We start from the raw sequence: 113,382 nt of genomic DNA, 5'->3' as shown, positions 1-113,382 counted from the left end.
TGCACGACGGCCCAATCGAATTCGTCCAGTTCGTCCGCTTCCTGGAAAGCCTCGGTGATGGCTGGCCAGCGATCGTCGTGCTCGGCGTGTTGGCAGGCATGATCGCGCGGCTGGCTACGACGCGGCAGCGGCAGGTCGGTTTCCTGTCGACCTGCCTGCTCGGCATCGCCGGCGCGGTACTGGGCGTGGAGGCTGCCAAGTTTTTTGCGATCCCTCTGCAGGGCGTGGGGGCGCGCTTCCTGGCTGCGCTTGCCGGCAGCCTGGCATTGGCCCTGCTCGGCACCCTGTTCCGTCGCAAGGCCCCACCACAATGACCTGGTCACCGGCGCAAGGCCGGTGGAGTAGCATGCGCGGGCGGTACCCACACACCACTGACCGAAGGGGAACAGAATGGGTGGCATTCTCTATACGATCTTGATCGGCGCCGTTATCGGCGTGCTGGCGCGCTTCTTCAAACCTGGCGCGGACCCGATGGGCTGGATCCTGACCATCCTGCTTGGCATCGCAGGCTCGTGGATCGGCACCTACGTCTCCGCAGCGCTGAGCATCGGCAACCGGTTTGTGGGGTTCGCCATTTCGATCCTCTGCGCGATCGCGCTGCTGTTCCTCTACGAGGCGGTGCGCAAGAAGACCCCCAAGCCAGTCTGACATTGCATCGCCGTGTACGAAGACGCCCCGCATCGCGGGGCGTTTTTTTGAACCATGCACACGTGCTCGCAAGTCACAACGAGCGCGAAAGCAATCACAAAAGCGCTACCGGCTATTTTCAGTAACGTCCATAGGCAACAGTGCAATGAGCTGAGAGGCTAACGATGGACGCTGAGCGTCCTCGCCCGGTCGAGGGGTCGGGCGACATTGACAAGGAGAATCGGTATGGCAACCGTATTGATTGCACGCACGGATGATGTGACCACCTTGGCTGACCTGCGCCATCAGCTCGAACAACACCCCGTGTTCGAAAGCCTGGCCAGCATCGATGACCTGCGCGAGTTCATGCGCGCGCACGTCTTCGCGGTCTGGGACTTCATGAGTTTGCTCAAACGCCTGCAACGCGATCTCACCTGCGTCGACGTGCCTTGGATGCCGCGTGGCGATCGCCTCGCTGCGCACCTGATCAACGAGATCGTGCTCGGCGAGGAAAGCGACATCGCGCCTGATGGCCAACCGGCCAGCCACCTCGACATCTACCTGGATGCGATGCGCGAGATCGGCGCGGACACGTCGTTGTTCGATCGCTTCATGAATCTCGTCGTCGGCGGCATGGAACCCATCGACGCCCTGCACACGATTGGCGCCCCGGAGCATGTGCGGAACTTCGTCGGCCACACCCTGCGCGTGGCCAGCGAGGAACCGACGCTCAGCGTCATGGCGAACTTCTTCCATGGCCGCGAGAACGTGATTCCGCAGATGTTCAACGCGTTGCTGGCGAACTGGCAGATCGGCGAAGAGCAGGCGCCGATGTTCGTGTTCTACCTCAAGCGCCACATCGAGGTGGACGGCGAATCGCACGGGCCGATGGCACAGCAGATCATCGAAGGCGCGATCGGCCGCAGTAGCGATCGTCGCGCCACGGTGACGCAGGCTGCGATCGAGAGCATCCGCGCGCGGCTGGCGCTATGGGATGGCGTGCATGCGTCGCTGCTGGAGTTGCAGGCAGCCTGACCCGTCAGCAGATGTGGGAGTGCAACGGGGTGCGCGCGCATCCCGTTGCCTTCCACTAGTCGCCCAGCAATCGAGCCACCACCTGTTCGGCCAGCGCTTGAGCCGGCTCATTGGTGGTATCGAGCCGCAATTCAGGCGTCTCGGGCGTTTCATACGGCGAATCGATGCCCGTGAAGTGCGGTAGTTCGCCACGGCGGGCCTTGGCGTAGAGGCCTTTGATGTCGCGTTGTTCAGCGACCGCGAGCGGGGTATCGACGAAGACCTCAATGAATTCGTCTTCCGCGAACAGCGCCCGCGCAGCGCGGCGTTCGGCGCGGAACGGGGAGATGAAGCTGACCAGCACGATCAGGCCGGCATCGGTCATCAATTTGGCAACTTCGGCGACGCGGCGCAGGTTTTCGACGCGGTCTTCGTCGGTGAAGCCAAGGTCCTTGTTGAGGCCGTGGCGGACGTTGTCGCCGTCGAGCAAATAGGTGTGGTGGCCGAGCGCGAGCAGGCGTTTCTCGACGAGGTTGGCGATGGTCGACTTGCCGGAACCGGACAGACCGGTGAACCACACGCAACGCGGCCGCTGCGCCTTGATCCGGGCGCGTGCCGACTTGTCCACGTCGACGTGTTGCCAGTGGATGTTGCCGGCGCGGCGCAGGGCGAAATCGAGCGTACCGGCGGCGACGGTGGCGTTGCTCTGGCGGTCGATCAGGATGAAGCCGCCGAGCTCGCGGTTGTCGGCATAGGCCTCGAACGCGATCGGCTGGTCGAGGCTGAGGTTGCAGTAAGCAACCTCGTTGAGCTCGAGGTGCTTGGCGGCAAGATGCTCCTGCGTGTTCACGTCGATCTTGTGCTTGATCTCGGTGATGCTGGCGCTGACCGTGCGCGTGCCGAGCTTGAGCCAGTACGAGCGCCCGGGCAGCAATGCGTGCTCGCCCATCCACAGCAGGTGCGCTGCGAACTGGTCGGCGACCTGCGGTGGTTTGTCCGCGCTGGCGATCACGTCGCCGCGGCTGATGTCGAGTTCATCGGCGAGCGTGAGCGTGATCGCCTGGTCAGTCGCGGCGATGTCGAGATCACCGTCGGCGGTGACGATGCGCGCCACTTTCGAACGCCGGCCCGAAGGCAGCGCGACGATGTCATCACCGGGCCGTATTTCGCCAGCCGCAATCGTGCCGGCAAAGCCCCGGAAATTCTGGTTCGGGCGATTGACCCACTGCACCGGCAAGCGGAAGCCAATGTCGGCGTCACCACGTTCGACCTCGACGCTCTCCAGGTAGTCGAGCACGGTCGGGCCCGAGTACCACGGCGTCGCCGCCGAGCGCTGCAGCAGGTTGTCGCCCTTGAGTGCCGACAGCGGGACCGCCTGCACATGGGGAATGCCGAGTTTTGCTGCCAGTTCGCGGTAGCCGGCTTCGATCTCGTCGAACACCGATTGGTCGTAGTCGACCAGGTCCAGCTTGTTGACCGCCAGCAGCACATGGCGGATGCCGAGCAGCGAGACGATGTAGCTGTGGCGACGCGTCTGCGGCAGCAGGCCCTTGCGCGCGTCGACCAGCACTACCGCGACATCGGCGGTCGACGCACCCGTCGCCATGTTGCGCGTGTACTGCTCGTGGCCCGGGCAGTCGGCGACGATGAACTTGCGCTTGTCGGTGCTGAAGAAACGGTAAGCGACATCGATGGTGATGCCCTGCTCGCGTTCGGCCGACAGGCCGTCGAGCAGCAACGCGTAGTCGATCTCATCGCCCTGGGTACCATGGCGACGGCTGTCTTTTTCGAGCGCGGCAAGCTGGTCGACGAACAGGCCCTTGGTGTCGTGCAGCAGGCGGCCGATCAGCGTGCTCTTGCCATCGTCGACGCTGCCGCAGGTAATGAAGCGCAGCAGGCCCTTGGTTTCGTGCTGCTGCAGGTATGCAGCGACGGTGTCGGCCACGTTCATGCGACCACCCCCACCGTAGTTGTTGCTTTTGTTTTTGTGGGAGCGACGTAAGTCGCGATAAGCACTTGGGAGAGATTGAAGACGTCGCGATCGCGACTTACGTCGCCCCCACAAGAGTCACTCGCACAAGAGAAGAGGTTGGCGATGTGGTTCATCAGAAATAGCCCTCCTGCTTCTTCTTCTCCATCGACGCCGATGGGTCATGGTCGATCACGCGACCCTGGCGTTCGGACGTGGTCGCCACCAGCATCTCGGCGATGATCTTCTCCAGCGTGTCGGCGTCGGATTCGATCGCGCCGGTCAGTGGGTAGCAGCCGAGCGTGCGGAAGCGCACCTGCTTCACCTGCGGCGTTTCGCCATTGCGCAACGGCAAACGCGCATCGTCGACCAGGATCAGCCCCCCGTCGCGTTCGACCACGGGACGCTCTGCCGCGAAGTACAGCGACGGCACGGGAATCCGTTCGCGATAGATGTAGAGCCAGACGTCGAGCTCGGTCCAGTTCGAGATCGGAAACACGCGCACGCTTTCGCCCTTGTGGGTCCGCGTGTTGTAGAGGTTCCACAGCTCGGGGCGCTGGTTCTTCGGGTCCCAGCGATGCTGCTCGCTGCGGAACGAGAAGATGCGCTCCTTGGCGCGCGACTTCTCTTCGTCGCGGCGCGCACCGCCGATCGCGGCATCGAAGCCGCCGGCATCCAGCGCCTGCTTCAGCGCCTGGGTCTTCATGACGTCGGTATGGACATTGGCGCCATGGCTGATCGGGCCGATGCCCTGCGCGAGGCCGTCGGGATTGATGTGCACCCGCAGGTCGATGCCGGTTTCGGTGGCACGACGGTCGCGGAACGCGATCATCTCGCCGAACTTCCAGCCGGTATCGACATGCAACAACGGGATGGGGGGTTTCGCCGGCGCGAACGCCTTCAGCAGCAAGTGCAGCAGCACCGAGCTGTCCTTGCCGATCGAATACAACATCACTGGATTGCGGAACTCGGCCGCGACCTCGCGCAGGATATGGATGCTTTCCGCTTCCAGGCGGTCGAGGTGGCTCAAATCTGGGCTTGCGGGCATAAGCAGGCTAAATCTCTCTGGCCGGCAGGCGGCCGCCGCGGCTAATTCGGCACATTATAGGGAGCGGGCCGATAGCCCCGCTGAAGGAATCGGCTCGATTTGCGAGGCGGCGCAAGGCCGCTGGGTGCGACGAGTATCAAAACCGCCGCGCTAATGGGGAAATAAGCGCGGGGAATGAACGCATAACGAGCGGTCCTTTCCCCCGCGCGAGGGCCATCACTAGTCTGGCTGCAATTCCCGCGCTCCCGGCCTATCCCATGCCTGCCCCCGCCCTGCTCACGCCGCCGTCGCTGCCGGAAGACACGGCTACCACGCTCGCGCGGCTGGCCGAAGGCCTGGACGCCGACGGTTTGTGGTGGTTGTCCGGTTACGCCGCCGGCATCGCCCGCGGCCGAGCGTTGCCGCTGCGTGTGGCGGCCGAACCGCTGGTCGCGGTCGCACCCGCGCACACTTTGACCATCGTCTACGGCAGCCAGACCGGCAACGCCAGGCGCGCCGCCGAGAAGCTGGCGCAGCAGTCGGAAACCGCCGGCCTCAGCGTCAAGCTGTTGCGCGCCGACGCCTATCCAACCCGCGAACTCAAGAACGAGCGCTACCTGGTCGTTGTGATCAGCACCCAGGGCGACGGCGATCCGCCGGACGACGCCCGTGGCTTCGTCGACTTCATCGCCGGCAAGCGCGCCCCGCAATTGAAGGACCTGCACTACGCAGTCCTCGGTCTCGGCGATTCCAGCTACCCGCAGTTCTGCGCGATCGGCAAGCGCCTCGACGAGCGCCTGGCCGAACTCGGTGCGACGCGCTGGCTCGCGCGCGGCGATGCCGACCTCGACATCGACAGCGTTGCCAATCCGTGGCTGGACAAAGTCCTCGTGACCGCGAAGGAAGCGCTGAAAGCGCCGCCACGCGCCACGGTCACGCCGCTGCGTCCATTGCCGCCGGCGCCGGCATTCCACCGCGACGCGCCGTTCGCCGCCGAGTTGCTCGTCAACCAGCGCATCACTGGCCGCGGCAGTCAGAAAGCGGCTTCAAGCAAGGATGTCCGTCACTTCGAGATTTCCCTCGAAGGCTCGGGCCTGCACTACGAACCCGGCGATGCGCTCGGCCTGTGGCCGCAGAATCCGCCGGCACTGGTCGACGCAGTGCTCGCCGCACTCGAACTCGACGGCGATGCCAGCGTGACCCATGCCGAGCAGAGCCTGCCGCTGCGGCAATGGCTGGGCGAGAAGCGCGAGCTGACCAGGCTCGCGCGCCCGTTCGTCGCCACCCATGCCACGCACGTGCGCAGCGACGAACTCAATCGCCTGCTGGCACCGGACAACGCCGCGCAACTGACGAAGCTGCTCACCAACACCCAGGTCATCGATCTGCTGCAGCAATATCGTGGCGAATGGTCGGCTGAAGAACTGGTCGCAGCGTTACGTCCGCTCACTCCACGGCTGTACTCGATCGCCTCCAGCCAGAAACTGGTCGGCGACGAAGCGCACCTCACCGTCGCCCATGTCGAATACGACAACGGTGGCGGCACGCGCTGGGGCGCGGCGTCGCATCTGCTCGCTGCGAGTGAGGAAGGCGCGAAACTGCCGATCTATATCGAGCACAACGAACGCTTCCGTCTGCCGAAGGATGCCGCGCGCGACGTGATCATGATCGGGCCCGGAACCGGCGTCGCGCCGTTCCGCGGTTTCGTGCAGGAGCGCGTCGCCGTCGGTGCCAGCGGCCGCAACTGGCTGCTGTTCGGCAATCCGCACAGCCGCAGCGATTTCCTTTACCAGCTGGAATGGCAGGACGCGCTGAAGAACGGCGGCCTGCATCGCCTCGACCTCGCCTTCTCGCGCGACCAGGCCCAGAAAATCTACGTGCAGGACCGCCTGCGCGAACACGGCCGCGAACTGTACGCGTGGCTGGAATCCGGCGCGCATCTCTATGTCTGCGGCGCGATCGCGATGGGCAAGGACGTGCATGCCGCGTTGCTCGAAGCGATCACCATGCACGGTGGCAAGTCCGACGACGACGCCAACGATTACTTGAACGACCTTCAGGCGCAGGGCCGTTACGCACGGGACGTGTATTGAGATGAGTGCGCATTCGGTCGAAGACATCAAGCAGGACAGCGGTCGCCTCCGTGGCACGCTGCTGGCATCGCTCGCCAACCCGATCACAGGTGCGCTGGCCGAAGACGACCAGACCCTGATCAAGTACCACGGCAGCTATCAGCAGGACGATCGCGACATCCGCGAGGAACGCCGCCAGCAGAAGCTCGAACCCGCGTTCTCGTTCATGATCCGCACCCGCACTCCGGGCGGCGTGGTCACGCCGGAGCAGTGGCTGAAACTCGATCGCATCGCCACCACGTTCGCCGAACGCGGCCTGCGGATCACCACGCGGCAGGCGTTCCAGTTCCACGGCGTGATCAAGGGCGAGTTGAAGCCGACCATGCAGGCGATCAACGCCGCGCTGATCGACACCCTCGCCGCCTGCGGCGACGTCAATCGCAACGTGGCGGTCGCGGCCAACCCGCTGCAATCGCAGGCGCATGCAGCGGTGTTCGCGCAAGCCGCGGCGTTGTCCGAGCACCTGCTGCCGAACACGCGCGCCTACTACGAGATCTGGCTCGACGAAGAAAAAGTCGCCGGCAGTGGCGAGGAAGTCGAACCGATCTACGGCCAGGCCTACCTGCCGCGCAAGTTCAAGATCGGCTTCGCGATCCCGCCGTACAACGATGTCGACGTGTACGCGCAGGATCTCGGATTCATCGCCATCATCGAAGACGGGAAGCTCGTCGGCTACAACGTGAGCGTTGGCGGCGGCATGGGTGCGAGCCACGGCGATCCGGAAACCTATCCACGCCTCGGCGACGTGATCGGTTTCGTCACGCCCGAGCAGGTGATTGCTGTTGGCGAAGCGGTCGTGACCGCGCAGCGCGACTTCGGCAACCGCGCCGTGCGCAAGCGCGCGCGGCTGAAATACACGATCGACGACCGTGGTCTCGACTGGTTCAAGGCGGAAGTCGAACGCCGCGCCGGCTTCGCGCTTGACGCGGCGCGCGACTTCGCCTTCGCGCACAACAACGATCGTTTCGGGTGGGTGGAAGGCGAGGATGGACGTTGGCACCTGACCCTGCGCATTCCCTCTGGGCGCATCTGGGATCGCGATGGGCTGTCGCATCTCACTGGCCTGCGTGAAATCGCCCGTGTGCTTGTTAAAAGCAGTCACACCGGCGAGTTCCGCATGACGCCGAACCAGAACCTGGTGATCGCCGGCGTACCAGCCTCAGAGCGTTGGCGCATCGATGCGCTGGTGTCTTCGCACGGCCTCGGCGCGCACACGACGGCAACGCCGACGCGCCTCAATGCGCTCGCCTGCGTCGCCCTGCCGACTTGCGGCCTGGCAATGGCCGAAGCCGAACGCTATCTGCCGGAGTTCGTCGGCAAGGTCGAGACTCTGCTCGACACGCACGGCCTGCGCGATATGCCGCTTAACCTGCGCATCAGCGGCTGCCCGAACGGTTGCTCGCGGCCGTACCTCGGCGAGATCGCCCTCGTCGGCAAGGCGCCTGGCCGTTACAACCTGATGCTTGGTGCCGACCATCGCGGCCAGCGCTTGAACACGCTGTATCGCGAAAACATCGACGAAGCGGCGATTCTCGCCGCGCTCGATCCGCTGCTGGCGCGCTACGCCGGCGAACGCGAATCCGAAGAAGGCTTCGGCGATTTCCTCGTCCGCAGCCAGGTCGTTCGCATCCCGAAACACATTCCCGTGCAGGTGCAAGCATGAGCCCGCCCGATCCCGTCAGCGCCGCCGAATCGCCGCGCGCGCTCGCCGACCTCAACCGCTGGCTCGGCCACAAGACCGCCGAGGAACGCGTGGCATGGGGCCTCGAAACCCTGGCCGGCAACCACGCGTTGTCATCGAGCTTCGGCGCGCAGGCAGCGGTGGCGCTGCACATGGTCACGCGGCAGCAAGCCGATCTCCCGGTGATCCTGATCGACACCGGCTACCTGTTCCCGGAGACGCATCGCTTCGCCGACGAGCTGGGTGCACGCCTCGCGCTCAACCTCAAGATCTATCGTCCGCGCACGGAAGCCGCATGGAACGATGCCAACGTGACCCGGCTGCGCGAACTCGGCGTCGATGGCCTCAACCGCTACAACCGCGTGCACAAGGTTGAACCGATGCAACGCGCGCTCGACGAACTCGGCGTGCGCACCTGGATCGCCGGCATCCGCCGCGCGCAATCGCAGAGCCGCGCCGACATCGATTTCATCGAACTACGCGACGGCCGCTGGAAACTGCATCCCCTCGCCGACTGGAACGACCGCGACATCTGGAACTACCTGCAACGCCACGACCTCCCCTACCACCCGCTGTGGCACGAAGGCTACGTCTCCATCGGCGACACGCACACCACACGACCGCTCACGGCCGGCATGAGCGAGGAAGACACCCGTTTCTTCGGCTTGAAGCGCGAATGCGGGTTGCATGAGGACTGGAGCGGAGCTGTGGAACAGGCGGCGTAAGCACTCAACTGATGCTGTTGCTTCGAAGAAAGCTGGAACACCGACTACCTACATAACCCGGAGGGCGGCGCACAGGACGTGCGCCGTTTTTCGACCGAGGCAGGATGCCGAGTCGAAAAATCTCCGCAGCCTCCCACGCCGCGCGGTGTGCTCTTGCCAAGGAGGCCATTTCTTTTGGTTACTTTTCTTTGGGCCAGCAAAGAAAAGTGACCCGCTGCGCAGTAGTGGAATGCTCTTGAAGCAAAAAGGCAAAGTCAAAATGGATCCCGGCTTCCGCCGGGATGACGAGCAAGGGCAGAAGCAGAGAAAGTCACTGGATCCCCGCCTTCGCGGGATGACGAGCAAGATGCGTCAGACCGTGATCGCCTGACTCAATTCCACCCACGTGGGCGGCGTCGGCCAATCCGCCTCGAGATTACCCGCGAGCACCCGGCGCAAATCGTGGCGATCCAATTGCGGCGCCAACGCATGCAGCAGCTCGACCGCATAGTCGCGCAACACCCGACCATGCGGCAGCAATGCCCACGTCATGCATTCAGGCAACTGCGGCGGCGCGGGCAACACCACCAACTCCTCCACATCCCGCGCGGTGACGGCCATCTCGGCCAATAGACCCGCACCGAGACCCGCGCGCACATAGGTCTTGATCAGATCGGCATCGTGCGCGGTCAACGCAATCTGCGGTTCCAGCCCGATCGCAGCGAAAGCGCGACGCAACGACGATTCCGGACGCACCGACGAGTCGTAACTGATCAACGGATGCCTGGCGAGCGTTTCCAGCGTCGGCGCCTGCCCAGCGTCGGCCAGCGGATGCCCGCGCGGCACCAGCAGCACGCGCTTCCACCGGAACAGCGGGATCGCCAGTCCGTCCGCAGGTGGATCGCCGGCAGTGCTGATCACGGCCAGGTCCGCCTGCCCCTTCGCCAGCGATGCCAACACTTCACCCTCGCCCGCTGGCTTGAGGTGGATGCCGACCTGCGGATAGCTGCGCTTGACCTCGGCGATCGCCGGCGGGAGCACGAAGCGCGCCTGGGTGTGGGTGGTGGCGAGGGTCAGCTCGCCATGGCTTTCGCGACGGTGATTGGCGGCATAGCTGCGGACGTTGTTGACCTCGGCAAGGATGCGGCGCGCGTTTTCCAACACCTGCACGCCAGCAGGGGTGATGGCGTCGAGACTGCGACCTTTGCGCACGAACAGCAGGAAGCCCAATTCGTCCTCGAGCTGCTTGAGCTGCTTGGACAACCCCGGCTGGGTGGCATGCACCTTCTCCGCGGCCAACGTGATGTTGAGCCCGGAGTCGGCGATGGCTACGAGGTAGCGGAGTTGGGTCAGTGTCATGAGGCTTCGGGGTGCAGCCGGCGCGCAAGACGCGTCCGGGCATACACAGTTTCAGTTGTAAATATCGCTTTATGCGAATGAAGGGATGAATCTACCGCCGTGCCGGTGAACTTGTCCAGCACTTATGCCTTGCCGGCATATCAAAAGCTTATGCCCATACGGAATAAGCACCAGTCGCGGGGTCATTTCCGCTGATGGGATGCGATTAGTACGGTTTCTGTCCCACATCCCGCCTGACGTCCATGACTGCGCCGCTGTTTCCTCTGTTCGCCGACCTGCGAGGCCGCACCGTGCTGGTGGTCGGCGGCGGTGCGGTGGCGCGGCGGAAGGTGGCGGCCTTGCTTGATGCCGGCGCCCAGGTCCGCGTGGGGGCGCCGGAACTGGAACCCACCCTGTCCGAATGGGCGTCGTCAGGGCGGATCGAATACGTCCCCGGCGTCTTCGAACCGGCATGGTTCGACGGTGCATGGCTGGCCATCGCCGCCACCGATGACGCGGCCAGCAATCGCGCCGTCGCCAGCATTGGCGAAGAACGCCGCGTCTTCGTCAACGTGGTCGACGACGCCGAGCTATCGAGCTTCCAGGTACCGGCGCGCGTCGAGCGCGGGCCATTGCAGATCGCGATCTCCAGCGGAGGCGGCGCCCCGATGCTCGCCCGGCACCTGCGCGAGCAGTTGGAAACGCAATTCGACGAATCGCTAGGCGCACTCGCCGGACTACTCACGCGCGAACGCGCCCGCATCCGAGCGCGTCTGCCCGGCCTGCAGGCGCGACGCCGTTTCTTCGAACGCGTGCTGGCGGGGCCGATCCCGTCGTTGCTGCGTGCCGGCGACCAAGCCGCTGCCGAGCGCGAGTTCGATGCCGTGTTGGGTGGTGGTCGCGGCGAGAACCCTGTGGGTCGCGTGGCTCTGGTCGGCGCCGGGCCCGGCGACCCCGGCCTGCTCACACTGCGTGCGCTGCGACTGCTGAGCGAAGCCGACGTCATCCTCCATGACCGCCTGGTCAGCCCGGAGGTGCTTGCGCTGGCGCGCCGCGACGCGGAACTGGTCGAAGTCGGCAAGCAGGTCGGTGGTGACCATAACGCGACGCAGGAACGCATCCACACGCTGCTGGTCGATTACGCGCGTGCAGGCAAACGCGTGGTGCGGCTCAAGGGCGGCGACTCGTTCGTCTTCGGCCGCGGCGGCGAGGAACTCGAAGCACTGCACGCACGCGGCATCGAGTTCGAAGTCGTGCCCGGCATCACCGCAGCACTCGCCTGCGGTGCGTATGCCGGCATCCCGCTCACCCACCGCGAACACGCGCAGTCGGTGCGCTTCATCACCGCGCACTGCAAGGATTCCGACGACACCCTGGACTGGGCCGCGCTGGCGCAGGAACGGCAGACCCTGGCCTTCTACATGGGCGTGGCCGGACTGGAAAAGATCCGCGACCGGCTCATCGCGCATGGCCGGGCGCCGGGCACGCCGTTTGCGATCGTCGAAAACGGCTCACGCCCCGAACAACGCGTCATCGTCGGCACGTTGGCCGAATTACCGGAGCTTGCACGTTTGCATTCGGTGCGGTCGCCGGCATTGCTGATCCTCGGCGAGGTCGCGGCACTGGCCGGAAAATTGCATTGGTTCGGTGCGGCGCCGCTGGGCGCAGCTTCAACGGCTATTGCCCACGAAGACCTCGCGCAAGCCGCGTAACGAAACGAAAACCTCACGCACCAACCTGGTGCTGGGTGTAGAAACGAAGTCGTCCCCTCCAAACTCCCCCGGATTTCATTACATGGCCCTCTACGAAAGCATCCTCGACACCATCGGCTCCACGCCCATCGTCAAACTGCACCGCATCGCGCCCAAGCACGTCACGCTGTACGCCAAGAACGAGGCGTTCAATCCGGGCGGCTCGGTCAAGGATCGCCTGGCGCTGGCGATCGTGCTCGACGCCGAGCAACGCGGCACGCTCAAGCCGGGCCAGACGATCATCGAAGCCACCTCCGGCAACACCGGCATCGCGCTGGCGATGGTGGCCGCGGCGCGCGGTTATCCGTTCGTCGCGGTGATGACCGAAACCTTCTCGATCGAGCGCCGCAAGCTGATGCGTGCATTCGGCGCCAAGGTCATCCTCACGCCCGCCGCCGAACGCGGCAGCGGCATGGTGCGCAAGGCCAAGGAACTCGCCGACAAGCACGGCTGGTTCCTCGCCCGCCAGTTCGAGAACGAAGCTAATCCCGCCTACCACCGCAGCACCACCGGCCCGGAGATCCTGCGCGACTTCGCCGGCAAACGGCTCGACTATTTCGTCAGCGGCTGGGGCACCGGCGGCACCATCACCGGCGCCGGCGAAGTGCTGAAACTCGCGCGTCCGGGCATTCGCATCATCGCCAGCGAGCCCGCGGGCGCCGCACTGCTTTCCGGCAAGGAATGGCAGCCGCACAAGATCCAGGGCTGGACGCCGGACTTCCTGCCCGCCGTGCTCAGCCGCACCATCGCCGACGAGATCCTGCCAATCGATGATGTGCTCGCGCGCGATACCGCACGACGACTGGCAGCCGAGGAAGGCGTCTTCGTCGGCATTTCCGCCGGCGCCACCGTCGCTGCTGCATTGCGCGTCGCCGAGCAGGCGCCGGAAGGCTCGGTGCTGCTGGCGATGCTGCCCGACACCGGCGAACGCTACCTGTCGACGTTCCTGTTCGAAGGCGTCAGCGAGGGTTCCGACGACGAATGGCTGGCAGCGTTAGAGGGGCAAGCCGTGGCAGCGTGACGGCACCGCTTGCGTTGAATAGGCAAAGGCGTGCGAGCTACTCGCACGCCTTTGTGCTTCCGGGCCATCCTCTCGCCGAATTGATCGCGGTGCGTTTACCCTGTGCCGCATGAGCCCGTCTCCCCATCCCGACGATCCGCGCGCCGAAGCACGCCTCGCCTGGGCGCGCAACGCCATCGGCCATGCCGGCATCGAACTGGTGCGTGCTTCGGTCGATGCCGGCTTCCGCAGTTACTGGCGCACGCTGGGGCACGAGCCCAGCCGCATCGTCATGGATTCGCCGCCGGATCTCGAAGACCCGCGGCCGTGGCTGCGCATTCGCCAGTTGCTCGAGGACGGCGGCGTGCGCGTACCGCAGGTGATCGCCGAGGACCCAATGGTCGGGTTCCTGCTGCTCGAAGATCTTGGCGCCGATACGTACCTGCACCTGATCCACGCCGACAACGCCGATGCGCTGTTCGATGGCGCGATCGACCAGTTGCTCAAACTGCAGGCGATTCCGGTACCGGAGGATGTGCCGCGCTACGACGCGGCCTTCCTGCTGCGCGAGCTGCGCATCTTCGACGAGTGGTTCCTCGGCCATCACCTCGCCATGGTGCTCGACGAGCACGACCAGCAGCGACTCGACCTGGTCTACCAGCGCCTGGTCGACGCCGCGCTGGCACAGCCGCAGCTGCTGGTGCACCGCGACTACATGCCGCGCAACCTCATGCCTGTTCAAGGCGGGCCGGCCAGCGATGGCCCGGCCGTGCTGGATTTCCAGGGCGCGCTGTACGGGCCGATCGCCTACGACCCGATCAGTCTGTTCAAGGATGCATTCCTGAGCTGGCCCGAACACCGCGTCGATGCCTGGCTCGCCCACTACCACGCACGTGCAACCACTGCCGGCCTGCCAGTGCCCGTGCTCGCGCAGTTCCGCCGCGATGCCGACTGGATCGGCGTGCAGCGGCACCTGAAGATCATCGGTATCTTCGCCCGCCTGCACCATCGCGATGGCAAGTCGAAATACCTGCACGACGTGCCGCGTTTCTTCGGCTATCTCGATGCGGTGCTGCCGAAGTATCCGGAGTTCGCCCCCCTCCTCGCACTGATCGAGGAACGCGTGAAGCCATCGATGCGGCTGCACGAGAATTGGGCGACGCACGAATGAGGGCCTCGGCTGTATGAAGGCGCTGATCCTCGCCGCCGGCCTCGGCGAGCGCATGCGGCCGCTGACCAACACCACGCCCAAGCCGCTGCTGCATGCTGGCGGCAAACCTTTGATCGCCTGGCACCTGGAAAAACTCGCCGCGCTCGGCGTGCGCGATGTCGTGGTCAACACCAGCTGGCTCGCCGAGCAATTTCCGCAAGCACTCGGCAATGGCGCACATTGGGGCCTGCACCTGCACTACATCTACGAGGGCGCGGCACCGCTGGAAACAGGCGGCGGCATGTGGAATGCACTGTCGTTGCTCGGCGACAAACCCTTCCTCATGGTCAACGGCGATATCTGGACCGATTACGACTTCGCCCACCTGCCACGTGCGATCGATGGCGAAGCGCACCTGGTGCTGGTCGCCAACCCTCCGCAGCACCCGCATGGCGACTTCGCGCTGCGCGACGATGGCCGCATCGACTCGGATGGCGATGGCAAACTCACCTTCGCCGGCATCGGCGTGTATCGGCCATCGCTATTCGATGGTTGGCGCGACATCATTGGTGCAGCACCCGGCGCCGACGAAACCCCGCCACGTTTCAAGCTCGCGCCGCTGCTGCGTGCGGCCATGAAGGACGGGCGAGTCACCGGCGAGCATCATCCCGGCCGCTGGACCGATGTCGGTACACCGCAACGCCTGCAGCAATTGGATGCGGAACTTTCCGCGCCCATGCCTCGACCAAGTATGTCCTGACCAATGCCGTCCTTCCCCAATCACTCCGGAGTTTTCGTGAAGTCATTGCTGCTCGCGCTTGCCTGCCTGCTGTCTTTCCCCGCTTTCGCCCAGACTGAAGCGAAAGCCGCGGAGACCCCGACCCAGCAAATCGAAGCCGTCGTCGAAGCATTCCGCACCGCGATCATCGACAAAGACAAGGAGCGCTTCGTCAAACTGTTCCTGCACGAGAACATCACCTGGCAGAACGTTGTCGGCGACTCCAATCTGCAGCAGCTCCGCAAGAAGAAACCGGAAGCCGTCAAGGTCCGTTTCAAGCCCGAGAACAACCCCGTATCGTTCATCGACGGCATCGTGTCCAGCAACAAAAAGCTCGAAGAAAAGTTCTGGAACACGAAAATCGATACGGACGGAGATGTGGCGTCGATCCTGTTCGACTACAGCTTCAATGCCGACGGGAAGGAAACCAACCATGGCAAGGAAGCCTGGCATCTGGTCAAAACCGATGATGGCTGGAAGATCGTTTCCGTCATCTGGTCGGTGAACTGGGATCCCGAGCCGAAGAAGTAACCGGCCACGCCGAAGCGCGTTGTCGCAAGCACACGGAAGACAAATGACTTTGCCCATCGAAATGCTCGTCCACTACAAGGCCTGGGCCAATCAGCGAGTCTTTGCCACCGTGGCGGCATTACCGGAAGACGAAGCGACCAAGCCGCGCCAGACGCACTTCGGCAGCATGGTGCACACGCTCAACCACGTGCATGTGATCGACCGGATCTTCCAGGCCCACTTGGAAGGCCGGTCGCATCCCTACAGTTCGCGCAACATGCCGACGCATCCGCCCCTGCAGGAATTGTGGGACTCGGTGACCGCGCTGGACCGGTGGTACATCGACTACGCCGCATCGCTGGACGAGCAGCAGATCGCGCAGGACGTGCATTTCCATTACGTCGACGGCGGCGAAGGCATGATGACGCGCGGCGAGATCATCCTGCACCTGGTCAACCACGCGACCTATCACCGTGGCTTCGTCGGCGACATGCTGAACCAGACCGGCGTAGTGCCACGTGCCACCGATTTAACCGTGTTTATCCGAGACGTCTGGAAGCAACGGTAACGGGCCTGCATTGACTCAACGAGTGGAGACAGCCATGAAAACCCTGTGCGTGGCCCTTCTTATGTCACTGGCTTCTGGTCTCGCCTATGCGGCGGACAACGACGTGCGCAAGCAGGCCTTTCATTTCGCACCCGTCATTGAAGCGGACCTTGGCTTCAGCCGGGCGATCAGGGTCGGCAATACGCTGTATATCTCGGGATCGGTAGGCGCTGGCGAGATGCCTGCCGCGATCAAGCAGGTTTACGGTCGCATCGACAAGACCCTGGCGGCCCACGGCCTGACGTTCCAGAACGTGGTCAAGGAGACGCTCTTCACCACCGACCTGGTCGAGTTCAACAAGCACAAGGAACTGCGCAAGCAGTACTACGCCGGCGACTACCCGACCTCGTCGTGGGTCGAGGTCAGTCGACTCAATTCACCGGAGCTTGTGCTCGAAGTGGAAGCCATCGCGATCTTCCCGGAAGAAGACCGCGCCGCGAAGTAGTGCAGCACGTGCGCACCGCGCACGTTACAGATCGAGCGTCTGCTTCAGGAACGGCACGGTGACCCGCCGCTGTGCCGCCAGCGAAGCGCGATCGAGCTGATCGAGCAACGCAGTCAGGCCCGCCAGATCGCGACCGACACGCTTCAACAACCAGTCGAGTGCCGCGTCGTCGAGGATCAATCCGCGTCGCTGCGCGCGTTCCTGCAACACCTGGCGACGGCCGTCGTCGTCCAGCGGGGACAAGGTGATACGCGCGCACTGGGACAGGCGCGAGCGCAAATCAGGCAGCGACAATGCCAGCGCATCCGGTGCGATCTGCGCGGTGTACAGCAGGGCGCTGCCGGCGCTCCGGGCGCGATTGTGAAAATCGAACAAGGCGATCTCGTCGTCGCGCCGGCCTGCGATCGCATCGAGGCCGTCGAGTGCGATCACGTCGCTGCCGTCGAAGGCGTCGAGGGCATCGCGCAAGCGGCCGGCCGCGGTCTTCAGCGGCAGGTAGGCGGCGCGCCGGCCTGCCGCTTCGCTGGCGGCGCACACGGCCAACGCGAGGTGGGTCTTGCCGACGCCCGCAGGCCCGGCCAGGTACAACCAGTCCGCGCCAGGCGATTGCGCCAGCGCGCGCAGCTGCGCGAGCGCGCCTTCCGGCCCGGCAACGAACGTCTCCAGTCGCTGGTCAGGCGGATAGCGCAACGCCAGCGGCAGCTGCGGCGTCATGTTGGTCGGGGGCGTGGAGCTCACGCTTCGTCGCTGCCCTCGGGCGGCATGCCCCGCAACGGCATGCCCTGCAAGGCGATGTCCTGCGGCGGCTCGCCGCTGACGCTGGGTTCGACGTAGTCGTCGAGCAGGATCGCCGGCCGGTCGCCCGCGTACAGGCGACTCTGGGTGTAACGCTCGTGCGCGAAGCGCAACATCACGTTGAGGACTGCCGCCACCGGCAGCGCCAGCAGCACGCCGAGGAAACCGAACAGCTGGCCACCGGCCATGATCGCGAAGATCACAGCGACCGGATGCAGTCCGATGCGATCGCCGACCAGTCGCGGCGTCAGCCAGTAACTCTCGATCACCTGGCCGATGCCGAACACGCCCAGCACCAACGCCACGTGCTGCCAGTCGCCGAACTGCACCATCGCGGCGATCACGCCGAGCACCACGCCCGTGGCCGGGCCGAGATAGGGCACGAAACTCACCAGGCCGGCAATGAAACCGATCAGCAAGCCGAGGTCCAGGCCAACGCCCCACAGGCCGAGCGCGTACAGCACGCCCAGTGTCAGCATCACCAGGAACTGTCCACGCAGGAAGGCGCCGAGGACGAGGTCGGAATCCTTCGCAAGCCGGGTCACCGTGCCGATATGGTCACGTGGTATCAGCGCGGCGACGCGCTCGACCAGCATGTCCCAGTCGCGCAGGAAATAGAACGTCAGCACCGGCAACAGCACGATGTTGGCGATCCAGGCGATCAGTACGAAGCCCGAGCGCGAGAGATAGCCAAGCATGGTCGCGGCGACGCCGCCGGCGCGTTCCCAATGCTCGCGGATCAGCTGGATCAGATGATCCGGGTCGAACCACGCAATCAGTTCGAAGCCGGTTTTGCGCTCCACCCATGGCAGCACCGTACCGATGAACCAGTCGCGGTAGGTCGGCAATGATTCGACCAGGGTGACGATCTGGCGCTCGATCAACGGCACCAGCAGCAGCAACGCCACGACCAATAGCAGCGCCATCGCACTGAACACCAGGATCACTGCAGTCTGGCGCGACCAGCGGCGGCGTTCGAGCCGATCGACCAGCGGATCGCCGAGCCAGCCCAGCATCGCCGCGAATACGAACGGCGTCAGGATCGGCGCAAGCAACCACAACAGCCAACCGGCGATGACCGCGATCAGCAGCCATTGCCAGCGCCGTGCGAGGACAGTGCTGGACGTGCCTGTCATCTGCATGTCGGCCATCAGCGCAGGAGGAACTGCGGCAGGATGTCGTCGCCGCCGGCGACCAGGACATCGCCGCCGGCGACTGCGCGCCTTAAGCCCGGGATGCCAGTGATCAACTCGAGTTCGAGTTCCAGCGCTGCAGGCGTGGCTCGCACCGGCGTCACCCGACGCACCACCGACAGACCTTGCAGGTACGCGGCCAAGCGCATGTAGTCGTCGCTGCTGTCGACACCGTTGATCAGCACGACATAGCGGCCGGCCTGGCCGACGGCAGTACTGGCCTTGGCGTATTTCCTCGACAACGCATCGGCAGCACCGTCGGCGCCCGCAGCCATCGCGCGGCGCGCGTCCGGGTTGTTCTGCGACCAGGTCGAGAGCACCTTGCCGTTGTCGACGAAGGTCCAGTCGGCGGTCCAGCCACCTTCCTTGGCGCGGTACAGCTTGCCGATCAGCTGCATCGGCGGGCTGTAGCGCGAGGACAGGCGGGCGATGGCGGCGGCATCGCCGCGCCAGATCGCGCCGACCGCAGCCTGCTCTGCAGCGCTGCCCGAAGGCAGGCCGAGCCGGTAGCCGCGCTCGATCGCGCGCGTGGTGATCGGTTTGGCGGCGTTGTTCTGCGGCAGCGCGACCAGCCGCGGGCCACGGCCGTCGTCGATCGCCAGCCACAGCACCGGCTTGGGTCGTGGTTCGGGCCAGATCGGCAGGCCGAGGGTGGCGGCGATGGCGTCGACCTCTTCCGGGTCGAACCGCACGATCAGGGTCGTGGTGAAGGTCGGCGCGCCGGTGGCGGAGCGGCCTTCGTCCTGGCGGTAGTCGTAACCCTTCACGAAATCCTTGGCGCGGCGCAGTTCCTGGCCGACGCCCGGGCGGGTCGCGGCGTTGCGGTCGCCGGTCAGCTTGCCCAGCACCTGGACCAGCGCCCGGGCGAAACCACCGTTGCGCTCGGCCTCGCCCTGGTTGTTGACGGGGACTTCGGCCTCATAGGTGCCCTGCGCACCGGCGCGGTCGCCTTCGACGCGCTGCGCCGCCGCGGCGAAGCTCGCCAGCAGCAGGATTGCGACCATGCACACGCGATTTGACCGAGTCATCGCCTTCCCTGAGTCCTGCGAATGGACCGAAATGGTGCCGCAGTGACGGTGACACGTCCATTCACAGCTGTGCAATCGATTCATTTGCGAAGGAGCAAGGCGCCCCGACTGCTAAAATCGCGCCCTCCCCGCGACCGCGCAGGCCCTCGTGACCACCCCAAAGCCCACGGCTCTTACCCCGATGACCTATCGCGATGCAGGCGTCGACATCGACGCCGGCAACGAAGTCGTCGAACGCATCAAGCCCCTGGTCCAGCGCACGCTGCGGCCCGAAGCGATCGGCGGCATCGGCGGTTTCGGCGGCCTGTTCAACATCAGCGGCAAGTATCGTGAACCGGTTCTGGTCTCGGGCACCGATGGCGTCGGCACCAAGCTGATCCTCGCCAAGCAGTTGAACCGCCACGACACCATCGGCATCGACCTGGTGGCGATGTGCGTCAACGACGTGCTCGTGCAGGGCGCGGAACCGCTGTTCTTCCTCGACTACTTCGCCACCGGCAAGCTCGATGTCGACACTACCGTCGATGTGGTCAGCGGCATCGCCAAGGGTTGCGAGATCGCCGGTTGCGCGCTGATCGGCGGCGAGACCGCCGAGATGCCCGACATGTATCCACCGGGCGAATACGACCTCGCCGGCTTCACCGTCGGCGCGGTGGAGAAATCGGCGCTGATCGACGGCAGCAAGGTCCGCGACGGCGACGTGCTGATCGGTATCGCCTCGAGCGGTCCGCATTCGAACGGTTACTCGTTGGTGCGCAAGATCCTCGCCCGCGCTGGTAATCCATTGGACCTGGACGTCGGCGGCGTGAAGCTGGCCGATGCGTTGATGGAACCCACGCGCATCTACGTCAAGCCCGTGCTCGAACTGCTCGGCAAACACGACATCCATGCGATGGCGCACGTCACCGGTGGCGCGCTGGTGGAAAAAATCATCCGCGTGGTGCCGAAACACCTCGGCCTCGAGATCGAGACCTCTTCCTGGCCGTTGCCACCGGTATTCGACTGGCTACAACGCGAAGGCGCCGTACCGCGCGAAGACATGTGGCGTACCTTCAATTGCGGCATCGGCTTCGTGCTGATGGTGGCGCCGAACGATGCGGTCGCGGTGGCAGCCGACCTTGATCGCCTCGGCCTCGTCCATTGGCAGATCGGTCGGGTCGTGCCTGGGCCGGCAAGCGGCGGTGAACGTCTGCGGATCGGCTGAACCCGTCCGCACCATGCCGCAATCCCCTCTTCCCCGCATCGCGGTCCTGGTCTCCGGCCGCGGCAGCAACCTGCAGGCGCTGGTCGATGCGATCACCGCGGGTACGCTCGCTGCGGAGATCGTCGGCGTGTTCTCCGATCGCCTCGACGCCGCCGCGCTACAGCGCGTTCCGCCGGGATTGGGCTGGAGTCGCGATGCCAAGTCTTATGCCTCGCGCGAGGCCTTCGATGCCGAACTTGCCGACGCGGTCGCGGCCTGCGCGCCGGATTGGGTGGTCTGCGCCGGGTACCTGCGCATCCTCGGCGCAGCTTTCGTCGCCCGGTTCCGCGGACGCCTGCTCAACATCCATCCTTCGCTGCTGCCGAAGTACCGCGGCCTGCGCACGCATGCGCGCGCGCTCGAAGCCGACGATCGCGAACACGGCGCGAGCGTGCATTTCGTCATTCCGGAACTGGACGCCGGCACGGTGATCGCGCAGGCGACAGTGCCGGTGCACGCTGGCGACAGCGCAGACATGCTCTCGGCACGCGTGCTGCAAGTCGAACATCCGTTGTTGGTCGCGGTCGCGCAGCTGGCCGTGGCCGGCCGCATCGCTGAACACGGCGCAACCGTACTGCTCGACGGTCATCCCCTGTTTACGCCGCTGCGCTTAGATTCCGCCGGAACCCTTGTGCCGGGCACCAAGTGAAACGATTCCTTCCGATCGCCTTCTGCATGCTGGCGGCCGCCGCCCAGGCGCAGTCCGTGCCCGCGCCGACAACGCCCGTGCCGGTTCTCGCGCCTGAGCCACGCGCGCTTGAACCGTTCGTTGCCACCTATGCGGTGTATCGCGAAGGCAAGCCTTTCGGCGATGCCACAATGCAGGTAGTAAAGCTCGGTGGCACGCGCTGGCGCGTGGATCTTGGCATCGACGCCAATCGCGGCTTGCTCGGGCTGGCAGGGCTCAACCTGCAGCAGAGCACACTGTTCGATGTCGAAGGCGATGCCTACCGTCCACTCAGCCAGAGCACCGTGCGCCAGGCGTTCCTCGGCAAGCGCAAGAGCACTGGCGTGTACGACTGGCAGAAGTTGCAGGCGCAGTGGCAGGGCGACGTCAAGAAAACCCGTCGCGGCGCGGTGGCGCTGCAGTCCGGCGACATGAGCGGCCTGTTGATCAATCTCGCTGTGTTGCGCGATGCGCGCCCTGGCGCCAGCCTGCACTATCGCTTCGTCGACGATGGCCGCGTGCGCGATCACCGGTACGCGGTCGCCGCCGAACGCGAGCCGCAGTCGGTCGACGAACTCAGCTATAACGCAATGCGCGTCGACCGTATCCATGCCGGTGGCGACGACGAAACCATTTTGTGGGTGGTCGAAGGCGTGCCGACGCCGATCCGCATCCTGCAGCGCGAACACGGCCAGGACGTGACCGACCTGCGCCTGATCGAATACAAGGGAGCCTGAGCACCATGACCAAGTCTTTCCGTACCTTGCTGCTCGGCGCGATGCTGCTGGCGTCCATGGCCGGCGCTTTGGCGGCCAAGCCGGCTCCTATCAAGCCGTTCAATGCCGAATACCTCGCGACCTACATGGGCACACAGGCCAACGCGGTGATGACGTTGGCGCCGGCCGGCGCCAACCGCTGGAAATACAGCCTCAACATCGACAACGGCCTGGCCAGGCTCAGCCAGAGCACCACGTTCGAGGATCGCAACGGGGAGTGGCGTCCACTGTCCGGCAACGACACTTCGCTGGTGCTGTTCAAGAAGGTCAAGAAAGACGCGACCTACGACTGGTCCAAGGGCGAGGCGCGCTGGAGCGGCGATGTCAAACCCGATCGTGCCGGTCCGGTGGCACTGCAACCCGGGGACCTCGACGCAATGCTGATCAATCTCACCATCGCGCGCGATGTCGCCGCCGGCAAACCGCTGAACTACCGCATGGTCGACGATGGCCGGGTCAAGCAGATGAGCTACCAGCCTTCAGGCAAGGAAGCGATCACCGTCGACGGCAAATCGCAGCAGGCCAGCAAGTTCACCCGCACCGACGGCGAGAAGCAGACCCTCGTCTGGGTCGTCGACGGCCTCCCGGTGCCGGCGCGCATCCTGCAGCGGAAGAATGGCAAGGACGAGATGGACCTGCGGATCAAGTCGCTGCGATAAGGGCGACAGCATTCGCGATCAGCAAAGCCCCGCCATGCGGGGCTTTTTTGTGCCTGCCGCATGCCGCCAGCCCCAGTAGCCAGCGGCCACCCGTCCGGCACATACTGGTACGTACGCCGGTGGGGGAGCATCGGTGGATTCGTGGGTCAGTCATGCGGAGGGGCCCGATGGCGAACAACGCCAACGGGGCGCAATGATCCCAGCTCTCGGCTTGGCACGTCCTACCCAACCATGATCGAGGAGAGTTCTGATATGCCCCGTATTTCGCATCTTGCCGGCGCCGTCGTGCTGGCGCTTGGCTGCGCCGCCACCGCGCAGGCCCAGACGTTCAGTGGCGTGATCACGTTTGGCGACAGCCTGAGCGACGCCGGCAACATCGCCGCGGTCAGTGGCTTGCCGCCCGGCAACAGTTTCACAACCAACCCCGATCCGGTTGTTACGCAGGTCGTCGCCAGCCATTTCGGCTTCAACCAGACCAATTCGCTTGCCGGCGGCAGCAACTTCGCCTGGGGCGGCGCCTGCATCCAGTCTGCTGGTCCCTGCGTCAATCCGAATCCGGCCACGCGCATCCCGAACCAGATCACCGATTACCTCACCGCCAACGGTGGCCGCGCCGATGCGAACGCGCTGTACACGTTGTGGGGTGGCGCTAACGACATCAATGCTGCGCTTGGCGGGGGCGTGTGGACCACGCAGGCGCAGATCGAAGCCGGTGCCCAGACCGTGGGCCTTGCCGTCGTGGGGCAGGCTGCCCGCCTGCAAGCCGCTGGCGTGAACTATCTGGTCGTGTTCAACCTCCCCGATATCGGCCGCACACCGGCACTGACCGCAGCTGGCCCCACGGCCGCCGGTGCCGCCACGCTGGCGGTGTTGAATTACAACGGCGCCCTTAACGCCGGTTTGGGCACGCTTCGCGACGGCATCATCCCGATCAACACCTTCGCGCTGGTGAATGAAGTCCTGGCCAATCCGGGCGCATTCGGCTTCACCAATGTCACCGGCACCGCCTGCACACCCGCGAATTCGGTGGCCTGCGGCCCGACTGGCTCCGGCCTGCCGGCGACGTACGCGCCCGGCACCAACCAGACCTGGTTCTTCGCCGACGGCATCCATCCCACCGGCGCGGCGCATGCGCTGCTTGCCGAAGTCGTGCTGAGCACGGTGGCGGCGCCGCAGCAGATGGCGATGCTGGCCGAGACGCCGATCCTGGTCTACGACGCACACGCCAGTGCCGTGCGACGCGAGTTGCTGGCTGCGCGCAGCGGCGAGCGTGCTGACGGCAGCATGGTCAGCTTCGCCAACCTGAATTACGCCGACCAGAGCTTCGAAGCCGGGGCCAATAACCCCGCCCTCGACAGCAAGCTCGCCACGCTGAGCCTCGGCGTCGACTACCGCATCGACGACACCTGGACCCTGGGCGTCGCCGCAAGCTTCGCCACCCAGGATGCAGACCACTCGCGTGGCGGTTTCGATGCGCGCGAAGCGTTGTTCTCCGCCTTCGGCACGCTGAACTTCGGTGGCGGCGGTTACCTGCAGGCGATCCTGTCCGGCGGCAGCACCTCGTACGACACCGAACGCGCGATCGACCTGCGCGCCACGACCCGTATCGAGAAGGCCGACGCCGGCGGTTCGCATTCCGCGGCCGAACTCGGCTTTGGCTGGCTGTTCGGCACCAGCCTGCAGCATGGCCCGTTCGTGAGCGCCACGTGGCAGTCGGTGGACGTCGACGCCTTCCGCGAAACCGGCAACACTTCCACCAGCATGCGTTTCGACGACTTCGAACGCGAATCGCTCGTGACCCAGGCCGGCTACCAGTTGTTTGGCAACATCGGCAGCGGCGAGCGCCAGTGGCAGCCCTACCTGCGCGTGGCTTATGCGCAGGAAGACAAGGACGATCCGACCCGCGTGCGTGCCGGCTCCACCAGCATGAACGGCCAGTTCGTGATGTCCGGCTACACGGCCAGTGACGACTGGATCAGCGCCGATCTCGGCCTGGGCATGCAGTTCAACACCAAGCTGCAGGGCTACATCGGCTATCACGGCCAGTTCGGCGACGACCAGTTCGACAGCAACAGCCTGAATCTCGGCCTGCGTTACGCGTTCTGATTGCCATTTGTCGCAGTAACGAAAAGGCCCTGCACTCGCGGGGCCTTTTCATTTGCATCGCCCGAGCGGTCAGGTGCCGACGATGCCGCCATCCTCGCGCGTGATCACCACCGTCGCCGCACGCGGACGCGCGCTGCCGCCGTCTGGCCAATGGCTGGCGCCGCGCGATGGTTCATCGCCTGGGTGCTGGATGTTGATGAACAGCGTGCGGCCATCCGGCGTGGAGGTGACGCCGGTGATCTCGCAGCCCACCGGTCCGGTGAGGAAGCGCTTGACCTCGTTCGTCCCCGGGTTCGCCACCAGCATCGCGTTGTTGCCGAACGGACCGGCGTAGAGCTGGTTGCCACTCATGTCGGTCTGGATCCACAGCAGGCCGCGTTCGTCGAAGTGCAGGCCATCCGGACTGGCATGGATGCTGTCCGCATCGAGCGGGCCGCTGTTGTCGGGCTTGTTGCTGTCGGTGGTCGGACCCGCGAGCAGGAACAGATCCCAGTCGAAACGGATCGCATCGTTGCGACCACCGTACTCGGCGAAGCGCACGATATGCCCATAGGCATTCGGGCCGCGTGGATTGGCGGCATCGACCGCACCGGCAGCACGGCTGCTGTTGTTGGTCAGGGTGAAATAGATCCAGCCGCTGCGCGGATCGACGGCACCCCATTCCGGGCGATCCATCTTCGTCGCACCGACCACGTCTGCCGCGAGACGCGTGTTGACCAGGACGTCGGCCTGGCTCTCGAACGCCACGCCCTTGGCGAAGGCCGCGGCCTGGAAGCCGGCGTCATCGAAAACCAGCGGCAGCCATTCGCCACTACCGTCAGCCTTGAAGCGCGCGACGTACAACGTGCCATGGTCGAGCATGCTGCCGTCGCTGCGGCCCGGCGTGTACGCATCGCGGGTGACGAACTTGTAGATGTATTCGTTGGCGGTGTCGTCGCCCATGTAGAACGCCAGTGGCTGGCCGGCGCGCGGTTTGGAATGGGCGACGTTTTCGTGTGCGAAGCGGCCGAGCGCGGTGCGCTTGACCGGCGTGGAATTCGGATCGAACGGATCGATCTCCACGACCCAGCCGTAGGTATTCGGTTCGTTGCGATAGTCCTGCGCGCTGCCTGCGCCGACGGTGCTGGCGTTGAAGCGCGGCTCGGCGGTTTCCCAGGCGTAATTGCTGCTCGTCTTCACGCCATAGCGCTTGTGCTCGCGCGGCGGCACGGCATCGCGATTGACGAAGTAGTTCGCCCAGTTTTCCTCGCACGTCAGGTAGGTACCCCACGGCGTGTGGCCGTTGGCGCAGTTGTTGAGCGTGCCGCGGGTGCGGGTGCCGTTCGGACTGTAGGCGGTGCGTACCAGCGCATGGCCACGCACCGGTCCACCGATCTCCATCGGAGTGGCGCCAGTGATGCGGCGGTTGTAACGACCAGGCACGACTTGCCAGGTGCCGCCCTGCTTGCGGATCTCGACCACGCTGACGCCGTGCGCGTTGATTTCCTTGGCGACTTCCTCCGATGGACGCACACCCCCGACGGTCGTCGCGCCGTTGGGATGCAACGTATTGGCATCGATGTATTCCTGGTTGAACACCAGCACGCCGTGCGCACTACCAGCCTGACCGCGGCTCATCGGGAAGTAGTGCATGCCGTCGTGGTTCTGGCCGATCTGCTGGGCCTGCTCGGCGGCGGTATTGCTGCCGTCGCCGGCGTAGCCCGGATAGCTGCCGAGGATCGGCTGGCCCCAGGGCAGGATCACGTCGGCGCGATACCCAGCCGGAACGGTGATCGCATCGGCGCGACTCACCGGAATCGCGTTGAAGCCGAGCAAGGGGCCAGTCGGCGCGGCCGGATTGCCTTGCGCCCATTCCGGCAGCATCGCTTCAGCAAAGCCAGCCTTGCCGAATAGGCCCACGGCAACGGCCATGCCGACGCCGCCCTTCAACAGGTTGCGGCGAGCCTGGAAGACTTCGGAAAAATGCGGGTTGCCGGAAGTGTTCGAATGCTCATCAGCGAAGGCTTCGTCCACGTGCAACGCAGGGGTGCGGTCGTTCTCGGTCATGACGGGTCTCATGCTGGCCGGGGGAAGGCGGCAGCATGGGTCGGCAATCGAGTAGCTACGCTGACAGCCAGATGACGCTTCGACGACAATGTCGTGACCTGGAATAAAAAAGCCCCGCAGTGCGGGGCTTTTGCGTCAACGCGGCTCAACCGATGCGCTTGATCCGCGCGCCGAGTCCCGACAGTTTCTCCTCGATGTTTTCGTAGCCACGGTCGAGGTGGTAGATGCGGTCGATCGTGGTTTCGCCGTCGGCGACCAGGCCGGCGAGGATCAGCGAGGCGGAGGCGCGAAGGTCGGTTGCCATCACTGGTGCGCCGCTGAGTTGCGGCACGCCGCGCACGATCGCGGTGTGGCCTTCGACCCGGATGTCGGCGCCCAGGCGCTGCAGTTCCTGCACGTGCATGAAGCGGTTTTCGAAAATGGTCTCGTTGATCACGCCGACGCCGTCGGCGATGCAATTCATCGCCATGAACTGCGCCTGCATGTCGGTCGGGAACGCGGGGTGTGGTGCGGTAGTGATGTTGACCGCGCGCGGCTTGCGGCCCCGCATATCGAGAGTGATGCGATCGCCGTCGATGTCGAGTTCCGCGCCTGCCTGCCTGAGCTTGTCGAGCACCGCGTCAAGCGTGTCCGGACGCGCGCCGCGCACAGTGACGCGGCCGCCGGTCATGGCCGCGGCGACGAGGAATGTGCCGGTCTCGATGCGATCCGCCACCACCGAATGCTTGCCGCCGTGCAGGCGCGCGACGCCATGCACGGTAATGCGGTTGCTGCCGGCGCCTTCGATCTGCGCGCCCATCACTTTCAGGCATTCGGCCAGGTCGACGATCTCCGGTTCCATCGCCGCGTTCTCGAGCACGCTGGTGCCTTCGGCGAGTGCGGCAGCCATCAACACGTTCTCCGTGGCACCGACGCTGACCATGTCGAACACCACGCGCCCGCCTTTCAGCCGATCGGCACGTGCCTTGATGAAACCATGGTCGACGCTGATTTCGGCGCCCAGCGCCTGCATGCCCTTGATGTGCTGGTCGACCGGGCGCGAACCGATCGCGCAGCCGCCGGGCAGCGACACTTCGGCCGCACCATATTTCGCGAGCAGCGGGCCGAGCACCAGTACCGACGCGCGCATGGTCTTGACCAGCTCGTACGGCGCGACATGGCTGTGCACGCTGCGCGGATCGACCACGATCCCGCTTTCGCTACCCTTGCCGATCGTGCCCTGGTCGATGGTGATCTCGGCACCGAGCCCGGCCAGCAACTTCGCGGTGGTGACCACGTCGTGCAGGTGCGGAACGTTGCTGATCTCGACCGGTTCGTCGGCGAGCAGCGTCGCGCACAGGATCGGCAGCACGGCGTTCTTGGCGCCGGAAATCTGTACTTCGCCGTTGAGCGGCACGCCGCCCTCGATGAGGATCTTCTGCATGTCAGGCGTTCGCTTCTTCTGGCGTCAGCGTTTTCAGCGCCAAGGCGTGGATTTCGCCGCCCATGCGTTCGCCGAGGGTGGCGTAGACCAGGCGATGGCGGGCGAGCGGGAGTTTGCCGCGGAACGCCTCGCAGACCACGGTCGCCTCGAAATGCACGCCGTCGTCCCCCTGTACCTGGGCGCGGGCGCCGGGCAGGCCCTGTTCGATGAGCTGGCGGATCAGTTCTGCGTTCATTAGGGCTTGGTGCGGGCAACCGCGTAAACTTAATGGGTCAGTTTAGCGGAATGACCTCCCCCACGATGGCGTCACGACCCGCAATCTCCGAGCCATTCGACTTCGCCGCCAGCGGCCGCCGCGTCATCGAGATCGAGACGCAGGGGCTGCAGGCGATCGCCGCACGCATCGACGGCGGGCTCCATGACGGCATGTTCAGTGCCGCCTGCCGGCTGATGCTGGACTGCCGCGGCCGCGTGGTCTGCACCGGCATGGGCAAGTCCGGCCACATCGCGCGCAAGATCGCCGCGACCCTGGCCTCGACCGGCACCCCCAGCTTCTATGTGCATCCGGGCGAAGCCGGCCACGGCGACCTCGGCATGGTCACCGATGCTGACGTCGTGCTGGCGCTGTCCAACTCCGGCGAGAGCGACGAGTTGCTGATGCTGCTGCCGGTGCTCAAGCGCCAGGGCAACGCCCTGATCGCGATGACCGGCCGGCCTGGTTCCACCCTGGCGCGCGAAGCCGACGTCCACCTTGATGTCAGCGTGCCCGCCGAGGCTTGCCCGCTCGACCTTGCCCCGACCACCAGCACCACCGCGGCGCTGGCGATGGGCGACGCGCTCGCGGTCGCCCTGCTCGAAGCCCGCGGCTTCACTGCCGAGGATTTCGCCCGTTCGCATCCGGCCGGTTCGCTTGGCCGCCGCCTGCTGCTGCATATCAGCGACGTGATGCACAGCGGCGATGAAGTGCCGAAGGTGCGTGAGACCGCCACGCTCAGCGAAACCCTGGTCGAAATGAGCCGCAAGCGCCTGGGCATGAGCGCAGTGGTCGACGCCGACGGCCGCCTGCTCGGCCTGTACACGGACGGCGACCTGCGCCGCACGCTCGATGATGCGCAGATCGACATGCGCAACACGCCGATCTCCGCCGTGATGACCCGCACGCCGAAAACAATCGATTCCGACGCGCTCGCGGTCGAAGCCGCGCAGTTGATGGAAACGCACAAGATCAACGCCCTGCTGGTGATCGACGGCGAAGGGCGCGTGGTCGGCGCGCTCAACATTCATGACCTGTTGCGCGCACGCGTGGTTTAACGGCGCACCCATGACCTACTCGCATATCAACGATTACCCCGCCGACATCCGCGAACGCGCAGCGCGCGTCAAGCTCGCGTGCTTCGATGTCGACGGCACGCTGACCGACGGACGCTTGTTCTTCGACAGCGACGGGCGCGAGTTGAAAGCCTTCCATGTGCACGACGGCCAAGGCCTGGTGCTGCTGCGCAAGTCGGGTGTCGCCGTCGCGTTCGTCACCGCACGCGCCAGCGCGGTCGCCGAGCAGCGCGCCGCCGAACTGGGGCTCGAATCGCATACCGGCGTGAAGGACAAGCTCGACTGCGTAGTCGGCATTGCATCGCGCCTGGGCATCGGCCTCGACGAAGTCGCCTTCATGGGCGACGACCTGCCGGACCTGCGGGTGATGCTGCAGGTCGGCTTCGCGGTCGCACCGCCGGATGCGCATCCATGGGTGCGCGAACGCGTGCATTGGCGCACCAGCGCGCGCGCAGGCCGCGGCGCGGCACGCGAGTTCTGCGACCTGTTGCTGGCCGCGCAAGGCCATGCCGAGGCACTGCTTTCTGAAGTCACCCGCGTCGAAGGCGAACGCATCGAGGGCAAGGCGTGAGTTGGCGCGGCATCCTGACGCTGGTGCTGCTGGTCGCCGCGGCGATCTCCGGCTGGTCGGTATGGACGCACCGCCCCAGTCGCAATGCCGCCACGACCGCGGATGCACGCTCGGACTACCTGCTGCACGATTTCGAGCTGGTGGTGCTGGACAAGCAAGGACAGGAAGCCTTCACCCTGCACGCACCGCAACTCGAACGTCATCCGGGCGACAAGACCATGTCGCTGGCGACGCCGGTATTCACGATTCCACCGGCACCAGGCTCGAAGAGCGGTACGTGGGAAGTGCGCTCGAAGACGGGTTGGGTCAGCGCCGAAGGCAACGAATTGCGCCTGCGTGGCGACGTGGTGGCCACCAATGCCGCCGGCGGCGATTCCGTGAAACTGGCCACCCAGGAACTGAACGTATTCCCCGACACCAAGCGCGCTACATCGGCGGGGGACGTCACCATCACCCAGCCCGGCTCTATACTGCGCGGCCACGGCATGAATGCGCTGCTGGACAGCAAGCGCATCCAGCTCAAGTCCAACGTCAAAGGTCGCTATGTCCCGTCTGGCGGTTAACTCCTTGCTGATCGCTGCTGCGCTGCTCATCGCTGGCGCCGCGCTGGCACGCACGTCTGATCGCAACCAGCCGTTGGATGTCGAAGCCACGAGCACCGATTGCTCGGCCAACGCCAATGGCCCCTGCACGTTCTCCGGCAACGTCCACATCGTGCAGGGCACGCTTGATATCCGTGCGGGTCATGCCGACGTCAGGCGCGGCGATGGCGACATCCAGCGCGTGTTGTTGACCGGTTCGCCGGCGCAGATGAAGCAGCAGATGGACGACGGCGCGCTCATCAATGCCCGCGCGGCCAAGGTCGACTACGACCTGACCACCGACACCGTGGTGTTTACCGGCAATGCGTTCATCGAGCAGCCGGGGCAGAGCAGCATCAGCAGCGAACGCATCACCTACAACATGAAGACCGGCCAGGTGCAGGGCGGCGGCCAGGGTGCCGGACGCGTCAAGATGACGCTGCTGCCAAAGAGCGGGCAAAAGAAGGCCCCGGCGCCGGCCAAACCGCAAGGCAAGCGCTGATGCTGGTCGCCAACGGGCTGCGCAAGTCTTACCGTACGCGCGCCGTCGTTCGTGATTTCGGCCTCAACCTCGATGCCGGCGAAGTCGTCGGGCTGCTCGGTCCCAACGGTGCCGGCAAAACCACCTGTTTCTACATGATCGTCGGCCTGGTGCCGGCGGACGCCGGCGAGATCGTGCTCGACGGCCGCGACATCACCGCCGAGCCCATGTACACCCGCGCCAAGCTTGGCGTCGGCTACCTGCCGCAGGAACCCTCGGTGTTCCGCAAACTCAGCGTCGCCGACAACCTGCGCCTGGTGCTGGAACTGCGCACCGACCTGAATACGCCCGGTCGCGAACGCGAACTCGACAGTCTGATGGACGAGCTGCAGATCGGCCATGTCGCCGACCAGAGCGGCGCCAGCCTGTCCGGCGGCGAGCGTCGCCGTGTCGAGATCGCCCGCGCGCTGGCGGCGAAACCACGGCTGATGCTGCTCGACGAACCCTTCGCGGGCGTCGATCCGATTTCGGTCGGCGAGATCCAGCGAATCGTGCGCCACCTCAAGAATCGTGGAATTGGCGTACTGATTACCGATCACAACGTCCGTGAGACCTTGGGCATTTGCGATCGCGCGTATATCCTCAATGAAGGCAGCGTGCTCGCGCAGGGGGCTCCGGACGCGCTGCTGGCAAACCCGGATGTCCGGCGCGTCTACCTTGGCGAGGCATTCCGTCTGTAGGTAGGTGTGGCGGCCGCCGGCCCACTCCGGCCACGTTGAGATCGTGATGAAGCCCCGCCTGCAGACATCGCTCGGACAGCATCTGGTGATGACGCCGCAGTTGCGCCAGGCGATCCGCCTGCTGCAGCTGTCGACGGCTGAACTCGAGCTGGAGATTGCGACCGCGGTCGAGAGCAATCCGCTGCTGGACTGGGCCGAACCGGCTCCGCTGGAAGCGCCTGCCGAGCAGGAAACCGCCGCGCACGAACGCGCTCACGGCGAAACCGAACACGACGAACCCCCGGTCTGGGATGCATCCGAGCCCTGGTACGAACGCATCGGACCCAGCGACACCGACGACGACGAACCGCTCGCCGAACAGGTCGCCGAAGTCGACACCCTGCAGGACCACCTGCTGTGGCAACTGCACCTGAGCCCGCTGACGCCACGCGACCGGCTGATCGGCGTGGCCCTGATCGAAGCCATCGACGACGACGGCTACCTGCGCGAACCGCTCGAGGCGATCGCCGAGGTGCTGCCGCCCGAGTTGCACATCGGGCAGGACGAAATCCTCACCGTGCTGCACCAGGTGCAATGCTTCGACCCGGTCGGCGTCGGTGCACGCACGCTCAACGAATGCCTGCACCTGCAGTTGGTACTGTTGCCGGACGCTACCACTGGCAAGGCGTTGGCACTGCAATTGGCCGACGGCCCGCTGGAGCGATTGCCCAAGGTCGGCATTGCCGGCCTTGCGGCAGAAATGAAATTGCCCGTGCAGGACGTCGAATGCGCGGTGCATCTGCTGCGCTCGCTCGATCCACGTCCAGGCGCCCAACTCGGCGGCCTCACTGCCGACACCTACGTCACGCCAGACTGCGTAGTCTGGCGCCAGCATGGCCAGTGGCGGGTGGCGCTGGCGTTCGGCTCGCGGCCGCGGATTGCGATCCACCGCGGATACGAGCGCATGATCCGCTCCGCCAGCGAGGCCGACGCTTCCTACCTGCGTGGCCGTCTGCAGGAAGCACGCTGGTTGCTGAAAAGCCTGGAAGCGCGCGGCGACACGCTGCTCAAGGTGATGCGTTGCCTGCTGCGGCAGCAGTCGGCTTTCCTCGAGTTCGGCGACCAGGCGCTGCGCCCACTGACCCTGCGCGAGGTCGCCGGCGAAGTCGGCCTGCACGAATCGACGATTTCACGCGCGATCGCGCGCAAGTACGTGCGCACCCCACGGGGCACCATCCCACTGCGCGCGTTCTTCGCCTCCGGCATCGATACCGACGGCGGCGGGGAAGCTTCCAGCACCGCGATCCAGGCCATGATCCGGCACCTGATCGAGGCCGAGAATCCACGCAAACCGCTTTCCGACGCGCGCTTGGCGGAGACCCTCAAGGCCACAGGCGTGCCGGTCGCACGCCGCACCGTGGCAAAATACCGCGAAGCGATGAGCATTCCGTCGTCGCAGGAGCGGGTGCGCATTTAGTTCGCACAGGGGAGCGAGGTGACCGCCCCGGCCGCCGTACGCCGTTGTCGGCCGACTGGCGCTTGCGCCCCGCCCCGCACAGCGGGATGCTGTCTGTCCACGAAGTGAAGGAGGCCAGCGATGCGTATCGAAACCCACGGCCAGCAAATCGAAGTCACCGGCGCCCTGCGCGATTATGTGGAAAGCAAACTGGCGCGACTGCAACGACACTTCGAACAACCCTTCGACGTACGCACGCAACTTAGTATCGACAAACCCGATCACCGCGCCGAGGCCAATGTCCTGATCGCCGGGCGCACCCTGCACGCGGACGCCACCGGCGAGAACATGTACGCCGCGATCGACCTGCTCGCCGACAAACTCGACCGCCTGCTGATGAAGCACAAGGAAAAACTCGTCGACCACCACCGCGGCGCCGACCTCGCGCGCAGCGGCGACTTCGGCTGAGCCGGCTCCGACCAAGCCGGCGCTGACCAAGCCGGCTGTGACCAAACACTCAGTCGACCAGACACCCAGCCGACGATGCCCATCAGCCAATTGCTAGCTGCCGACCGCATCGTCCTGCTGGTCGAACCCGGAAACCGCGACGGCGTCCTCGATGCCGCCGCGCGCCTGCTGGCCGATTCCGCGCCGGACACCACCGCAGACATCGGCGAAAGCCTGCGCAGCCGGGAGCGCCTCGGCAGCACTGCGATCGGCCACGGCATCGCCATCCCGCATGGCCGTACCAACGCCTACGACGAGGCGCGTGGTGCCTTCCTGAGGCTGCAGCAGCCGGTCGAGTTCGGCGCCAGCGACGGCGAACCGGTCGACTTGGTGTTCGCGATGGCGGTGCCCCAGCATTTCACGCAGCAACATCTGCAACTGCTGTCGGAGTTGGCCGAGCGCTTTGCCGACCCCGACTTCCGCACCGCGTTGCGCAGCGCGCCGGATGTCGCCGGCTTGCGGCACCTATTGTTGAACGGCCTGACGCAGAACAGTACGCAATGACCGCCCGCATCACCGCCCGCGAGCTGTTCGAACAACAACGCGAACGGCTGGAGCTCAGCTGGGTCGCCGGCCGCGCCGGCGAGGAACGCGTACTCGAAGCCGTGGACACCGTGGCCCGACGCCCTTCGCTGGCCGGCTACCTCAACATCATCTATCCGAACAAGGTACAGATCCTCGGCAGTGAAGAACTGTCCTGGCTCGACGGCCTCGATTCCCGGCAACGCTGGGAAACCATCGAAAAGATCGTCCAGTTCCGCCCATTGGCGCTGGTGATCAGCAAGAACCAACGCTGCCCCGAAGACCTGCGCATCGCCGCTGGCGAATCGGAAACGCCACTATGGGTCTCGCCGAAACGTGGCCATGAGCTCTTCAACCACCTGCAGTACCACCTCGCGCGCACCCTCGCACCGAGAATCACCCTGCATGGCGTGTTCATGGAGATCTACTCGATCGGCGTGCTGATCACCGGCGAGTCCGGTTCGGGCAAGAGCGAACTGGCGCTGGAACTGGTGACGCGCGGCCACCGACTGGTCGCCGACGATGCGCCGGAGTTCACTCAGATCGCGCCCGACGTCCTCGACGGCACCTGCCCGGAACTGCTGCAGGACCTGCTCGAGGTCCGCGGCCTTGGCGTGCTCAACATCCGGCAGATGTTCGGCGACACCGCGGTGAAGAAGAACAAGTACCTGCGCCTGATCGTGCACCTGACCAAGCCCGCGCTGGAACCAAAACCCACCGGCATCGAACGCATTACCGGCGATACCGGCATGCGCCGCGTGCTCGACCTCGACGTGCCGATGATCACCCTGCCCGTCATGCCCGGCCGCAATCTCGCCGTGCTGACCGAGGCCGCCACGCGCACCCACATCCTGCGGGCCAAGGGCGTCGATCCGGCGATGGCGTTCATGGCGCGGCACAGCCATTTCCTCGAACGCTCCGGCAGCAGCACATGAACACCGTCACCGCACCCACCCTGGTGATCGTCAGCGGCATGTCCGGCTCCGGCAAGTCGGTAGCGCTGAATACCTTCGAGGACCTCGGTTTCTATTGCGCCGACAACCTACCGGCCGAACTGCTGCCGGCTTTCGTCAAGAGCGTCACCAGCGGCGACAGTGCGCCTGAAAAACTCGCGGTCGGCATCGATGTGCGCAGCCGCAGCGACCTGGGCAACCTGCCGGAATGGCTGTCCGCAGTCGGCGCCCTCGGACTCGATCCCAAGCTGGTGTTCTTCGACGCCAGCGATGCCGTGCTGCTGCGCCGTTATGCCGACACCCGCCGCCGCCATCCACTCAGCCATCTCGGCCTCGTGCTGGCCGATGCGATCGCACTGGAACGCCAGGCGTTGAAACCGCTGCAGCAGATCGCCGACGTGGTCCTCGACACCAGCGACCTCAACGTCCACCAGTTGCGTCGCCAGGTCATTACCGAATTCGCCCTCGGCCAGGACTCTTCGCCTTCGCTGTTGTTCGAGTCCTTCGCATATCGCCGCGGCGTTCCGGCCGACGCCGATTTCGTGTTCGACGCGCGCGTGCTGCCGAATCCGCACTGGAATCCGGAACTGCGCCCGCTCTCCGGCCGCGACGCCGGCGTGCGCGAATTCCTGGATGCGCAAGCCGACGTCGTCGAATACGCCACCCAGGTCGCGCAATTCCTCGACAGCTGGCTCCCGCGCTTGCAGTCCGATACCCGCAGCTACGTCACCGTTGCGTTCGGTTGCACCGGCGGCCGCCACCGCTCGGTCTACCTCGCCGAACGCCTCGCAGGGCACTGCCGCGAACGCGGCTGGGCCGAGGTGGCGGTACATCATCGCGAACTGGATTGAAGAACGATTGCTGGTGTCAGTCATAAGGTCGTCGGTAACGGCAACAAGCGGCATTCGCGCACCCTATCCCACAACCCACGATCCAGGACCGACAGCCGGTTCCTCCCCGCTTCCTAGCCGCAACCTCGCTCTGCTACCTTGCCTGCATGACCGTCGGCGTCCTCCTCATCACCCACGAAGGCATCGGCTCCGCGTTGCTCGCGGTGGCGACGCGATTGCTGCGGCAATTGCCGCTGCACACGGAGGCGTTCGAGGTGCCCTTCGACGCCGACCCGGATGAATTGCTGCCGCTGGCAAGCGCGGCGCTGCGACGGGTCGACGCTGGCCAGGGCGTGCTGGTCCTGACCGACCTGTACGGCGCCACGCCGAGCAACCTCGCATCGAAACTGGCGCGGATCGGCACGCCGGTGCGGCGCGTATCCGCGGTCAGCTTGCCGATGCTGCTGCGGGTCATGAATTATTCCGAACTCGAACTCGACGAGTTGCCCGCCGTTGCCGCCGCCGGGGCGCGCAATGGTGTCATCCATGACGATGCCTGAGACGACCTGATGCTTGAACGCGAACTGCTCGTCGCCAACAAACTCGGCCTGCACGCGCGCGCCACCGCCAAGCTGGTGCAACTGCTGTCCAGCTTTCGCTGCAACGCCACGCTCAGCGCCAAGGGACGCGAGGTGAATGCCAAGAGCATCATGGGTGTGATGCTGCTCGCCGCCGGCCAGGGCACGCCGGTGATGCTGCGCGTCGACGGCGACGACGAGGCAGTTGCTGCTGCGGCCGCGGCCGATCTGTTCGAGCGCCTGTTCGACGAGGGCAGCTGACGCATGCGCCTCGTACTGCCCGGTCACGGCGCTTCGCGCGGCAGCGCGCTCGGCCGCGCCCGGGTCCGGCTGCCGCATGTCCTCGAGGTCGCTGAAGAACGCATCCCGGCCGACGCGGTCCCTGCCGAGGTGCAGCGACTGCATGCTGCGATCGACATCGTCCGCAGCGAAATGCGCCAGTTGCGCCACCGCCTGCACGGCGCGCTCGCGCAGGAAGTCGGTGAATTCCTCGACCTGCATGCGCTGCTGCTCGACGACCCCGAGCTGCTGCACGGCCTCGACGAGCTGATCCACACCGGCCGCTATAGCGCCGACTACGCCCTGCGCCTGCAACGCGATCGCATCGCCAGCGTCTTCACCGGCATGGACGATGCGTACCTGCGCAGTCGCATCGATGACATCGACCAGGTGATCGGCCGCATCCACGCCGCCCTGCACCGTCGCGCCGCCGACCTGCAGGGTGTTGCCGGCGAAATCCTGGTCACCGACAACGTCGCGCCGGCGGAGCTGGCGCAATTGCAGGCGCAAGGGGTGATGGCGGTCGTCACTGCCGGCGGCAGCGCGCTCTCGCATACCGCGATCCTCGCACGCAGTCTGCACCTGCCGCTGGTGGTCGGCGCGGCGCAGGTGCTGCAGAAGGTCAACGACGGCGACGTGCTGGCCGTCGACGGCACCAGCGGCATGGTGGTGCTGGAACCGGGCGCCGAGGACCTGCGCACGCATCGCTCGCGCATGCGCGAGCAGGTGCGCGAACGCCGCCAGCTCAACCGCCTGCGCCGCGAACCGACGCGCACCATCGACGGCGTCGACATCAAGCTGTACGCGAATGCCGAATCGCGCGCGGACGTGGCGGAAGCGCACGCGCTCGGCGCGGCGGGCGTCGGCCTGTACCGCACCGAGTTCCTGTTCCTGCAGCGCAACGAGTTGCCGGACGAGGAGGAACAGTTCCGCGCGTATCGCGACGTCGTCCTCGGCATGACCGGACGCATGGTGACGATCCGCACGCTCGATCTCGGCGCCGACAAGGCCGATCGCACCGGCCTGGTCATGAGCGACGAGCCCAACCCGGCGCTCGGCGTGCGCGGCGTGCGCCTGTCGCTGGCGCGTGCTGCGCTGTTCGAAACCCAACTGCGCGCCATCGTGCGTGCCTCCGGCTATGGCCCGGTACGCATCCTGGTGCCGATGGTGAGCAGCCGCGAAGAAGTGCTCGCGGTGCGCAAGCTGCTGAAGAAGGTGATCCGCGACCTGCTCAAGCAGGGCCACGAGATCGCCGACACCATCCCGCTCGGCGCGATGATCGAGGTCCCGGCTGCGGCGATCGGCTTGCCGAGCTTCATCGGCGCGGTCGACTTCCTCTCGATCGGCACCAACGACCTGGTGCAATACCTGCTCGCCGCCGACCGCAACAACGACGCCCTGGGCGATCTGTACACACCGCTGCACCCGGCACTGCTGCGCCTGCTGCACAACGTGATCACCATCGCCAACAAACGCCGCAAGCCCGTTGCGGTCTGCGGCGAAATGGCCGGCGATGCCACGTTCGCCCCACTGCTGCTCGCACTGGGCCTCGGCGAATTCAGTCTGCATCCCGCCACCTTGCTGGAACTGCGCCGTGCGATCCGCGGCTGTGACCTCGGCGCCCTGCGCGCGCGCGCGCCCGCGCTGTTGCGTGCACGCGATCGTGCGTCGATCGAGAAGTGGATGCACGCATCCTGAGACCGTAATCCTGAGACCGTAGGAGCGGCTTATAGCCGCGAGCCTTCCGCGAATGACACGTGATACCGAAAGGAGCTCGCGGCTATAAGCCGCTCCTACGGAGGTTTGCAGGCTGGGCATCCTGCGCTGCGCAGGCGATAATGCCCGCATGAACGCCTGACCCCTGTCGCGCCCATCGTGGATGCGACCCGACCATGCTTCTTAGGAAGCTGGGAACTCCGCATGGCCGAAGCCGTCCGCCACGACAAGACCGCGCGCCAGCTGCGTCTGCTCTCAGACGCGCTCGATAGCGGCCGCCTCGGCCCGGTGCGTCGGCTGGTCAACACCCTCTCGCCCGCCGAGATCGGCAACCTGCTCGAATCGCTGCCACCGGGCAAGCGCACCGTGGTCTGGGGCCTGGTCGATGCCGAGGACGACGGCGAAGTACTGGTGCATGTCGGCGACGAAGTGCGCGAAAGCCTACTCGCGGAAATGGACCCGGACGAAATCGTCGCCGCGGTCGAAGACCTCGACATCGACGACCTCGCCGACCTGGTCGAAGACCTGCCCGACACCGTCATCGACGAAGTGCTCAAGTCGATGGATCGCGAGAACCGCGAGCGCCTCGAGCAGGTGCTGTCCTACGACGAGGACACCGCCGGCCGCCTGATGAACCCGGACGTGGTGACGGTGCGCGCCGACACGACCGTCGACGTCGTGCTGCGTTACCTGCGCCTGCGCGGCGAGCTGCCCGACCACACCGACCACCTCTACGTCGTCAGCCGTCGCCACCAGTACCTCGGCCGCATCGCGCTGCAGTCATTGCTGACGCATGAAGCGAATACACCGATCAACCAGCTGATCGACGACGAACAACCGGCGATTGGTGTCGACGAATCGGCGAACGACGTCGCGCGCCAGTTCTCCGACCATGACTGGATTTCGGCGCCGGTCGTCGACGACAACAACATCCTGCTCGGTCGCATCACCATCGATGACGTCGTCGACATCATCCGCGAGCAGGCCGAACACCAGGCGCTGTCCGCCGCGGGCCTCGACGAAGACGACGACATGTTCAGCCCGGTACCGCGCGCGTTCCGCCGCCGGCTGCTGTGGCTGTCGATCAACCTTGGTACCGCATTCCTCGCAGCAAGCGTGGTCGGCCGCTTCGAAGCCTCGATCGAGAAACTCGCGGCACTGGCCGTGCTGATGCCGATCGTCGCCGGCATGGGCGGCAACGCCGGCACCCAGGTGCTGGCGCTGATGGTGCGCGGCCTCGCGCTCGGCCAGGTCGGCGCGTCCAACGTGCGCACGCTGCTGTGGAAGGAAATGCGCGTGGCGCTGATGAACGGACTCAGCCTGGGCCTCGTGCTGGGTCTCGTGGTCTGGCTGTGGTTCGGCGATGGCGTACTGTCGCTGGTGATCGGCTCCGCACTGACCATCAACCTGCTGTTTGCCGCGAGCGCCGGCGTGCTGGTGCCGCTGACGCTCAAGCGGATGGGCTTCGATCCCGCCCTCGCCGGCGGCGTGATCCTGACGACGGTCACCGACACGATGGGGTTCCTCGTCTTCCTCGGGTTGGCGACGCTCATCTTGTTGCAGTGAGCACGGTGGACAGCATCCGGATACCTTCGATGCCGAACGCACGCTTCTGTCATCCATTCGCGAAATTCCTGCTGGCCGTCGCCTGCCTCATGATGCTGTCCTGCCAACACACGCCGATGCGCGGAACCATCGGCGAGTTCGTCGACCGTGAAATCTCGATGGACGGCGCCATCCATCGCTACCAGGTCTTCGTCCCCTCGCAGGCAGCCGCGGGACGACGACCACCCGTGATCCTGTTCCTGCACGGTTCGGGTGAACGCGGCGACGACAACAGGAAACAGACTGCCGTGGGACTGGGTCCCTATCTGAAGAAGCGGATGGCCACGTTCCCGGCGATCGTCGTGTTTCCGCAGTCTCCGGAGAATGCATCGTGGGACGCCGCCACGGCGCGCATGGCATTGGCAACGCTCGACGCCGCGAGCCGCGAATTCAATGGCGACCCGGGTCGCACCTACCTGACCGGGATGTCACGCGGCGGCTATGGCGCCTGGGAGCTGGCATTGATGCAGCCCACGCGATTCGCGGCGCTGGTCCCGGTGTGTGGCGGCATCACTGCACCACGCCCCGCCTCCGACTTGCACGTGATCGCGGTGGAAAGCGACACCGATCCTTTCGATACCGTTGCGCGACGCCTCGCGAAGGTCCCCGTGTGGTTATTCCACGGCGCTCGGGACGACGTGGTCGACCCTCTGCAATCCCGGCGCATGTACGCAGCACTGCAGGCCGCGGACGCGCCCGCCCGCTACACGGAGTTCCCGGACGCCAACCACAATGCCTGGGACCCGGCTTATGCGACGCCGGAATTGTGGGAGTGGCTGTTCGCCCAGCGGCGACGCTGACAGTGCCATCGGGGCCTGCGCGCCGGGCGCAGCATCAGCGGCGCAGCAATGCTTCCAGTACCGCCATGCGCACCGCGACGCCATTGCCGACCTGTTGCAGGATCAGCGACTGCGGGCCATCGGCGACGGCATCATCGATTTCGACGCCACGGTTCATCGGGCCCGGGTGCAGCACCACCGCATCGGGTGCGGCGCGGCGCAGGCGTTCGGTGCCGAGGCCGTAATCGCGGTGGTAGTCGGCCAGCGAAGTGATGAGGCCTTCTTCCATGCGCTCGCGCTGCAGGCGCAGCATCATCACGGCATCGACGCCGGCCAGTGCGGCATCGAAATCCTGCGTGACCGTGCAGCCTGCAAGGGTAGCGTCATCGGGCAACAGCGATTGCGGGCCGCAGACGCGGATTTCGCCGGTGCCGAGCGTACGCAACGCATGCAGGTCGGAACGGGCGACGCGCGAATGCCTGACGTCGCCGACGATCAGCACCTTCAACTTCGAGAAGTCGTCGCCCTTGGCCTGGCGCAGCGTGAGCATGTCGAGCAGGCCCTGAGTCGGGTGCGCGCTGCGACCATCGCCGGCGTTGATCAATGCGGTGTCGGGCTTGGCCGCGGCGGCGAGTGCGGCGACGGCACCATCTTCCTTGTGGCGGACGACAAAGCCCTGCACGCCCATCGCTTCGAGGTTCTTCAATGTGTCGGTCGCGGTCTCGCCCTTGGTGGTGGACGAGGTTGAAGCATCGAAGTTGAGGATGTCGGCACCGAGCCGCTGCGCCGCCAACTGGAAACTCGAACGCGTGCGCGTGGACGGTTCGAAGAACAGCGTGCACACGGTCTGGCCTGCGAGCGTGTCGCGCAGTACGGCGCCACCCAGCGCCGGCTTGCGCAATTGCTCCGCACGCTCCAGCAGCCGCACCAACATGTCGCGCGGCAGGCCTTCGAGGGTGAGGAAGTGACGCAGGCGACCTTCGCCGTCGAGTTGCGCGTCGCTCATGCGTTGGGTTGCTCCCTGCTGTTGATGGCATCGATGTCCATGGCGTCCTGTGGCGCGGCGAGCCAGCGCTCGACGATCACCGCCGCGGCGACCGCGTCCAGCGCGGCGGCGTCGCGGCGCTTCTTGCGGCCTTCGGCCCGATCGCTGGCGAAACGCTGTGCCGCTTCGATCGAGCTGGCGCGTTCGTCGACCAGCACGACGGGAAGTTTGTAACGCGAGTGCAGTTCGCGTGCGAAGGCATGCGCGGTCTTGCGGGCCGGTTGGTCGCCGCCGTCGAGGGTCATGGGATCTCCGACCACCAACCCGTCCGGGCGCCATTCGGCACGCAGGCGGTCGATCGCGGTCCAATCGGGACCCTGCGCGTGGACGTCGATCACTGCCAGTGCGCGCGCGCCATGACCGAAGGCACTGCCGACCGCGACGCCGATGCGACGCGCGCCGACATCGAAGCCGAGCACGGTGCCATCGCGCTTGATCAGGGCATGCTTGGTCGGAGCAGGATTCATGCGTGGCCGCTGTAGTCGGTCATGTTCACCAGGTCGACGCCGATCTTGCCGGCCGCTGCCTGCCAGCGCGCGTCCAAGGGCAGCGTGAACAGCAGGTCCGCATCGGCCGGCACGGTCAGCCAGCTGTCTTCGGTCAGTTCCTGTTCGAGCTGCCCTGCGCCCCAACCGGCACAACCGAGCGCGATGACCGCGTGCAACGGCCCCTCGCCGCGGGCCATCGCTTCGAGGATGTCGCGCGACGTGGTCAGGTACAGGTTGTCGGCGACCGCGAGCGTGGAATCCCAGCCGCGGTCGCCGTCATGCAGGACGAAGCCGCGCTCCGGATGCACCGGGCCACCGGCGAGCACGATTTGAGAACGCAGTTTCTCGTCGTCGCTGGCGATCCCCATCTGCTGCAGTACGTCGCCCAGGGTGTACTCGGAGGCGCGATTGACCACGACGCCCATGGCACCTTCGTCATCGTGCTGGCAGATCAACGCCACGCTGCGGGCGAAGTGCGGGTCGACCAATGCCGGCAGCGCGATCAGCAGCCGGCTGGCGAGCGGAGTGGCGGAGTCCTGCATGGCGCCATTCTAGGGCCTGTTAACGCTCTCCGAACAGGTCGCGCCGGCCTGAGGGCGTGCGAGGCAAGGAAGAACGAGGGCGCGTATGTCGATACGCAACCGAACGATGACGCGGCATCGCGCGTCCTCAGGCCCGGCCCTTCGGGTTGCTCCTCAGTGGCCACCATGCGGCGCCGCGCGCCATGACCTTGCAGGCAGCAAGACGCTGCGTCGCGCAACACCACCCTGCTTTCGCAGGGGCAGGCTCTGGCGGCCACGGAAGAGCAACGCGGCCTGTTCGGAGAGCGTTAACAGGCCCACCGCCCGGGACGTCGTGCAGAAATGACGAAGGGGCGTCGAACGCCCCTTCGCGAACAGCTAGAGCTGGAAAGTCAGCGCGCTTCCGCGACCTCGACCCCGTCCAGCCCCTGCGCCAGCGTGCGAGCGTCGCCGCCCTGCGCCAGCTTGATGCGCAGGCGCACTTCATTGGCGGAGTCGGCGTAGCGCAGCGCGTCCTCGTAGGAGATTTCACCCGCCTGGTACAGCTCGAACAGGCTCTGGTCGAAAGTCTTCATGCCGAGGTTGGTGGATTCCTTCATCACTTCCTTGATCTTGTGGATCTCGCCGTCGCGGATGTAGTCCTGGATCAGCGGGGTGCCGAGCAGGATTTCCATGGCGACGCGACGGCTCTTGCCGTCCGGGGTCGGGATCAGCTGCTGCGCGACCACGCCCTTGAGGTTCAGCGACAAGTCCATCAGCAGCTGGCCACGACGGTCTTCCGGGAAGAAGTTGATGACGCGGTCCATCGCCTGGTTGGCGTTGTTGGCGTGCAGGGTGCACAGCACCAGGTGGCCGGTTTCGGCGAAGGCGATGGCGTGGTCCATGCCTTCGCGGGTACGCACTTCGCCGATCATGATCACGTCCGGCGCCTGGCGCAGGGTGTTCTTCAGCGCGTTTTCCCAGTTGTCGGTATCGATGCCGACTTCACGCTGGGTGATGATGCAGCCTTCGTGCTTGTGCACGAATTCGATCGGGTCTTCGATGGTGATGATGTGGCCGGTCGAATTCTGGTTGCGGTAGCCGATCATCGCCGCCAGCGAGGTCGACTTACCGGTACCGGTCGCGCCGACGAAAATGATGATCCCGCGCTTGGTCATCGCCAGCGTCTTGATGATCGGCGGCAGGTTCAGCTCTTCGACCGTCGGGATCTTGGTCTCGATCCGGCGCAGCACCATGCCGACCTGGTTGCGCTGGTAGAAGCACGACACGCGGAAGCGGCCGACGCCGGACACGCCAATGGCGAAGTTGCACTCGTGGGTCTTTTCGAACTCTTCGCGCTGCTGCGGCGTCATCACGTTGAGGACGAGGTCGCGGCTCTGTTGCGGCGTGAGCGGGTTCTGCGTGATCGGCGAGATCTTGCCGTGGACCTTCATCGACGGCGGCATGCCGGCGGTGATGAACAAGTCCGACGCCTTCTGATGCGCCATCAGCTTGAGGAAGGAGGTGAAGTCGATGCTGCTCATGGCGTTGCTCCGGGAATGCGTGAACCGGAATTCATGACATTGTCATGCCGAACGCAGTGGTGTCGGGATGACTGGAAGTGGATCATTCGAACAAACGCTTGTCCTTGGCGTAGTCCCTGGCGTGCTGGCGCGTGACCATGCCGCGCTTCACCAGGTCCTGCAGGTGCTGGTCGAGGGTCATCATGCCGGCGTTCTGGCCGGTCTGGATGGCCGAATACATCTGCGCGACCTTGTCCTCGCGGATCAGGTTACGGATCGCCGGGATGCCGACCATGATTTCCCACGCTGCCGTACGACCGCCGCCGACCTTCTTCAACAAGGCCTGCGAGATCACCGCGCGCAACGATTCCGACAGCATCGAACGCACCATCGGCTTCTCGCCGGCGGGGAACACGTCGATGATGCGGTCGATGGTCTTGGCCGCCGAGCTGGTGTGCAGGGTGGCAAACACCAGGTGGCCCGTTTCCGCGGCGGTCAGCGCCAGGCGGATCGTCTCGAGGTCGCGCATTTCGCCGACCAGGATGTAGTCGGGGTCTTCACGCAGCGCCGAGCGCAGCGCCTCGTTGAAGCCATGGGTGTCACGGTGCACTTCGCGCTGGTTGATCAGGCACTTCTGCGAGGTGTGCACGAATTCGATCGGATCTTCGACCGAGAGGATGTGGCCGTATTCGGTCTTGTTGACGTGGTCGACCATCGCCGCGAGCGTGGTGGACTTGCCGGAACCGGTCGGGCCGGTGACCAGGATCAGGCCCTGCGGCTGCTCGATCAGTTCCTTGAAGATGCGCGGGCAGCCGAGGTCTTCCAGCGTCCACACTTCCGAGGGCACGGTACGGAACACCGCGCCGGCGCCACGGTTCTGGTTGAACGCGTTGACGCGGAAGCGGGCCAGGCCCGGAATCTCGAAGGAGAAGTCGACCTCGAGGAATTCCTCGTAGTCGCGCCGCTGCTTGTCCGACATGATGTCGTAGACCAGCGCATGCACCTGTTTGTGGTCGAGTGCCGGGATATTGATCCGCCGGACGTCGCCGTCGACCCGGATCATCGGCGGCAAGCCTGCCGACAGATGCAAGTCCGAGGCCTTGTTCTTGACCGAAAACGCCAGTAGTTCGGCGATATCCATCGCGTGCTCCCCTGCACTGCAAACTGAATTCAAACTGGAACGATAGGCACTCCGCGGGCAGTATGGACGCCCCGCTCCGGGTGTCAACCGCAATGTCAGACAGATGCGACGACGTGCTCACACACGCCATGCATGAGGTCCTTCAACGACTTGATAACGTGGCAAAGCGCGTCGGGCGGCCACGTCCGCGGCTGCTTGCGGTCAGCAAAACCCAGCCCGCTGCGGCCATCGCGGAATTGGCCGCACTCGGGCAGCGTGCGTTCGGCGAAAACTACGTCCAGGAAGCTGCAGGCAAGCAAGCGCTGCTGGCACAGCCGGGCCTGGAATGGCATCTGATCGGCCACCTGCAATCGAACAAGGCCCGCGAAGCCGCCACCCTGTTCGACTGGGTACAGACCGTCGACCGGGGCAAGCTGGTCACCGCCCTGGCCCGGTACCGTCCGGCCGGTTCGCCCCCGCTGAATGTGCTCATCCAGGTCAACATCGACGACGAAGCCAGCAAGCACGGCTGCCAGCCCGAGGATGTGCCGGCACTGGCCGCTGCGATCGCTGCCGAACCGCGACTGGTGCTGCGGGGGCTGATGGCGATTCCCGCGCCGCTGCCGGATCCCGAACGACGCCGTGACGCCTTCCACCGGATGAAGACACTCTTCGACACCCTCGCTGCGCAGCACCCGCAAGCCGACACTTTGTCGATGGGCATGAGCGACGACTACGAACTCGCCATTGCCGAAGGTGCGACGATGGTGCGGGTCGGCACGGCGCTGTTCGGCGCAAGGCCACGCAAACCGGAGACCACATGAGCAAGACGGACACCATTGCCTTCATCGGTGGCGGCAACATGGCGCGCAGCCTGATCGGCGGATTGATCGCGGCCGGTTGTCCCGCGGAGAACATCCGCGTCGCCGAACCGGTTGCAGAATTGCGCGCGGCATTGGAGCGCGACTTCAGCATCCACACTTTCGCTGAGAGCACCGAGGCCGTCGCCGGCGCCAGTGCGTGGGTCCTGGCGGTGAAGCCGCAGGTCCTGCACGCGGTATGCGAGACGCTGGCTGGATCCGCACAGTCGAACCTACCACTAGTCGTGTCGATCGCCGCCGGCATCACTTCGGCGCAACTCGATCGTTGGCTCGGCGGCAACGTCCCCGTGGTGCGGACGATGCCAAACACGCCCGCCCTGCTCGGCGCCGGCGTGACTGGGCTGTTCGCCAACACGCGTGTCGATTCCGCCGGTCGCGAACGTGCCGAAGCGCTGCTGTCGTCCGCCGGCAAGACCGTGTGGATTGCCGACGAAGCACAGATGGACGCGGTGACCGCGCTATCCGGTAGCGGCCCGGCTTACGTATTCCTGCTGGCCGAAGCGATGCAGGCCGCCGGCGAGGCCGAAGGGCTGCCCGCCGCCGCTGCGCGCACGCTGGCCTTGCAGACCGTCCTCGGCGCTGCACGCATGCTCACCGAAGGCGACGAACAGCCAGTCGAATTGCGCCGGCGCGTCACTTCACCCGGCGGCACTACCCAGGCCGCGATCGAAACCTTCGAAGCCGGCGGTTTCCGTGAACTGGTCGCGCGCGCGATCCACGCCGCAACCGAGCGCGGCAAGCAACTTTCCGCCGCCAACGACTGATGGAAATTCCCATGCGCCGTCTCCTGCTCGCACCCATGCTTGCCGTCGCCGCCTGCAGTGGCGCACAGACGCCACCAGCCGCTGCGCCCCCCGCAGCGACTGCAAACGAGACCGTCAGCCGCATCGGCGATGTCACCATCCGCGCCAGCGTGGTGCAGACATCAACGCTGAATGAAGCCGTCGCCCGCGGATACGGCATCGTTCGCGACGAAGGGACCGTGTTGCTGCTGGTCGCGGTACGCCAGGGTCCGGAAGCCAACGAATCCGCACTACCGGCGCAGATCATGGCAACCGCGACCGATCTGCGCGGCGGCAAACACGACATCCCGATGCGCGAGTTGCGCAGCGGCGACCTGCTCGACTACGTCGGCACCGTGGCCGTGTCGCTGCCAGACACGCTGCGTTTCGACCTCACCATCGTCCGCGAAGGCGGTGCGAGTTCGACGATGCAGTTCAGTCGCGAGTTTTTCCCGCGCTGATCCCTGCATGTGCGCGCGACCATCGCTGGATGATCGCTGCGATCTCGCGCACGCCCTCCGTCAGCGCTGCGGGACCAGGTTGCAGGATGATTGGCGACTTGATCTCGTGCAGCTCGCCGTCACGCACCGCCGGGATCGCATCCCACCCAGGACGCCCCGCGACTTTTCCCGACTGGAATTTCTTACCGCACCATGAGCCCAGGATGATGTCCGGTGCACGACGGATCACTTCGCCGGGATCTTCGAGGATGCGCTGCTTCGCCAGCGATTCGGCGGCACGTTCCGGGAAGATGTCATCGCCTCCGGCGATCCGGATGAGTTCGGCCACCCATTGGATGCCGCTGATCAACGGTTCGTCCCATTCTTCGAAATACACTTTCGGCCGCCGCGGCAGTTGCGCCACTTCGGCGGCGATCGCCTCGAGGCCACGCTGCAACTCGTCCGCATAGGCGTTGGCTTTGTCGCTGGCGCCCACCAGCGCGCCGAGGCGGCGGATGTAATCGAGGATGCCGGCGACGCTGCGATGGTTGCTGATCCAGACCTCAACACCGCGCTTGATCAACTCGCTGGCAATCTCCGCCTGGATGTCGGAGAAGCCGATGACGAAGTCCGGCTCGAGCTTCAGAATTTCGCCGATCTTGGCGCTGGTGAACGCGCTGACCTTGGGTTTCTCCTTGCGCGCGGTCGCCGGTCGTACGGTGAAGCCGCTGATGCCGACGATGCGGTCTTGCTCGCCGAGCGCGTAAAGCGTCTCGGTGGGTTCTTCGGTGAGGCAGACGATGCGGCGTGGGCCTGTCATGCCGACACCCCGCTTCCACAGGAAGAATGCCTGCTCATGGATACAGCATCCGCTTCGACCACGCATCGTCCGCATCGCGCTCGTACAACCAGCGCTCATGCAGCCGGTATTCCGCGCCGTACCAGAACTCGATCATGTCGGCGACGACGCGGAAGCCACTCCAGCGCGGCGGACGCGGTACGTCCCTGCCGTCGAATTCCTGCGTGAATTGCTCGAGGCGGCGTTCGAACGTCTCGCGCGACTCCAGTGTTTCCGACTGCAGCGACGCCCAGGCGCCGAGCTGGCTGACGCGCGGACGCGAAGCGAAGTAGGCATCGGCTTCAGCATCGCCGACGATCTCGACGGCACCTTCGATTCGCACTTGTACGCCTTGGCGCACACGCGGCCAGTGGAACAGCAGCGCGGCCTGCGGATTGGCCTGCAGCTCGCGGCCCTTGCGGCCGTCCAGGTGCGTGTAGAACACGAAGCCGCGCGCGTCGAAGGCTTTCAGCAGCACCGTGCGTGCCGACGGACGGGCGTCGGGCGTGGCCGTGGCGATGGTCATCGCGGTACGGTCCGGTTCGCCAGCGGCGAGCGCCTCGTCGAACAATTGCGCGAAGGTGGCGAGGGCTTCGCCCGGCAGGTCGGTGGTATGCATTCGGGTATTGTCGCCCGATGACCGCCACCCCGCATCCGCAGGCGAATCCGGGCTATCCCCCAAGCTTCGTCGCGGCCGTGCTCGATGATGCGCTCGCCCGCGATTGCCGCGTGCTCGGCATCGCCGGGCTGCAGGGCACGGGCAAGTCGACGCTGTCGGCGCAGGTCGCTGCGTTGGCGCTCACCCGCGGCCTGCGGGTGGCGGTGCTCTCGATCGACGATGTCTACCTCGACCGCCCCGAGCGGCTGCAGCTGGGCCGCGACGTGCACCCGCTGCTCGCCACGCGCGGCCCGCCGGGGACGCACGAGGTCGCGCTGGCCTGCGAGGTGCTCGATGCCCTGCGCGAAGGTCGCACGACACGCTTGCCGTGCTTCGACAAGGTCGCCGATCGCCGCCTGCCGCCGTCGCGCTGGCCGACGATGCACGATGTCGACCTGGCGATCTTCGAAGGCTGGTTCCTGAAAGTGCCGGCGCAGCAGCCATCCGAGCTGGTCGCACCGCTCAATGCGCTGGAGCGCGACGAAGATGCCGATGGCACCTGGCGTCGTTATTGCAATGCCGCACTCGGAAGGGACTATTCGCTGTTGTGGCAACGGCTCGACCGCGTCCTGTTCCTGCAGGGGCCGGGCTTCGAGATCGTGCCCGCATGGCGCTGGCAGCAGGAACAGACGCTGCAGGCGGCGAATCCCGATTGCACGGCGATGACGCAAGCGCAGGTCAAACGCTTCGTGCAGTTCTTCGAGCGCGTCAGCCGGCAGGCGCTGCGTACGTTGCCCGTGATTGCGGACCGCACGATCCTGCTGGATGCGGATCGCGTTCCGATCGGCTTCTGAAATGCGAACGGCAGGGGAACCCTGCCGTCTGGCGCCACCTGCGCCTTACTGCACCAGGAACGTGATCTTCAGGTTGACCCGCCATTCGGTGACCTTGCCCTTGGCATCGGTCACTACCTTGATCTCGTTGACCCACGCGCCCTGGATCTCCTTGACCGATTCCGCGCATTTCTTCAGGCCGGCCTTGACCGCATCCTCCATGCTGGTCTTGGACGCGGCATTGATTTCGATGATCTTCGCTACCGACATCGGAGTCTCTCCTTGGGCGCCGGCCGCGGATGCCGCCGGGAAACAGCAGACTAGGCCGGCATTCGTTAAGGCCGCGGCTACAATCACCGTATGAATCCCGCTCCCAACCTCGTCCTGGTCGGTCCGATGGGCGCCGGCAAGACCTCGATCGGCAAGCGCCTGGCCGAGCGCTTCGGTTTGGCTTTCGCCGACGCGGATCGTGAGATCGAAGCGCACACCGGCACGACCGTCGCGACGATCTTCGAGTGCGAAGGCGAAGCCGGCTTCCGTGCCCGCGAACGCGCGACGCTGGCCGAATTGCTGGCGGGCCACGGCCAACTGGTCGCCACCGGCGGTGGCGCGGTCCTCGACGCCGACAACCGCCGGCTGCTCCGCACGCGCGGCTACGTCGTGTACCTGCATGTCGATGTCGCCGGCCAGTTACGTCGACTTGAACGCGACCACACCCGCCCGCTGTTGCAACGCGACGATCGCGAGGACGTGTTGCGCCAGATGGCGGCAGCGCGCGAGCCGCTGTACGCCGAAGTCGCCGACCTGTGCTTCGACACCATCGACATGGACCCCGTCGATGCGGCAGCGCGACTGGCGAGCCTGCTCGACGAACGCTGGCAACGTGGAGCAGCTGCATGAACGCCGCAATCCGCACGGTTGAAGTCGGCGGCGCGCAGCCGTATCGCATCGCGATCGGTCCCGGCCTGCTCGACGACGGCGCAATGCTTGCAGCGCATGTGCGTGGCCGGCATGTATTGGTGGTCAGCGACACCCACGTCGCACCGCTGTACGCGCAACGCGTCGCTGTAGCCCTGCAGGAGCAATCGACGCAGGCGCAGGTGATGGTGACCTGCCTCGCCGCCGGCGAAGCGTCGAAGACGCTGGACAGCTTCGCCGAGCTGATGCGCGAACTCGCCGACTTCGGCGCCACCCGCGACGCCTGCGTGTTCGCCCTCGGCGGCGGCGTGATCGGCGACCTCGCCGGTTTCGCCGCGGCGTGCTGGATGCGCGGCATCGACGTCGTGCAGTTGCCGACCACGCTGCTGGCGATGGTCGATTCCTCGGTTGGCGGCAAGACTGCGGTCGACCTGGCGCAAGGGAAGAATCTCGTCGGCGCGTTCCACCCACCACGCGCCGTCTTCGCCGATACGTCGACGCTGCGCACATTGCCGGAACGTGAACTGCGTGCCGGCCTCGCCGAAGTGGTGAAGTACGGCGCGATCCGAGACGTGGATTTCCTTGACTGGCTCGACGTCCATGTCGATGCGTTGCTTGCGAAGGACGACGCGGCGCTGGCTGAAGCCATCGCACGCAGCTGCGCGCACAAGGCTGCGATCGTCGAGCGCGATCCGTTCGAGCACGGCGAACGCGCGCTGTTGAACTTCGGCCACACTTTCGGCCACGCAATCGAGACCGAACAGGGGTACGGCGGCCTCAACCACGGTGAAGCAGTCGCGATCGGCATGGTGCTGGCCGCGCGCCTGTCGACGGCGCTGGGCCTGGCGACCGCGGACGATGCCGATCGCCTGCGAGCCCTGCTCGCCCGCTTCGGCCTGCCGACCGCATTGCCGACCGGCCTCGACGCCGACGCCCTGCTCGCACGCATGCGCCTGGACAAGAAGGCCGCCGCCAGCGGCCTGCGCTTCGTGCTGTGGGACGGCGCGGGTGCAGCGCGGGTCGTGTCCGGCGTGCCTGACGCGGCGGTGCTGGACGTGCTGCGCGCAGGCTGAAGGGCCGTCCCCAGGGCCTGTTAACGCTATCCACGCAGGTCGCGTTGCTCCTCAGTGGCCGCCAGGTGGTGTTGCGCGGCGCAGCGCCTTGCTGATTGCAAGGTCAAGGCGCGCGGCGCCGCATGGTGGCCACTGAGGAGCAACCCGGAGGGCCGGGCCTGAGGACGCGCGATGCCGCGTCATCGCTCAGTTACGTATCGACATACGCGCCCTCGCTCTTCCTTGCTTCGCACGTCCTCAGGCCTGGCGCGACCTGCGTGGATAGCGTTAACAGGCCCTACAATTGCAGGCCATGCGCCTGCTCCTGCAACAACGTCCCGACGGCCGCGAGGCCCCGCGCTTCGTGCAATTGATGCTCGAACCCGACCTGCTGGGCGGGTGGACGCTGGTGCGAGAGACCGGGCAGATCGGCGGACGGAGCACGGTCCGCCGCGAGCAATACCTCGACCAGGCCAGCGCCACCGCGGCCTTCGAGCACGCGCGTGACCTGCAACTCAAGAAAGGCTTCCAGCTGATGTTCGTCCAGGGCGCCGAAGCGCCCCGGAACACGACTTCGCCGAAACCGTAATTCCTACTCACTCAAAGCGAGAACCGATTTGTCCGTTGCCCTGAAGAACGATCGCCTGCTGCGCGCGCTGCGCCGCGAACCCGTCGACTGCACGCCCGTCTGGCTGATGCGCCAGGCCGGTCGCTACCTGCCGGAATATCGTGCGACGAGAGCAAAAGCCGGCAGTTTCCTGGCGATGGCGAAGAACCCGGACCTCGCCTGCGAAGTCACGCTGCAACCGCTGGCGCGCTTCAATCTCGACGCCGCGATCCTGTTCTCCGACATCCTCACCGTGCCCGACGCGATGGGGCTGGGCCTGTATTTTGCCGACGGCGAGGGTCCGAAATTCGAGCGCCCCGTGCGCAGTGCGGCCGATATCGCGAAGCTCGCGGTGCCGGACATGGAAACCGAGTTGCGCTACGTGATGGACGCCGTGCGCGTCATCCGTCGCGAGCTCGACGGCAAGGTGCCGCTGATCGGTTTCTCTGGCAGCCCGTGGACGCTGGCCTGCTACATGGTCGAAGGCGGCGGCAGCGACAACTATTCGAAGATCAAGGCGCTGGCGCTGAACGAGCCCGCCGCGCTGCACAAGTTGCTGTCGATCAACACCGACGCGGTCATCGCCTATCTCGCCGCGCAACGTGCCGCCGGCGCGCAGGCGCTGCAGGTGTTCGACACCTGGGGTGGCGTCTTGTCGCCGGCGATGTATCGCGAATTCTCACTGCCGTACCTGACCCGCATCGCCCGCGAGCTGCAACGTGGCGAAGGTAGCGAGCGCACACCCCTGATCCTGTTCGGCAAAGGCAACGCGCCATATCTCGAAGAACTCGCCGCCAGCGGCACCGAAGGCCTCGGCGTCGACTGGACGGTGACACTGGAGGAGGCCGCACGCCGCACCGCAGGCAAGGTCGCGCTGCAGGGCAACCTCGACCCGGCGATGCTGTACGGTTCACCCGATGCGGTGCGTGCTCAGGTCCGCATCGCACTGGACAGCTACGCTGCCGGCAACGGCGGCTCGCGCGAAGGGCATGTGTTCAACCTCGGCCACGGCCTGTCGCCGGACATGCAACCCGAGCACGTCGCCGCACTGGTCGACGAAGTGCACGCCTACAGCCGGCGCTAAGCGTTGTTACGGCGACGTGGTTTCCACCACGTCGCCACTGTCCACCGGCCCGGTAAACGACGCGGTCCAGCCGTCGCCGGTACGCACGCGGACATGTTCAAAATAGGCGGGCAGTCCTTCCTCGAAGCCCGCACCTGACTGCAGCTGGTAATGCAGGTGCACCAGGAAGGCATCGCCGGACATGCCCATCGCACCGATCGCATCGCCGCGCGCCACGCGCTGTCCCGGCTTCACTTTCACGCTGCCCTGCCGCATGTGCGCGAACAGGCTGTACTCGCCGTTGCCGTGGTCGAGCAGGACGTAGTTGCCGAGGAACAGCTTGAGGTTCTGCATGATCGCGGCTTGGTCGAACGGCGGCGGTGCGCCCTTGCGGTTGTCGGCCATGCCGTCGTGGATTTCGCGCACGGTGCCATCACCGGTGGCGAGGATCGGCGCGCCGTACCCGTACCAGTCCTCCGGCTGCGCGCCATCGCCGCGGAACAATTTCCCTTGCTGATCCGTGACCACGAAATCGTGCGCATAGCGCATGAAGTTGCCGGTGATGCCGAAGTGGGTGGTCATGCCACCGGTGATGTCGAGCCGGCGGTGATGCGCGGTGAGGTCGTGGCCGTCATGGACGAACGCTTCGCCACGCAGCGGCAACGCGAGTTTTGTTTTCGGTTCGAATGCGCGCGGAACGACTTTCACGCTCACGCGTTGCTCTGGCTGGTTCTCGCCCGCGCTGAAGACCGCCTCGAAGCGCAAATCACCCAACCAGGCATCGGCCGGAAACTGCGTGAATGGATTGAACACCACCAATCGTCCTTTCGCCGGCAACGTACGGTTCGGCACGGTGAGGATGCTCATCGTGCTGCTGTCGCCGTTGCGATCAAGGCGACGCTGGGCGAAGAAGTGGCCGTTGCGGTCGAACAGCGTCAGCTCCAGGCGGACCAGTTCCAGTGCCTGTTCGCCATCATTCTGGAACATCAGGTCGAAATTGAGCCGTTGCTCGTCGCGCGCACGTTCGATGAGTAGTTGCTGCGGAATCAAGCTGGTTTGCAACGGAGCGGCTTGCGCCAGTGGCAGGACGACGGCGGACAGGATCAAGGCAAGCAAGCGCATGGGATTCCCCGGGTAATTTGCCCCCAGGGATACGCTGGATGGCGCATCGGTTGCACCTGGGTGCTGCCCCACCAGGGCGATTGCATGAGCGACGAACCGCTACTAGGCTCGCTCGCAAGCCACGCCCGGAGCCGCACCGATGAAACGATTCGCCTTGTTTGCCCTGCTGCTGCTCACCGGGATCGTCGCGGCGGGCGAACCGATAACGTCCATGCCAGACGCCTACTTCGACAACAGCGGCCGCGAGGATGTCCTCAGCGGCGGCGCCCGCATGATTCCGGTCCACACCCCGGTCGGCGACTTCAAGGTCTGGACCAAGCGTGTCGGCAACAACCCGAAGATCAAGGTGTTGCTATTGCACGGTGGCCCCGGTGCGACGCACGAGTATTTCGAGGCCTTCGACAGCTATTTTCCCGGCGCCGGCATCGAGTACTACTACTACGACCAGCTTGGTTCGGCCTACAGCGACCAGCCAGACGATGCGCGGTTGCTGGACACCGCGCGCTTCGTCGAGGAAGTCGAGCAAGTACGGCAGGCGCTGAAACTGGACCGCGACAACTTCTACCTGCTCGGACATTCCTGGGGCGGCATCCTGGCGATGGAATACGCGCTCAAGTACCAGCAACACCTGAAGGGTTTGATCATTTCCAACATGATGTCGAGCATCCCGGCGTACAACCGCTATGCCGAAAAGGTGCTGATGCCGCAGATGGACCCGGCTGCCCTGGCCGAGGCCAAGCGCCTGGAGGCCGCGAAAGCCTTCGACGATCCGCGCTACATGGCGCTGCTCCAGCCGCATTACGAACAACACATCCTGCGCATGCCGATGGCGCAGTGGCCCGACCCGGTCAATCGCGCCTTCGCCAAGATCAACAAGAAGGTTTATGTGCCGATGCAGGGACCGAGCGAACTCGGCGCCAGCGGCATCCTCCTCGACTGGGACCGCACCGCCGACCTGGCGAAGATCAAGGTTCCGACCCTCGTCATCGGCGCGCGCTACGACACCATGGACCCGGCCTTCATGGAGATGATGAGCAAACGCCTGCCCCGTGGGCAGTACCTGTATTGCCCGCAAGGCAGCCACATGGCGATGTACGACGATCAATCCACGTACGTGCCGGGCGTAATCAGCTTCCTGCGCGCGACCGACGCAGCGACCGCCGACGCCCAGTAGGGCGACCCGCCAACTTACGCGGGTAACGCTGCTTCGATGGCTGCGGTCAGCAATGCTCCAGTCACCGGCTTGCGCAGGAATCCCGTCATGCCCGCCACGCGCGCTTTCGGTTCGGCGTCGGTGTCCGCGCGTGCGGTGAGGGCGATCAGGGGCAAGGCATGTCCCTGGCCGCAGATCATGCGTGCGAGATCGAAACCGTCGATGCCGGGCAAGTCGAGGTCAAGGAAGGCAAGATCATGCGCGGCCGACTGCAAGGCCGCGAGTGCCGCCAGCCCGTGTGGCGCATGCGTCACGACGTGGCCTTGCGCCTGGAGCAACTCGCCCAGCACTTGCGCCACTGTGGGGTCGTCTTCAACCAGCAGGATGCGGTGCGCCGCGACCCGATCGCGGGTTTCAGCATCTTGCGCGGCAGGAATCTCAGCCGCAGGCAGCGGCAGGTCGAGGCGGAAGGTCGCGCCCTGCCCCAGCGTGCTTTCGACTTCGACGCGCCCGCCCATGGCTGCAGCTAATTCCTGGCAGATCGCGAGACCCAGGCCGCTGCCGCCGTAGCGCGCGGTGGTTCGCGCACCTTCGGCTTGCTCGAAGCGACGGAATAACCGCGCCTGTTGCTCGGCGCTGAGGCCGGGCCCGGTGTCGATGACTTCAAACCGCACGCCGCGCGCCGTTGCGGTCGCACGCAACACGACATCTCCGCGCTCGGTGAACTTGATCGCGTTGTTGCCGAGGTTGAGCAGCATCTGCCTGAGGCGATGCGCATCGCCGCGAACGCCGCGCGGGAGGTTGGCGGATTCACAGCGGAAACCGAGTCCCTTGGCTTGCGCCAGCGGTTCGAACAGAGCGCAGACCTCCTGCAGCAGGATGTGCAGGTCGAACGGTGCGTCCTCCAGTTCGAGCTTGCCAGATTCGACCCGCGCCAGATCCAGCGCATCGTTGACCAACCGCAGCAGATGCTGGCCGGAGCTGCGAATCGACTCGGCGTAGCCGCGCTGCTTCTGCTGGAGCGGTGTGCCAAGCAGCAATTCGGTCATCCCAAGCACGCCGGTCATCGGGGTGCGGACTTCGTGGCCGAGGGTGGCGAGGAACTGGGTCTTGGCCTGCGAGGCCTGTTCGGCGAGCGATCGCTTCTGCTCGCTCAGCTGCAGCGCATGTTGGCGATCAAGCCTGGCGTCGTACGTACGCGAGATCCACCAGAGCACGAACGCGCAGAGGACGAGGGGCGCAGCAGTCGCCCAGCCGGCTTTCCACCAGGGTGGCAGAACCCGGAAACTCAATGTCTGCTCCCTTGCTGCGTTCCCAGCCGCATCAATGGCCCGCGCACGAAGTGTGTAATCTCCCGAAGGCAGATCCGTGAACACGCGCTCACCGGTAGCGTCCTGCGCCACCCAGTCGCGCTCGAAGCCTTCAAGCCGCGTCCAGTAGCGATTGGCGAGCGGATCGTCGTAAGCCAGCAGGCGCGTGCTGACCCGGAACTCATGCTTCTGCGGCGACAGCTCGATCGCACGACCGTCCGGCCAATCCTGCCAATGTCCTTCGCGGCGCACTGCGAAGGAGTCGATGCGCAGGTCCGGCACCCTCGCATGCGGCTCCGGGGCAGTGGTGTCCACCAGCACGACAGAGCCGTCGGCGGTGGTCGCAGTGAGCATGCCATCGCCCGATATCGCAAGCGCGCGATCGACGAACTCCTGGCTGCTCAACCCGTGCTGGACACCGAACCGCCGCAGCACCTGGGTGTGCGGATCCCAGCGATACAGGCCGCGCGACGTCGACAGCCACACGCGCTTCGCGCGATCGATGCGTAGCGCGCCGGATTCCACTGCGGGCAATCCTGTGTCGGTGGAAGCCGCCGCGGCACGGCGCCAGGCGCCATTCGTCCTTTGGTAACGCTCAAGACCGGTAACGCGATGCAGCCACAATGCATCGGCACCTTCGAAAGCGAAGGCATGCACACGTGCCCCCTGCATCGGTTCCACGGCAACGAAGCGTTTGCGACCTGCGTCCCAACGTGCCAAGCCGTTCTCGCCGGCAATCCATGGGCGACCTTCGTCATCGAACTCCAAGGCTTCGGTATCGCCAGTACCGAGCCCGCTGTCTTGGCCGGGCGTCACCTCGGCCAGCACAGTACCGGTGGATGGATCGCGCTGCTGCACGCCACCACCGTTCGCCGACAACCACAGGGTGCCGTCGGGTGCGACGCGCAAATGATCGATGCGGCCGGCCAGCGCGGCGTCGTTTTGATCGTCTTTGCGCCATTCGTCCACGGTACCGTCGCGGCCGATCCGGATCAGGCCTAACGAATTCCCCAACCACAAACGTCCTGCGTGATCTTCCGCGATGGAGAAAAAGCGCTGGTCCTTGAGGCGTTCGCGCTCTGCGTCACCGAGGCGTTCGATGGCACCGGTGGCGTCCAGGCGCTCGACGGCGCCGTTCAAACCACCGAGCCAGACGCCGCTATCGCGTGCCGGTGCGATCGCACGATAAAGCTCGTCCGACAACCCCTCCGGACTGCGTGTGAACTGTGCAACGCGACGCCAATCCGAGCGCAGATACCCCAGACCAGCACCCGGCACCGGGACCCATAACGCACCGTCGTCTTGCAGCAACAACGCCTGCACGCCCTTGGCAATGCCAGGTCCACCCAAGGGCACGGGTACCGGGACGCCGTTCGCCTGCGCCCGCCACAAGCCACGCTGGCTGCCAAGCCACAACTTGCCGTCGTGATCGCGTGCAATGCTCGTCAATGCATTCGGCCGCTCGAACATCGGTGACCACACCGGCTGCGTCCAGCGTCCATCGGCTTCGCGTCGGAAGACGCCGTCCGCGCTGCCGATCCAAAGCGCATCGTCTTCACGTCTCAACGAATAGACCACCGATGTGTTCGCGCCGGGCAACGGCATTGCCACGATATGTTTGCCATCGAAACGAGCCAGACCCATGTCGGTGCCGATCCACAACGTGCCCGCGGCATCGAACGCCAATGCCAGGACCGTGTTCGAAGGCAGGTTGTCCTCCTCGGCGGTAAAGCGCGTGATCCGACCATCGCGCGCGAGGCGATGCAAACCGCCGTCTGCGGTGCCGAACCAGAGCTCATCGCCCCGACTGGCGAAGGCCCATGTGTCGTCGCTGCCGATCTGCGGATGCGTGCTCCGCCGGTAATGGCGAAAGTCGCCGCGCGCCGCGTCGAGCATGCTGATGCCGCCGAATTCGGTGGCCACCCAAACCCGGTCCTGCGCATCGATATGCAGCGCTTGCACGATGTTCCCCGGCAACGCCGCTGCATCATCCGGCACGTGGCGCCACAGGCGGAAGTCGACACCGTCGTAACGTGCCAAACCATCGACCGTGGCGATCCAGACGTAGCCAGCACGGTCGCGCGCGAGCGCGTTGATGCTGCTCGACGGCATGCCTTCGGCGACACCAAGCACGCGGAAGCGCGGGGTTTCAGGCACCCCCGCCGTGACCCACCCACACGCACACAACAGCCACAGCAGCACGATCCCTATGCGCATACTTACCTCTCCGTTGACGCATGCTCGCAACGGACCGTCGCGCACGCAAGCGTCCACGTTCATGCAGTCCGCCCTAGAATCCGTCCATCGCCGGAATGGGAGCGACCAATGACGCGTCCACCACCCCTCGCCATGTTGGCCCTGCTCGTCTGCCTGCCGGCCATGGCAGCCGAGCCCGCGCGCTACGAGCTCGATCCTGTCCATACCCGCGTCATGTTCTCAGTCAGCCATGCAGGATTCTCGAATCCGATCGGCACCGTTTCCGGCAGCACCGGTGTACTCGAATTCGACCAGGACGACTGGACGACGGCGCGGCTCGAGGCCACGGTACCGCTGACGCGCCTCGAACTCGGCGACGCCAAGTGGAACGCCGCCGCGCTGGCCGACAATCTGCTCGATGCCGACAACCATCCCGAGGCGCGCTTCGTCTCCACGACGGTCGAGCCCCGCGATGCTACGCACGCGAAGGTCTGCGGCGAGCTGACCCTGCACGGCGTCACCAAGCCGCTGTGCATGGACGTTACCCTGAATCAGCTCAAGCGCCATCCCTTGCCGCCATTCCGCCGCACTGCCGGGTTTTCTGCCTGCGCCACGCTCAGCCGCAAGGAGTTCGGCATCGATGCGTGGAAGTCGGTGATCGGCGACGAAGTGAAATTGCGGATCGAAGCCGAAGCGGTGCGTCGCAGCGGCGAGGGCCTCGACGAGGCACCTCCACAGGAAACGCCGGCTGCATCCGAACCCACCCCGACTCCGTAATGATTCCCATGACTTTGAAAAACATGCCTTTGAAGAACACACCCGAACGCTGGGGCCCGATCAGCCAGTTGCTGCACTGGACGATCCTCGTGCTCATCCTGGTGATGGCCTATCTCGGCCTGACCATGACCGAGCTGCCGAACGGGCTGGACAAAATCCGCACCTATGCCCTGCACAAGTCGATCGGCCTGACCATCCTCGGCCTGGTGACGCTGCGCGTGTTGTGGCGGCTGTATGCAGGCACGCCCGAACCGGTGCCCGGCACGCCGACCTGGCAGGAACGCATCGCTTCGCTCACCCACTTCGCGCTGTATGTGTTGCTGTTCGCGATCCCGCTTTCCGGCTGGGTGGTCAATTCGTCCGCAGGCTTCCCGCTGCAATGGTTCGGCCTGTTCAACCTGCCGGCCATCGCCGGCAAGGACCATGACCTGCACGAGCTGTCCGAGGTCGTGCACGAAGTGTTGTTCTGGATCCTCGTAGCGCTCGTGTTCATGCATGCGGCTGCAGCCTTCTACCACCACCTGTTCCAACGCGACGCTACCCTCGCGCGCATGCTGCCACGCGGCTGGTTGAGTTCGGGTCCCAAGGAGAACCATGATGTTGCGTAAGACCTTTGCCCTCGCTTTTGCACTGACACTCACCGCGCCCGCAATTGCCGCCGATTACACGCAGGTGACGGGTTCGAGCCTGGTTTTTGCGAGCAGCTACCAGGGTGAGACGTTCACCGGCCGTTTTCCCGGCTTCGTCACCAAGCTGTCGTTCGATCCGAAGCAGCTGGCGACGTCGAAACTCGACGTGACCATCCCACTGGTCAGTGCCACCACCGGCGTCGAGGACTACGACAGCGAACTGCGCGGCAGCACGTTCTTCAACGCCTCGAAGTTCCCGCAGGCGCGCTACACCGCGACTAAGTTCCGTGCGCTCGGCGGCAACAAGTTCGCTGCCGACGGCACCTTGTCGCTGCGCGGCATCAGCAAACCGGTCACGCTGGCGTTCACCTGGACCCCGGGCGCGAAGCCGGTGCTGGCCGGCAAGGCCACGGTCAAGCGCCTCGACTTCGGCGTCGGCAGCGGCGAATGGGCCGATACCGAATTGCTGCCGAACGAAATCGCGATCAACACCAAGGTCGTTTTGCAAGCGGCAAAATAACCTCCAACGCGTAGGAGCGGCTTATAGCCGCGAGCTTTTTTGTGACGGGAGCAAAGCTCGCGGCTATAAGCCGCTCCTACAAGAGCTGCCAGCGTCGCACGCCATCGGCATCGAAGGGCCAATCCAGCTCGATGCCGCGGTCAAGGTCCCGCAGCACCGGAATCCGCTCCCCATAACACGCCTCCAGCGCTTCATCGCCATCGATGAACACGCTGTCGAATTCCGGCACGCGCGCCGCCGCCAGCACCTCCAGCGCGAGGTCGCAGAGGTGGCAATCGTCGCGCTGGTAGAGGACGAGGAGCATACGGATGCGGATTGAGCAGGAGGCATAGAATAAGCGGTCTCCCGGGATTTCCATCATGGCTGTCAGCACCTTCGACTTGTTCAAGATCGGCGTCGGGCCGAGTTCCTCGCACACGGTCGGGCCGATGCGCGCCGCTGCGCGTTTCGTTTCGAAATGGCTCGATGAAAACGGCAATCTCGCCCGCACCGCGCGCGTGCGCGCCGAAGTGTTCGGTTCGCTCGCGCTGACCGGTCGCGGCCATGGCACCGACAAGGCGGTGCTGATGGGGCTGGAAGGCCACTTGCCCAACCTGATCGATCCCGACGTCATTCCTGCCGCGCTGGAACGCATCCGCGGGGAGAAGAAGATCCGCCTGCTCGGCAAGCACGAGATCGCCTTCGACGAGAAGCAAGACCTGATCATGAACAAGCGGCAGAAGCTGCCGTTCCACACCAACGGCATGCGCTTCACCGCTTACGACGCCGCGGGCAATGAGCTCGCCACGCGCGACTACTACTCGGTCGGCGGCGGCTTCGTCGTCAACCAGGACGAAGCCGCGGAAGATCGCATCGTCGCCGATACCACTGAACTGCCCTACCCGTTCCACAGCGGTGCGGAACTGCTCGCGCAGGCCGAACGCAGCGGTCTCACCATCGCCCAACTGATGTTCGCCAACGAGCAGGCCTGGCGCACGCCCGACGAAATCCGCGAGGGCCTGCGCGAACTCTGGACCGCCTTCCAGGCCTGTGTGCAGCGCGGCATCCGCCAATCCGGCACGCTGCCGGGCGGCCTCCATGTGCAGCGTCGTGCACCGGCCCTGTTCGCCGAATTGTCGACCAAGCCCGAAGCAGCGATGCGCGATCCCCTCACCGTGCTCGACTGGGTGAATCTCTACGCGCTCGCAGTGAACGAAGAGAACGCCGCCGGTGGCCGTGTCGTCACTGCGCCCACCAACGGCGCAGCCGGCATCATTCCCTCGGTGCTGCATTACTACGACCGCTTCTGTCCGGGCGCGAACGAACAAGGTGTGTTCGACTTCCTGCTCACCGCGGCCGCGGTCGGCATCCTGTACAAGGAAAACGCATCGATCTCCGGGGCCGAAGTCGGCTGCCAGGGCGAAGTCGGCGTCGCCTGCTCGATGGCCGCCGCCGGCCTCACCGCCGCACTCGGTGGTACGTCCGGCCAGATCGAGAACGCCGCCGAAATCGGCATGGAACACAACCTCGGCCTCACCTGCGACCCGATCGGCGGCCTGGTCCAGATCCCCTGTATCGAACGCAACGCGATGGGCGCGGTGAAGGCGATCAACGCCAGCCGCATGGCCCTGCGCGGCGACGGCAAACACAAGGTCAGCCTCGACAAGGTCATCAAGACCATGCGCGACACCGGGCGCGACATGCAGGACAAGTACAAGGAAACTTCGCGCGGCGGCCTCGCGGTCAACGTGATCGAGTGCTGACTAGGGCCTGTTAACGCTCTCCGAGCAGGTCGCGCCGGGCCTGAGGGCGCGCGAGGCAAGGAAGAGCGAAGGCGCGTATGTCGATACGCAACCGAGCGATGAGGCAACATCGCGCGTCCTCAGGCCCAGCCCTTGGGGTTGTCAGTGGCCACCACGCGAAGCAGCGGCTGCGCTTCGCGCTTACACTTCCTCAATGCGTGCCAGCTGGGCGACCGTCCGCCGCTTCCTGCTGCTGACCGGCCTGTACTTCGCCGGGGCGGTGCTGGCGAGTCTGTATCTGCGCACACCCGAGGACGTGACCCTGTTCTGGCCCAGTGCCGGCATCGGCTATGCCGTGGTGGTGCGCTACGGCCTGCCCTGGGTAGTGGTGATTCCCGCGGCCATGGCGTTGCTGCACGCCTTCGTGCTTCCGGTGCCGATGGAATTCCTGCCCTATTCGATAGGCAGCAATACCGTAGCAACGCTGGCGGCTGGGTGGTACGTCCAGCGGCACCGCCGCGGCCGTGACCTGCATCTGCAGACGAGCGACGGCCTGCTGTTGCTGCGAGGCGGCATCCTGCTGGGCGCAATCAGTTCGATCGTGGGCACCGCCGGCCTGATCCAGGCCGACATGATCGTTCCTGGCGATGCCGGGCGGGCACTGTTGCTGTGGCTGCTCGGCGACCTGCTCGGCATGACCACGCTGACACCCAGCCTGTCGCTGCTGTTCGCACGCGATGACGACCGCGTAGGGGCACTTTGGAAAGGCGACGATGCGACCCCGCGCGAGCGCATCGCCTGGGTGATCGTTTTGGCGACGTGCCTGGTAGTGATCTATTTCGCCGGCCGCAGTGGCAACCAGTACGCGCTCGGCTTGGTCAGCCTTCCGCTGGCATTGCTGCTCTGGGCCGCAGTGCGCTTCTCGCCGATCTGGACGATGTCGGCGACGGTCGGGGTCGTCGTCTTCCTCAGCCTGCTCACCGGACTCGGGCTCGGCGGCTTCTCCCGTCCGCTCACGCTGCTCGATTCCTCGGTGTTGATGCTGCTGTTGTGCCTGGTCTCGGTGATCCCGGTCATGCTCTCGGTCTCCAATTACGAGAAAAACACCACCGCAGCGGCCCTGTATCGGCGTGCGACCCGGGATCCGCTGACCGGATTGCTCAACCGCAGCACGTTCGAAGAACGCGCGCGTGAGTGCCTCGGCAAGGACGACACGGAGCTGACCCTGCTCTATCTCGACCTCGACCACTTCAAGCTGGTCAACGATTCGACCAGCCATGTGGCGGGCGACGACCTGATTCGCAGCGTGGCCAGCCTGGTCGAGGCCGAGCTGGGCGAATCGGCCTTGGTCGCCCGTACCGGTGGCGACGAGTTTTCCGCCCTGCTTCCCGGCAGTGAAGCAGCAGCGATCGCCAGCGGACGACGGCTGCTGTCCGCCATCGATGCCTTGCGGGTGCCCTGGCAGGAACAGACGCTGACCGCGGCCGCGAGTATCGGCCTGGTACACAGCAGTTCCCCGCACGAGGATTTCGACGTCCTCTTCTCCCACGCCGACGCGGCCTGCTTCGCCGCCAAGGAACTGGGTGGAAACCGCGTGTTGCCGGCATCATCCGACCGCGATGAAATGCAGTTGCGCACCGCGTCGATGCGTCGTGCGCTGCAGGTGCGCGAAGCGTTGGACCAACGCCGTTTCGCGCTCTACTGCCAGCCGATCGTCGATCTCAACCGACCATCGCCGCAACAGCGGCATTTCGAAATCCTGCTGCGCTGGATCGACGCCAACGGCGAGATGCGCCCACCGGCCGAACTGATCGCCGCCGCAGAACGCTATCGCCTCGGGCCGCGCTTGGATCGGTATGTGATCGACACGGTGCTGCAGTGGCTGGAGCAGCACCCCGAGGAAGCACAGGCGATCGAGCTTTGTAGCGTGAACCTCGGCGGCGACACATTGATCGACGACGAATTCAGCGACTATTTCGCGGCGCGCCTGCGGCGCAGCAGTTTTCCGGCGGAACGCCTGTGCCTGGAGATCACCGAGACCAGCGTCGTCCGCGACCGGTCACGGGCGCAGCAGTTCATCAGCCGCATGCGCAATCGCGGCTGCCGCTTCGCGCTCGACGACTTCGGCACCGGCTTCTGCTCTTTCAGCTACCTGCAGCATCTCGATGTCGACTATCTCAAGATCGACGGCAGCTTCGTCCGCGACCTCGAGCAGTCGCCGCTGGCCGAAGCCGTGGTGCGTTCGATCACCGACATCGCCCATGTCCTCGACAAGCGGACCATCGCCGAGCAGGCGGAGACTGCGATGCAGGTGGATCGCCTGCGGATGATGGGCGTGGACTACGCGCAGGGTTACGTGTTCTGCCGACCTCAGCCGATCGATGCTTTCTTTGCGGCAGCGGCCGCAGCCTGAATCGCCAGCACGTCATCCAGCAGCGCCGCCGCGGTCACCTCCGCCCCCGCGCCCGGCCCCTGGATCACGAGCGGTTGCTCGCGATAACGATCACTCCAGATCGCGACGCGATTGTCGGTACCGGCACCCCCGGCGAGCGGGTGGTCGGCAGCGAGTGATTCGAGGCCGACTTCCGCACGGCCATTGCCTTCATGTGCATGCTCGAGGCGTGCGATGAAGCGCAGCTTCTCGCCGTTCTTGTACGCGGCGGCGTAGCGCTCGCGCAGCGGTACGTCGAGTGTAGGCAGCGCGGCGTCGACGTCGCCTTTCGCCAAGGTGGCGAGTTGCGATGGCACCAGCGAACGCACATCGACGTCTCCGGCTTCGAGTTCGACGCCGGCCGCACGCGCCAGGATCAACAGCTTGCGACGCACGTCTTCGCCGGAGAGATCTTCACGCGGATCTGGTTCGGTGTAGCCGGCGGCGCGCGCCTCGCGGACGAAGCCGGAGAACGGACGCAAGCCGTCGTAGTGGTTGCACAGCCACGCCAGCGAGCCCGACAGCACGCCGGCGATGGCGTGGATGCGGTCGCCGCCGGCTTGCAGTTCGCGGATCGAACGGATCAACGGCAATCCGGCGCCGACGGTGGCGCTATCGCCATACTGGCTACCACCGTGCGCGCACGCGGCACGGATCGCGCGCCAGCGTGCAAGCGAGGCGCCCTGCCCCAGTTTGCAGGCAGTGACGACATGGATGCCTTGCGCAAGCCAACCCGCGTGGCGCTCGGCCACCGCCTCGCTCGCGGTGGCGTCGATGACGATGCGCACGCCTTCGCCGTGCAGTTTGTCGCCATGCAGTGATGATGCGATCGCGTCGAGCGTGCTCGCCTGCGGTTCTTGCGCCAGCAGTCGCGCTACGCCTTCGGGCGCGATGCCGAAGCGACTGCCAGTCGACTGGCGCGAATTCGCCGCGTACACCAACGAGAGGCGACCACCGATCGGCGTATCGACCCAGCGGGCCAGCCGCGCCAGCACTGCCGTGCCGACGGTGCCGGTGCCGAGCAGCGCCACCCGTGCAGGCGCCGACGCAGCGACACGCGCTGGTGCATGCGCATCGACGGCGAGCGCAACCGCACTCATTACGCTTCGGCCCGTTCTTGTTTGGGACAGCCGATGTCGAGCGCGGCGATGCGGGCGAAGCCGGCCGCGAGATCAGCTTGCAGGTCATCGAGCGATTCGATGCCCACCGACAGCCGCAGCAATCCGTCGGATATGCCGGCAGCAACGCGCGCTTCCGGCGACATCGCAGCGTGGGTCATGGTCGCCGGATGTGCGATCAGACTTTCGACACCGCCCAGCGATTCGGCCAGGGTGAAGCATTGCAATCCCTCGACGAACGCGCGGACCGATTCCTCACCGCCATCGAGTTCGACCGACAGCATCGCGCCGAAACCGTGTTGCTGGCGCGCGGCGAGCGCATGACCAGGATGTGATACCAGTCCTGGATAATGCACCGCCGTCACGGCCGGTTGCGTTTCCAGCCACTCGGCCAGTGCGGTCGCGTTTTCCTGGTGCACGCGCAAACGCGCATCCAGCGTGCGCAGGCCGCGCAACGTGAGGAAGCTGTCGAATGGCGAACCGGTGACGCCGAGCGCATTCGCCCACCAGGTCAGCAACTCGTGGTGTTCCTGGCGCTTCGATACCACCGCGCCGCCGACGACGTCGCTGTGGCCGTTGATGTACTTGGTCGTCGAATGCAGGACGAAATCGGCGCCGAACGCGATCGGCGTCTGCAATGCCGGCGAAAGGAACGTGTTGTCGACGACGGTCAACGCACCGGCCTTGTGCGCGGCTTCGATCACGAAGCGCAGGTCGGTGACGCGTAGCAACGGGTTCGATGGGGTTTCGATCCACACGAGCTTCGGTGCGCGGCTTTCATCCGTTGCGCAGAGGGCCGCGGCAAGCGCGCGCGGATCGGTGAGATCGACGGTGACCAGTTCGAACGCACCCTTCTTCGCCAGCGCATTGAACAGGCGCCAGCTGCCGCCGTAACCGTCGTGCGGCACCACCAGGCGATCACCTGGTTCCAGCAGCGCGTTCAGCACCAAGGTGATCGCGGACATACCGGTCGAAGTGACGATGCCACCGGCGCCGCCTTCGAGTTCGGCCAACGCGTCGCCGAGCAGGTCGCGGGTCGGGTTGCCGCTGCGGGTGTAGTCGTACTGACGCTTCTGGTTGAAGCCGGCAAAGCTGAAATTGCTCGACAGCACCAGCGGCGGCGTGACCGCGCCGAAGGCGGTATCGCGATCGATGCCGGCGCGGACGGCGGCGGTGGTGGCACTGCGTTCGAAAGTCTTGGCGCTCACTGCTTGTCTCCAGAGATTGATGCGCGCAGCAGCGCGTCGAAGGTGTCGGTTTCTTTCAGGAAGGCGTCGTGGCCGTACAGCGAATTCAGCAGCTGCAACTGGCACGGCGCGGCGATCTGTTCGGACAGTGCGCGCAATTCGGCGAGCGGCACGAGGCGGTCTTCGGCCACCGCGATCACGGTGGTCGGCGTGTTGATCTGCGCCGGATCGACGTTGTGCAGGTCGATCGATTCGGACAGGCGCAGGAAGGCGGTGGCGCTCCAGCGCTGGGTGTAGCGCAGGCCGCAGGCTTCGAGGTAATCGTCGGAAGCGGAACGCACACGCTGGCCTTCCAGCGCTACCGGCGCGTCGAAGCGTTCGGCGAATTCCTCCGGGGTGCGGTAGCTGAGCATCGCCAGTTGCCGCGCCAGCGACAGGCCATGGTCTTCCGCGCACTGCAATTGCCCGAGCGCGACGATCTTGCGCTGCAGGCCACGCCAGGCGCTGGCGAAGGGATGCGGCTTGTGCGCGCCGCTGATCGCGACCAGGCGTTCGAGGCGAAGACCGTGACGCGCGGCGAATGCGAGGCCGACCATCGCACCGTAGGAGCAACCGACGAACGCATGCAGGCGCGCGATGCCGAGGGCGTCGAGCACGGCGGCAACGGCTTCGGCCTGGTCGGCGGTGTCGATCGGTGCATCGAGATCGCCGTCGGCGCCGACCCAGTCGATGCCGATGATGTGCAGCTTGGCGGGATCGAGCGCGAGTCCGGCACCGACCTGGCATTCCCACCAGCCGGCTTCGCTGTCGAGGTGATTGCTGGCGACATGGCGCGTCGCGGAAATGCCGCCGAGCACGACGACCGCCGGCAATCCGGCATCGCCCTGGGTCTCCCAATGCAGGCGCAACCGTTTGCTGCCGGCATGGCGCAGCGCGATGACTGTTTCGATTTCGCCACGTCGCGCAGGCACGGTGGGCGTTGCAAACGGCGCACGACGCAGCGTGCCCGTACACGGCAGCAGTTCGTCGGCGAGGGCAGCGGCAAGGCTCATCGGAAGCTCCTGGGTTCGACACCCCCAGCGAGTTCCGCGGTTTTACCGATGATGCGCGTCGATTCCGCAGAGTGCGGAATACGACCCATCTTCCGGTGGACGACTAGCGCCCCCGCAGGATTTGGCACCTTCGAGAAGCAACGCTTGCGCGCTGCCTCTGTGGTTGCCCCGGCTTCTTCGGGCCTGTCCCTCAGCCGGTCTCGATGGGATTTCGAGGCCTAGGTTGCCGGGGTTATTTCGATATGTCAATCCTTTCATGCGGATGAAGCGATGGTTACACCGGAAACGACCGTTCCGTATCGTCGGCCCGCTTACATCGCCGAAGGCTTCACGCATACTTGCGCCATGCTGAAACGACCCCTTCGTGGCGGCGCGATCCTCGCCCTGACCACCGCACTGCTGGCTGCCTGTAGCACCACCGCCCTGCGCCCGGATGCGCCCAGCGCTGCGTCTGCGCCGCCGGTTGCCACCGTGGCCGAAGCCTATGTCTCCACGGCTTCACCGGAGGAGGAACTGGACTCGCTGGCAACCTGGCCCGGCGACCAGGGCAGCACCTGGTTGATCGCCACCGGCAAATCCAGCCACCGCCTCGTGGTGTTCGACGCGGACAGCGGCGAGCGCCTGCTGGAATCCGGATCCGAGGGTAGTGCGCCGGGCCAGTTCGACCGGCCGAACGGCATCACGGTGTACGGCGATCATCTGTTCGTCGCCGAACGCGACAACCATCGCGTACAGGTGCTCTCGCTGCCCGAGCTCACGCCGCTCGGCTCGTTCGGCGAGGCCCAGTTGCGCAGCCCTTACGGCATCTGGCTGCACGAGACCGAGCCGGGCGAACTCGAGGTCTATATCACCGACAGCTTCCAGTACGGCAAGAAGTTCGATGTCGTGCCGCCATTCAACGAACTCGACCAGCGCGTGCGGCGTTATCGCGTGCAGTTCGACCAGGACGGGCGCCTGCGCACCAGTTACGCCGGCTCCTTCGGCGACACCCGCGAGGAGTCCGCGCTGCGAATGGTGGAATCGCTTGCCGGCGATCCCAGCAACGATCGCCTGTTGATCGCCGACGAAGACCGTCGCCACGAATCGACCTTGCGCGAATACACCTTCTCCGGCCGTTACACCGGACGCAGCCTGCCGCAGGACAGTTTCAAGGCCGAAGCCGAAGGCGTGGCGCTGTGGACCTGCCCGGATGGCGGTGGTTACTGGATCGCAGTCGACCAGCTTTCGCCGCTGACCGTGTTCCACTTGTTCGACCGGATTACGCTGCAGCCGCGTGGCAGCTTCCACGGCAACACCACTGCGTACACCGATGGCGTTGCACTGCACGCGGCGGCGACCGAGCGTTTCCCCGGCGGCGCACTGTTCGCGGTACACGACGACAAATCGGTGACCGCGTTCGACCTTCGTGACGTCGCCCACACCCTTGGCCTGACCCAGGGCTGCGTGGAATGAGGCCACGGCGTGCCATCGCGATCGCGTTGTGCGCGCTGGCCGCATGCGTCGCGATCAAGGCGCATGCGGGCAAGATCTACAAGTGGGTCGACAAGAATGGCGTGACGCACTACGGCGATCGTGCGCCCGATGCGAAAGCCGCGGCGCAGGCGCGCGCGGTGAAGGTGATCCCGTTCCGCGCCGAGCCCGGCGCGATGGCGCGCCTGCAGCTCGAAAGCGAGGGCTCGCGTTATCTCGCCTGGGCCGAGAACACCCTGGCCGGGCCGATCGAGGTGTTGTTGTCGTTGCGCAGCAACAACAACATGGCCGGCGATCCTGCCCTGCCGGCACGTGCCACGATCCCCGCGCGCGGCCGCGTCCTCGTCGCAACGCTGTTCCTTGCCGATCCACGGCTGGGCGGCGGCGAATTCGGCACCCACCTCGACATCATTCCCGGCGATCCCAACGCCAAGCCGCGCGACGTCGAATACCAGCTGCCGTTGCGCAGCCACAAGCTGCGCGTCGACCAGGGCTACGGCGGCAGCTTCAGCCACAGCGATCCGCCGAACCGCTACGCAATCGATTTCGCTGCCGATCCCGGCACGCCGGTGGTCGCCGCACGCGAGGGCGTGGTGATGCAGGTCGAATCGGACTTCGACAAAGCCGGCCTCAACCGCGAGAAATACGGCGGCCGCGCCAACTTCGTCCGCGTCGTCCACGACGACGGCACCATGGCGGTGTACGCGCATCTGCAGCCCGAAGGCGTGCTGGTCCGCGTTGGCCAGCGCATACGCGCCGGCCAGCAGATCGGCCTCTCCGGCAATACCGGCTTCAGTACCGGCCCGCATCTGCACTTCGTGGTGCAGGTGAACCGCGGAATGCGGCTGGATTCGATCCCGATCCGCATGCCGGGCGTGACGATGCTGCCGGCACGGCGCTGATCGCAGCCCGCAGCTATAATTCGCGCCCTTCCCCGTTCTTACCGCGCACTCCATTGCGCGCTGCGCCCATGTCCGACGTTTCCCTCGAAGCCGCGCGCCGGCGCACCTTCGCGATCATTTCGCACCCCGACGCCGGCAAGACCACGCTGACCGAGAAGCTGCTGCTGTTCGGCGGCGCGATCCAGATGGCCGGCTCGGTCAAGGGCCGCAAGGCGGCGCGCCACGCCACGTCCGACTGGATGGCGCTGGAAAAGGAACGTGGCATCTCGGTGACCTCGTCGGTGATGCAATTCCCGTACGAAGGCCGCATCGTCAACCTGCTCGACACGCCCGGTCACGCCGACTTCGGCGAGGACACCTATCGCGTGCTGACCGCGGTCGACTCCGCGTTGATGGTGATCGACGTGGCGAAAGGCGTCGAGGAACGCACGATCAAGCTGATGGAGGTCTGCCGCCTGCGCGACACACCGATCATGAGCTTCATCAACAAGCTCGATCGCGAAGGCAAGCCACCGATCGACCTGCTGGACGAAGTCGAATCGGTGCTCGGCATCCAGTGCGCACCGGTGACCTGGCCGATCGGCATGGGCCAGCGCCTGAAGGGCGTGGTGCACCTGATCAGCGGCGAAGTGCACTTGTACGAACAAGGCCGCAACTTCACCCGCCAGGATTCGACGATCTTCGAATCGCTGGACGACCCTGCGCTGGAAGCGAAGATCGGCAGCGACATGCTGTGCGAACTGCGCGACGAACTGGAACTCGTGCAAGGTGCCTCGCACCCCTTCGATCCGGCCGCCTATCTCGCCGGCAAGCAGACGCCGGTGTTCTTCGGATCCGCGGTCAACAATTTCGGCGTGCAGTTGCTGCTCGATTTCTTCGTCGAACACGCGCCACCGCCGAAGCCGCGTGCGACGACATCGCGCGAGGTAGCACCGTACGAGCCGCACCTGTCCGGCTTCGTGTTCAAGATCCAGGCCAACATGGATCCGCAGCATCGCGATCGCGTCGCGTTCATGCGCATCTGCTCGGGCAAGTTCACCGCCGGCATGAAAGCGATGCAGGCACGTACTGGCAAGGAAGTGAAGCTCGCCAACGCGCTGACCTTCATGGCCAGCGATCGCGAGATCGTCGAAACGGCTTACCCGGGCGACGTGATCGGCATCCACAACCACGGCACGATCTCGATCGGCGACAGCTTCAGCGAAGGCGAGACGTTGTCGTTCACCGGCATCCCCAACTTCGCCCCGGAACTGTTCCGTCGCGCGCGCCTGCGCGATCCGCTCAAGCTCAAGCAACTGCAGAAGGGACTCGCGCAACTTTCAGAGGAAGGCGCGACCCAGTTCTTCCGTCCACTGATGTCGAACGACCTGATCCTCGGTGCAGTCGGCACTCTGCAGTTCGACGTCGTCGCTTATCGGTTGAAGGACGAATACGGCGTCGATGCCAGTTTCGAACCCGTGCAGGTCACGACCGCACGCTGGATCCAATGCGATAACCCGAAGAAGCTCGAGGAATTCCGCGACAAGTATGCGATGAACCTCGGCGTCGACGCCGCTGGTGAGCTGGTCTACCTCGCCCCGACCCGCGTCAACCTGCAACTGGCGCAGGAGCGCGCGCCCGACGTGCAATTCAAGGCCACTCGCGAGCACGCGCACGCCGTAGGCATCGACTGATCACAGGACGTGCGTTGAGACCGCGTGGCATGCCGCGCAAATGGTCTCAACTCACCAGCCCGGGTCCGGTTGTAGCGCTGCGCATGACCGCGAGACTCCTCGATCACGGGATCGTCGTCCCGATCCGAGCATTTGCTCCATCCCCTGCCCGGATGCTGCAATCATGGCCATGCAGACCCCGAACCACGATGTTCACGCCCACGAAGCCCATGCTCGTGACGCCCATGCTCGTGACGCCCATGCTCGTGACGCCCATGCTCGTGACGCCCATGCTCATGAGGCCCATGCTCGAGAGGAGCTGGCCAGCGCCCTGACCCACGGCCTCGGCGCGACCGCGGCCTTGGCCGGCGGCGCGGTGCTGATCACGCTGGCCGCGCTGCATGGCGATAGCTGGCAGCTGACGGCAGCGATCGTGTTCGGGGTCAGCCTGTTGCTGCTCTACATCGCCTCCACCCTCTATCACGCCATCCAGCACCCGCAAGCCAAGGCACGGCTCAAGGTCTTCGACCACTGCGCAATCTACCTGCTGATCGCCGGCACCTACACACCATTCACCTTGATCGGATTGCGCGGCGAAGTGGGCTGGTGGTTGTTCACGGCGATCTGGACGCTGGCGTTCGCGGGCATTGTGTTTAAGCTGTTCTTCACTGGTAGGTTCAAGCTGCTGTCGACGCTGATTTATATCGCGATGGGTTGGTTGGTGCTGGTCGCGATCGTGCCGGTGTTCCGCGCGCTCGATGCCTGGACCTTCGGCTGGCTGCTCGCTGGCGGGATCTTCTATACGCTCGGCACGGTGTTCTACCACCGGCCTTCGCTGCGTTATTCGCATGCGATCTGGCACCTGTTCGTCATCGCCGGCAGCGTGTCCCATTACGTCGCTGTCATGGCACAGGTGATGCCGACAGCCTGAATGAACCGCAACGCATTCACCGTGACTTGACCCTGCAATGACGATGGTGGCGCTACCCACTCCGGGAGTATCGCCATGCCCAGCCGGTTCCCGATCCGCAGCTGTCCACCGATCCTCATCCTCGTCGCGACCTGCGCGCTGATCGGCTGCAAGCGGCCTGACGATGGGGCGGCGAATACGCCGCCGCCAACGGCCACCGATCCCAACCCCGCGACCGCCGACACAACGCCGCCTCCACCCACTGACGACGGCGTGAGCATGCGCTACCTCTGCGATGGCGGCCATGCGGTCGCGCTCGTGCGCGGAGAGCTGGCGCGCGTGACTTTGGCTGATGGCCGCGTCGTCGAAATCCCACGCATCGCCGACAGCGCACCACCTGCCTATCGGGGCGAGGCGTTGTCGTTCGAAGTCGGCAGCGATGGCGGCACGCTGGGCCAGGATGAAGTCGGTGGATTCGATTGTCGCGCCGACGAGTGACCGATTACCGCTACGATGAACGGCCAGCCGGAAACAATGCGAGTAAACACCGCGTTGGCGTCGTTACGGCGTCACCCCTGGTGGAGCGCGCTTGCTGTATTTGCGCTGGCGATCGTGGCACTGATCGCGCTCTGGGACTGGAACTGGTTCAAGGGCCCGATTGAGCGTCAAGTGCAAGCGCGCACCGGACGCACATTCACCATCGGTGGCGATCTCGATGTGGATCTCGACTGGAAGACGCCGACGATCCGCGCCGATGCCGTGCACTTCGGCAATGCCACGTGGTCGAAGGAACCGACGATGGCCTCGGCCGATCGCGTCGAATTCGAAATCGAATGGCGGTCGCTGGTGTTCCGACGCGAGGTGCACGTTCCAGGGCTGCGTCTAAGCCGACCTCAGTTGCATCTGGAAATGGGGCCTGGGCGCGTCGGCAACTGGAAGTTCGGCGAGCCTGGCGAGGCGCAGGCGGAGTTTCGCAGCCTGTGGATCGACGACGGCCAATTGCGCTTCCTCGATGGCGCGCAGAGGACCGACATCACGGTCGATGTCCACAGCGAGCGCACGCACGACGATGCTGCGGCACCACCGGTACTCGTCGTCGGCAGTGGCCGCTGGCAGGGCAACGCGTTCAAGCTCGACGGACGCGCCGAGTCGCCGCTCGAGTTGCGCAATACGGCGCGCCCGTATCGCATCGACGCACGCGCCAGCGCCGGTGCGACCCATGGACACGCACGCGGCACCCTGCTCGACCCGCTTAGATTGCGCGACTTCGATCTGCGCCTTGCACTCAGCGGCAAGGATCTCGCCGATCTCTATCCACTGTTCGGTATCGCCACGCCCACGACGCCGCCGTACCGGCTCGACGGTCGTTTCACCCGTGAAGTCACCGCCCTCGGCAACGTCTGGCATTACGACGGTTTTAGCGGCAAGGTCGGCGACAGCGATCTCGGCGGCAACGCAAGCATCGAGACTGGCCGTAAGCGGCCTTACCTGCGCGCCAGGCTGACATCGAGGCGGCTCGATTTCGACGACCTCGCCGGCTTCGTCGGCAAGGCACCGCAGGCCGGCGGCGGCGAAGCCACGAATCCCGAACTAGCCGCGCAAGCCGCACGCGAAAGCGCACGCACCCGTGTACTGCCGGACCAGCCCTACGAACTCGAAAAACTGCGTTCGATGGACGCCGATGTGCGCTGGACGGCACATCGCATCAATGCACCGAAGTTGCCGCTGGACGACATGGATGCGCACCTGCTGCTCGAGAACGGCCTGTTGCGACTGCAGCCACTCAACTTCGGCGTCGCCGATGGCGACATCCGCTCGACGATCCGCATGGATGCGCGCGAGGCGGTCATCCGAACCAACGCCGATATCGCCGTGCGCGGGCTGAACCTGCCGAAGTTGCTGCCGACACTGCAACTCGCGCGCGATTCGATCGGCAAGGTCGGCGGCGATGTCCAGATCGCCGGTAGCGGAAACTCGATCGCGCAGATGCTGGGCAGTTCCGATGGCGACGTCGCGCTCGGCATGGGCCAAGGCCAGATCAGCAACCTGCTGATGGAATGGGCCGGCATCGACATCGCCGAAGCGCTCAAATTCATGGTGCGCGGCGACCGCAAGATCCCGATCCGCTGCGCCTTCGGCGACTTCAGCGTCGACAACGGTGTGATGACCGCACGTGCGCTCGCCTTTGATACCAGCGACACGATCATCGTCGGCGAAGGCGACATCAACCTGCGCGATGAAACCCTGAACCTGAAACTGCGTCCACGTCCCAAGGATCGCAGCCTGTTGTCGCTCCGTTCGCCGCTGCTGGTCGGCGGCACGTTCAAGGATCCATCGTTCCGACCGGATTACGGACGCCTCGGACTGCGCAGCGCGCTGGCGTTGGCGCTGGGCAATATCGCACCACCGGCGGCACTGCTGGCGACGTTGGAACTCGGCCCGGGAGAGGACAGCAACTGCGGCGGTCGTTATGCGAAATGACGGCGCAGTGCCGTCACCCGTGTGAACGGCCCACGATGTATTCCTGCAACTGGTCGATCTCCACCTGCTGGTCCTCGATCACGGCCTTGACCAGGTCGCCGATGGACACCACGCCCAGCACCGCATCCCCTTCCAGCACCGGCAAATGACGGATTCGACGGTCGGTGACCAGCTGCATGCAATGGTCGGCGGTGTCGTTGAGGCCGACGCTGATGACGTCGCGGGTCATGATGTCGCGCACCGGGGTGGTCGCGGACGAGCGCCCTTGCAGGACGATCTTTCGAGCGTAATCGCGCTCCGACAGGATGCCGACCAGCTTGCCGGTCTGCATCACCAGCACCGCGCCGATGCGCTTGTCGGCCATCAGTTTGATCGCGTCGAGCACCGGTTGGTCCGGGCCGATCGCGAAGACTTCAGGCGCTTTCGATTCGAGCAGGTGGCGTACCGTGCGCATGGCCAACTCCCGAGGCAACTTGCGGAACCTGCGACGAGGATACTCCTGTCGCCGGGCGCCACGCATCGACCAGGTAAAGAGGCCGCTGCTTGGCTTCTTCGTAGAGGCGTCCAAGGTATTCGCCGATCAGGCCGAGCGCGATCAACTGCACGCCGCCGAGGAACAGGATCACTGCCATCATCGTCGGCCAGCCTGCGACGGGATCGCCCCATAGCACCGCCTTGAGCACGATCCACACGCCATAGGTGAATGCCAGTAGCGCGGTGGCAACACCGAGATAGGTCGCCACCCGCAGCGGCGCGGTCGAAAAACTGGTGATGCCTTCGAGGGCGAAATTCCACAGCTTCCAGAAGTTGAACTTGCTGTTGCCGGCGGCGCGCGGGTCGCGATGGTACGGGATCGCGACCTGGTTGAAGCCGACCCAGCCGAACAGGCCTTTCATGAAGCGGTTGCGTTCGCGCAATTGCTTGAGCGCGGCCAGCGCACGCGGCGACAGGAGGCGGAAATCGCCGGTGTCGCGCGGGATCGGGGTTTTCGAAAGTCGTCCGATCACCCGGTAGAACGCGTGCGCGGTCGCCCGTTTCAGCCAACTTTCGCCTTCACGTTCGAGACGGGTGCCGTGGACGTCGTCGAAGCCTTCGCGCCACTTCGTGACGAATTGCGGGATCAGTTCCGGCGGATCCTGGCCATCGGCGTCGAGGATCAGCACGGCGCCCTGATCGACATGGTCGAGGCCGGCGGTCAGCGCGGCTTCCTTGCCAAAATTGCGCGACAGCCGCAGTACGCCAACCCGCGGATCGGCCGTGGCGAAGCCTTGCAGCACCAGCCAAGTCGCGTCGCGGCTGCCGTCGTCGACGTACAGGACGCGGCCGTCGACCTGAGCTTCCTTTGCCAGCCCGTCGAGCACGGCCAGCAAGCGCGGGTGCAGCAGCGGGAGGGCCTCGGCTTCGTTGAAGGCGGCGATGACGACAGTGAGTTGGTCTCTATGCATGCCGCGATGGTAGCCAGTCGTCCCGGGTTGTTGACATATTTCCATAATTTCGGAAATATAGAATCATGGACCACATGAACGCTGTCGACGCCCTGTCCGCCCTCGCCCAGCCCACCCGGTTGGCCGCCTTCCGCGCCTTGGTCGAAGCCGGCCCCGAGGGTCTGGCTGTGGGCGAATTGCGCGAACGCCTCGACGTGCCACCCGCCACGCTCAGCGCCCACCTCAACGTGCTGCGTGCGGCCGATCTGGTCAGCGATGCGCGGGAAGGCCGCGTCATCCGCGTCCGCGCCGATTTCTCACGGATGAACGCTCTGCTCGCCTATCTCACCGAGAACTGTTGTGCCGGCGCCGCCTGTGCGCCGGAACTTGCCACCGACTGCAGGAGTTGCTGATGAACCGCTTCCACGTCCACATCCACGTTGCCGATCTCGACCAGAACATCCGCTTCTACTCGCAGCTGTTCGGCGCGCAACCGATTGTTACCAAAGACGATTACGCGAAGTGGATGCTCGACGATCCGCGCATCAATTTCGCGATCTCCACCGGCAAGTCCGATGAAACCGGCATCGCCCATCTCGGATTGCAGGCGGAAACCCCCGAGGCACTCGCGGCGATTGGGGCACGCCTGCAAGCAGCCGATGCGGTGACGCTGGCCGAAGCCGGCACCACCTGCTGCTACGCGCGCTCGGACAAATTGTGGGCGGAGGATCCACAGGGCGTGCGCTGGGAGAGCTTCCATACCCATGGCGGCGCGACCACCTATTATGCCGATCCCACCGGTGTGGCAGTCGCGCGCGACACGTGCTGCGGACCCGCGTCCGTGACGCCGTCCGACGGAAACAGTTGTGCGCCAAGCTGCAGCGTCGCCCCCGCCGACCAGATTCCTGCAGCGGGCAAAAGCGCCTGCTGCGCCTGACGAACCCACAGTCGATAACCGATACCACCTTATGACCGATCGCATCTACAACGTGCTTTTTCTCTGCACCGGCAACTCTGCCCGGAGCGTGATGGCCGAAGCCTTGCTCAACGTACTCGGCAAGGGCCGCTTCCGCGCCTTCAGCGCCGGCAGCCACCCCAGCGGCAAGGTACAGCCGATGGCCGCGGAACTGGCGGCGAAACTCGGCTACGACACCACGCAACTGCGCAGCAAGAGCTGGGACGAATTCGCCGAACCCGACGCGCCGGTGATGGACATGGTCATCACCGTCTGCGACAACGCCGCCGGCGAAGCATGCCCGGCATGGCTGGGAGGGCCGACGACGGCGCACTGGGGCGTAGAAGACCCCGTAGGTGTCGAGGGTGACGAGGATGCGCGCCGGCATGCTTTCGTCGCCGCGTTCGCCGTGCTGCGCAAGCGCGTTGAACTGCTCTTGGCGTTGCCGCTCGACAAGCTCGACCGACTCGCGCAGCAGCAGGAAATCCGCACTATCGGCCGGACTGCATGAACGCACGCAAGGTGTTGCTTGCCGAGTTTCTCGGCACCTTGCTGCTGCTCGCGATCGTGGTCGGCAGTGGGATCATGGGCGAGCGCCTGGCGAACGGAAACGCCGCGATCGCCCTGCTGGCGAACGCTGCGGCGACCGCCGGTGGCCTGTACGTGCTGATCGTCCTGTTCGGGCCAATCTCCGGAGCGCATTTCAATCCGGCGGTGACGCTGGCGATGAAGCTGCGCGGCGAAGCACTGCCGGCGTCGCTGGCAGCGATGGTATGCGTGCAGGTGGCCGGCGCGGTGCTCGGCGTGCTGCTCGCGCATGCGATGTTCGATATCGCGCTGTGGCAACCTGGCGATCATGTGCGTACCGGAGTCGCGCAGTGGTTGAGCGAAGGCGTCGCCACGTTCGGCCTGCTGCTGACGATCGTGCTCGGCATACGATTCCGCGAACGCGCGGTGCCGGCGCTGGTGGCGAGTTACATCTTCGCCGCTTACTGGTTCACCGCCAGCACCTCGTTCGCAAATCCGGCAGTGACGCTGGCACGTTCGCTCACCCAGACTTTTGCAGGCATTCGTCCCATCGACGCGCCTGCGTTCATCGCCGCGCAACTCGTGGGCGCTGCGCTCGCCGTGCTGGCTGCGCGTGCGTTATTGCCGGCTCATTCGAGCGTGCGCAGGTAACCCGCGCCTCCGATGTGACGCATCTGTCGCTGGATGGCATTGCTGCGGCGCTGCACGTAAGGCCCGGGACGCGCGGCGTTGTAGCGCTTCGGGTTCGGCAGCACCGCCGCCAACCGCGCGCATTCGGCCGCTGACAAGCGCGCGGCATCCTTGTGGAAGAAACTGCGGGCGGCCGCCTGTGCACCGTAGATGCCATCGCCGAATTCAACGACGTTGGCATAGACCTCGATGATGCGACGCTTCGGCCACAGCGTCTCGATCAACAGCGTGTACCAGGCTTCGAGCCCTTTTCGCGCCCAGCGTGTCACGCCCTGGCCCTTCCACAGAAACAGGTTCTTCGCCAGCTGCTGGCTGATCGTGCTGGCACCGCGCAGCCGACGAACCGGTGTATTGCGCTTTTCCGCACGCGCGACCATGCGTTCGTTGTGCGCGCGGGCCTTCTCGATCGCCTTGAAGTCGAAGCCGTGGTGGCTGGCGAAATTCTGGTCCTCGGCAGCGACCAGCGCCACCGGCAGGCTCGGCGCGATCTCATCCAGGTCGCGCCAATCGTAGGCAGCCCGGAACATCCAGTCGCCCTCGCCCACCGCATCCAGCTGGCGCGAAAGCATGAAGGCCGAGAACGGCGGATCGACGAAACGCAGCACCAGCACCTGCAGCGTCGTCGCCAACATGCACAACAACGGCAGCGCCAACCCCCAGCGCAGCCAGCGACGCCGTGGCCGCGACCCACGCCTCGCTCGTGCGCCACCTGCTTGAGCTTCGTTCACCTCATCCCCATCTCTCACGCCATCTTTCCGTCACTGCAGTGCGGCGCGCATTATCCAAGATGCCACGCCGCCGCAGGCAGCTATTCGTCCCGAATCCATGACCGAACCCCATACCGACGACCGCGACACCCTCACCCGCTTCCTGCTGCCCCACGCCGGCGTGCGTGGCGTCCACGTGCATCTGGAGGAAACCTGGCGGCAGATCCGCGCCCGCGCCGACTATCCGGAACGCCTGGCACAGCTGCTAGGTGAAACCTGTGTCGCGGCGGCGCTGTTCACCGGTCACGCCAAGGTCGACGGCCGGCTCTCGATCCAACTGCGCGGCCACGGGGCGCTGCGCACCCTGTTCGCCGAATGCACCGCGGCCGGCACGCTGCGCGGCATCGCCCAGTTCGACGAAGCCGCGCCACCGCCGCAGGACCTGCGTGACCTCGGTGCCGACCCGATCCTCGCCATCACCATCGAGAATCCCTCGCTGAGCGGGCGCGACCCGCAGCGTTACCAGGGGCTGGTATCGCTGGACGCAGACCATCTGGCGGGCGCGTTCGAGGGCTATTTCCGGCAATCGGAGCAACTACCGACCCGACTGCTGCTGGCTGCCGACGGCGAACGCGTCGCCGGCCTGATGCTGCAAAAACTCCCCGGCGACGAAGGCGATGCCGATGGCTGGACCCGCGCTGGCGCCTTGTTCGACACCCTGGCTCCGGCCGAACTGCTGGCCTGGCCAGCGGCCACCCTGCTGCACCGGCTGTTCCATGAGGATGCCCCGGAAGTCCTGGCCCAACGACGCCTGCGCTTCGCCTGCTCCTGCTCGCGTGAGCGGGTCGAGGCCATGCTGCAGTCGCTTGGCGAGGTCGAGGCGAACGCCGCCGTGGCCGACGGCCACGCCGAAATTCGTTGCGAGTTTTGTGGGCAGGGGTACCACTTCAACGCCGACGAAGTCGTCGCCCTGTTCGCTCCCCCAATGCCCCACGCTCCAGCCCCGGAACGGCTGCAATGAGCACTGGTTCGCGCAATTCCTGATTGTTAAGGAAACATAAATCGGATAGGATCAACCCATACGAACCCGAGGAACTTCCCTTAGTCCTCCCGGTCTCAGACACGCCATGCGACTGCTACCACGCCAATTGCTGATCAGCGCTAGCCTCGCCCTGTCGGCGCTGTCGGGCGTGCATGCGCAATCGCGCAACACAGTCGAACTACCGGTCTGGAATCAGGCCAGCGGCAAGGTCGAAGCTGTCCTGCTGCTGGAACCGGCCAGTGAAGCGAAGATCGGCACGAGCCTGCGCTTCAACGCCGGCACCCTCGACGCGACTTTCGGCCTGGGCGCCGGCGATTCGCTGGGCCTGTTGTGCGACCGCAAGACTGGTATCGCCAGCGCCGCGATCGGTAACCTGGCCAATCACTGCATGCTGGCTTCGCTTGGCGACAACAACGACGTCGGCAGTCGCCGCCTCAGCGCTGGCACTGCCTTCAGCCGCTCCGGTAACAAACTCGGTCTGAACCTTGGCACCGGCCAGGACACCCTGCCCGCGTGGCTCAGTCCGACTGGCAAAGGCGGAAAGGTCGAGCAGAACGACCTCACGGTGTACGGCCAGAAGAATTTTGGGCGCGAAGGCTTCGTCACCATCGGTGGCACCGTCGCCAAGGCGCGCCTGGTCTCGACCGACGACCCGGCCCTCTCCGATCGCTGGAACATCAAGAGCCTGAGCGTCGGCGGCGGCTTTGGCCCCTTCAGCGGCAACATCGTCGGCCGCGTGATCGACGTACCGGGGCAATCGAACCAATGGCAAGGCCTCGGCCTCGGCCTCACCTGGCGCACCCCGTGGAGCGGGCAGCTCACAGTCGGCGCAGACAACGTCGTCACTCGTGGCAAGAACCCGTTCGCCCCGGCGGATGCGAATGGTGATGAACAGGGCACCGTGCCTTACGTGCGTTACGAGCAGGACCTGTAAGCCACACAACGCACGCTATGCTTGCGTGCCCCATGCACGGATATTTGCTCAGGCCTGCAGCGCCTGAATCAACGGCTGCAGATACTCCGCGTAGGGCGCCCACTTCGGCTGCTCACGGGCAATCACCTTGTCCCGCACCTGCACCGCGCTCGCCGTCGCGACCCCGCGCGTTCGTTGTTGCAACTCCAGCATCGCTGGCTCGAATTCCATCCCGCAGAACGCGCACACTTCACGCAAGACGGCCTCTGGATCGCGAGTCAGTTCCGCATAGTGCACATCCAGAATCCGGCCAGGATAGGCCTGGTGCCAGTGCGCCATCAGCTGCTTGTACTGCTTGAAAAAATCCGCCAGTTCCAGCTGATCATAGGAATACGGGTTGGCGTCCGAAAACAGCTCCCGGAGATTCGAGAAACAGGTTTCGATGGGATCCCGCACCATGTGCAGTATCTTCGCCTGCGGCAATGCCCTGCAGATGAAACCGATATTGAGGAAGTTCGACGGCAGCTTGTCGGTGAAGAACCTTTCCTTCCCCAACCGCCACTCCATGCCCTTCAGGTAGCCTGCGCCAACGGCATCGAGATCGATCCCCTGCGACCTTTCCACGATCGTCGCATCGATGACGCCGCGGCAATGATGGTCGGTCGCATAACGCATCTGGCTGGTGAAGTCGTAAAGCTCCCCGACTCCGTGCACCTCGCTGTGCCCATCCAGCAATTGCTCGAGCAATGTGGTGCCCGAACGATGCATGCCGACGATGAAGATCGGCGTGCGCGAATCGTTTTCCCGTACCGGCGAAACAGGAATGAGAGGCGCCGGCAAGCCGGTGAGCGCCGCCACCAGTGCACGAGAGTCCTCGGCACGATAGTCCAGCGTCGAACGCTTTGCCTTGCAGGCCTGCTCTAGCGCGGCCCATGCATCGGCATGCTGACCGAGGTCATCCAACTCCTTGTGCAGCGCATCCGCGAGTAATGCGATCTCTGCAGGTTTGCGGCCAGGTCGTTGCAGCTGGGTGCGAATCTGCTCGACATGATTCGATGCCTCGGTCTGCTTGCGCAATCTCGACAGCAGCCACCAGGCTTGCGCAAGCTCGGGCGCGCGACGCATGCAGCGGAGCACATCTGCCTCGGCCTCGTCGAAGCGCCCGAGGTACATCAGGACCTGTCCGCGTGCCAACAGCGTCGCAGGGTAGTCAGGATCGCCGCGTCGAGCCTCGTCGAGCAGGGCAAGCGCCCGCTCCTGTTCATTGAGGTAGCTGTACTGCGCGGCGCACACCAGGATCAAGGGAATCGGGACACGGTCCAACGGCTTCAGCTGCTCGACGCTGTCATGCAGCGCTTCGGCGGCATTGAATGTCCGCAGGCGCGCGACCAGCTCGCGCATCACCGCCGGGTCGCGCGGTTTGGCACGTTGGGCACGCAGGGCGTAGTCGCGTGCCGCGCGGTAGTGGCCGGCAAGCGATTCGATGTAGGACAGCTGGACGAGGACCTTCGGATCCTCCGGAGACTGCACCAACAATGCCTTGAAGCACGCGATCGCCTGCGGCCACTCCTTCCTGCTGGCATGCAGTTCCGCCTGTTGCCACAGGGATTGGCCACGCTGCTGTTGGGACAAGGCCGGCTCTCCGCTGCATCAACCGTGATGCGCCGGAATGCTACCGCAGGGACGGGAGCGATTCCCGGATGCGTGACTCCAGCGGTTCGAGGTGTTTGGCGTACTTGCGCCAGGCCTCGACGCCCTTGGCGTTGATCGGCTGCCTGACCTGTGAGCTGCTCGCGGTCGACACAGGCGCCTCATTCCTGGTGATGTCGATGCAATCCGGCTCGAAAGGCACGCCACAGAACTTCATCACCTGTTCGGTCGTGCCCAGCGGGTCGGCCACAAGGCTTTCATAGTCGACCACATGGAACTGTTCCGGCATGACCTTCTGCCAGTGCTCGCGCAAGCGGTTGAAGCGGATGTAATGATCGGCGAGTTCGGTCAGATCGTAGCTGTAACCGTACACATCGCTGCCGAACAGCTCTTTCAGGTTGGACAGGCACGCATCCATTGGCGACCTGTTCAAGCAGATGATCTTCGCGTTTGGCAACGCTTTGCCTATGAAACCCGCATAGACGAAGTTCAGCGGGTTCTTGTCGATCAGCAATGCACTCCCTTTGGCCTTCTCTTGCGTACGTTGCAGGTAGTTACGTCCGACCTGCGCAAAATCGATGTTGCGAACCTGCTCCACGATGCTTGGCATCATGAACCTACCCAAGAAGCTGTCCGCTTCCCAGCATAGGGCGCTGTTGAAGTCATTCAGCTCTCCGCCCGCCGCTATCTGGCTGTGGCTGCCGAGGATCCGCTCCAGCAGCGTAGTGCCGGTTCGCGGCATGCCGACGATGAAGATCGGGACCCTCGCGGAGGCATCCGCCGGCACGTCGCTGCGGGCGAAGTCGCCGGTCATCAGTTGCTGCAATGCCTCGAAACCTTGTTGCTCAAGTGCGGAGTCATATTGGATGGACCGGCGCTTGATGCGGGCGCCTCCTTGCAGGCTCGCCCAAGCGGACTCGGTTTCACCGGCATCGTCGTACTCCTTGAACAAGGCGTAAGACAGATACGCTTGATCCAGTGTGTTCTCTGCGGTGGCCAACTGGGCCTTCTTGATCCTGTCGATCCTGGACCCCGGGGGGTTGGATTTTTCGTGGTAGGCCAAGGACCAGTGCGCGGTCGCGTAATTCGGTGCCAGTTGCAGGCAACGCTCGTATTCGGCGGTGGCTTCCCGCATCCGCCCGTAATAGCGCAATGCATTGGCCTTGGAATAACTCAGCACATGGCTGGACGGCGCGCGGACACTGCTGACTTCGATCAAGCGCAGCGCATCCTCGACATGGTCGATCAACCACAGGTGCTGCGACAGAATGGCGGAATTTTTAAGGATCTCCGGGTGAGTCCAATCCGTGCCCAGGATCAGGTCGTGTACCAGATCAACTTCGTCAAAGGTCAGCAAGCGGCGTGTCACCGTCGCCAAGTCGTTCCACCGCTCACTCCTGACAGCATCGGCCGCCTTCAAGGCGTGATCGCGGGAGGCGCGATAGTGCCCCATCGCCTGCTCAATTGCAGACAAGCGCTGGCGCACATAGAGCCGATGTGGCTCAAGTTTCAGGATGGACTCGTAGATGGCCTTCGCGGCCACAAGATTTCCCTCGTTCTCATGGCCTCGCGCACGTCGCCATTGGAGTTCGAACTGGTGCTGCATGAGTCCTTCTCTATTGAATCTGTCGCCCGCAAAGAATAGCAGCGCACGATCCAGGCCATCGCACCCGTGCCATGCATGAGGTGCCGCATTTGCAAAAACCGATGACTATCCGATTGCTTAAAAAAACGGCCGCCCAGAGGGCGGCCGTTTAATTTGACGCTTATTACCGTTATCAGAAGTCGTACTGCACCATGAAGCGAACCGAACGCGGTGCCTGGAACGACAGCGGCACCAGGTAGGTCTCCGACGGCTGCCCGTCGATCGCCTCTTCGGCGACTTCATTGACCGACGTCACCTTCTGCGAGTTGAACACGTTGAAGATGTCCACCTTGAACTGCAGACCTTCGGCCCAGGACGGGCGATAGGCCACGTTCACGTCGAAGTTCTGGGTCCACGGCAGCCGCCCACTGGTGCCGCGCGGCTTGCGAACGACATTCGCATCGTCTGCACCACCCAGCGCGGTCGTACCGCAACGCATGAACGATGAACCGTAATTGTGCTGAGCATAATTCAACTCACCCGGCTCACCATCACCGTCGACGTCTACACCCACCGGTTCCGGCGGCAGTGGGTTCTGGTCCAGGTTGCCGAAGCAGTTGATCGGACGCCCCGACTGCACCAGCAAGTTGACACCCACTGCCCATTCCTCGGTGATGTCGTAATTGCCGAACAACTTCAAGGTGTGGCGACGATCGTTCGGCAGGTAGCCGTAGGTGTCGACAGTCAGCTCGAGGTAGTCGAAGTCCTGGGTGACGCTGGTGTCGGCCTGGCCGATATCCGACTTGACGCCGCCCTCGGTGTTGCCCTTGCTCTTGGCGTAGGTGTACGAACCCTGCAGGAAGAACTTGTCCCAGTTGCCGTCGAAGAAGAACTCCATTGCCGAGTAGGTGCGCTTGGCCTGTGGGCTGAGGCGGGAACCGGGAATGGTGTTGGTCGTGATCGTGCCATCGCCCAGCAGGTCGGTTTCAAACACGGCATCCGAACCCGGGTTGAACATGCGGCAGTACGGGAAGCCGGCGCTTGGCAACGCCGCGACATCTCCGTTGGCATTGACGAAGCCGACACCGTCTTCGTACGCAAAGCCGTTGGCATCCAGGATCGCCGTGTAATCGCAGTTGTCGTCGATCGCCTGCTTCAGGTCACGGAAGATGCCGCGCACGCCGAGCGAGAAGTGGTCGGTCAGCTGCATCTGCATGCCGAGGATGTACTCGTCCTGGTACATCGGGTCGAGGTTCTTCGAGGCAATGGAGCCGGCACGCTTCGCCAAGCCATCCTCGCCGTTCAGATAGACCACGCAACCAGGACCCGGGCACGCACGAGGTGTCACGCCACCGGGCGCGCCGGTGACCGGATCAACCGTCTGGTCGAAGTTGAAGGTCTGGCGGCTGAACAGCGAGGCGCTGGCACCACGGACGGCGACGCTCGGGGTCAGCGGGAGCGCATAGCGGCCGGCGTTACCGAACACCTTGAAGGTCGAGTCACCATTGACGTCCCACGAGAAGCCCAGGCGCGGACCGAACTGGTCGTCGATCTTGACGTAGGTCTGGCCCTGGCCATTGATGTTCTCGAAGCTGTCCCAACGCGCGCCCAGGTACGCGATGAAGTTGTCGGTGATGTTCCAGCTGTCCTGGATGTAGAACGCGCGCTGCTGGACCTCGACCGTGGCACCCTGCTGGAAATACTGCTGGCGGACGCGGTCGAAAGAATCCTGGGGTGCGCCGGGCTCGTTGTCAGGGATGCCATCCGGATTGACCGTGGTGTAACGCCACTGGTAACCGCCTTCGAGCGCGACACCGGCCTTGGAGGTGTAATCATCCAGGTCGTAGCCGAAACGCAGCAGATGGTCGCCCAGCTGCCACTCGGCGTCGAGACGGAACTGGTCACGCTCGTCGCCGGAGTCGATGCGATCGATCGTACCGCCGGTGATGTTGCAGGCGCTGCCGTAGACGCCGGTCATGTCGCGGCGCCAGCCCGGGCGCGCGTCGACGACCACCGGGCAACCGGTGGCGGTGCTGTTGATGTCGCCGGTGTACTGGACGTCCCGGCCATCTGCGGTGCGCAGACGCTGGCTACGTGAGAATTCGCCGTGGCCGGCCAGAGCCGACAGGGTGAAACTGTCGGTAAGGTAGCCGGTGTACTTCAGGATGTAGTTGTCGCCGCCCTGCTCGCCGAAGTTCGTGCCGATGAACTGCTTGCGATTGAGCACGCCTGCGTCATTGGCATAGACGTCGGTTTCCGTGTCCTGCTGGTCCGAGAACGCGGTGAACTCGAGGGAATGGTTGTCGGTGATGTTCCAATCCATCTTCAACAGCCAGGTCGGGGTCTCGACCTCGCTACTGGTGTTGGTAAGCGAAGCGATGCTGCCCCAGGTGTCGGACTCGCGGCGGCCATAGGAGATGAGGCCGTAGGCGAACAGGCGATCCTTGATCAGTGCACCGCTGGCCCAAACCGATGCGACGGCATTCCAGGTGGAGTCGCTTGAGTTGTCCTGACGCAGCGTGCCGTTGGTCAGATAGACATCCTTGACGTCTTCACGCAGGTCTTCCGGACTCCAGAAGATGTTGCCGCCGGCGTGGAACTCGTTGGTACCGCGCTTGGTGATCTGGTTGACCACGCCGCCCAGCGAACGACCGAACTCGGCACCGTAGCCGCCGGTCTTGATCTGCTGCTCCGCGATCGCCTCGAACGGTACGTTCGAGAAGTTCAGGTTGCGGAACGAGTTGGTGATGTTGAAGCCGTTGATGTAGTACGCGTTCTCGGCAACCGACGCGCCACCGAACGAGGCCAGATTGCCGAATGCGGCGTCGCCACGCACCGTACCCGGCGCCAGCAGCGCGACGCTGGTGGTGTCGCGCGGGACCGGGATCTTGGCGATCTGTTCGGCCGTCAGGATGGTGGTCGATTCCACCGACGAAACGTCGATCGGGTTGATCGCACCAGTACCGACGACGGTCACGGTGTCGAGGGTGGCCGCACCGGCACCGGTCACGTAGTCGACGTTGGCAGCGGTGCCGACATTGACGGTGACATTGCGCGGATTGGCGCCGTTACGCGTGACGGTGTACTGGCCGATCGGCAACTGCGCGAAGCGGTAGTTGCCGTCGGCACCGACGGTGATGGTGCGCGAGAAGCCGGTGGCCGGATTCGACACGGTGATGGTGTCGCCGGAAGTGGCGTGACCAGTCACCGCACCTACGGTGGTCTGCGCGTGAACGCCGCCGGCGAAGCACAGACCGAGTGCTACGGTCAGCGCGCTTCGCTGCAGGCCTTTGGCAAGGTACTTAGAAGCCATTTTGTAACCCCCTATAGGGACGGTAGGAGCAAGTGAGTACATGTACGTCACAGCCGAAAGGTGGCATGACTGGCCGACTATAGAACAGGCAACAAATCTTTAACAAGTCCCTAAGCCTCAATTCACGTATTCACAGTTAGGGCGATGGAATTGTCACTCGCAGCGGAGAAGGAGCCTCCTGCAACTTACTGTTTTCAAAGGAAGTCGCCTCCGGGAGTTTTTTGCACGTGCTGCAGCGCAACAATTGCCCTTCTCAGAAAATCAAAGGTTGCTGGACGTCTGGGGCCAAGGTCGACTGAATGAGTCTGAGAACTTAAGTGCCGGGGAGTTCACGTCGTTCAAGTAGCTCAGATCGTGCCGTGGGGCAACGCGGGTCCGAAATATTCGGACTACGTGCTAACCGGAAAACAACGGGACGATAAAATGCGGAGTTCGCACTTCTTGGGAGTTCTCCCGGGGCGATTCGATAGGGCCAGTCAACATGACCGATAGAGGCAACAGTGACTGGCAACGCGCCCAACACTACTTTGCACTTGGCAATTTCCCAGAGGCCAGTGCTGCCTGCGAAAGCTTGCTGGCCAGTAATCCGCACGAGCCTTCCGCGCACTGGTTGTTAGCCACCATCGATCTGGAAGTAGGCGATTTCCTCTCGGCACTTGCTCACACGAGAGAGGCTGCCAGGCATACGGAGGGGCTTCCACCACACCAAGTCACCGCGATTACTCGATTGCTAATTTCCGTCGGGGACTTTGAGGAAGCTTTCCACACTCTCATGGGTCTCGATACCAGCTCCGGTGGAGACTTGGCACTACTCCCGATTGGCGAGCAACTGATCATGCTCGAGCAGCATGGCGAGGCCTTACGTTTCCTGGATCTGGCGGCCGAGCGGGGAGTCCGGCATCCGATGCTCAGCTTCCTAAGAAGTAATGCATTGAAGTTCACCGGGAACTTCCCTGCCGCCACGGAAGCCGCCGAAGACACCATCGCCCAACAGCCCAACTTCGCTCATGCTCATTGGTCTCTTGCCCATCTAAGTCCCAAAGACGGTGCTGGCAATCGAATCGACCGCATCCGCAAGGCAATGGCATCGTTCCCGGCACCACTTTCCAGCGCCGATAGAAATGCGGCGTTTCTGAGATCCACCAGGGCTGTTTTGTGCTACGCCCTGTTCAAGGAACTAGACACTCTGGATGACACCGAGGCTGCTTGGCGCGCCCTGTCCGAAGCGATGGAACTCAAGCGCCTGCACATCCCTTACGTTGCTCAAGCCGAGGACGCAATGTTTGATCGGCTTGTCTCGACGTACTCGGAAGAGTTCACCTCGGCAACACCAGCCTATGCAGACGGTCCGACGCCTATCTTCATTGTCGGCATGCCGCGCACAGGGACGACACTGCTGGAGCGGATTGTCGGCAACCATTCCCAAGTGACCACGTGCGGGGAACTCAACGAATTGCAGCTGTTGTTCAAACGAACAATCGGCTACTACTGCCCGGAGTTCATGGACGAGACAAGCGCGGCCCGGCTGGCAAGCGCCGATGCCGAAACGCTAGGCAAAGCGTATCTCCGTGCGACCGCGTGGCGTACCCGTGGAAAACCCTGGTTTATTGATAAGCATCAGAGCAACTTCCTGCTCGCCGGACTGATCATGAAGTCCATCCCGCAGGCAAAAATCATCCATCTGCGACGCGAGCCTATGGACAGCTGCTTCTCCAACTTGAAGGAGTTGTTCTCGCCGCATGCATACACTTACAGCTACGACCTTCCCGATGTCGCAAACCACTATCGCAACTACTCGCGATTGATGCGGCATCTTTCTCGCGTTGCGCCAGGGCGCATCCTCGACGTCAACTATGAGGACTTGGCACGCTCACCCTCTTCCGAGGTGCCGCGCATTCTGCAGTTCTGCGACCTACCTTTCGAGGACGGGATTACGGATATCGCAAGCAACACCAATCCGGTCGCGACTGCCAGCAGCACTCAGGTACGGGAAGCAATTCACGGTAGGAACATCGGCGGCTGGAAACGTTACGCCCGTCAGCTGACATCATTGGAACAAGGGCTCGCTGACAGCGCCTTGTAGCCCATGCCACGCACAAACTTGTGCATGCGCTAGATCAGCTGAGCATTAGGTCGAGACAACCCCTTCGCACTGCCTTCGTCTGCACCACAAAAAAAGCGGCCACCCGAAGGTGGCCGCTGAACAATGCAACAGAGGTTGTGTTCGAATCAGAACTCGTAACGGGCCGTCAAGCGGACCGAACGCGGAGTCTGGAACGAAGTCGGGTTGCCGTAGTTCGGGTTGATCTCCGAAGTGGCACGCGACCTGTCCTTGACCTCGTTGTACTCGGTCACGGTGCGGGTATCGAACAGATTGAAGATATCCGCCTGCAACGTCAGCTTGCCGTCCGCCCAATTGGGCATGTAAGCCAGCGAGGCATCGAACTTGTAGGACCAAGGCGTGCGGCCCAGCGTGCCGCGCGGGGTAAGCACGCTCACGCCAGCTTCGTTCACGCAATAGAAGGACGAAGCGGAACTATATGAACCCGAACCGCCCAGACCTTGGATCGAATTGAAATCCGACACCGTGGACGGGACAAAGCCCTGGCAGCTACGCGGACGGCCGGACTGGATGGCCGCGTTGGCACCCACGCGCCACTCGTCATTCAGGTCATAGGTACCGAACATCTTGATGACGTGACGACGATCGTTCGGCAGGTAGCCAGTGCCACCGTCCATGAACGAGGCGAAGTCGAAGTCCTGGGTCAGGCCCGGATCGTCCTGGTTCAGGGTCGAGTTCACATAGCCCTCGGCGTTGCCGTAGCTCTTAGACCAGGTGTACGAACCCTGGAAGCTCCACTTGTCGCTGACCTTTTCCCAGAAGACTTCGAGCGCCTTGTACCTGCGATCGTACAGCGGGAGGTTCCAGTACGACGCCGGGATGGTGACGCTCTGGTAGTTGCCAGTGTTTTCCAGGTCAACCGCGATGGTGACGTCGCGGCCCGGGTTCACCACCATGCACGGTGCAGCGGAGTGCACGTCGTAGTTGGTGTAACCGTTGTCCTGGGCATAGTTGTAGATCGCATACGGACTGCAGTAGTCGTCCATGCCGTCCTTGACCTTGCGGTGCACGGCGCGCAGGCCCGCAGTCCAACCGTTCCCGAACACCTTCTGGGCACCGACAATGAACTCATCCTGGTACATCGGGTTGAGGTTCTCGTCGGCGATGGTGCGCGAGTCTGGGGTGGTACCGGCGGTGGTCACAACACGCGGACCGAGCTGGGTCATGGGGCCGGTCGGGGCACCCGTGACCGGGTCCCGGCTGCCGAAGGTGAAGAACTCGGTATAGAACTCTTCGGCGGAAGACGCGCGGATGTTGGTGTTCGCAGCCACCGGGATGTAGTAACGGCCAGCGTTGCCGAACACCTTGACGGTCGAATCACCCATCACGTCCCACGAGAAGCCCAGACGCGGGGCAATCAGGTTGTCGGACTCGATGAAGACCTGGTCGATGGCATTCCGGTTCGTGAACGTCTCCGAACGAAGACCCAGGTAGACGAGCCAATTGTCATTGACCTGCCAGCTGTCCTCGATGTAGGCCGCAGTGTTCTCGATCTCGAAGCTGCCGGTGGTGGTTTGCAGGAAGCGCCTGCGCACGTACTCCGTGGTGCCGGCCGGCAAGGTGGCGCCGTTCACGACGCCGCTGGCCGGGGCAGTGAAGTAGCGGAAGTACTCACCACCCGAATAAGTAGTGCCGGCATTGCTCGAGGTGAACTTTTCGGTGTCGTAACCGGCGCGCAGCTTGTGGTCACCCACCTGCCACTCGATGTCCAGACGCCCGGCCTTGCGGGTGTCGTGGTTGTCCGGTGCAAACGGGTCGACCACGGTGAAGTGGTTCGTGTCCCAGCAACCGAGATAGGTCAGGCCCGGGTAGTCATACACGGCCGGGCACAGCGCCGCAGCAGTGTCGCCGCCGGTCGACTTGCCGGTGAGGTTCTCCACCTTGCCGTACTGGGCCGACACGGTGAGGTTGTCGGTGAGGTAGCCGGTGTACTTGCCGATGTAGACCTCGCCGCCACTCTCGAAGCCGCTCACTTTCGCCGGGCCGTCGTGGGTGGTGCTGAACGGAGTGTTGCTGGTATAGGTCAGCGTCTCGGTCTTGACCTTGTTGCGGATCCCGGTCAGTTCGACGATGTGGTTGTCGGTGATGTTCCAGTCCAGCTTCAGCATCCCGTTCGGCTCGCGGTCCGTGGTCTTGCTGCTTTCGTTCTGGCCGTAGGTGTTGTCTTCGTTGCGGACGCCTTCGAGCAAGCCGAACACGAACAGACGATCCTTGATGATCGGACCGCCAGCGTAAATGTTGGCGCTCAAGTTGTCGGTTTCGTTAGCGGAGACAAAGCGCGTATAGATGCCGTTGGAATCCGGATCCGGATCGCGGTCGCGGACGTCGTTACCCGCCGCACGCAGGCCGTCCGGCTCCCAGTACACCGAGACGCCACCCTTCCACTCATTGGTACCGCGCTTGGTGACCAGGCTCACAACGCCACCGAGCGAGCGGCCATATTCCGCGCCGTAGCCGCCGGTCTTGACCTGCTGCTCGCCGATCGCGTCGAACGGCATATCGGCGTAAGAAATCAGCTTGCGCAGATCGGTCACGTCGAAACCGTTGATGTAGTAACCGTTCTCGGCCACCGAAGCGCCGCCGAAGGAAGCCAGGTTGCCCGAACCGATGCCGCTGTCACCGCGGACGGTGCCGGGGGCGAGGAGCGCCACTTCATTGACATTGCGGCCGACCGGCAGTGCGCGGATCTGCTCCTGCGTGAACACGGTGCTGGATTCCACCGAGGAAACGTCGATCGGATTGATTGCGCCCGTACCGACAACCGTCACGGTATCCAGCGCGGCAGCGCCGAAATCGACCGAAGTACCGGTGCCCACTTTGACCTGCACGTCACGCGATCCACCTTCGGACGTTACCTTGTAGCGTCCCGGGGAAAGTTGAGAGAACGAGAAACGACCGGACTCATCAGCAGTCACTGTGCGGGTCGTGCCCGTATCGCTGTTCAAGATCGTGACCGTGGATCCAGCCTTCGAGTTGCCGAAGATCGAACCGACAGAACTCTGCGCTTGGACGCCGCCGACGAAGCAGAGACCGAGTGCTACGGTCAGCGCGCTCCGCTTCAGCCCCTTGCCAAATTGCTTTGAAGCCATTGTGTGAATCCCCCCTAGGGATTGGATCGAAATAAGTTTCAAATGTCAGACCCGTGCAGGCGTGACGTTTGGACTATAGAACACTAAACAATTCCTTAACAACTTATTCGTGCAGCGTTCACAAACGGCCCCCGAATCCGGCCCTCGCTCAATGCATGAAACGCTACCTGGCCTGATAAGTTATTGTTTTTAATTAGTTCTTTAAAAAGCGCGCGCGCACGGCGCAGCATCGATTGCTGCAGCGCAGCAACCGATGCCGTGAAGGCGTGATGTTTAGCGGTCAGTCCAGCTGAGCGGCAATCCGCTGCTGTTCGACTTTCAGCGCGTGTGGGGCACGATCCCCAAACTCACCCAGGAACTCTTCCAGGCTCGCGAATTCCGCACGCCAACCGTTACGGTCGAATCCAAATAGTTTGGTGCGAGCTTCGTCCGACAGGTCGATGCCGTCGAGGTTGATGTGCTCGGCCTTCGGCAAGGCGCCGACCGGGGTGTCGATGGCGTCGACTTCGCCCTTGACGCGTTTGATCATCCACTCGAGCACGCGCAGGTTGTCGCCGAAGCCTGGCCACAGGAACTTGCCGTCGTCGCCTTTGCGGAACCAGTTGACGTGGAAGATCTTCGGCAGCTTCGCGCCCGGCTTGTCGAACGACAACCAGTGGCTGAAGTAGTCGGCGAAGTTGTAGCCACAGAACGGCTTCATGGCCATCGGGTCGCGACGCATCACGCCAACGGCGCCAGTTGCGGCCGCCGTGGTCTCGGAACCCATCGCTGCACCGACGAGCACGCCGTGCGTCCAATCACGCGCCTCGAATACCAGCGGCACCAGCGATGCGCGACGACCGCCGAACACAATCGCGGAAATCGGCACGCCTTGTGCGTCTTCGGCTTTCGGCGAATACGACGGGCACTGCTTCGCGCTGACGGTGAAGCGTGAGTTCGGATGCGCAGCGGGACCATTGCCCGGAGCGTAATCGCGACCCTGCCAGTCCTTGACTGGCGTACCGTGATCGAGACCTTCCCACCACGGTTGGTTGTCGGCGGTGACGCCGACATTGGTGAAGATGGTGTCGTGCTGGATCGAGGCGAGCGCGTTCGGATTCGACTTCTCCGACGTGCCCGGCGCTACGCCGAAGAACCCGGCTTCCGGATTGATCGCATACAAACGGCCATCCGCGCCTGGACGCATCCAGCAGATGTCGTCGCCGATCGTCCACACCTTCCAGCCGTCGCGGCGATAGCCTTCCGGCGGGATCAGCATCGCGAGGTTGGTCTTGCCGCAGGCGCTGGGGAACGCGGCGGCGATGTAATGCGTCTCGCCCTGCGGATTCTCGAGGCCGAGGATCAGCATGTGTTCGGCCAGCCAGCCTTCGTTGCGCGCCTGGTGCGAAGCGATGCGCAGCGCGTGGCACTTCTTGCCGAGCAGCGCGTTGCCGCCGTAGCCGGAACCGTACGACTTGATCGCCAGCTCCTCGGGGAAATGCATGATGTAGCGACGGTTCGGATCGAGTTCGCCAATGGAATGCAGGCCTTTGACGAACGAGCCTTCACGTTCGATCCGCGCCAGTGCCGCCGCGCCCATGCGGGTCATGATGCGCATGTTGGCAACGACGTATGCCGAATCGGTGATCTCCACGCCGCAACGCGCCAGCGGTGAATCGATCGGGCCCATGCAGTACGGGATCACATACATCGTCCGACCACGCATGCAGCCGGCGAACAGTTCATCCATCTGCTTGTGACCGTCGGCCGGCGACATCCAGTGGTTGTTCGGGCCGGCGTCTTCCTTGTCGGTGGTGCAGACGAAGGTCAGGTGCTCGACGCGCGCGACGTCGTCTGGATGCGAGCGGTGCAGCCAGCTGTTCGGATGGGTCTGCTCGTTGAGCTTGATCAGCGTGCCGTCAGCCTGCATCTGGGCAATCAGGGCGGCGTATTCGGCATCGCCGCCGTCGCACCAATGTATGGCGTCGGGCTGGGTCAGCGCAGCGACTTCGGCAACCCAGTCGTTGAGCGCGGCAAGCGAGCTGCGTTTGGTACCGGAGGGGATTACATCTTTGGAAAGTGCGTTCACTGCATCGGCCTCCGGCCGCAATTCAAGGTTCAAATTTTCAGGTCGGATCGGCACCGGGTCTTAAGGGCCGGATTTTTCAGAGCCGAGCTTCGGAATCAGGCTTTCGGAATCAGCGTGGCCATCATGTGCTCGATGTAGGCCTCGTACTCGTCGTGTTGGGGGCGCGTCTGGTGCAGCTGCAGATAAAGCTGCAGGTAGCCGACGTAGGACGTGTAGAGCAGGCGTGCACGGTGACGGGCGTCGGTGGGCGACAGGCCGGTCTGGCGGAAGGCTTCCGTCAGGTAGTTCAGGCGGCGGTCGGACACGCGGCCGATCACCGGCTGCACTGCCGGGTGATCCAGCGCCTTGACCAGTTCGGAATAGATGATCGGCAAGCGGTTCTCATGCGCGACCACGGTGACCAGCGCGCGCAGGCGCTCGCGTGGATCGGCGATCGCTTCAAGCGGGCCGAACACGGTTTCCTGCTCGACCTTCTCCCAGCGTTCGAGCGCTGCGATCAACAAGGCGTCGCGGGAGGGGAAGTGCCAGTAGAAGCTGCCCTTGGTGACGCCAAGGCGCCGGGCCAAGGGTTCGACCGCGACCGCGGCGACGCCCTGCTCGGCGATCAGATCGAGGGCGGCTTGCGCCCAGTCGTCGGCACTGAGGCGGCCGACCCGTTCTTGCTTGTGGGCAGGAAGGTTCATGCTTGGGATTGTAACCGTACGGTGGTGGCTGGGTCAGTACGCAGGTCGGCAACCGGACTGATCGCCAACAGTTGACAGTGACCTCGGCCACTAAACATACTCAGCCGTATGTCATGCGTTTGAATTTAGCGTTTGAACCGCGCATTCGCCGGGCAAACACCTTATTAATAACTACGCTGTCGCCTACCCGAGCCCCCCAATGAACGTCGTCGCCCCCTTCCTCATCCTTCTGCTGGTCGGCGCGATCGCCGCCTACCACCGCCTGCGCCTGCCGGTGTGGGTCGCGCTCAGCGCGGCCGCCATCGTCCTGTGCTCGCTGCTGGGCGCCAATGCGACCGCCAACATCATTGCCGCGCTGATCGTCGCGTTGATCGCAGTGCCGCTGCTGGTGCCGCAGATCCGTATCCCTTACGTCACCAAGCCGTTGCTCGGCTTCTACACCAAGATCCTGCCGCCGCTATCGGAGACCGAGCGCACTGCGCTGGAAGCCGGCACGGTCGGTTTCGAAGGCGAGCTGTTCTCGGGCAAGCCCGACTGGAACGAGTTGCTGTCGCAGCCCAAGCCGGAACTCAGTGCCGAGGAACAGGCTTTCCTCGACGGCCCGTGCGAAGAGTTGTGCCGGATGACCAACGACTGGGAGATCACCCACGTCCTGGCCGACTTGCCTCCTGAGCTGTGGGACTTCATCAAGCGCAACAAATTCTTCGGCCTCAACATCCCGAAGGAATTTGGCGGCCTTGGCTTCACTGCGCTGGCCAACCACAAGGTGATCCAGAAGCTCGCGACGGTGTCGACCGTGGTCAGCTCCACCGTCGGCGTGCCGAACTCACTCGGCCCGGGCGAGCTGCTGATGCACTACGGCACCGACGACCAGAAGAAGTACTACCTGCCGCGCCTGGCCGACGGCCGTGAAGTGCCCTGCTTCGGCCTGACCGGACCCTGGGCCGGCTCCGATGCGACGTCGATCCCCGACTTCGGCATCGTCACCATGGGCGACTGGAACGGCGCGCGCGTGGTCGGCGTCAAGCTGACCTTCGACAAGCGCTACATCACCCTGGCGCCGGTCGCGACGCTGATCGGTTTGGCGTTCCGCATGTACGACCCGGAAGGCCTGATCGGCGACAAGAAGGACATCGGCATTACCCTCGCCTTGTTGCCGCACGACACGCAGGGCGTTGAAGTCGGCCGTCGCCACTTCCCACTCAACTCGCCGTTCCAGAACGGCCCGATCCATGGCAAGGAAGTCTTCATCCCGCTCAGCCAGTTGATCGGCGGCGAAGCCTACGCCGGCAAGGGTTGGCAGATGCTGGTCGAATGCCTGTCGATCGGCCGCTGCATCACGCTACCCTCCACCGGTAGTGGTGGCGCCAAGTTCGCCGCGGTCGTGACGGGTGCGTATGCGCGCATCCGCAAGCAGTTCGGCTTGTCGGTGGGTCGTTTCGAAGGTGTCGAAGAAGCGCTGGCGCGCATCGGCGGCAACGCCTACGCGATCAGTGCGCTGTCGCAGGCAACGGCTGCTGCGGTTGCCCGTGGCGAAAACCCGGCGGTGCCCTCCACCATCGCCAAATACCACTGCACGGAGATGGCGCGTGCCGTCTGCCAGGACGCCATGGATATCCACGGCGGCAAGGGCATCATCCTCGGGCCGAAGAACTATCTCGGTCGCAGTTGGCAGGCCTCGCCGATCATGATCACCGTCGAGGGCGCCAACATCATGACGCGCTCGCTGATGATCTTTGGCCAGGGGGCGATCCTGTGCCATCCCTGGGTGCTCAAGGAAATGAGGGCGGCGACGCTGCCCGATCGCGAGCAGGGCCTGCGCGAGTTCGACGATGCGCTGTTCAACCACATCGGTTTTGCGGTGTCCAATGCGGTGCGCTCGCTGTGGTACGGGCTGACATTCGCGAAGTTCGGCAAGGCGCCCGGCGACGACTACACGCGCCGCTTCTACCGCAAGCTCAACCGCTATTCGGCGGCGCTGGCGTTGGCAGCGGACGTTTCGATGCTGCTGCTTGGCGGCAAGCTCAAGTTCAAGGAATTGCTGTCGGGTCGGCTGGGCGATGTGCTGAGCCAGCTCTACATCACCAGCAGCATGCTCAAGCGCTACGAAGACCAGGGCCGTCCGGTCGCCGACCAGCCGTTGCTGGCCTGGGCCTTCCACGATGCCGTGCACAAGATCGAATTGGCGTTGTCGGGCGCACTGCGCAACTTCCCGATCCGCCCGGTCGGCTGGCTGCTGTGGACGCTGATCTTCCCGCTGGGCCGCCGCGCACAGGCACCGAGCGATCGCCTCGGCCATCGCGTCGCGTCCTTGCTGATGTCGCCGAACGAAGCCCGCGACCGTCTCGGCGAAGGCACCTTCCTCACGCCCTGTGCCAACAATCCGGCTGGCCGCATCAACAGCTACCTGCAGGCCGTGATCCTCGCCGAACCGGTGGAGCGCAAGTTCCTCAAGGCGCTGAAGCAGCACGACATCGAAGCATTGGATTTCAGCTCGCAACTGGACGAAGGCGTGCGCGAAGGCTGGATCACCGCGGACGAGCGCAAGCAGCTGGAAACATTGCGCGAGATGACGATCGATGCGATCAGCGTCGACGATTTCGACAGCGCCGAGTTGCGCGCAGCCCCGTACACGCGCGAGCAGGCTGACGCGCGCGCGGCGGCGTGATCGCGACACGATCCTGACGACACCAATGACGGCGGGCTTCGGCTCGCCGTCCGTTTTTCGGAGACGCAAATGGCCAGTTCCGTGCTCGCCCTGTACCGCCGCATCACCCGCTGGCCTGCTGGCCATTGGCTGTTCTCGCGGGCGGTCTGTTTCAAGGCGCCCTACTTCGGCTCGATCACACCGCGCTTCGAATCGCTGGAACCAGGCCGCTGCAGCGCGACCATCCGCCATCGCCGCCGCGTCACCAACCACCTCGGCACCGTGCACGCGATCGCACTGTGCAATCTGGCCGAACTCACTGCCGGCGTGATGACCGACGCGTCCATCCCCGCGAGCATGCGCTGGATTCCAAGAGGCATGACCGTCGAATACCTCAAGAAAGCCATTGGCACCATGCGCGGCGTGGCCACTCCGGATATCCCCATCGTCGAAGCTGCAACCGGCTACGACCTGCCCGTCACTGTCGTCGTCACCGATCCCGCTGGCGAAGCGGTGTTCCGCGCCCGCATCGCAATGTGGGTATCGCCAAAACCCCCGCGCTAGACCAGCAGCGCCGCAACCGCGAGCAAGGCCGGCAGCGCCTGCACAAAGAAGATGCGGCGGTTGACCGTTGCCGCACCGTAGACGCCGGCGACCACCACGCAACCGAGGAAGAACAGCGCCACGTTGCGCTGCTGCGTCGCCACTGCCCAGACCAGCCCCGCGGCGAGGAAGCCGTTGTAAAGCCCCTGATTCGCGGCCAGCACTTTCGACTGCTCAGCCACTTCGCGCGTCAGACGGAAGATCTTCAAGCCGAGTGGCTTGGTCCACAGGAACATCTCGAGCACCAGGAAATACAGGTGCAGGAGCGCGACCAGCAGGATCAGCACGATTGCGATTGTCGACATCACGATTTCTCCGTAGCAGTTGTGTACAACGAAACCGCATTATCTCTACGCTTTCAAAGTCAGATGCGAATTATCTGGGCAGACGACGCCGACTGCTCGCTGGCGATCCGAACTGAATCAGCACCGGGCGCTCATCCAGGAGCCGATCCTGCAAGTCCCGCCGCGCTTCCATGCGTTGGACAGCGCTCCGGATCGCCTGCGACGTGCGGAGACAACGCCGGTCCGGTTCGAGGGCCGACAACTCCTCCAGCAACCGCACGGCGCCTTCGAGTGCATTCTGCCGGTGCTGTTGCTCGTGCCGGACGATCGTATTGCTGATCTGCTCCCATTTACCCGCCAGCGACCGCGGCATCGGCATTGCTTGATCCCAGCGCGGCAGATCCATGCGCAGCACGAGCTGGATCGTATATCCGCTCATCAGGCAGCCCTGTCGCGTCTGGGTCAGTTCCCCATCGATCCGCAGCTCGCTCCGGGTCAAACCATGCGCCTCGCGTCCGAGTTCACCCGAGTCGGGAACATGCAACTGCGAAACCAGTTCTTCGAGATTGCGCCCGCGGACGCTGTAATAGACCGTGGATTCCTCGACGATGAGCCGTGGCTTGGTGGGGGCGCCGTCGGGCGCATCGACTGCAGTCGCCGCCCCTGCGGCCAGGCACATGGCAAGCATCCATGTGTACCTACGAATCCTCACTCTACTGCGGCGCTCGAGCATGCAATGCGGTTCCACTGTGCAGCGTCAGCCGCGAAATCTCCGGTGGCACGCCGAAGCGCACCGGCAAGATGCTGGTGCCGATGCCGGGCGTGACGAACAGGTGGCTGCCATGCTCGATGTATTCACCGATCGCGTAGCGTCCGCGTATCGGCAACACCGGGCGACCGATCAGCGGCAGGTTCACCTGCCCGCCATGCGTGTGGCCTGCGATCAGCAGCGACGCACGCGCCGGCACTTGCGGGAACAGATCCGGGTTGTGGGTGATCGCCAAGGCGGGCGCATCGCCGGTCACGGCCGAGAACGCGCGCGCGACATCGGGTTTGCCTTCCCAGAGATCGCCGATGCCGACGAGCCATAGCTTGCAGTCATCCAGCACGACCTCGCGTGCCTCGTTCTCCAGCACCACCACGCCGGCGGATTCGAGTGCGGTGCGGACCTTGGCGCCATCCTTCCACCAGTCGTGGTTGCCCAACACCGCGTACACCGGCTTGCGCGCCGTCAGCGGCTTCAAGTGTTCGGCGAAAGTCTCCGCCGGCACGTATTCGCCCATGAACACGCTGAGGATGACGTAGTCGCCGGCCATCAGCACCGCGTCCGAGTCACTGGCGACAAGCGTGCGCACGATGCGGTCGAGGTTGTCGACGCCGTTGTGCGGCGAGCCGGTGTGGATGTCGCTGACGACATCGATGCGCAACCCTTCGCATTGCGTCGACCAGCGCGGCAAGGTCAGCGCGTAATCGCGCTCGACCAGCGTGCGTGGTTCCCAGGCGAAGCCCCAGGCCGCGCAGGCGAAGCCGATCAGCAGTGCGGCAAGCAACGTGCGTCGCAGCCATAGCGGCAGACGGTGCCAGCGGCGTTTCAAGCGCCGGCCGCCTGCTGCGCTGGCGCTTTACTGCCTTCAACTTGTTTCGACAGGCGCCAACCCAGCGCCGCGGCGGTCACCGCCGCCACGGCACTGAGACCGGCAAAGCCCGCGGTCACGACGCCGATGCTGCGCAACGCGTTCATCGCCAGCGAGATCGACAGGTCGCCGAAGCGCCACACCGCGGTGTCGACCGCGTTCTGGCCTTTGTAACGCAAGTTGCGCGGCACCTGTGCGAATAGACTGTGGCGTGCAGGTTCCGCCATGCCGTAGGCAAGGCCGCGACTAACGATCAACGCGATCGCCACCGCCGGCATCGCACCGATCAGCGGCGCGTGCGGATCATCGGCAAGCACCACCATCAGCAACACCGCCGCACCCGCGAGCGCCCACACCAGCAGCACCGCGCCAGGCCCCTTGCGTGGCAGCAACCAGCGCGTGAGCGTGAGCTGGGCAATCACGGTCAGCAGGTTCGCCGCCAGATCGACGTTGGCGGCGAAACGTGTACGCGCAACGGCATCGGTGAACGTTGCATTGGAGTAGTCGGCGACCAGGGCATAACAGACCGTGCCGATGCCGTCGGCAAGCAACAGCAGCATCGCCATGCCGCGCATGAACGGATTGGCAAAAACCTGCCTGAGGCCGTCCCACATGCTCCCGCCCACTGCCGCCTCGTGCGCCACGTCGTGGCGCCGCGTGCTGTGCTTGCGCGCCCAACGCCCCAGCGCCACTACGCACGCCACTGCAATTCCGAGCAGCACCGACGACGCCACCAGCAACGGCGCCACACCGATCACCTCGACCAGGCTCCGCGTCAGCAGTGGCCCGGCTACCGCCCCCGCCGTACCGGCGACGGCAATCACCGGGAACAATCGCCGCGACTGCGCTTCGTCCCAGATGTCGGTCATGAAGATCCAGAACACCGACACCGCGAACAGGTTGAACACGCTGACCCAGACGAAGAAAACGATGCCCAGCGTGCGCACGCCCAGCAGTTCCGGAGCGACGAACAAGGGCACGAATCCGAGCAGGCAGATGATGGCGAACAGATAGATGCTCGGCACCGTGATGCGCCGCGGATAGCGCGCCACCAGCGCGCCGAACACCGGCGCCAGCGCCAGCATGACGACGAAGGTCGCCCCGTAGAACCACGGCAGCTGGGTCGATCCCACGGCAGCGGAGAGCTGCTCGCGCACCGGCCGCAGCATGTAATACGCCGCCAGGACGCAGAAGAAGTACACGAACGACAGGACCACCGCATGCCATTCGCCACTGTGGACGCGCGCCGCGGGTTTGAGGTCTACAGGGTTTGCCGCCATCGGCAGCACTCCGGTACAGGTCGCGGCACGTTAGCCCATGCCCCGCGCTGCCGCTACCATGCGCGGAGTATTTGCTCCAACTCAGCGGCGTAGCGTCGCCGCGAATTGGCCAGACCGCGTTCGACGGGGACAGCAGGTTGTACGACTACATCATCATCGGCGCCGGCTCGGCCGGCTGCGTCCTCGCCAACCGGCTGTCCGAAGACCCCAGCGTCAAGGTGCTGCTGCTGGAAGCCGGTGCGCGTGACTGGCATCCCTTCATCCACATGCCCGCCGGCATCGCCAAGATCGCCAACAACAAGCGTCTGAACTGGGATTACCACACCACGCCCGAGCCGCATTTGAACAACCGCGTGCTGTGGTGGCCGCGCGGCAAGGTGCTGGGTGGCTCCAGTTCGATCAACGCCATGTGCTACGCCCGCGGGGTGCCCGGCGATTACGACGAATGGGCCGCGGAGGGCGCGAGCGGTTGGGACTGGAACACGGTACTGCCCTACTTCAAGCGTTCCGAGCACAACGCCCGCGGCGGCGATGCGCTGCATGGCGACCAGGGTCCGCTGTACGTCTCTGACCATCGCTATACCAACCCGCTGTCGGAGGTCTTCATCGAGGCGGGACAACAGGCGGGCTATCCGCGTAACCGCGACTTCAACGGTCCGCAGCAACAAGGTTTCGGCTACTACCAGGTCACGCAGAAGGACGGCGCTCGTTGTTCGGCGGCAGTGGCTTATCTCAATCCGGTGAAGTCGCGGCCGAACCTCACCATCCACACCCATGCAATGGCCAGCCGCATCACGTTTGAGAAGGGTCGCGCCAATGGCGTGACCTACTCGATGCTCGGCAAGGCCTTCCACCAACAAGCGTCGCGCGAAGTGATCCTCAGCGGTGGTGCGATCAATTCGCCGCAGTTGCTGATGTTGTCCGGCATCGGCCCGGCGGCGCAGTTGCGCCAGCAACGGATCGAAGTCGTCGTCGACGCACCGAATGTCGGCGCCAACCTGCAGGACCACCTCGACATCTGCACCCTGCAGCACTGCCCGCCTGGCGTCAGCTACGACCATCTCAGCGACGTGAAAGTCGCCTTCGACTACTACCTGCGCGACCACAGTGGTCCGGGCTCCAGCAACGTCGCCGAAGCCGGCGCCTTCCTGCGCTCACGTTATGCGCCGGACAATCGCGCCGACATCCAGTTCCACTTCGTTCCGGCGATGCTCGACGACCACGGCCGCAATCGCCTCGAAGGCGACGGCTACACGCTGCACGCCTGTTTCCTGCGCCCGCGCAGCCGCGGCCAGCTCAGCCTGGTCAGCAATCGCGCTGCGGACAAGCCGCGGATCGAAGCGAACTATCTCGGCGACGCCGAAGGTTTCGACCTGAAGATGATGGTCGAGTGCGCGAAGCTGTCGCGCGAGATCTTCGCGCAGAAGGCATTCGACCCGTATCGCGGCGAACCGATCTTCCCAGCCCGCAATGACCTCACCGACGCCGAGCTCGCCGAGTTCGTCCGCGCGAAGGCAGAAACGATCTACCACCCGATCGGCACCTGCCGCATGGGCAGCGATGCGCAATCGGTGGTCGATCCTGAATTGCGTGTACGCGGCGTCGAGGGCCTGCGTGTCGTCGATGCCTCGGTCATGCCGACCTTGCTCGGCGGCAACACCAACGCCCCGACGATCATGATCGCTGAGCGTGCGGCGGATTTGATCCGGGGTGCCGTCTAGTCAGATCCGTAGGGTGGGCTTCAGCCCACCGGCTCTGTCAGGAAAGTGACCGTAGCCACTCATGGTTTGCCAGGGAAGTAACTCATGTCCTGGCGGTAGCTCCAGGTCTCCGACTTCACCGTCGCCACGCAAGCTGCGAGGTCATTCAACACCGTAGTGCGTTCGATCGATCCGGCAAGCAATCGCTCCAGGCTGCCGTCGTAGTGGTCGTAAGCCGTCCAGCCGTCGCGCGCGATCATCAACATGTACCCAGGAGTCTCGCCGCCGATGACGAGCTCGTACCACGTATGGGCCGGCGCATGGTCCACGCCTCGCAGTGCTTGGCGCACCGCCCGCAGCACGTTCTCGAAACGAGCCTGCGTGCCCGCGCGCAAGGTGTAGTGGAACACCTGCACGCTCTTCGAAGGCTGCCACTGCTCGAGCGGAAAACCAGTGCTGAATTCGCGCCGCACCCGGTAACTGGCGCGGAACACGTCTTTGGCAAACGGCACGAATGTCCGCACGGCATCAGCAGCGTCGTTCTTCGGATCGATGCGCTGGTCGAATGCTGCAAATGGCGCGCCAAAGCTGCCGTCGATGAACATACCGACCCGCTCGCCACTTGCGACATACCAGCCGTACCACACTAGCGGGTCGTGCTTGTCGCGATGCCAGTTCAGATGCGCGCGATAGCCTTCATCGAAGCGATCCTCCTGACCGTCTTTAGGGAAATAAGCGAACAGATGCGCAGCATCGCCACTGTCTTTCAGGCGGCCACTGCCTTGCGCTTCTGCGGGCATTGGATTCCATAACACCAACAAGCCGAGCAAGCCCAGAACCAAGAACCGCATGATCGCTTCCTACCGAGGATTAACGACGCATAGTTTCGCCTGATCTCCGCCAAAGCGAGATGACATCAGGAACGCTCCAACATCGGCGGCAGCGGACAATGCAACACGCCGCAGATCGTGCGCAGCAGCTCCGCCTCGGCCACGCTGACGCGACCGTCATGGCTGATCGCGGCAGTGATGCCCTCGATCAACGCTTCCTTGGCGAACGGATTCAGCGCATCCAGCGGCGCCCAGATCGGGTCCAGCGCCAGCACGCCATTCGCACGCGGCAGGTACGGCAGGTGGTCGTTCGACAACACACGCTGGATGCCGACGAGATAGGCGCGCTGCGCACCCTCGGTGTCGTCGTGGCCGGCCTGTGCGACCACGCATAGCAGCGTCGAAACCTCGCTGCGCACGTCGCTGAGCTTGCGGCGACCGAAGCGGGCATGTTTCGACGGGTCCAGGGATTCGCGGACCTGCACCTGCAGCAAACGAGCGAGGCAATATTCAAACAGCGACACTTCGCCGTCGGCATGCACTACAGCGTGCACGCAGTCAAGGAAGGTGTCGAGCTCGGGACGCGGACGCAGCCGCAATACCGGGAACGCCAGTGCCGCCAGCGGCAGCCGCAGCAGCGGATGCAGGTCGTCGACCAGCTGTTGATGGATGCGCTGCGCATAGTCGGCGACCGGCTGACCGAGGCGCACGGCGATTTCGGCACGCTGGCGGCTGCCCAGCGGCTCGGCGTCGTCCAGCAGCAGGCCGAGCAGCAGCGGCATCACCGCATCGCGCTGTGCAGCGAGGTCGCGCAAGGCCTCGGGAATGGTGGCGACGATGGCATCGGCACGCCTGTAGTCGTCGGCGGCCGGATGCGCAACCTGCGCTGCGACCATCGACGGGCTGAGGCTGACCTCGGCTGACGCGGACGGCAAGCGCGCACTGCTGCCCTCGGCGAAGCCGAGTTGGATGTCTTCCTCGAGGCCGTTCGGCGGCGCCAGCATCCAACGCCGCGTCAGTGCGTCGAGCTGGTCGGCACGGAAGCTCGGTTCCAGCGCCTGGATGCGTTGCAGCAGTGGCGGATGCGTGGCGAACAAGCCGCTGAAACCGACCCCGTCGCCGAACAGCATATGGCTGACCTCTTCGGCGTCGCCGCGTTCGTTGAGTTTGGAACCTTCGCCTAGGCCGGCGATCTTCTTCAGCGCCCCGGACAAACCCACGGTCTGACGGGTGAACTGCACCGCCGAAGCGTCGGCCAAAGATTCGCGCGTGCGGCTCACGCCGGCCTTGATCATGCGGCCGAAGAACAGGCCGATGTAGCCGACGACCATCGCGATCAACGCCGCCGCCAGGATCGCACCAGCCCCCTTGCCGCGACCGCGGCCGAGCTCAAGCACCTTGCGACCGATCAGGCCGAGCATGAGGATGCCGAACAGCACGCCGATCAGGCGGATGTTCAGGCGCATGTCGCCGTTGAGGATGTGGCTGAACTCGTGGGCGATCACGCCTTGCAGTTCGTCGCGATTGAGCTTGTCGAGCGCGCCACGGGTGACCGCGACCACCGCGTCGGACGGTGAGTAGCCCGCTGCGAAGGCGTTGATCGCGGCCTCATGCTCGAGCACGTAGATCTTGGGCACTGGCACGCCCGAGGCGATCGCGATTTCCTCGACCACGTTGCGCAGGCGGCGCAGCTGGGTATCCGTGGTGCTTTCCGGCACCGGCACGCCACCCATCTGCAGCGCCACCGGTTCGCCGCCGCCGCGCAGCGAGGCGATGCGGTACAGCGAGCCGAGGCCGATGATGCCGAGGGTGATGAGCGTCGTGAATACGATCAACACCGCGCCCTCTCCCTCATCGCGTCCGCGGCTGCCGAAGGCGATGTAGGCGGCAAGATCGACCGCGATCACGATGCCGATCACGGCGAGCGCGAACAGCACCACCAGCCGTGTCGAGTTGCGCCGGGCCTGCGCCTGGCGTTCGAAGAAATTCATGCTTTCGCTCCCGAACCCTCACCCCAACCCCTCTCCTGGGAGAGGGGCCTCTGTGTCAGTCGATCAGAACGAGACCTTGGGCGCCGCCCGCACCTGCGCCTGCTGATCCGTCGGGATCTCCAACAGGGCTGCTGCGGGGAAGTTGAACATGCCGGCGATGATGGTCGACGGGAACACTTCGCGCCGGTTGTTGTAGCTCATCACCGAGTCGTTGAAGGCCTGGCGGGCGAAAGCGACCTTGTTCTCTGTCGAGGTCAGCTCCTCGGTGAGCTGCATCATGTTCTGGTTGGCCTTGAGGTCCGGATAGGCCTCAGCCACGGCGAGCAGGCGGCCGAGCGCACCGTTGAGGACGCCCTGTGTATTGGCAAGTTCCGCCATTGCCGTCGGGTCGCCCGGGCTGGCCTTGGCCGCTGACAGGCCGGCCATCGCCGCGCCGCGTGCCGCGATCACCGCTTCCAGTGTGCCCCGCTCATGCTGGAGGTAACCCTTGGCGGTTTCGACCAGGTTCGGGATCAGGTCGAACCGGCGTTGCAGCTGGACGTCGATCTGCGCAAAGGCGTTCTTGAATGCGTTGCGGGCGGTGATCAACCCGTTGTAAATCCCCACGCCCCAGAACACCACCGCAACCACAATTGCGAGCAGGATCAAAAAAGTAACCATCAATGTCCCCTTGTTCAGGCAAAGCTGGAAACTGGCGCTTATGATCAGCCAGCAATCGCAGCATACGCAGGGGGCTTGCCCGATGAAAGCAATGGGGAATCGGGTGGACAAGTCAGGCAGCCTGGGTAACGTCAGGGGCCATTCCGCTTGGCGCCTGGGCTTGATCGGTTTGTTACTGCCGCTCGCGCTCGGCTCCGCGGCGCAGACGCCGCTGCGCTGGAACAACACCGGCACTGCCACGCCCCCCGCACCCGCCGCCACCCAACCCGCGCACACCGTCGCGCGTTCGCCGGTAACGGCAGTACACACCATGCCGCTGGCCAGCGGTTTCGATGTACGCCTGTTCGAAGCGATGGCGCAGCGGCTGGTCGCCAATCAACGCGTGCCCGGTCTGGCGATGGCCCTGGTACAGAACGGACGTGTGCTGTCAGCGCGTGGTTACGGCGTCACTGATACACGCGTCGCCGAGCCGGTCGATGGACACACCGTGTTCCGCCTCGCTTCGCTGTCGAAGGGCTTCGCCGGCACCATGACCGGACTGCTGGTGTCCGAAGGCGCATTGCGCTGGGACAGCAAGCTCAGCGACTACCTGCCCGAATTCCAGTTGCAGGATCCGTACGCGGCCAAGCGCGTCACCGTCGCCGATCTGCTCAGCCATCGCGTCGGCCTCACCCACAACACTTACGACCGCGACCTCGAGGGCAACGTCGACTACCGCACCCTCACGCAGCGGCTCGCCTATGCGCCGATGAATTGCCAGCCCGGCGATTGCTACGCGTACCAGAACATCGCCTTCAGCCTGATCGGCGATGTGGTGTTCGCCGCCACCGGCGACTTCTATAGCCAGGCGGTGGAGCGCCGGTTGTTCAAGCCGCTCGGCATGAACGACGCCAGCCTCGGGCTCGAAGGCATCTACGCCAGCCCACGCTGGGCGCGACCGCATGTGCGCGGTCGCGGCGGCTGGGTCGCGTTGACACCGAAGCCGACCTACTACCAGCTGCCACCCGCCGCCGGCGTCAACGCCAGCATCAGCGACATGGCGCAGTGGTTGATCGCGCAGGGCGGTCATCGTCCGGACGTGCTGCCAGCGCCATTGCTGGCGACATTGCACGCCCCGATCGTCGCCACCCCCGGTGAAATGCGCGGCTCGAAATGGCGGCGCGAACGCGTGTTCTCGGCGAGCTATGCACTGGGCTGGCGCGTGTACGACTACGCCGGCCACCAACTCGTTTTCCACGGCGGCGCCGTGCAGGGATATCGCGGACTGGTGGCCATGTTGCCGGAACGCGACCTGGGCATTGCGATCCTCTGGAACAGCGAAAGCTCCCTGCCCTCGGGCCTGTTGCCTACCATCCTCGACCGCGCCATCGGCTTGCCCGACCAGCGCTGGCTCGACATCGAACCAAGTGACGACCTGCTCTACGCCGAACGCCGCATTGAGGACGCCGGCGCCGATGCTTCGCGCGGGAACGCCTCGCCGAAGTGACCACGTGCGCGCTGCAAGCGCGCGTCGATAAAACCCACGGCCAATAAAAAACCCCTCCCCGCCTGGGCACGCGGGAAGGGGCTTGGACTACGGCTATCGGGTTTAATTACATCATTGGCATAACGGGGGCGGGCATCGCCACCGGCGCAGCCTTTCGGGCTGCCTTCTTCTTCTTCGCTGCAGGCTTCTTGGCGGCCTTCTTCGCAGCAGGCTTCTTCTTCGCAGCCTTCTTGGCAGTCTTCTTCGCGGCCTTCTTGGCAGGACGCTTAGCAGTCTTCTTGGCAGCCTTCTTGGCAGTCTTCTTCGCGGCCTTCTTGGCAGGACGCTTAGCAGTCTTCTTGGCAGCCTTCTTGGCGGTCTTCTTGGCAGCCTTCTTAGCCGGCTTGCGCGCGACCTTCTTGGCAGCCTTCTTCACGGTCTTCTTGGCAGCCTTCTTGGCGCCCTTCTTGACGGTCTTCTTGGCCGCCGACTTCTTGGCGGTCTTCTTGGCTGCCTTCTTGGCAGCAGGTTTCTTCTTCGCAGCTTTCTTAACGGCCATGGTATGGCTCCTCGTCAGTGGACTTGCTTGGCTAGAACTGCCCAGTTCGAAGCGACATCGCGGGAGTCGGACCCGCGATCAACCGCCGACGCGCGAGGCGCGCCGGGACGGATTCGGCATGCCCGGCGTAGTCGCGCCGGGCACAAAAAAACCCGCGACGCAGGGCGCTGCGGGTTTCGAGAATTCGATGACGTTGCGTTTTCGTGGAGGAAACGGGGCCTGCGTCCACCGTGAAATTTGTCCGGGCGGAGGTCCGTGTTGTGCTGCTCGTTTTCGCGTTTGTTCGTATCACTCGCTTCTGCAGGCAACGTCTGCTGGGGCGAAACCTAATCACGGTTTTTTCAACTGTCAACAACCTGTCGCAATTTTTTTCGCGGCGGCCGGGGCGCGGGGTCGGCGCGAACGGCGGCGATCACGGGGGCGAGTGCACGCGATGCGCGCGTTGAAATCGCACGCCGCGTAATCGCATTTACGTGAAAGCACTATTTTTTAAGTACTTTCGCAAAACACGAAACAACGCGCGTTGATCGCGCATGCAATCGTCGAGGGTCACGCAGGGTGCCGGTGAACTCCGCTGCACGCCCGAATCGCCCCCTGAAAATAATTTTGCTGACGGGCGGATTTTTCGCGCCGCACCACCCGATTTGCGCGAAATTGCGCGGCCGATATTTCCCCGTCGCGGCATCGCGATCGATCGATCATCGCCCCCCGAGAAGTACAAACCGTTCCGCAAAAACGACTCCGGCCGCGAATGCGGCCGGAGCGGAACAACTGTGTTCGAACGACCTCAGTGGTCTTCGTCTTCCAGCAATTCGGCATAAGCATCGGGATCGAGCAGGTCGTTGAGCTGCTCCGGTTCCTCGGCTTCGAGCACGAAGATCCAACCGTCGCCATAGGCGTCCTCGTTGATCGTCTCCGGCTTGTCCGACAGCGCGGCGTTCACCTCGACGACCTTGCCGGTGATCGGCGCATAGACGTCGGAAGCGGCCTTCACCGACTCGACCACGGCGCAGGCATTGCCGGCTTCGATGCGATCGCCGACGTTCGGCAACTCGACGTAGACCAGGTCGCCGAGCAGGCCCTGGGCGTGATCGGAAATGCCGACGGTGACTTTGCCGTCGCCTTCGACGCGGGCCCACTCGTGGGACTTCAGGAATTTCAGGTCGCCAGGGATCTCGCTCATCGTGGGGCTCCGTGCTGTGGTCGGTGACGCTTGCGGTCGGGTGGAACGGCGGGAAGAGGGTCGTAGTTTAGCGAAGCGTGGGGACGCCTGTTCAAGTGAATTCCGTTCAAATGCCTTCCTGCGCTTTGCCGTCGCGGACAAACGGGAACTTGACCACGCGCACCGGCACTTCCTTGCCGCGGATGTCCACGCGGACGTCGCCAGGCGCGCCCGCCGGGACGCGCGCGAATGCGATCGCCTTGCCGAGCGTCGGGGAGAACGTACCGGAGAGGATTTCGCCCTCACCGTTCGCGGTCAGCACTTTCTGGCCGTGACGTAGCACGCCCTTCTCGTCCATCACCAGGCCGATCATCTGCCTTGGCACGCCCTTCGCCTTCTGTGCTTCGAGCACGTCACGGCCAGTGAAGGCACGGCCTTCGTCGAGCGCAACGGTCCAGGCCAGTCCCGCTTCGTAAGGCGTGATCGTTTCGTCCATGTCCTGGCCGTAAAGGTTCATGCCGGCTTCCAGGCGCAGCGTGTCGCGCGCGCCGAGGCCAGCGGGCTTCACGCCGGCGGCGAGCAATGCATTCCACAGCGCGACGGCATTGCCTTCCGGCACCACGATCTCGAAACCATCCTCGCCGGTGTAACCGGTGCGGGCGACGAACAGCGGCGTACCGTCCTTCGCCTTCACCTCGGCGGCGGCGAACTTGCCGAGCTTGCCAGCGGCTTCGGCGCCCGCGGCATCGAGCAGGCCGAGCACGCGCTCGCGCGCGGTCGGGCCCTGCGCCGCGATCATGGCGAACTCGCTGCGTTCGGTGACGGACACATCGAATGGCTTCGCCTGCGCGGTGATCCACGCCAAGTCCTTGTCGCGGGTAGCTGCGTTCACGACCAGGCGGAA

General features: G+C 64.7%; 104 protein-coding genes, 2 pseudogenes and 1 riboswitch (2 of these 107 only partly in view). Of the genes and pseudogenes, 65 read left to right on the top strand and 41 right to left on the bottom strand.

Going from position 1 to position 113,382, the window contains the following annotated elements:
• From MO486_RS12570 to MO486_RS12560, 3 genes are all read left to right on the top strand, one after another.
• Positions 1 to 314, top strand: the 3' portion of a protein-coding gene (locus MO486_RS12570) for a GlsB/YeaQ/YmgE family stress response membrane protein (RefSeq protein ID WP_242908195.1). The gene continues 1 nt to the left of window position 1, outside the view; the window shows 314 of its 315 coding nt (coding positions 2-315); its start codon straddles the left edge of the window (only 2 of its three bases are visible, at positions 1 to 2); it ends in the stop codon at positions 312 to 314.
• 76 nt (positions 315 to 390) lie between these two features.
• Positions 391 to 648, top strand: a complete 258-nt coding sequence (locus MO486_RS12565) for a GlsB/YeaQ/YmgE family stress response membrane protein (protein WP_242908193.1) — start codon at positions 391 to 393, stop codon at positions 646 to 648.
• A gap of 225 nt (positions 649 to 873) precedes the next feature.
• Positions 874 to 1,662, top strand: a complete 789-nt coding sequence (locus tag MO486_RS12560; RefSeq protein ID WP_242908191.1) for a DUF3050 domain-containing protein — start codon at positions 874 to 876, stop codon at positions 1,660 to 1,662.
• A 55-nt stretch (positions 1,663 to 1,717) separates the two neighbouring features.
• Here MO486_RS12560 and cysN read toward each other — a convergent pair whose 3' ends face one another.
• Together cysN and cysD are read right to left on the bottom strand one after the other, a co-directional pair.
• Entirely contained in the window at positions 1,718 to 3,592 is a 1,875-nt protein-coding gene (gene cysN / locus MO486_RS12555) for a sulfate adenylyltransferase subunit CysN (protein ID WP_242908189.1), read from the bottom strand.
• A gap of 154 nt (positions 3,593 to 3,746) precedes the next feature.
• Positions 3,747 to 4,658, bottom strand: coding sequence for a sulfate adenylyltransferase subunit CysD (gene cysD, locus MO486_RS12550; RefSeq protein WP_242908186.1), 912 nt, complete (start codon positions 4,656 to 4,658; stop codon positions 3,747 to 3,749).
• 257 nt (positions 4,659 to 4,915) lie between these two features.
• On the opposite strand from cysD, the gene MO486_RS12545 reads away from it, so the two are divergent.
• From MO486_RS12545 to MO486_RS12535, 3 genes are read left to right on the top strand one after another with little or no spacing between them, the layout of a single operon-like run.
• Positions 4,916 to 6,730: an assimilatory sulfite reductase (NADPH) flavoprotein subunit gene (locus MO486_RS12545; protein WP_242908184.1), complete on the top strand. Its 1,815-nt coding sequence runs from the start codon at positions 4,916 to 4,918 to the stop codon at positions 6,728 to 6,730.
• A gap of 1 nt (position 6,731) precedes the next feature.
• A complete protein-coding gene (gene cysI / locus MO486_RS12540) occupies positions 6,732 to 8,432 on the top strand; it encodes an assimilatory sulfite reductase (NADPH) hemoprotein subunit (protein WP_242908179.1) in 1,701 nt (566 codons plus the stop codon).
• Positions 8,429 to 9,175 (top strand): phosphoadenylyl-sulfate reductase, encoded by a 747-nt coding sequence (locus MO486_RS12535; RefSeq protein WP_242908177.1) that lies wholly within the window; start codon positions 8,429 to 8,431, stop codon positions 9,173 to 9,175. The genes cysI and MO486_RS12535 overlap by 4 nt, the downstream gene beginning before the upstream one ends.
• Before the next feature lie 351 nt (positions 9,176 to 9,526).
• Here MO486_RS12535 and MO486_RS12530 read toward each other — a convergent pair whose 3' ends face one another.
• Positions 9,527 to 10,513 carry a LysR family transcriptional regulator gene (locus MO486_RS12530; RefSeq protein ID WP_242908175.1) on the bottom strand — a complete coding sequence of 329 codons (987 nt, stop codon included), beginning with the start codon at positions 10,511 to 10,513 and terminating at the stop codon, positions 9,527 to 9,529.
• 242 nt (positions 10,514 to 10,755) lie between these two features.
• Between MO486_RS12530 and cysG the strand changes: the two genes are divergently transcribed.
• The 7 genes from cysG to MO486_RS12495 all read left to right on the top strand — a co-directional run bounded on the left by cysG (position 10,756) and on the right by MO486_RS12495 (position 16,733).
• Positions 10,756 to 12,204: a siroheme synthase CysG gene (gene cysG, locus MO486_RS12525; RefSeq protein ID WP_242908170.1), complete on the top strand. Its 1,449-nt coding sequence runs from the start codon at positions 10,756 to 10,758 to the stop codon at positions 12,202 to 12,204.
• A gap of 82 nt (positions 12,205 to 12,286) precedes the next feature.
• The gene (cysK, locus tag MO486_RS12520) at positions 12,287 to 13,264 is read left to right on the top strand and encodes a cysteine synthase A (RefSeq protein ID WP_242908168.1); all 978 of its coding nucleotides are present in this window, start codon (positions 12,287 to 12,289) and stop codon (positions 13,262 to 13,264) included.
• Positions 13,265 to 13,373: 109 nt separating this feature from the next.
• On the top strand, positions 13,374 to 14,414 hold the full coding sequence (locus tag MO486_RS12515) for a phosphotransferase (RefSeq protein WP_242908166.1): 1,041 nt from the start codon (positions 13,374 to 13,376) through the stop codon (positions 14,412 to 14,414).
• A 13-nt stretch (positions 14,415 to 14,427) separates the two neighbouring features.
• On the top strand, positions 14,428 to 15,153 hold the full coding sequence (gene murU / locus MO486_RS12510; RefSeq protein ID WP_242908164.1) for an N-acetylmuramate alpha-1-phosphate uridylyltransferase MurU: 726 nt from the start codon (positions 14,428 to 14,430) through the stop codon (positions 15,151 to 15,153).
• 36 nt (positions 15,154 to 15,189) lie between these two features.
• The gene (locus MO486_RS12505) at positions 15,190 to 15,702 is read left to right on the top strand and encodes a nuclear transport factor 2 family protein (RefSeq protein ID WP_242908162.1); all 513 of its coding nucleotides are present in this window, start codon (positions 15,190 to 15,192) and stop codon (positions 15,700 to 15,702) included.
• Positions 15,703 to 15,745: 43 nt separating this feature from the next.
• Complete coding sequence (locus tag MO486_RS12500; RefSeq protein ID WP_242908160.1) at positions 15,746 to 16,249, top strand: DinB family protein; 504 nt, start codon at positions 15,746 to 15,748, stop codon at positions 16,247 to 16,249.
• Positions 16,250 to 16,283: 34 nt separating this feature from the next.
• The gene (locus MO486_RS12495) at positions 16,284 to 16,733 is read left to right on the top strand and encodes a Rid family hydrolase (RefSeq protein ID WP_242908158.1); all 450 of its coding nucleotides are present in this window, start codon (positions 16,284 to 16,286) and stop codon (positions 16,731 to 16,733) included.
• Positions 16,734 to 16,757: 24 nt separating this feature from the next.
• Here the strand turns inward: MO486_RS12495 and hda are convergent, their stop codons facing one another.
• Genes hda through MO486_RS12480 form a run of 3 tightly spaced genes read right to left on the bottom strand, consistent with a single transcriptional unit; the run spans position 16,758 to position 19,749 of the window.
• Positions 16,758 to 17,447, bottom strand: coding sequence for a DnaA regulatory inactivator Hda (gene hda / locus MO486_RS12490; RefSeq protein WP_242908359.1), 690 nt, complete (start codon positions 17,445 to 17,447; stop codon positions 16,758 to 16,760).
• Between the two features lie 20 nt (positions 17,448 to 17,467).
• On the bottom strand, positions 17,468 to 18,670 hold the full coding sequence (locus MO486_RS12485) for an AI-2E family transporter (protein WP_242908346.1): 1,203 nt from the start codon (positions 18,668 to 18,670) through the stop codon (positions 17,468 to 17,470).
• Positions 18,671 to 18,678: 8 nt separating this feature from the next.
• Positions 18,679 to 19,749, bottom strand: coding sequence for a DUF2066 domain-containing protein (locus MO486_RS12480; protein ID WP_242908156.1), 1,071 nt, complete (start codon positions 19,747 to 19,749; stop codon positions 18,679 to 18,681).
• Between the two features lie 148 nt (positions 19,750 to 19,897).
• Here MO486_RS12480 and purM point away from each other — a divergent pair, with 148 nt between their 5' ends.
• From purM to MO486_RS12455, 5 genes are all read left to right on the top strand, one after another.
• On the top strand, positions 19,898 to 20,953 hold the full coding sequence (gene purM / locus MO486_RS12475; RefSeq protein ID WP_242908154.1) for a phosphoribosylformylglycinamidine cyclo-ligase: 1,056 nt from the start codon (positions 19,898 to 19,900) through the stop codon (positions 20,951 to 20,953).
• A gap of 13 nt (positions 20,954 to 20,966) precedes the next feature.
• The gene (purN, locus tag MO486_RS12470) at positions 20,967 to 21,641 is read left to right on the top strand and encodes a phosphoribosylglycinamide formyltransferase (protein WP_242908152.1); all 675 of its coding nucleotides are present in this window, start codon (positions 20,967 to 20,969) and stop codon (positions 21,639 to 21,641) included.
• A complete protein-coding gene (locus tag MO486_RS12465) occupies positions 21,638 to 22,396 on the top strand; it encodes a DUF3108 domain-containing protein (RefSeq protein WP_242908151.1) in 759 nt (252 codons plus the stop codon). Before purN ends, MO486_RS12465 begins: the two co-directional genes overlap by 4 nt.
• A gap of 5 nt (positions 22,397 to 22,401) precedes the next feature.
• Positions 22,402 to 23,094 (top strand): DUF3108 domain-containing protein, encoded by a 693-nt coding sequence (locus MO486_RS12460; RefSeq protein ID WP_242908149.1) that lies wholly within the window; start codon positions 22,402 to 22,404, stop codon positions 23,092 to 23,094.
• A gap of 252 nt (positions 23,095 to 23,346) precedes the next feature.
• A complete protein-coding gene (locus tag MO486_RS12455; RefSeq protein WP_242908147.1) occupies positions 23,347 to 25,200 on the top strand; it encodes an autotransporter domain-containing protein in 1,854 nt (617 codons plus the stop codon).
• Positions 25,201 to 25,269: 69 nt separating this feature from the next.
• On the opposite strand, the gene MO486_RS12450 is transcribed toward MO486_RS12455, so the two are convergent.
• The 3 genes from MO486_RS12450 to MO486_RS12440 all read right to left on the bottom strand — a co-directional run bounded on the left by MO486_RS12450 (position 25,270) and on the right by MO486_RS12440 (position 28,904).
• Entirely contained in the window at positions 25,270 to 27,246 is a 1,977-nt protein-coding gene (locus tag MO486_RS12450; RefSeq protein WP_242908146.1) for a PhoX family phosphatase, read from the bottom strand.
• A 145-nt stretch (positions 27,247 to 27,391) separates the two neighbouring features.
• The gene (murA, locus tag MO486_RS12445; protein ID WP_242908144.1) at positions 27,392 to 28,669 is read right to left on the bottom strand and encodes a UDP-N-acetylglucosamine 1-carboxyvinyltransferase; all 1,278 of its coding nucleotides are present in this window, start codon (positions 28,667 to 28,669) and stop codon (positions 27,392 to 27,394) included.
• A gap of 1 nt (position 28,670) precedes the next feature.
• Positions 28,671 to 28,904 (bottom strand): BolA/IbaG family iron-sulfur metabolism protein, encoded by a 234-nt coding sequence (locus tag MO486_RS12440; RefSeq protein WP_242908142.1) that lies wholly within the window; start codon positions 28,902 to 28,904, stop codon positions 28,671 to 28,673.
• 65 nt (positions 28,905 to 28,969) lie between these two features.
• Between MO486_RS12440 and MO486_RS12435 the strand changes: the two genes are divergently transcribed.
• The 15 genes from MO486_RS12435 (at position 28,970) to MO486_RS12365 (ending at position 41,596) form a co-directional block, all read left to right on the top strand.
• Positions 28,970 to 29,980, top strand: a complete 1,011-nt coding sequence (locus tag MO486_RS12435) for a KpsF/GutQ family sugar-phosphate isomerase (protein WP_242908344.1) — start codon at positions 28,970 to 28,972, stop codon at positions 29,978 to 29,980.
• 10 nt (positions 29,981 to 29,990) lie between these two features.
• Positions 29,991 to 30,569, top strand: a complete 579-nt coding sequence (locus MO486_RS12430; protein WP_242908140.1) for a phenylphosphate carboxylase subunit delta — start codon at positions 29,991 to 29,993, stop codon at positions 30,567 to 30,569.
• Positions 30,566 to 31,132, top strand: coding sequence for an LPS export ABC transporter periplasmic protein LptC (lptC, locus tag MO486_RS12425; RefSeq protein ID WP_242908138.1), 567 nt, complete (start codon positions 30,566 to 30,568; stop codon positions 31,130 to 31,132). The genes MO486_RS12430 and lptC overlap by 4 nt, the downstream gene beginning before the upstream one ends.
• On the top strand, positions 31,113 to 31,652 hold the full coding sequence (gene lptA / locus MO486_RS12420; protein WP_242908135.1) for a lipopolysaccharide transport periplasmic protein LptA: 540 nt from the start codon (positions 31,113 to 31,115) through the stop codon (positions 31,650 to 31,652). The genes lptC and lptA overlap by 20 nt, the downstream gene beginning before the upstream one ends.
• Positions 31,652 to 32,371 (top strand): LPS export ABC transporter ATP-binding protein, encoded by a 720-nt coding sequence (gene lptB, locus MO486_RS12415; protein WP_242908133.1) that lies wholly within the window; start codon positions 31,652 to 31,654, stop codon positions 32,369 to 32,371. The genes lptA and lptB overlap by 1 nt, the downstream gene beginning before the upstream one ends.
• 46 nt (positions 32,372 to 32,417) lie before the next feature.
• Complete coding sequence (locus MO486_RS12410) at positions 32,418 to 33,827, top strand: RNA polymerase factor sigma-54 (protein ID WP_242908131.1); 1,410 nt, start codon at positions 32,418 to 32,420, stop codon at positions 33,825 to 33,827.
• Between the two features lie 120 nt (positions 33,828 to 33,947).
• Positions 33,948 to 34,274, top strand: a complete 327-nt coding sequence (gene raiA, locus MO486_RS12405; RefSeq protein WP_242908129.1) for a ribosome-associated translation inhibitor RaiA — start codon at positions 33,948 to 33,950, stop codon at positions 34,272 to 34,274.
• Between the two features lie 75 nt (positions 34,275 to 34,349).
• Positions 34,350 to 34,817, top strand: coding sequence for a PTS sugar transporter subunit IIA (locus tag MO486_RS12400; protein ID WP_242908127.1), 468 nt, complete (start codon positions 34,350 to 34,352; stop codon positions 34,815 to 34,817).
• A complete protein-coding gene (gene hprK, locus MO486_RS12395) occupies positions 34,814 to 35,770 on the top strand; it encodes an HPr(Ser) kinase/phosphatase (protein ID WP_242908125.1) in 957 nt (318 codons plus the stop codon). Before MO486_RS12400 ends, hprK begins: the two co-directional genes overlap by 4 nt.
• Entirely contained in the window at positions 35,767 to 36,639 is an 873-nt protein-coding gene (rapZ, locus tag MO486_RS12390; RefSeq protein WP_242908123.1) for an RNase adapter RapZ, read from the top strand. Before hprK ends, rapZ begins: the two co-directional genes overlap by 4 nt.
• Positions 36,640 to 36,785: 146 nt before the next feature.
• Positions 36,786 to 37,178 (top strand): PTS sugar transporter subunit IIA, encoded by a 393-nt coding sequence (locus tag MO486_RS12385; RefSeq protein ID WP_242908121.1) that lies wholly within the window; start codon positions 36,786 to 36,788, stop codon positions 37,176 to 37,178.
• A gap of 9 nt (positions 37,179 to 37,187) precedes the next feature.
• Positions 37,188 to 37,457: an HPr family phosphocarrier protein gene (locus MO486_RS12380; RefSeq protein ID WP_242908119.1), complete on the top strand. Its 270-nt coding sequence runs from the start codon at positions 37,188 to 37,190 to the stop codon at positions 37,455 to 37,457.
• A gap of 3 nt (positions 37,458 to 37,460) precedes the next feature.
• Positions 37,461 to 39,173: a phosphoenolpyruvate--protein phosphotransferase gene (gene ptsP, locus MO486_RS12375; protein WP_242908117.1), complete on the top strand. Its 1,713-nt coding sequence runs from the start codon at positions 37,461 to 37,463 to the stop codon at positions 39,171 to 39,173.
• 222 nt (positions 39,174 to 39,395) lie between these two features.
• Positions 39,396 to 40,757 carry a magnesium transporter gene (gene mgtE / locus MO486_RS12370; protein ID WP_242908115.1) on the top strand — a complete coding sequence of 454 codons (1,362 nt, stop codon included), beginning with the start codon at positions 39,396 to 39,398 and terminating at the stop codon, positions 40,755 to 40,757.
• Between the two features lie 29 nt (positions 40,758 to 40,786).
• Positions 40,787 to 41,596, top strand: coding sequence for a prolyl oligopeptidase family serine peptidase (locus tag MO486_RS12365; protein WP_242908113.1), 810 nt, complete (start codon positions 40,787 to 40,789; stop codon positions 41,594 to 41,596).
• Between the two features lie 34 nt (positions 41,597 to 41,630).
• On the opposite strand, the gene MO486_RS12360 is transcribed toward MO486_RS12365, so the two are convergent.
• The 5 genes from MO486_RS12360 to MO486_RS12340 form a co-directional block, all read right to left on the bottom strand.
• Positions 41,631 to 42,581 carry an aspartate carbamoyltransferase catalytic subunit gene (locus MO486_RS12360; RefSeq protein ID WP_242908111.1) on the bottom strand — a complete coding sequence of 317 codons (951 nt, stop codon included), beginning with the start codon at positions 42,579 to 42,581 and terminating at the stop codon, positions 41,631 to 41,633.
• Positions 42,578 to 43,087 carry a Holliday junction resolvase RuvX gene (gene ruvX, locus MO486_RS12355; RefSeq protein ID WP_242908109.1) on the bottom strand — a complete coding sequence of 170 codons (510 nt, stop codon included), beginning with the start codon at positions 43,085 to 43,087 and terminating at the stop codon, positions 42,578 to 42,580. Before ruvX ends, MO486_RS12360 begins: the two co-directional genes overlap by 4 nt.
• Positions 43,084 to 43,650, bottom strand: coding sequence for a YqgE/AlgH family protein (locus MO486_RS12350; protein WP_242908106.1), 567 nt, complete (start codon positions 43,648 to 43,650; stop codon positions 43,084 to 43,086). Before MO486_RS12350 ends, ruvX begins: the two co-directional genes overlap by 4 nt.
• A 371-nt stretch (positions 43,651 to 44,021) precedes the next feature.
• Positions 44,022 to 45,152, bottom strand: coding sequence for a PilT/PilU family type 4a pilus ATPase (locus MO486_RS12345; RefSeq protein WP_242908104.1), 1,131 nt, complete (start codon positions 45,150 to 45,152; stop codon positions 44,022 to 44,024).
• Positions 45,153 to 45,234: 82 nt separating this feature from the next.
• Positions 45,235 to 46,272 (bottom strand): type IV pilus twitching motility protein PilT, encoded by a 1,038-nt coding sequence (locus tag MO486_RS12340; protein WP_242908102.1) that lies wholly within the window; start codon positions 46,270 to 46,272, stop codon positions 45,235 to 45,237.
• A 128-nt stretch (positions 46,273 to 46,400) separates the two neighbouring features.
• Between MO486_RS12340 and MO486_RS12335 the strand changes: the two genes are divergently transcribed.
• The 3 genes from MO486_RS12335 to MO486_RS12325 are packed head-to-tail and all read left to right on the top strand — an operon-like array spanning position 46,401 to position 48,375.
• Positions 46,401 to 47,075, top strand: coding sequence for a YggS family pyridoxal phosphate-dependent enzyme (locus MO486_RS12335; RefSeq protein ID WP_242908100.1), 675 nt, complete (start codon positions 46,401 to 46,403; stop codon positions 47,073 to 47,075).
• Complete coding sequence (gene proC / locus MO486_RS12330) at positions 47,072 to 47,896, top strand: pyrroline-5-carboxylate reductase (protein ID WP_242908097.1); 825 nt, start codon at positions 47,072 to 47,074, stop codon at positions 47,894 to 47,896. Before MO486_RS12335 ends, proC begins: the two co-directional genes overlap by 4 nt.
• Before the next feature lie 11 nt (positions 47,897 to 47,907).
• Positions 47,908 to 48,375 (top strand): DUF4426 domain-containing protein, encoded by a 468-nt coding sequence (locus MO486_RS12325; RefSeq protein WP_242908094.1) that lies wholly within the window; start codon positions 47,908 to 47,910, stop codon positions 48,373 to 48,375.
• Here the strand turns inward: MO486_RS12325 and MO486_RS12320 are convergent.
• The gene (locus MO486_RS12320) at positions 48,350 to 49,174 is read right to left on the bottom strand and encodes a cobalamin-binding protein (RefSeq protein ID WP_242908092.1); all 825 of its coding nucleotides are present in this window, start codon (positions 49,172 to 49,174) and stop codon (positions 48,350 to 48,352) included. The genes MO486_RS12325 and MO486_RS12320 overlap by 26 nt on opposite strands.
• Before the next feature lie 34 nt (positions 49,175 to 49,208).
• Complete coding sequence (gene pdxH / locus MO486_RS12315) at positions 49,209 to 49,811, bottom strand: pyridoxamine 5'-phosphate oxidase (RefSeq protein ID WP_242908082.1); 603 nt, start codon at positions 49,809 to 49,811, stop codon at positions 49,209 to 49,211.
• Between the two features lie 17 nt (positions 49,812 to 49,828).
• On the opposite strand from pdxH, the gene MO486_RS12310 reads away from it, so the two are divergent.
• A complete protein-coding gene (locus MO486_RS12310) occupies positions 49,829 to 50,644 on the top strand; it encodes a kinase (RefSeq protein WP_242908080.1) in 816 nt (271 codons plus the stop codon).
• Positions 50,645 to 50,689: 45 nt separating this feature from the next.
• Here MO486_RS12310 and MO486_RS12305 read toward each other — a convergent pair whose 3' ends face one another.
• A complete protein-coding gene (locus MO486_RS12305; protein ID WP_242908078.1) occupies positions 50,690 to 50,893 on the bottom strand; it encodes a dodecin family protein in 204 nt (67 codons plus the stop codon).
• Between the two features lie 90 nt (positions 50,894 to 50,983).
• On the opposite strand from MO486_RS12305, the gene MO486_RS12300 reads away from it, so the two are divergent.
• The 4 genes from MO486_RS12300 (at position 50,984) to hemE (ending at position 54,284) form a co-directional block, all read left to right on the top strand.
• Entirely contained in the window at positions 50,984 to 51,523 is a 540-nt protein-coding gene (locus tag MO486_RS12300; protein ID WP_242908076.1) for a shikimate kinase, read from the top strand.
• Positions 51,520 to 52,614, top strand: a complete 1,095-nt coding sequence (gene aroB / locus MO486_RS12295) for a 3-dehydroquinate synthase (RefSeq protein ID WP_242908074.1) — start codon at positions 51,520 to 51,522, stop codon at positions 52,612 to 52,614. Before MO486_RS12300 ends, aroB begins: the two co-directional genes overlap by 4 nt.
• A 292-nt stretch (positions 52,615 to 52,906) precedes the next feature.
• Positions 52,907 to 53,182, top strand: a complete 276-nt coding sequence (locus MO486_RS12290) for a WGR domain-containing protein (protein ID WP_242908072.1) — start codon at positions 52,907 to 52,909, stop codon at positions 53,180 to 53,182.
• A gap of 28 nt (positions 53,183 to 53,210) precedes the next feature.
• Entirely contained in the window at positions 53,211 to 54,284 is a 1,074-nt protein-coding gene (hemE, locus tag MO486_RS12285) for a uroporphyrinogen decarboxylase (RefSeq protein WP_242908070.1), read from the top strand.
• 6 nt (positions 54,285 to 54,290) lie between these two features.
• Here the strand turns inward: hemE and MO486_RS12280 are convergent, their stop codons facing one another.
• A complete protein-coding gene (locus MO486_RS12280) occupies positions 54,291 to 55,385 on the bottom strand; it encodes a peptidoglycan DD-metalloendopeptidase family protein (RefSeq protein WP_242908068.1) in 1,095 nt (364 codons plus the stop codon).
• A 139-nt stretch (positions 55,386 to 55,524) separates the two neighbouring features.
• Here MO486_RS12280 and MO486_RS12275 point away from each other — a divergent pair, with 139 nt between their 5' ends.
• Positions 55,525 to 56,559, top strand: a complete 1,035-nt coding sequence (locus MO486_RS12275; protein WP_242908066.1) for a proline iminopeptidase-family hydrolase — start codon at positions 55,525 to 55,527, stop codon at positions 56,557 to 56,559.
• 14 nt (positions 56,560 to 56,573) lie between these two features.
• On the opposite strand, the gene MO486_RS12270 is transcribed toward MO486_RS12275, so the two are convergent.
• Positions 56,574 to 60,065: a two-component regulator propeller domain-containing protein gene (locus MO486_RS12270; protein WP_242908064.1), complete on the bottom strand. Its 3,492-nt coding sequence runs from the start codon at positions 60,063 to 60,065 to the stop codon at positions 56,574 to 56,576.
• A 108-nt stretch (positions 60,066 to 60,173) separates the two neighbouring features.
• On the opposite strand from MO486_RS12270, the pseudogene MO486_RS12265 reads away from it, so the two are divergent.
• The 3 genes and pseudogenes from MO486_RS12265 to MO486_RS12255 all read left to right on the top strand — a co-directional run.
• Positions 60,174 to 60,743: pseudogene (locus tag MO486_RS12265) on the top strand (YceI family protein); the annotation flags it as partial.
• Positions 60,744 to 60,844: 101 nt separating this feature from the next.
• Entirely contained in the window at positions 60,845 to 61,429 is a 585-nt protein-coding gene (locus tag MO486_RS12260; RefSeq protein WP_242908342.1) for a cytochrome b, read from the top strand.
• Positions 61,419 to 61,970 carry a YceI family protein gene (locus tag MO486_RS12255; protein WP_242908062.1) on the top strand — a complete coding sequence of 184 codons (552 nt, stop codon included), beginning with the start codon at positions 61,419 to 61,421 and terminating at the stop codon, positions 61,968 to 61,970. The genes MO486_RS12260 and MO486_RS12255 overlap by 11 nt, the downstream gene beginning before the upstream one ends.
• 76 nt (positions 61,971 to 62,046) lie before the next feature.
• Here MO486_RS12255 and MO486_RS12250 read toward each other — a convergent pair whose 3' ends face one another.
• The gene (locus tag MO486_RS12250; RefSeq protein WP_242908060.1) at positions 62,047 to 62,274 is read right to left on the bottom strand and encodes a glutaredoxin family protein; all 228 of its coding nucleotides are present in this window, start codon (positions 62,272 to 62,274) and stop codon (positions 62,047 to 62,049) included.
• 55 nt (positions 62,275 to 62,329) lie between these two features.
• Here MO486_RS12250 and MO486_RS12245 point away from each other — a divergent pair, with 55 nt between their 5' ends.
• Both MO486_RS12245 and MO486_RS12240 read left to right on the top strand, forming a co-directional pair.
• A complete protein-coding gene (locus tag MO486_RS12245; RefSeq protein WP_242908058.1) occupies positions 62,330 to 63,712 on the top strand; it encodes an L-serine ammonia-lyase in 1,383 nt (460 codons plus the stop codon).
• 193 nt (positions 63,713 to 63,905) lie between these two features.
• The gene (locus MO486_RS12240) at positions 63,906 to 66,104 is read left to right on the top strand and encodes an EAL domain-containing protein (protein ID WP_242908052.1); all 2,199 of its coding nucleotides are present in this window, start codon (positions 63,906 to 63,908) and stop codon (positions 66,102 to 66,104) included.
• On the opposite strand, the gene MO486_RS12235 is transcribed toward MO486_RS12240, so the two are convergent.
• Genes MO486_RS12235 through MO486_RS12225 form a run of 3 tightly spaced genes read right to left on the bottom strand, consistent with a single transcriptional unit; the run spans position 66,062 to position 69,479 of the window.
• Positions 66,062 to 67,222 carry a homoserine dehydrogenase gene (locus MO486_RS12235; RefSeq protein WP_242908050.1) on the bottom strand — a complete coding sequence of 387 codons (1,161 nt, stop codon included), beginning with the start codon at positions 67,220 to 67,222 and terminating at the stop codon, positions 66,062 to 66,064. The two genes, MO486_RS12240 and MO486_RS12235, sit on opposite strands and share 43 nt — an antisense overlap.
• Positions 67,222 to 68,448 (bottom strand): O-succinylhomoserine (thiol)-lyase, encoded by a 1,227-nt coding sequence (locus MO486_RS12230; RefSeq protein WP_242908048.1) that lies wholly within the window; start codon positions 68,446 to 68,448, stop codon positions 67,222 to 67,224. The genes MO486_RS12235 and MO486_RS12230 overlap by 1 nt, the downstream gene beginning before the upstream one ends.
• Positions 68,445 to 69,479: a homoserine O-succinyltransferase gene (locus MO486_RS12225; protein ID WP_242908046.1), complete on the bottom strand. Its 1,035-nt coding sequence runs from the start codon at positions 69,477 to 69,479 to the stop codon at positions 68,445 to 68,447. The genes MO486_RS12230 and MO486_RS12225 overlap by 4 nt, the downstream gene beginning before the upstream one ends.
• Positions 69,480 to 69,561: 82 nt before the next feature.
• A riboswitch (SAM riboswitch) is annotated at positions 69,562 to 69,689 on the bottom strand.
• 135 nt (positions 69,690 to 69,824) lie between these two features.
• Between MO486_RS12225 and MO486_RS12220 the strand changes: the two genes are divergently transcribed.
• The 6 genes from MO486_RS12220 to MO486_RS12195 all read left to right on the top strand — a co-directional run bounded on the left by MO486_RS12220 (position 69,825) and on the right by MO486_RS12195 (position 76,894).
• Positions 69,825 to 70,931 (top strand): phytase, encoded by a 1,107-nt coding sequence (locus tag MO486_RS12220; RefSeq protein WP_242908043.1) that lies wholly within the window; start codon positions 69,825 to 69,827, stop codon positions 70,929 to 70,931.
• The gene (locus MO486_RS12215; protein ID WP_242908041.1) at positions 70,928 to 71,851 is read left to right on the top strand and encodes a M23 family metallopeptidase; all 924 of its coding nucleotides are present in this window, start codon (positions 70,928 to 70,930) and stop codon (positions 71,849 to 71,851) included. The genes MO486_RS12220 and MO486_RS12215 overlap by 4 nt, the downstream gene beginning before the upstream one ends.
• A 68-nt stretch (positions 71,852 to 71,919) precedes the next feature.
• Entirely contained in the window at positions 71,920 to 73,524 is a 1,605-nt protein-coding gene (locus tag MO486_RS12210) for a peptide chain release factor 3 (RefSeq protein WP_242908038.1), read from the top strand.
• Positions 73,525 to 73,693: 169 nt separating this feature from the next.
• Positions 73,694 to 74,434, top strand: a complete 741-nt coding sequence (locus MO486_RS12205; RefSeq protein WP_242908036.1) for a hemolysin III family protein — start codon at positions 73,694 to 73,696, stop codon at positions 74,432 to 74,434.
• 75 nt (positions 74,435 to 74,509) lie between these two features.
• Positions 74,510 to 74,911 (top strand): hypothetical protein, encoded by a 402-nt coding sequence (locus MO486_RS12200; RefSeq protein ID WP_242908034.1) that lies wholly within the window; start codon positions 74,510 to 74,512, stop codon positions 74,909 to 74,911.
• 36 nt (positions 74,912 to 74,947) lie between these two features.
• Entirely contained in the window at positions 74,948 to 76,894 is a 1,947-nt protein-coding gene (locus MO486_RS12195; RefSeq protein ID WP_242908028.1) for an AsmA family protein, read from the top strand.
• 13 nt (positions 76,895 to 76,907) lie between these two features.
• Here the strand turns inward: MO486_RS12195 and MO486_RS12190 are convergent, their stop codons facing one another.
• A complete protein-coding gene (locus MO486_RS12190; protein ID WP_242908026.1) occupies positions 76,908 to 77,348 on the bottom strand; it encodes a CBS domain-containing protein in 441 nt (146 codons plus the stop codon).
• Positions 77,308 to 78,339: a glycosyltransferase family 2 protein gene (locus MO486_RS12185; RefSeq protein WP_242908024.1), complete on the bottom strand. Its 1,032-nt coding sequence runs from the start codon at positions 78,337 to 78,339 to the stop codon at positions 77,308 to 77,310. Before MO486_RS12185 ends, MO486_RS12190 begins: the two co-directional genes overlap by 41 nt.
• Positions 78,340 to 78,404: 65 nt before the next feature.
• Between MO486_RS12185 and MO486_RS12180 the strand changes: the two genes are divergently transcribed.
• From MO486_RS12180 to MO486_RS12165, 4 genes are read left to right on the top strand one after another with little or no spacing between them, the layout of a single operon-like run.
• Positions 78,405 to 78,731 carry a metalloregulator ArsR/SmtB family transcription factor gene (locus MO486_RS12180; protein WP_242908022.1) on the top strand — a complete coding sequence of 109 codons (327 nt, stop codon included), beginning with the start codon at positions 78,405 to 78,407 and terminating at the stop codon, positions 78,729 to 78,731.
• Positions 78,731 to 79,255, top strand: a complete 525-nt coding sequence (locus MO486_RS12175; protein WP_242908016.1) for an ArsI/CadI family heavy metal resistance metalloenzyme — start codon at positions 78,731 to 78,733, stop codon at positions 79,253 to 79,255. The genes MO486_RS12180 and MO486_RS12175 overlap by 1 nt, the downstream gene beginning before the upstream one ends.
• A 31-nt stretch (positions 79,256 to 79,286) precedes the next feature.
• A complete protein-coding gene (locus MO486_RS12170) occupies positions 79,287 to 79,784 on the top strand; it encodes an arsenate reductase ArsC (protein WP_242908014.1) in 498 nt (165 codons plus the stop codon).
• The gene (locus MO486_RS12165; protein ID WP_242908012.1) at positions 79,781 to 80,452 is read left to right on the top strand and encodes an MIP/aquaporin family protein; all 672 of its coding nucleotides are present in this window, start codon (positions 79,781 to 79,783) and stop codon (positions 80,450 to 80,452) included. The genes MO486_RS12170 and MO486_RS12165 overlap by 4 nt, the downstream gene beginning before the upstream one ends.
• Here the strand turns inward: MO486_RS12165 and mtgA are convergent.
• A complete protein-coding gene (gene mtgA, locus MO486_RS12160) occupies positions 80,431 to 81,156 on the bottom strand; it encodes a monofunctional biosynthetic peptidoglycan transglycosylase (RefSeq protein ID WP_255746982.1) in 726 nt (241 codons plus the stop codon). The two genes, MO486_RS12165 and mtgA, sit on opposite strands and share 22 nt — an antisense overlap.
• Before the next feature lie 160 nt (positions 81,157 to 81,316).
• Here mtgA and MO486_RS12155 point away from each other — a divergent pair, with 160 nt between their 5' ends.
• Together MO486_RS12155 and MO486_RS12150 are read left to right on the top strand one after the other, a co-directional pair.
• Positions 81,317 to 82,219 (top strand): Hsp33 family molecular chaperone HslO, encoded by a 903-nt coding sequence (locus tag MO486_RS12155; protein WP_242908007.1) that lies wholly within the window; start codon positions 81,317 to 81,319, stop codon positions 82,217 to 82,219.
• A gap of 106 nt (positions 82,220 to 82,325) precedes the next feature.
• Positions 82,326 to 83,174, top strand: a complete 849-nt coding sequence (locus MO486_RS12150; protein WP_242908005.1) for a hypothetical protein — start codon at positions 82,326 to 82,328, stop codon at positions 83,172 to 83,174.
• 48 nt (positions 83,175 to 83,222) lie between these two features.
• Here MO486_RS12150 and MO486_RS12145 read toward each other — a convergent pair whose 3' ends face one another.
• The 3 genes from MO486_RS12145 to MO486_RS12135 form a co-directional block, all read right to left on the bottom strand.
• The gene (locus MO486_RS12145; protein WP_242908001.1) at positions 83,223 to 84,554 is read right to left on the bottom strand and encodes a sulfotransferase; all 1,332 of its coding nucleotides are present in this window, start codon (positions 84,552 to 84,554) and stop codon (positions 83,223 to 83,225) included.
• Between the two features lie 271 nt (positions 84,555 to 84,825).
• Positions 84,826 to 86,409 carry a sulfotransferase gene (locus MO486_RS12140; RefSeq protein WP_242907999.1) on the bottom strand — a complete coding sequence of 528 codons (1,584 nt, stop codon included), beginning with the start codon at positions 86,407 to 86,409 and terminating at the stop codon, positions 84,826 to 84,828.
• 172 nt (positions 86,410 to 86,581) lie between these two features.
• A complete protein-coding gene (locus MO486_RS12135) occupies positions 86,582 to 89,701 on the bottom strand; it encodes a TonB-dependent receptor (protein ID WP_242907997.1) in 3,120 nt (1,039 codons plus the stop codon).
• 481 nt (positions 89,702 to 90,182) lie between these two features.
• Here MO486_RS12135 and MO486_RS12130 point away from each other — a divergent pair, with 481 nt between their 5' ends.
• A complete protein-coding gene (locus tag MO486_RS12130) occupies positions 90,183 to 91,784 on the top strand; it encodes a sulfotransferase (protein ID WP_242907995.1) in 1,602 nt (533 codons plus the stop codon).
• Positions 91,785 to 91,930: 146 nt separating this feature from the next.
• Here the strand turns inward: MO486_RS12130 and MO486_RS12125 are convergent, their stop codons facing one another.
• The 3 genes from MO486_RS12125 to MO486_RS12115 all read right to left on the bottom strand — a co-directional run bounded on the left by MO486_RS12125 (position 91,931) and on the right by MO486_RS12115 (position 97,663).
• Entirely contained in the window at positions 91,931 to 94,912 is a 2,982-nt protein-coding gene (locus tag MO486_RS12125; RefSeq protein WP_242907993.1) for a TonB-dependent receptor, read from the bottom strand.
• A gap of 280 nt (positions 94,913 to 95,192) precedes the next feature.
• Positions 95,193 to 96,980, bottom strand: coding sequence for a phosphoenolpyruvate carboxykinase (GTP) (locus MO486_RS12120; protein ID WP_242907989.1), 1,788 nt, complete (start codon positions 96,978 to 96,980; stop codon positions 95,193 to 95,195).
• Between the two features lie 95 nt (positions 96,981 to 97,075).
• Positions 97,076 to 97,663, bottom strand: coding sequence for a TetR/AcrR family transcriptional regulator (locus MO486_RS12115; protein ID WP_242907987.1), 588 nt, complete (start codon positions 97,661 to 97,663; stop codon positions 97,076 to 97,078).
• A 199-nt stretch (positions 97,664 to 97,862) separates the two neighbouring features.
• On the opposite strand from MO486_RS12115, the gene MO486_RS12110 reads away from it, so the two are divergent.
• Both MO486_RS12110 and MO486_RS12105 read left to right on the top strand, forming a co-directional pair.
• Entirely contained in the window at positions 97,863 to 100,331 is a 2,469-nt protein-coding gene (locus MO486_RS12110; RefSeq protein ID WP_242907985.1) for an acyl-CoA dehydrogenase, read from the top strand.
• A gap of 69 nt (positions 100,332 to 100,400) precedes the next feature.
• Positions 100,401 to 100,874, top strand: coding sequence for a hotdog fold domain-containing protein (locus MO486_RS12105; RefSeq protein WP_242907984.1), 474 nt, complete (start codon positions 100,401 to 100,403; stop codon positions 100,872 to 100,874).
• Here the strand turns inward: MO486_RS12105 and MO486_RS12100 are convergent.
• The 4 genes from MO486_RS12100 to MO486_RS12085 form a co-directional block, all read right to left on the bottom strand.
• Positions 100,871 to 101,218 (bottom strand): DUF1304 domain-containing protein, encoded by a 348-nt coding sequence (locus tag MO486_RS12100; protein ID WP_242907981.1) that lies wholly within the window; start codon positions 101,216 to 101,218, stop codon positions 100,871 to 100,873. The genes MO486_RS12105 and MO486_RS12100 overlap by 4 nt on opposite strands.
• Before the next feature lie 70 nt (positions 101,219 to 101,288).
• On the bottom strand, positions 101,289 to 101,930 hold the full coding sequence (locus tag MO486_RS12095) for a DUF922 domain-containing protein (RefSeq protein ID WP_242907979.1): 642 nt from the start codon (positions 101,928 to 101,930) through the stop codon (positions 101,289 to 101,291).
• Positions 101,911 to 102,792, bottom strand: coding sequence for a metallophosphoesterase (locus tag MO486_RS12090; protein WP_242907977.1), 882 nt, complete (start codon positions 102,790 to 102,792; stop codon positions 101,911 to 101,913). Before MO486_RS12090 ends, MO486_RS12095 begins: the two co-directional genes overlap by 20 nt.
• Positions 102,789 to 104,111, bottom strand: a complete 1,323-nt coding sequence (locus tag MO486_RS12085; protein ID WP_242907975.1) for an MFS transporter — start codon at positions 104,109 to 104,111, stop codon at positions 102,789 to 102,791. Before MO486_RS12085 ends, MO486_RS12090 begins: the two co-directional genes overlap by 4 nt.
• Before the next feature lie 137 nt (positions 104,112 to 104,248).
• Between MO486_RS12085 and MO486_RS12080 the strand changes: the two genes are divergently transcribed.
• Positions 104,249 to 105,832 carry a choline dehydrogenase gene (locus MO486_RS12080; RefSeq protein ID WP_242908337.1) on the top strand — a complete coding sequence of 528 codons (1,584 nt, stop codon included), beginning with the start codon at positions 104,249 to 104,251 and terminating at the stop codon, positions 105,830 to 105,832.
• A gap of 59 nt (positions 105,833 to 105,891) precedes the next feature.
• Here MO486_RS12080 and MO486_RS12075 read toward each other — a convergent pair whose 3' ends face one another.
• The 3 genes from MO486_RS12075 to MO486_RS12065 all read right to left on the bottom strand — a co-directional run bounded on the left by MO486_RS12075 (position 105,892) and on the right by MO486_RS12065 (position 109,292).
• Positions 105,892 to 106,662, bottom strand: coding sequence for a hypothetical protein (locus MO486_RS12075; RefSeq protein WP_242907973.1), 771 nt, complete (start codon positions 106,660 to 106,662; stop codon positions 105,892 to 105,894).
• A 65-nt stretch (positions 106,663 to 106,727) separates the two neighbouring features.
• On the bottom strand, positions 106,728 to 108,632 hold the full coding sequence (locus MO486_RS12070) for a M48 family metallopeptidase (protein WP_242907971.1): 1,905 nt from the start codon (positions 108,630 to 108,632) through the stop codon (positions 106,728 to 106,730).
• 63 nt (positions 108,633 to 108,695) lie between these two features.
• Positions 108,696 to 109,292, bottom strand: a complete 597-nt coding sequence (locus tag MO486_RS12065) for a LemA family protein (RefSeq protein WP_242908335.1) — start codon at positions 109,290 to 109,292, stop codon at positions 108,696 to 108,698.
• 91 nt (positions 109,293 to 109,383) lie between these two features.
• Between MO486_RS12065 and MO486_RS12060 the strand changes: the two genes are divergently transcribed.
• Positions 109,384 to 110,778, top strand: coding sequence for a serine hydrolase domain-containing protein (locus tag MO486_RS12060; protein ID WP_242908334.1), 1,395 nt, complete (start codon positions 109,384 to 109,386; stop codon positions 110,776 to 110,778).
• 119 nt (positions 110,779 to 110,897) lie between these two features.
• A pseudogene (locus MO486_RS16505) lies at positions 110,898 to 111,317 on the top strand (hypothetical protein); the annotation flags it as partial.
• 786 nt (positions 111,318 to 112,103) lie between these two features.
• On the opposite strand, the gene gcvH reads toward MO486_RS16505, so the two are convergent.
• Together gcvH and gcvT are read right to left on the bottom strand one after the other, a co-directional pair.
• Entirely contained in the window at positions 112,104 to 112,499 is a 396-nt protein-coding gene (gene gcvH, locus MO486_RS12050) for a glycine cleavage system protein GcvH (protein ID WP_242907967.1), read from the bottom strand.
• Between the two features lie 106 nt (positions 112,500 to 112,605).
• Positions 112,606 to 113,382, bottom strand: the 3' portion of a protein-coding gene (gene gcvT, locus MO486_RS12045) for a glycine cleavage system aminomethyltransferase GcvT (protein ID WP_242907963.1). 324 nt of this gene lie beyond the right edge of the window; only the last 777 of its 1,101 coding nucleotides appear in the window; its start codon lies off the right edge, out of view — the gene reads right to left on this strand; its stop codon occupies positions 112,606 to 112,608.

Source organism: Lysobacter sp. CFH 32150 (genome assembly GCF_022758295.1).
Taxonomy (GTDB): Bacteria; Pseudomonadota; Gammaproteobacteria; order Xanthomonadales; family Xanthomonadaceae; genus CFH-32150.
The sequence above is the reverse complement of the archived record's forward strand: the minus strand, read 5'-3'. Positions and strand labels throughout refer to the sequence as shown.

Excerpts from the sequence above, each read along its gene's own strand:
- gcvH (WP_242907967.1), bottom strand. The coding sequence starts at position 112,499 with ATGAGCGAGATCCCTGGCGACCTGAAATTCCTGAAGTCCCACGAGTGG.
- MO486_RS12200 (WP_242908034.1), top strand. The coding sequence starts at position 74,510 with ATGCCCAGCCGGTTCCCGATCCGCAGCTGTCCACCGATCCTCATCCTC.
- MO486_RS12270 (WP_242908064.1), bottom strand. The coding sequence starts at position 60,065 with ATGCGCATAGGGATCGTGCTGCTGTGGCTGTTGTGTGCGTGTGGGTGG.
- lptB (WP_242908133.1), top strand. The coding sequence starts at position 31,652 with ATGCTGGTCGCCAACGGGCTGCGCAAGTCTTACCGTACGCGCGCCGTC.
- MO486_RS12435 (WP_242908344.1), top strand. The coding sequence starts at position 28,970 with ATGGCGTCACGACCCGCAATCTCCGAGCCATTCGACTTCGCCGCCAGC.
- MO486_RS12190 (WP_242908026.1), bottom strand. The coding sequence starts at position 77,348 with ATGCGCACGGTACGCCACCTGCTCGAATCGAAAGCGCCTGAAGTCTTC.
- MO486_RS12310 (WP_242908080.1), top strand. The coding sequence starts at position 49,829 with ATGACCGCCACCCCGCATCCGCAGGCGAATCCGGGCTATCCCCCAAGC.
- MO486_RS12280 (WP_242908068.1), bottom strand. The coding sequence starts at position 55,385 with ATGCGCTTGCTTGCCTTGATCCTGTCCGCCGTCGTCCTGCCACTGGCG.
- MO486_RS12345 (WP_242908104.1), bottom strand. The coding sequence starts at position 45,152 with ATGAGCAGCATCGACTTCACCTCCTTCCTCAAGCTGATGGCGCATCAG.
- MO486_RS12165 (WP_242908012.1), top strand. The coding sequence starts at position 79,781 with ATGAACGCACGCAAGGTGTTGCTTGCCGAGTTTCTCGGCACCTTGCTG.
- MO486_RS12170 (WP_242908014.1), top strand. The coding sequence starts at position 79,287 with ATGACCGATCGCATCTACAACGTGCTTTTTCTCTGCACCGGCAACTCT.
- MO486_RS12440 (WP_242908142.1), bottom strand. The coding sequence starts at position 28,904 with ATGAACGCAGAACTGATCCGCCAGCTCATCGAACAGGGCCTGCCCGGC.
- hprK (WP_242908125.1), top strand. The coding sequence starts at position 34,814 with ATGACCGCCCGCATCACCGCCCGCGAGCTGTTCGAACAACAACGCGAA.
- MO486_RS12530 (WP_242908175.1), bottom strand. The coding sequence starts at position 10,513 with ATGACACTGACCCAACTCCGCTACCTCGTAGCCATCGCCGACTCCGGG.
- MO486_RS12225 (WP_242908046.1), bottom strand. The coding sequence starts at position 69,479 with ATGAGCCTTGCCGCTGCCCTCGCCGACGAACTGCTGCCGTGTACGGGC.
- MO486_RS12325 (WP_242908094.1), top strand. The coding sequence starts at position 47,908 with ATGCGCCGTCTCCTGCTCGCACCCATGCTTGCCGTCGCCGCCTGCAGT.
- MO486_RS12365 (WP_242908113.1), top strand. The coding sequence starts at position 40,787 with ATGCCGAACGCACGCTTCTGTCATCCATTCGCGAAATTCCTGCTGGCC.
- MO486_RS12400 (WP_242908127.1), top strand. The coding sequence starts at position 34,350 with ATGCCCATCAGCCAATTGCTAGCTGCCGACCGCATCGTCCTGCTGGTC.
- MO486_RS12250 (WP_242908060.1), bottom strand. The coding sequence starts at position 62,274 with ATGCTCCTCGTCCTCTACCAGCGCGACGATTGCCACCTCTGCGACCTC.
- MO486_RS12460 (WP_242908149.1), top strand. The coding sequence starts at position 22,402 with ATGACCAAGTCTTTCCGTACCTTGCTGCTCGGCGCGATGCTGCTGGCG.
- MO486_RS12430 (WP_242908140.1), top strand. The coding sequence starts at position 29,991 with ATGACCTACTCGCATATCAACGATTACCCCGCCGACATCCGCGAACGC.
- MO486_RS12455 (WP_242908147.1), top strand. The coding sequence starts at position 23,347 with ATGCCCCGTATTTCGCATCTTGCCGGCGCCGTCGTGCTGGCGCTTGGC.
- MO486_RS12105 (WP_242907984.1), top strand. The coding sequence starts at position 100,401 with ATGGCCAGTTCCGTGCTCGCCCTGTACCGCCGCATCACCCGCTGGCCT.
- cysK (WP_242908168.1), top strand. The coding sequence starts at position 12,287 with ATGGCCCTCTACGAAAGCATCCTCGACACCATCGGCTCCACGCCCATC.
- MO486_RS12180 (WP_242908022.1), top strand. The coding sequence starts at position 78,405 with ATGGACCACATGAACGCTGTCGACGCCCTGTCCGCCCTCGCCCAGCCC.
- MO486_RS12340 (WP_242908102.1), bottom strand. The coding sequence starts at position 46,272 with ATGGATATCGCCGAACTACTGGCGTTTTCGGTCAAGAACAAGGCCTCG.
- MO486_RS12075 (WP_242907973.1), bottom strand. The coding sequence starts at position 106,662 with ATGCGGTTCTTGGTTCTGGGCTTGCTCGGCTTGTTGGTGTTATGGAAT.
- MO486_RS12205 (WP_242908036.1), top strand. The coding sequence starts at position 73,694 with ATGCAGACCCCGAACCACGATGTTCACGCCCACGAAGCCCATGCTCGT.
- rapZ (WP_242908123.1), top strand. The coding sequence starts at position 35,767 with ATGAACACCGTCACCGCACCCACCCTGGTGATCGTCAGCGGCATGTCC.
- aroB (WP_242908074.1), top strand. The coding sequence starts at position 51,520 with ATGAACGCCGCAATCCGCACGGTTGAAGTCGGCGGCGCGCAGCCGTAT.
- MO486_RS12545 (WP_242908184.1), top strand. The coding sequence starts at position 4,916 with ATGCCTGCCCCCGCCCTGCTCACGCCGCCGTCGCTGCCGGAAGACACG.
- MO486_RS12210 (WP_242908038.1), top strand. The coding sequence starts at position 71,920 with ATGTCCGACGTTTCCCTCGAAGCCGCGCGCCGGCGCACCTTCGCGATC.
- MO486_RS12095 (WP_242907979.1), bottom strand. The coding sequence starts at position 101,930 with ATGCTCGAGCGCCGCAGTAGAGTGAGGATTCGTAGGTACACATGGATG.
- MO486_RS12125 (WP_242907993.1), bottom strand. The coding sequence starts at position 94,912 with ATGGCTTCAAAGCAATTTGGCAAGGGGCTGAAGCGGAGCGCGCTGACC.
- murA (WP_242908144.1), bottom strand. The coding sequence starts at position 28,669 with ATGCAGAAGATCCTCATCGAGGGCGGCGTGCCGCTCAACGGCGAAGTA.
- MO486_RS12290 (WP_242908072.1), top strand. The coding sequence starts at position 52,907 with ATGCGCCTGCTCCTGCAACAACGTCCCGACGGCCGCGAGGCCCCGCGC.
- raiA (WP_242908129.1), top strand. The coding sequence starts at position 33,948 with ATGCGTATCGAAACCCACGGCCAGCAAATCGAAGTCACCGGCGCCCTG.
- MO486_RS12110 (WP_242907985.1), top strand. The coding sequence starts at position 97,863 with ATGAACGTCGTCGCCCCCTTCCTCATCCTTCTGCTGGTCGGCGCGATC.
- proC (WP_242908097.1), top strand. The coding sequence starts at position 47,072 with ATGAGCAAGACGGACACCATTGCCTTCATCGGTGGCGGCAACATGGCG.
- MO486_RS12175 (WP_242908016.1), top strand. The coding sequence starts at position 78,731 with ATGAACCGCTTCCACGTCCACATCCACGTTGCCGATCTCGACCAGAAC.
- MO486_RS12115 (WP_242907987.1), bottom strand. The coding sequence starts at position 97,663 with ATGAACCTTCCTGCCCACAAGCAAGAACGGGTCGGCCGCCTCAGTGCC.
- MO486_RS12130 (WP_242907995.1), top strand. The coding sequence starts at position 90,183 with ATGACCGATAGAGGCAACAGTGACTGGCAACGCGCCCAACACTACTTT.
- MO486_RS12255 (WP_242908062.1), top strand. The coding sequence starts at position 61,419 with ATGTTGCGTAAGACCTTTGCCCTCGCTTTTGCACTGACACTCACCGCG.
- MO486_RS12410 (WP_242908131.1), top strand. The coding sequence starts at position 32,418 with ATGAAGCCCCGCCTGCAGACATCGCTCGGACAGCATCTGGTGATGACG.
- MO486_RS12450 (WP_242908146.1), bottom strand. The coding sequence starts at position 27,246 with ATGACCGAGAACGACCGCACCCCTGCGTTGCACGTGGACGAAGCCTTC.
- MO486_RS12360 (WP_242908111.1), bottom strand. The coding sequence starts at position 42,581 with ATGAGCGACGCGCAACTCGACGGCGAAGGTCGCCTGCGTCACTTCCTC.
- MO486_RS12300 (WP_242908076.1), top strand. The coding sequence starts at position 50,984 with ATGAATCCCGCTCCCAACCTCGTCCTGGTCGGTCCGATGGGCGCCGGC.
- MO486_RS12275 (WP_242908066.1), top strand. The coding sequence starts at position 55,525 with ATGAAACGATTCGCCTTGTTTGCCCTGCTGCTGCTCACCGGGATCGTC.
- ptsP (WP_242908117.1), top strand. The coding sequence starts at position 37,461 with ATGCGCCTCGTACTGCCCGGTCACGGCGCTTCGCGCGGCAGCGCGCTC.
- murU (WP_242908164.1), top strand. The coding sequence starts at position 14,428 with ATGAAGGCGCTGATCCTCGCCGCCGGCCTCGGCGAGCGCATGCGGCCG.
- MO486_RS12515 (WP_242908166.1), top strand. The coding sequence starts at position 13,374 with ATGAGCCCGTCTCCCCATCCCGACGATCCGCGCGCCGAAGCACGCCTC.
- cysD (WP_242908186.1), bottom strand. The coding sequence starts at position 4,658 with ATGCCCGCAAGCCCAGATTTGAGCCACCTCGACCGCCTGGAAGCGGAA.
- MO486_RS12245 (WP_242908058.1), top strand. The coding sequence starts at position 62,330 with ATGGCTGTCAGCACCTTCGACTTGTTCAAGATCGGCGTCGGGCCGAGT.
- MO486_RS12185 (WP_242908024.1), bottom strand. The coding sequence starts at position 78,339 with ATGCATAGAGACCAACTCACTGTCGTCATCGCCGCCTTCAACGAAGCC.
- MO486_RS12305 (WP_242908078.1), bottom strand. The coding sequence starts at position 50,893 with ATGTCGGTAGCGAAGATCATCGAAATCAATGCCGCGTCCAAGACCAGC.
- MO486_RS12140 (WP_242907999.1), bottom strand. The coding sequence starts at position 86,409 with ATGCAGCACCAGTTCGAACTCCAATGGCGACGTGCGCGAGGCCATGAG.
- MO486_RS12070 (WP_242907971.1), bottom strand. The coding sequence starts at position 108,632 with ATGAATTTCTTCGAACGCCAGGCGCAGGCCCGGCGCAACTCGACACGG.
- ruvX (WP_242908109.1), bottom strand. The coding sequence starts at position 43,087 with ATGAATCCTGCTCCGACCAAGCATGCCCTGATCAAGCGCGATGGCACC.
- MO486_RS12100 (WP_242907981.1), bottom strand. The coding sequence starts at position 101,218 with ATGTCGACAATCGCAATCGTGCTGATCCTGCTGGTCGCGCTCCTGCAC.
- MO486_RS12535 (WP_242908177.1), top strand. The coding sequence starts at position 8,429 with ATGAGCCCGCCCGATCCCGTCAGCGCCGCCGAATCGCCGCGCGCGCTC.
- lptA (WP_242908135.1), top strand. The coding sequence starts at position 31,113 with ATGTCCCGTCTGGCGGTTAACTCCTTGCTGATCGCTGCTGCGCTGCTC.
- MO486_RS12195 (WP_242908028.1), top strand. The coding sequence starts at position 74,948 with ATGCGAGTAAACACCGCGTTGGCGTCGTTACGGCGTCACCCCTGGTGG.
- cysN (WP_242908189.1), bottom strand. The coding sequence starts at position 3,592 with ATGAACGTGGCCGACACCGTCGCTGCATACCTGCAGCAGCACGAAACC.
- MO486_RS12260 (WP_242908342.1), top strand. The coding sequence starts at position 60,845 with ATGCCTTTGAAGAACACACCCGAACGCTGGGGCCCGATCAGCCAGTTG.
- MO486_RS12145 (WP_242908001.1), bottom strand. The coding sequence starts at position 84,554 with ATGCGCGAGCTGGTCGCGCGCCTGCGGACATTCAATGCCGCCGAAGCG.
- pdxH (WP_242908082.1), bottom strand. The coding sequence starts at position 49,811 with ATGCATACCACCGACCTGCCGGGCGAAGCCCTCGCCACCTTCGCGCAA.
- MO486_RS12085 (WP_242907975.1), bottom strand. The coding sequence starts at position 104,111 with ATGGCGGCAAACCCTGTAGACCTCAAACCCGCGGCGCGCGTCCACAGT.
- MO486_RS12220 (WP_242908043.1), top strand. The coding sequence starts at position 69,825 with ATGCTGAAACGACCCCTTCGTGGCGGCGCGATCCTCGCCCTGACCACC.
- MO486_RS12480 (WP_242908156.1), bottom strand. The coding sequence starts at position 19,749 with ATGACTCGGTCAAATCGCGTGTGCATGGTCGCAATCCTGCTGCTGGCG.
- purN (WP_242908152.1), top strand. The coding sequence starts at position 20,967 with ATGCCGCAATCCCCTCTTCCCCGCATCGCGGTCCTGGTCTCCGGCCGC.
- mgtE (WP_242908115.1), top strand. The coding sequence starts at position 39,396 with ATGGCCGAAGCCGTCCGCCACGACAAGACCGCGCGCCAGCTGCGTCTG.
- MO486_RS12155 (WP_242908007.1), top strand. The coding sequence starts at position 81,317 with ATGACCGAACCCCATACCGACGACCGCGACACCCTCACCCGCTTCCTG.
- MO486_RS12350 (WP_242908106.1), bottom strand. The coding sequence starts at position 43,650 with ATGCAGGACTCCGCCACTCCGCTCGCCAGCCGGCTGCTGATCGCGCTG.
- MO486_RS12320 (WP_242908092.1), bottom strand. The coding sequence starts at position 49,174 with ATGACAGGCCCACGCCGCATCGTCTGCCTCACCGAAGAACCCACCGAG.
- MO486_RS12065 (WP_242908335.1), bottom strand. The coding sequence starts at position 109,292 with ATGGTTACTTTTTTGATCCTGCTCGCAATTGTGGTTGCGGTGGTGTTC.
- MO486_RS12135 (WP_242907997.1), bottom strand. The coding sequence starts at position 89,701 with ATGGCTTCTAAGTACCTTGCCAAAGGCCTGCAGCGAAGCGCGCTGACC.
- MO486_RS12240 (WP_242908052.1), top strand. The coding sequence starts at position 63,906 with ATGCGTGCCAGCTGGGCGACCGTCCGCCGCTTCCTGCTGCTGACCGGC.
- MO486_RS12380 (WP_242908119.1), top strand. The coding sequence starts at position 37,188 with ATGCTTGAACGCGAACTGCTCGTCGCCAACAAACTCGGCCTGCACGCG.
- MO486_RS12335 (WP_242908100.1), top strand. The coding sequence starts at position 46,401 with ATGCATGAGGTCCTTCAACGACTTGATAACGTGGCAAAGCGCGTCGGG.
- MO486_RS12560 (WP_242908191.1), top strand. The coding sequence starts at position 874 with ATGGCAACCGTATTGATTGCACGCACGGATGATGTGACCACCTTGGCT.
- MO486_RS12565 (WP_242908193.1), top strand. The coding sequence starts at position 391 with ATGGGTGGCATTCTCTATACGATCTTGATCGGCGCCGTTATCGGCGTG.
- MO486_RS12235 (WP_242908050.1), bottom strand. The coding sequence starts at position 67,222 with ATGAGTGCGGTTGCGCTCGCCGTCGATGCGCATGCACCAGCGCGTGTC.
- cysI (WP_242908179.1), top strand. The coding sequence starts at position 6,732 with ATGAGTGCGCATTCGGTCGAAGACATCAAGCAGGACAGCGGTCGCCTC.
- hda (WP_242908359.1), bottom strand. The coding sequence starts at position 17,447 with ATGACGCCGCAGCTGCCGCTGGCGTTGCGCTATCCGCCTGACCAGCGA.
- MO486_RS12060 (WP_242908334.1), top strand. The coding sequence starts at position 109,384 with ATGGGGAATCGGGTGGACAAGTCAGGCAGCCTGGGTAACGTCAGGGGC.
- cysG (WP_242908170.1), top strand. The coding sequence starts at position 10,756 with ATGACTGCGCCGCTGTTTCCTCTGTTCGCCGACCTGCGAGGCCGCACC.
- MO486_RS12385 (WP_242908121.1), top strand. The coding sequence starts at position 36,786 with ATGACCGTCGGCGTCCTCCTCATCACCCACGAAGGCATCGGCTCCGCG.
- MO486_RS12150 (WP_242908005.1), top strand. The coding sequence starts at position 82,326 with ATGCGACTGCTACCACGCCAATTGCTGATCAGCGCTAGCCTCGCCCTG.
- MO486_RS12500 (WP_242908160.1), top strand. The coding sequence starts at position 15,746 with ATGACTTTGCCCATCGAAATGCTCGTCCACTACAAGGCCTGGGCCAAT.
- MO486_RS12495 (WP_242908158.1), top strand. The coding sequence starts at position 16,284 with ATGAAAACCCTGTGCGTGGCCCTTCTTATGTCACTGGCTTCTGGTCTC.
- MO486_RS12485 (WP_242908346.1), bottom strand. The coding sequence starts at position 18,670 with ATGCAGATGACAGGCACGTCCAGCACTGTCCTCGCACGGCGCTGGCAA.
- MO486_RS12215 (WP_242908041.1), top strand. The coding sequence starts at position 70,928 with ATGAGGCCACGGCGTGCCATCGCGATCGCGTTGTGCGCGCTGGCCGCA.